General features: G+C 71.9%; 100 protein-coding genes and 4 pseudogenes. 51 read left to right on the top strand and 53 right to left on the bottom strand.

Annotated features, from left to right (window positions below; all coding sequences use genetic code 11):
* Nucleotides 1–159 precede the first annotated feature (159 nt).
* The 4 genes from ACFVYF_RS09655 (at nt 160) to ACFVYF_RS09640 (ending at nt 5,733) form a co-directional block, all read left to right on the top strand.
* Complete coding sequence (locus tag ACFVYF_RS09655; protein ID WP_389453370.1) at nt 160–1,179, top strand: sigma-70 family RNA polymerase sigma factor; 1,020 nt, start codon at nt 160–162, stop codon at nt 1,177–1,179.
* Nucleotides 1,180–1,452: 273 nt separating this feature from the next.
* Nucleotides 1,453–3,834: a SpoIIE family protein phosphatase gene (locus tag ACFVYF_RS09650; RefSeq protein WP_389453367.1), complete on the top strand. Its 2,382-nt coding sequence runs from the start codon at nt 1,453–1,455 to the stop codon at nt 3,832–3,834.
* Nucleotides 3,835–3,970: 136 nt separating this feature from the next.
* Nucleotides 3,971–5,227 (top strand): arsenic transporter, encoded by a 1,257-nt coding sequence (locus ACFVYF_RS09645; RefSeq protein ID WP_389453641.1) that lies wholly within the window; start codon nt 3,971–3,973, stop codon nt 5,225–5,227.
* A gap of 5 nt (nt 5,228–5,232) precedes the next feature.
* On the top strand, nt 5,233–5,733 hold the full coding sequence (locus ACFVYF_RS09640) for a universal stress protein (protein WP_389453364.1): 501 nt from the start codon (nt 5,233–5,235) through the stop codon (nt 5,731–5,733).
* A gap of 44 nt (nt 5,734–5,777) precedes the next feature.
* On the opposite strand, the gene ACFVYF_RS09635 is transcribed toward ACFVYF_RS09640, so the two are convergent.
* Nucleotides 5,778–8,030, bottom strand: coding sequence for a ricin-type beta-trefoil lectin domain protein (locus tag ACFVYF_RS09635; RefSeq protein ID WP_389453361.1), 2,253 nt, complete (start codon nt 8,028–8,030; stop codon nt 5,778–5,780).
* 598 nt (nt 8,031–8,628) lie between these two features.
* Between ACFVYF_RS09635 and ACFVYF_RS09630 the strand changes: the two genes are divergently transcribed.
* The 7 genes from ACFVYF_RS09630 to ACFVYF_RS09600 all read left to right on the top strand — a co-directional run bounded on the left by ACFVYF_RS09630 (nt 8,629) and on the right by ACFVYF_RS09600 (nt 16,195).
* The gene (locus tag ACFVYF_RS09630; RefSeq protein ID WP_389453358.1) at nt 8,629–9,594 is read left to right on the top strand and encodes an endo alpha-1,4 polygalactosaminidase; all 966 of its coding nucleotides are present in this window, start codon (nt 8,629–8,631) and stop codon (nt 9,592–9,594) included.
* Nucleotides 9,595–9,604: 10 nt separating this feature from the next.
* Nucleotides 9,605–10,900: an ABC transporter substrate-binding protein gene (locus ACFVYF_RS09625; protein ID WP_389453356.1), complete on the top strand. Its 1,296-nt coding sequence runs from the start codon at nt 9,605–9,607 to the stop codon at nt 10,898–10,900.
* A 50-nt stretch (nt 10,901–10,950) separates the two neighbouring features.
* The gene (locus ACFVYF_RS09620) at nt 10,951–11,913 is read left to right on the top strand and encodes a carbohydrate ABC transporter permease (RefSeq protein ID WP_389453638.1); all 963 of its coding nucleotides are present in this window, start codon (nt 10,951–10,953) and stop codon (nt 11,911–11,913) included.
* Complete coding sequence (locus ACFVYF_RS09615) at nt 11,910–12,740, top strand: carbohydrate ABC transporter permease (protein ID WP_389453353.1); 831 nt, start codon at nt 11,910–11,912, stop codon at nt 12,738–12,740. The genes ACFVYF_RS09620 and ACFVYF_RS09615 overlap by 4 nt, the downstream gene beginning before the upstream one ends.
* A 5-nt stretch (nt 12,741–12,745) precedes the next feature.
* On the top strand, nt 12,746–13,759 hold the full coding sequence (locus ACFVYF_RS09610) for a carbohydrate kinase family protein (RefSeq protein ID WP_389453350.1): 1,014 nt from the start codon (nt 12,746–12,748) through the stop codon (nt 13,757–13,759).
* Complete coding sequence (locus tag ACFVYF_RS09605; protein WP_389453347.1) at nt 13,756–15,075, top strand: alpha-glucosidase/alpha-galactosidase; 1,320 nt, start codon at nt 13,756–13,758, stop codon at nt 15,073–15,075. The genes ACFVYF_RS09610 and ACFVYF_RS09605 overlap by 4 nt, the downstream gene beginning before the upstream one ends.
* Before the next feature lie 235 nt (nt 15,076–15,310).
* Complete coding sequence (locus tag ACFVYF_RS09600; RefSeq protein ID WP_389453344.1) at nt 15,311–16,195, top strand: hypothetical protein; 885 nt, start codon at nt 15,311–15,313, stop codon at nt 16,193–16,195.
* On the opposite strand, the gene ACFVYF_RS09595 is transcribed toward ACFVYF_RS09600, so the two are convergent.
* The 3 genes from ACFVYF_RS09595 to ACFVYF_RS09585 all read right to left on the bottom strand — a co-directional run bounded on the left by ACFVYF_RS09595 (nt 16,179) and on the right by ACFVYF_RS09585 (nt 18,258).
* Nucleotides 16,179–16,712: a flavoprotein gene (locus tag ACFVYF_RS09595; RefSeq protein ID WP_389453341.1), complete on the bottom strand. Its 534-nt coding sequence runs from the start codon at nt 16,710–16,712 to the stop codon at nt 16,179–16,181. The two genes, ACFVYF_RS09600 and ACFVYF_RS09595, sit on opposite strands and share 17 nt — an antisense overlap.
* Before the next feature lie 145 nt (nt 16,713–16,857).
* Nucleotides 16,858–17,052, bottom strand: coding sequence for a ferredoxin (locus ACFVYF_RS09590; protein ID WP_389453636.1), 195 nt, complete (start codon nt 17,050–17,052; stop codon nt 16,858–16,860).
* 18 nt (nt 17,053–17,070) lie between these two features.
* Nucleotides 17,071–18,258: a cytochrome P450 gene (locus ACFVYF_RS09585; RefSeq protein ID WP_389453338.1), complete on the bottom strand. Its 1,188-nt coding sequence runs from the start codon at nt 18,256–18,258 to the stop codon at nt 17,071–17,073.
* Nucleotides 18,259–18,765: 507 nt separating this feature from the next.
* On the opposite strand from ACFVYF_RS09585, the gene ACFVYF_RS09580 reads away from it, so the two are divergent.
* Complete coding sequence (locus ACFVYF_RS09580; protein WP_389453336.1) at nt 18,766–19,398, top strand: LysE family transporter; 633 nt, start codon at nt 18,766–18,768, stop codon at nt 19,396–19,398.
* 154 nt (nt 19,399–19,552) lie between these two features.
* A complete protein-coding gene (locus ACFVYF_RS09575) occupies nt 19,553–19,996 on the top strand; it encodes a nitroreductase family deazaflavin-dependent oxidoreductase (RefSeq protein ID WP_389453333.1) in 444 nt (147 codons plus the stop codon).
* Between the two features lie 123 nt (nt 19,997–20,119).
* On the opposite strand, the gene ACFVYF_RS09570 is transcribed toward ACFVYF_RS09575, so the two are convergent.
* Nucleotides 20,120–21,214: a cation diffusion facilitator family transporter gene (locus ACFVYF_RS09570; RefSeq protein ID WP_389453330.1), complete on the bottom strand. Its 1,095-nt coding sequence runs from the start codon at nt 21,212–21,214 to the stop codon at nt 20,120–20,122.
* A gap of 17 nt (nt 21,215–21,231) precedes the next feature.
* Here ACFVYF_RS09570 and ACFVYF_RS09565 point away from each other — a divergent pair, with 17 nt between their 5' ends.
* Together ACFVYF_RS09565 and ACFVYF_RS09560 are read left to right on the top strand one after the other, a co-directional pair.
* Nucleotides 21,232–22,248 carry a glutathione S-transferase family protein gene (locus ACFVYF_RS09565; RefSeq protein ID WP_389453327.1) on the top strand — a complete coding sequence of 339 codons (1,017 nt, stop codon included), beginning with the start codon at nt 21,232–21,234 and terminating at the stop codon, nt 22,246–22,248.
* Between the two features lie 114 nt (nt 22,249–22,362).
* A complete protein-coding gene (locus tag ACFVYF_RS09560; RefSeq protein WP_389453324.1) occupies nt 22,363–22,671 on the top strand; it encodes a DUF4235 domain-containing protein in 309 nt (102 codons plus the stop codon).
* Between the two features lie 93 nt (nt 22,672–22,764).
* Here ACFVYF_RS09560 and ACFVYF_RS09555 read toward each other — a convergent pair whose 3' ends face one another.
* The 3 genes from ACFVYF_RS09555 to ACFVYF_RS09545 all read right to left on the bottom strand — a co-directional run bounded on the left by ACFVYF_RS09555 (nt 22,765) and on the right by ACFVYF_RS09545 (nt 24,482).
* Nucleotides 22,765–23,157: a VOC family protein gene (locus ACFVYF_RS09555; protein ID WP_389453321.1), complete on the bottom strand. Its 393-nt coding sequence runs from the start codon at nt 23,155–23,157 to the stop codon at nt 22,765–22,767.
* Between the two features lie 79 nt (nt 23,158–23,236).
* Complete coding sequence (locus ACFVYF_RS09550; protein WP_389453318.1) at nt 23,237–23,698, bottom strand: pyridoxamine 5'-phosphate oxidase family protein; 462 nt, start codon at nt 23,696–23,698, stop codon at nt 23,237–23,239.
* A gap of 25 nt (nt 23,699–23,723) precedes the next feature.
* Entirely contained in the window at nt 23,724–24,482 is a 759-nt protein-coding gene (locus ACFVYF_RS09545; protein WP_389453315.1) for a TetR/AcrR family transcriptional regulator, read from the bottom strand.
* A 293-nt stretch (nt 24,483–24,775) separates the two neighbouring features.
* Between ACFVYF_RS09545 and ACFVYF_RS09540 the strand changes: the two genes are divergently transcribed.
* The gene (locus tag ACFVYF_RS09540; RefSeq protein WP_389453312.1) at nt 24,776–26,278 is read left to right on the top strand and encodes an APC family permease; all 1,503 of its coding nucleotides are present in this window, start codon (nt 24,776–24,778) and stop codon (nt 26,276–26,278) included.
* A gap of 13 nt (nt 26,279–26,291) precedes the next feature.
* Nucleotides 26,292–27,950: an amidohydrolase gene (locus tag ACFVYF_RS09535; RefSeq protein WP_389453309.1), complete on the top strand. Its 1,659-nt coding sequence runs from the start codon at nt 26,292–26,294 to the stop codon at nt 27,948–27,950.
* A 62-nt stretch (nt 27,951–28,012) separates the two neighbouring features.
* Here ACFVYF_RS09535 and ccrA read toward each other — a convergent pair whose 3' ends face one another.
* From ccrA to ACFVYF_RS09515, 4 genes are all read right to left on the bottom strand, one after another.
* Entirely contained in the window at nt 28,013–29,302 is a 1,290-nt protein-coding gene (gene ccrA / locus ACFVYF_RS09530; protein WP_389453306.1) for a crotonyl-CoA carboxylase/reductase, read from the bottom strand.
* 67 nt (nt 29,303–29,369) lie between these two features.
* Entirely contained in the window at nt 29,370–30,332 is a 963-nt protein-coding gene (locus ACFVYF_RS09525; protein ID WP_389453304.1) for an alpha/beta hydrolase, read from the bottom strand.
* A 4-nt stretch (nt 30,333–30,336) separates the two neighbouring features.
* A complete protein-coding gene (locus ACFVYF_RS09520; protein ID WP_389453301.1) occupies nt 30,337–34,881 on the bottom strand; it encodes a beta-ketoacyl synthase N-terminal-like domain-containing protein in 4,545 nt (1,514 codons plus the stop codon).
* On the bottom strand, nt 34,878–36,713 hold the full coding sequence (locus ACFVYF_RS09515) for a fatty acyl-AMP ligase (protein WP_389453298.1): 1,836 nt from the start codon (nt 36,711–36,713) through the stop codon (nt 34,878–34,880). The genes ACFVYF_RS09520 and ACFVYF_RS09515 overlap by 4 nt, the downstream gene beginning before the upstream one ends.
* Nucleotides 36,714–36,943: 230 nt before the next feature.
* On the opposite strand from ACFVYF_RS09515, the gene ACFVYF_RS09510 reads away from it, so the two are divergent.
* From ACFVYF_RS09510 to ACFVYF_RS09485, 6 genes are all read left to right on the top strand, one after another.
* Nucleotides 36,944–38,377 (top strand): MFS transporter, encoded by a 1,434-nt coding sequence (locus ACFVYF_RS09510; protein ID WP_389453295.1) that lies wholly within the window; start codon nt 36,944–36,946, stop codon nt 38,375–38,377.
* Nucleotides 38,378–38,480: 103 nt separating this feature from the next.
* The gene (locus ACFVYF_RS09505; protein WP_389453292.1) at nt 38,481–39,776 is read left to right on the top strand and encodes a PucR family transcriptional regulator; all 1,296 of its coding nucleotides are present in this window, start codon (nt 38,481–38,483) and stop codon (nt 39,774–39,776) included.
* Nucleotides 39,777–40,204: 428 nt separating this feature from the next.
* Nucleotides 40,205–41,191: a hypothetical protein gene (locus ACFVYF_RS09500; protein WP_389453290.1), complete on the top strand. Its 987-nt coding sequence runs from the start codon at nt 40,205–40,207 to the stop codon at nt 41,189–41,191.
* A gap of 13 nt (nt 41,192–41,204) precedes the next feature.
* On the top strand, nt 41,205–41,618 hold the full coding sequence (locus tag ACFVYF_RS09495) for a hypothetical protein (RefSeq protein WP_389453287.1): 414 nt from the start codon (nt 41,205–41,207) through the stop codon (nt 41,616–41,618).
* A gap of 93 nt (nt 41,619–41,711) precedes the next feature.
* Nucleotides 41,712–42,074: a DUF1304 domain-containing protein gene (locus ACFVYF_RS09490; protein ID WP_389453284.1), complete on the top strand. Its 363-nt coding sequence runs from the start codon at nt 41,712–41,714 to the stop codon at nt 42,072–42,074.
* Between the two features lie 152 nt (nt 42,075–42,226).
* Entirely contained in the window at nt 42,227–42,829 is a 603-nt protein-coding gene (locus ACFVYF_RS09485; RefSeq protein WP_389453281.1) for a TetR/AcrR family transcriptional regulator, read from the top strand.
* Between the two features lie 43 nt (nt 42,830–42,872).
* Here ACFVYF_RS09485 and ACFVYF_RS09480 read toward each other — a convergent pair whose 3' ends face one another.
* A complete protein-coding gene (locus tag ACFVYF_RS09480) occupies nt 42,873–43,829 on the bottom strand; it encodes a GlxA family transcriptional regulator (RefSeq protein ID WP_389453278.1) in 957 nt (318 codons plus the stop codon).
* A gap of 148 nt (nt 43,830–43,977) precedes the next feature.
* Here ACFVYF_RS09480 and ACFVYF_RS09475 point away from each other — a divergent pair, with 148 nt between their 5' ends.
* Nucleotides 43,978–44,910: an NADP-dependent oxidoreductase gene (locus ACFVYF_RS09475; RefSeq protein WP_389453633.1), complete on the top strand. Its 933-nt coding sequence runs from the start codon at nt 43,978–43,980 to the stop codon at nt 44,908–44,910.
* Nucleotides 44,911–45,311: 401 nt separating this feature from the next.
* A complete protein-coding gene (locus ACFVYF_RS09470; RefSeq protein WP_389453275.1) occupies nt 45,312–45,692 on the top strand; it encodes an anti-sigma factor antagonist in 381 nt (126 codons plus the stop codon).
* Between the two features lie 63 nt (nt 45,693–45,755).
* On the opposite strand, the pseudogene ACFVYF_RS09465 reads toward ACFVYF_RS09470, so the two are convergent.
* Nucleotides 45,756–45,956, bottom strand: a pseudogene (locus ACFVYF_RS09465) (elongation factor Tu); the annotation flags it as partial.
* A gap of 12 nt (nt 45,957–45,968) precedes the next feature.
* Nucleotides 45,969–46,922: a ribose-phosphate diphosphokinase gene (locus ACFVYF_RS09460; protein ID WP_389453273.1), complete on the bottom strand. Its 954-nt coding sequence runs from the start codon at nt 46,920–46,922 to the stop codon at nt 45,969–45,971.
* A gap of 243 nt (nt 46,923–47,165) precedes the next feature.
* Here ACFVYF_RS09460 and otr(A) point away from each other — a divergent pair, with 243 nt between their 5' ends.
* Nucleotides 47,166–49,037 (top strand): tetracycline resistance ribosomal protection protein Otr(A), encoded by a 1,872-nt coding sequence (gene otr(A), locus ACFVYF_RS09455; protein WP_389453270.1) that lies wholly within the window; start codon nt 47,166–47,168, stop codon nt 49,035–49,037.
* 69 nt (nt 49,038–49,106) lie between these two features.
* Here otr(A) and ACFVYF_RS09450 read toward each other — a convergent pair whose 3' ends face one another.
* A complete protein-coding gene (locus ACFVYF_RS09450) occupies nt 49,107–50,300 on the bottom strand; it encodes a cytochrome P450 (protein WP_389453267.1) in 1,194 nt (397 codons plus the stop codon).
* A gap of 141 nt (nt 50,301–50,441) precedes the next feature.
* Here ACFVYF_RS09450 and ACFVYF_RS09445 point away from each other — a divergent pair, with 141 nt between their 5' ends.
* Nucleotides 50,442–51,092, top strand: coding sequence for a DUF4230 domain-containing protein (locus tag ACFVYF_RS09445; protein WP_389453264.1), 651 nt, complete (start codon nt 50,442–50,444; stop codon nt 51,090–51,092).
* Between the two features lie 146 nt (nt 51,093–51,238).
* Here ACFVYF_RS09445 and ACFVYF_RS09440 read toward each other — a convergent pair whose 3' ends face one another.
* From ACFVYF_RS09440 to ACFVYF_RS09415, 6 genes are read right to left on the bottom strand one after another with little or no spacing between them, the layout of a single operon-like run.
* Nucleotides 51,239–52,999, bottom strand: coding sequence for a complex I subunit 5 family protein (locus ACFVYF_RS09440; protein ID WP_389453261.1), 1,761 nt, complete (start codon nt 52,997–52,999; stop codon nt 51,239–51,241).
* Nucleotides 52,999–53,346, bottom strand: a complete 348-nt coding sequence (locus ACFVYF_RS09435) for a sodium:proton antiporter (RefSeq protein ID WP_389453258.1) — start codon at nt 53,344–53,346, stop codon at nt 52,999–53,001. Before ACFVYF_RS09435 ends, ACFVYF_RS09440 begins: the two co-directional genes overlap by 1 nt.
* A 10-nt stretch (nt 53,347–53,356) precedes the next feature.
* Nucleotides 53,357–54,097, bottom strand: a complete 741-nt coding sequence (mbhE, locus tag ACFVYF_RS09430) for a hydrogen gas-evolving membrane-bound hydrogenase subunit E (RefSeq protein WP_389453255.1) — start codon at nt 54,095–54,097, stop codon at nt 53,357–53,359.
* Nucleotides 54,094–54,423, bottom strand: a complete 330-nt coding sequence (locus ACFVYF_RS09425; protein WP_389453252.1) for a Na(+)/H(+) antiporter subunit B — start codon at nt 54,421–54,423, stop codon at nt 54,094–54,096. The genes mbhE and ACFVYF_RS09425 overlap by 4 nt, the downstream gene beginning before the upstream one ends.
* A complete protein-coding gene (locus ACFVYF_RS09420) occupies nt 54,416–54,868 on the bottom strand; it encodes an MrpF/PhaF family protein (protein WP_389453631.1) in 453 nt (150 codons plus the stop codon). The genes ACFVYF_RS09425 and ACFVYF_RS09420 overlap by 8 nt, the downstream gene beginning before the upstream one ends.
* Nucleotides 54,865–55,047, bottom strand: coding sequence for a hypothetical protein (locus ACFVYF_RS09415; protein ID WP_389453249.1), 183 nt, complete (start codon nt 55,045–55,047; stop codon nt 54,865–54,867). The genes ACFVYF_RS09420 and ACFVYF_RS09415 overlap by 4 nt, the downstream gene beginning before the upstream one ends.
* Nucleotides 55,048–55,360: 313 nt before the next feature.
* Between ACFVYF_RS09415 and ACFVYF_RS09410 the strand changes: the two genes are divergently transcribed.
* Together ACFVYF_RS09410 and ACFVYF_RS09405 are read left to right on the top strand one after the other, a co-directional pair.
* Nucleotides 55,361–55,900: a VanZ family protein gene (locus ACFVYF_RS09410; protein ID WP_389453246.1), complete on the top strand. Its 540-nt coding sequence runs from the start codon at nt 55,361–55,363 to the stop codon at nt 55,898–55,900.
* Between the two features lie 139 nt (nt 55,901–56,039).
* Complete coding sequence (locus ACFVYF_RS09405; protein ID WP_389453244.1) at nt 56,040–57,278, top strand: lectin; 1,239 nt, start codon at nt 56,040–56,042, stop codon at nt 57,276–57,278.
* A 175-nt stretch (nt 57,279–57,453) separates the two neighbouring features.
* Here ACFVYF_RS09405 and ACFVYF_RS09400 read toward each other — a convergent pair whose 3' ends face one another.
* A complete protein-coding gene (locus ACFVYF_RS09400) occupies nt 57,454–57,690 on the bottom strand; it encodes a hypothetical protein (RefSeq protein WP_389453241.1) in 237 nt (78 codons plus the stop codon).
* 219 nt (nt 57,691–57,909) lie between these two features.
* Between ACFVYF_RS09400 and ACFVYF_RS09395 the strand changes: the two genes are divergently transcribed.
* The gene (locus ACFVYF_RS09395) at nt 57,910–58,947 is read left to right on the top strand and encodes a PHP domain-containing protein (RefSeq protein ID WP_389453238.1); all 1,038 of its coding nucleotides are present in this window, start codon (nt 57,910–57,912) and stop codon (nt 58,945–58,947) included.
* Nucleotides 58,948–58,987: 40 nt separating this feature from the next.
* The gene (locus tag ACFVYF_RS09390; RefSeq protein ID WP_389453235.1) at nt 58,988–59,656 is read left to right on the top strand and encodes an HAD family hydrolase; all 669 of its coding nucleotides are present in this window, start codon (nt 58,988–58,990) and stop codon (nt 59,654–59,656) included.
* A gap of 46 nt (nt 59,657–59,702) precedes the next feature.
* Here ACFVYF_RS09390 and ACFVYF_RS09385 read toward each other — a convergent pair whose 3' ends face one another.
* A complete protein-coding gene (locus ACFVYF_RS09385; protein ID WP_389453628.1) occupies nt 59,703–60,710 on the bottom strand; it encodes a hypothetical protein in 1,008 nt (335 codons plus the stop codon).
* A 762-nt stretch (nt 60,711–61,472) separates the two neighbouring features.
* On the opposite strand from ACFVYF_RS09385, the gene ACFVYF_RS09380 reads away from it, so the two are divergent.
* Nucleotides 61,473–62,432, top strand: coding sequence for an SDR family NAD(P)-dependent oxidoreductase (locus tag ACFVYF_RS09380; protein ID WP_389453232.1), 960 nt, complete (start codon nt 61,473–61,475; stop codon nt 62,430–62,432).
* Nucleotides 62,433–63,015: 583 nt separating this feature from the next.
* On the opposite strand, the gene ACFVYF_RS09375 is transcribed toward ACFVYF_RS09380, so the two are convergent.
* The 12 genes and pseudogenes from ACFVYF_RS09375 to ACFVYF_RS09320 all read right to left on the bottom strand — a co-directional run bounded on the left by ACFVYF_RS09375 (nt 63,016) and on the right by ACFVYF_RS09320 (nt 75,329).
* Nucleotides 63,016–63,417, bottom strand: coding sequence for a MerR family transcriptional regulator (locus tag ACFVYF_RS09375; RefSeq protein WP_389453229.1), 402 nt, complete (start codon nt 63,415–63,417; stop codon nt 63,016–63,018).
* A complete protein-coding gene (locus tag ACFVYF_RS09370) occupies nt 63,414–64,886 on the bottom strand; it encodes a DHA2 family efflux MFS transporter permease subunit (protein WP_389453226.1) in 1,473 nt (490 codons plus the stop codon). Before ACFVYF_RS09370 ends, ACFVYF_RS09375 begins: the two co-directional genes overlap by 4 nt.
* Complete coding sequence (locus tag ACFVYF_RS09365) at nt 64,883–65,467, bottom strand: NADPH-dependent FMN reductase (protein WP_389453223.1); 585 nt, start codon at nt 65,465–65,467, stop codon at nt 64,883–64,885. Before ACFVYF_RS09365 ends, ACFVYF_RS09370 begins: the two co-directional genes overlap by 4 nt.
* 191 nt (nt 65,468–65,658) lie before the next feature.
* A pseudogene (locus tag ACFVYF_RS09360) lies at nt 65,659–65,806 on the bottom strand (DUF4158 domain-containing protein); the annotation flags it as partial.
* 55 nt (nt 65,807–65,861) lie between these two features.
* Nucleotides 65,862–66,644, bottom strand: a pseudogene (locus ACFVYF_RS09355) (alpha/beta fold hydrolase); the annotation flags it as partial.
* A gap of 106 nt (nt 66,645–66,750) precedes the next feature.
* Complete coding sequence (locus tag ACFVYF_RS09350; RefSeq protein ID WP_389453220.1) at nt 66,751–68,253, bottom strand: helix-turn-helix domain-containing protein; 1,503 nt, start codon at nt 68,251–68,253, stop codon at nt 66,751–66,753.
* On the bottom strand, nt 68,250–68,528 hold the full coding sequence (locus ACFVYF_RS09345; RefSeq protein WP_389453218.1) for a helix-turn-helix domain-containing protein: 279 nt from the start codon (nt 68,526–68,528) through the stop codon (nt 68,250–68,252). The genes ACFVYF_RS09350 and ACFVYF_RS09345 overlap by 4 nt, the downstream gene beginning before the upstream one ends.
* A 68-nt stretch (nt 68,529–68,596) precedes the next feature.
* Nucleotides 68,597–69,568: an NrfD/PsrC family molybdoenzyme membrane anchor subunit gene (nrfD, locus tag ACFVYF_RS09340; protein ID WP_389453215.1), complete on the bottom strand. Its 972-nt coding sequence runs from the start codon at nt 69,566–69,568 to the stop codon at nt 68,597–68,599.
* Complete coding sequence (locus ACFVYF_RS09335; protein WP_389453212.1) at nt 69,565–70,419, bottom strand: 4Fe-4S dicluster domain-containing protein; 855 nt, start codon at nt 70,417–70,419, stop codon at nt 69,565–69,567. Before ACFVYF_RS09335 ends, nrfD begins: the two co-directional genes overlap by 4 nt.
* Nucleotides 70,416–73,661 (bottom strand): formate dehydrogenase, encoded by a 3,246-nt coding sequence (gene fdh, locus ACFVYF_RS09330; protein ID WP_389453209.1) that lies wholly within the window; start codon nt 73,659–73,661, stop codon nt 70,416–70,418. Before fdh ends, ACFVYF_RS09335 begins: the two co-directional genes overlap by 4 nt.
* 20 nt (nt 73,662–73,681) lie before the next feature.
* Nucleotides 73,682–73,930 carry a hypothetical protein gene (locus ACFVYF_RS09325; protein WP_389453206.1) on the bottom strand — a complete coding sequence of 83 codons (249 nt, stop codon included), beginning with the start codon at nt 73,928–73,930 and terminating at the stop codon, nt 73,682–73,684.
* A 109-nt stretch (nt 73,931–74,039) separates the two neighbouring features.
* Complete coding sequence (locus ACFVYF_RS09320) at nt 74,040–75,329, bottom strand: ROK family protein (protein ID WP_389453203.1); 1,290 nt, start codon at nt 75,327–75,329, stop codon at nt 74,040–74,042.
* A 170-nt stretch (nt 75,330–75,499) separates the two neighbouring features.
* On the opposite strand from ACFVYF_RS09320, the gene ACFVYF_RS09315 reads away from it, so the two are divergent.
* Genes ACFVYF_RS09315 through ACFVYF_RS09300 form a run of 4 tightly spaced genes read left to right on the top strand, consistent with a single transcriptional unit; the run spans nt 75,500 to nt 80,082 of the window.
* Complete coding sequence (locus tag ACFVYF_RS09315) at nt 75,500–76,816, top strand: ABC transporter substrate-binding protein (RefSeq protein WP_389453200.1); 1,317 nt, start codon at nt 75,500–75,502, stop codon at nt 76,814–76,816.
* 14 nt (nt 76,817–76,830) lie between these two features.
* The gene (locus ACFVYF_RS09310; RefSeq protein WP_389453197.1) at nt 76,831–77,829 is read left to right on the top strand and encodes a carbohydrate ABC transporter permease; all 999 of its coding nucleotides are present in this window, start codon (nt 76,831–76,833) and stop codon (nt 77,827–77,829) included.
* 25 nt (nt 77,830–77,854) lie between these two features.
* Nucleotides 77,855–78,694, top strand: a complete 840-nt coding sequence (locus tag ACFVYF_RS09305; RefSeq protein ID WP_389453625.1) for a carbohydrate ABC transporter permease — start codon at nt 77,855–77,857, stop codon at nt 78,692–78,694.
* A gap of 29 nt (nt 78,695–78,723) precedes the next feature.
* Nucleotides 78,724–80,082: a GH1 family beta-glucosidase gene (locus ACFVYF_RS09300; protein ID WP_389453194.1), complete on the top strand. Its 1,359-nt coding sequence runs from the start codon at nt 78,724–78,726 to the stop codon at nt 80,080–80,082.
* Here ACFVYF_RS09300 and ACFVYF_RS09295 read toward each other — a convergent pair.
* Together ACFVYF_RS09295 and ACFVYF_RS09290 are read right to left on the bottom strand one after the other, a co-directional pair.
* Nucleotides 80,079–80,243 carry a hypothetical protein gene (locus ACFVYF_RS09295; protein ID WP_389453191.1) on the bottom strand — a complete coding sequence of 55 codons (165 nt, stop codon included), beginning with the start codon at nt 80,241–80,243 and terminating at the stop codon, nt 80,079–80,081. The two genes, ACFVYF_RS09300 and ACFVYF_RS09295, sit on opposite strands and share 4 nt — an antisense overlap.
* Nucleotides 80,244–80,246: 3 nt before the next feature.
* Complete coding sequence (locus ACFVYF_RS09290) at nt 80,247–83,417, bottom strand: cytochrome P450 (protein ID WP_389453188.1); 3,171 nt, start codon at nt 83,415–83,417, stop codon at nt 80,247–80,249.
* A 208-nt stretch (nt 83,418–83,625) separates the two neighbouring features.
* Between ACFVYF_RS09290 and ACFVYF_RS09285 the strand changes: the two genes are divergently transcribed.
* Nucleotides 83,626–84,267: a PAS domain S-box protein gene (locus ACFVYF_RS09285; protein ID WP_389453185.1), complete on the top strand. Its 642-nt coding sequence runs from the start codon at nt 83,626–83,628 to the stop codon at nt 84,265–84,267.
* Here ACFVYF_RS09285 and ACFVYF_RS09280 read toward each other — a convergent pair.
* Nucleotides 84,207–85,118 carry a DUF3626 domain-containing protein gene (locus ACFVYF_RS09280; RefSeq protein WP_389453182.1) on the bottom strand — a complete coding sequence of 304 codons (912 nt, stop codon included), beginning with the start codon at nt 85,116–85,118 and terminating at the stop codon, nt 84,207–84,209. The two genes, ACFVYF_RS09285 and ACFVYF_RS09280, sit on opposite strands and share 61 nt — an antisense overlap.
* 84 nt (nt 85,119–85,202) lie before the next feature.
* On the opposite strand from ACFVYF_RS09280, the gene ACFVYF_RS09275 reads away from it, so the two are divergent.
* Entirely contained in the window at nt 85,203–85,697 is a 495-nt protein-coding gene (locus ACFVYF_RS09275; protein WP_389453178.1) for an FBP domain-containing protein, read from the top strand.
* A 70-nt stretch (nt 85,698–85,767) separates the two neighbouring features.
* On the opposite strand, the gene ACFVYF_RS09270 is transcribed toward ACFVYF_RS09275, so the two are convergent.
* Nucleotides 85,768–86,364 (bottom strand): TIGR03086 family metal-binding protein, encoded by a 597-nt coding sequence (locus ACFVYF_RS09270; RefSeq protein ID WP_389453175.1) that lies wholly within the window; start codon nt 86,362–86,364, stop codon nt 85,768–85,770.
* Nucleotides 86,365–86,480: 116 nt separating this feature from the next.
* On the opposite strand from ACFVYF_RS09270, the gene ACFVYF_RS09265 reads away from it, so the two are divergent.
* The 3 genes from ACFVYF_RS09265 to ACFVYF_RS09255 all read left to right on the top strand — a co-directional run bounded on the left by ACFVYF_RS09265 (nt 86,481) and on the right by ACFVYF_RS09255 (nt 90,196).
* Complete coding sequence (locus ACFVYF_RS09265; RefSeq protein WP_389453172.1) at nt 86,481–87,713, top strand: aromatic acid exporter family protein; 1,233 nt, start codon at nt 86,481–86,483, stop codon at nt 87,711–87,713.
* Nucleotides 87,714–87,820: 107 nt separating this feature from the next.
* On the top strand, nt 87,821–88,843 hold the full coding sequence (locus tag ACFVYF_RS09260) for a hypothetical protein (RefSeq protein ID WP_389453169.1): 1,023 nt from the start codon (nt 87,821–87,823) through the stop codon (nt 88,841–88,843).
* A 123-nt stretch (nt 88,844–88,966) separates the two neighbouring features.
* Nucleotides 88,967–90,196 carry a lactonase family protein gene (locus tag ACFVYF_RS09255; RefSeq protein ID WP_389453166.1) on the top strand — a complete coding sequence of 410 codons (1,230 nt, stop codon included), beginning with the start codon at nt 88,967–88,969 and terminating at the stop codon, nt 90,194–90,196.
* Here ACFVYF_RS09255 and ACFVYF_RS09250 read toward each other — a convergent pair.
* Entirely contained in the window at nt 90,164–90,889 is a 726-nt protein-coding gene (locus ACFVYF_RS09250) for a DUF2470 domain-containing protein (RefSeq protein ID WP_389453163.1), read from the bottom strand. The genes ACFVYF_RS09255 and ACFVYF_RS09250 overlap by 33 nt on opposite strands.
* 116 nt (nt 90,890–91,005) lie before the next feature.
* Nucleotides 91,006–91,614, bottom strand: coding sequence for a TetR/AcrR family transcriptional regulator (locus tag ACFVYF_RS09245; protein ID WP_389453160.1), 609 nt, complete (start codon nt 91,612–91,614; stop codon nt 91,006–91,008).
* A 120-nt stretch (nt 91,615–91,734) separates the two neighbouring features.
* On the opposite strand from ACFVYF_RS09245, the gene ACFVYF_RS09240 reads away from it, so the two are divergent.
* Nucleotides 91,735–93,225, top strand: coding sequence for a cytochrome P450 (locus ACFVYF_RS09240; RefSeq protein WP_389453158.1), 1,491 nt, complete (start codon nt 91,735–91,737; stop codon nt 93,223–93,225).
* On the opposite strand, the gene ACFVYF_RS09235 is transcribed toward ACFVYF_RS09240, so the two are convergent.
* Nucleotides 93,187–94,032, bottom strand: coding sequence for a pentapeptide repeat-containing protein (locus ACFVYF_RS09235; protein ID WP_389453155.1), 846 nt, complete (start codon nt 94,030–94,032; stop codon nt 93,187–93,189). The two genes, ACFVYF_RS09240 and ACFVYF_RS09235, sit on opposite strands and share 39 nt — an antisense overlap.
* 235 nt (nt 94,033–94,267) lie before the next feature.
* Here ACFVYF_RS09235 and ACFVYF_RS09230 point away from each other — a divergent pair, with 235 nt between their 5' ends.
* The 3 genes from ACFVYF_RS09230 to ACFVYF_RS09220 all read left to right on the top strand — a co-directional run bounded on the left by ACFVYF_RS09230 (nt 94,268) and on the right by ACFVYF_RS09220 (nt 96,947).
* Nucleotides 94,268–94,858: a TetR/AcrR family transcriptional regulator gene (locus ACFVYF_RS09230; RefSeq protein WP_389453152.1), complete on the top strand. Its 591-nt coding sequence runs from the start codon at nt 94,268–94,270 to the stop codon at nt 94,856–94,858.
* A 2-nt stretch (nt 94,859–94,860) separates the two neighbouring features.
* The gene (locus ACFVYF_RS09225) at nt 94,861–95,994 is read left to right on the top strand and encodes a serine hydrolase domain-containing protein (protein ID WP_389453149.1); all 1,134 of its coding nucleotides are present in this window, start codon (nt 94,861–94,863) and stop codon (nt 95,992–95,994) included.
* A 77-nt stretch (nt 95,995–96,071) separates the two neighbouring features.
* On the top strand, nt 96,072–96,947 hold the full coding sequence (locus ACFVYF_RS09220) for an SDR family oxidoreductase (protein ID WP_389453146.1): 876 nt from the start codon (nt 96,072–96,074) through the stop codon (nt 96,945–96,947).
* A gap of 92 nt (nt 96,948–97,039) precedes the next feature.
* Here ACFVYF_RS09220 and ACFVYF_RS09215 read toward each other — a convergent pair whose 3' ends face one another.
* The 4 genes and pseudogenes from ACFVYF_RS09215 to ACFVYF_RS09200 form a co-directional block, all read right to left on the bottom strand.
* A complete protein-coding gene (locus ACFVYF_RS09215) occupies nt 97,040–97,873 on the bottom strand; it encodes an enoyl-CoA hydratase/isomerase family protein (RefSeq protein WP_389453143.1) in 834 nt (277 codons plus the stop codon).
* A gap of 117 nt (nt 97,874–97,990) precedes the next feature.
* Nucleotides 97,991–98,206 carry a hypothetical protein gene (locus ACFVYF_RS09210; RefSeq protein WP_389453140.1) on the bottom strand — a complete coding sequence of 72 codons (216 nt, stop codon included), beginning with the start codon at nt 98,204–98,206 and terminating at the stop codon, nt 97,991–97,993.
* Between the two features lie 110 nt (nt 98,207–98,316).
* Nucleotides 98,317–99,618, bottom strand: coding sequence for an alpha/beta fold hydrolase (locus ACFVYF_RS09205; protein WP_389453137.1), 1,302 nt, complete (start codon nt 99,616–99,618; stop codon nt 98,317–98,319).
* A gap of 102 nt (nt 99,619–99,720) precedes the next feature.
* Nucleotides 99,721–99,900, bottom strand: a pseudogene (locus tag ACFVYF_RS09200) (hypothetical protein); the annotation flags it as partial.
* A 142-nt stretch (nt 99,901–100,042) separates the two neighbouring features.
* Between ACFVYF_RS09200 and ACFVYF_RS09195 the strand changes: the two are divergent.
* From ACFVYF_RS09195 to ACFVYF_RS09180, 4 genes are read left to right on the top strand one after another with little or no spacing between them, the layout of a single operon-like run.
* Nucleotides 100,043–100,798: a (Fe-S)-binding protein gene (locus tag ACFVYF_RS09195; protein WP_389453135.1), complete on the top strand. Its 756-nt coding sequence runs from the start codon at nt 100,043–100,045 to the stop codon at nt 100,796–100,798.
* Complete coding sequence (locus tag ACFVYF_RS09190) at nt 100,795–102,282, top strand: LutB/LldF family L-lactate oxidation iron-sulfur protein (RefSeq protein ID WP_389453132.1); 1,488 nt, start codon at nt 100,795–100,797, stop codon at nt 102,280–102,282. The genes ACFVYF_RS09195 and ACFVYF_RS09190 overlap by 4 nt, the downstream gene beginning before the upstream one ends.
* The gene (locus tag ACFVYF_RS09185; RefSeq protein ID WP_389453129.1) at nt 102,279–102,926 is read left to right on the top strand and encodes a lactate utilization protein C; all 648 of its coding nucleotides are present in this window, start codon (nt 102,279–102,281) and stop codon (nt 102,924–102,926) included. The genes ACFVYF_RS09190 and ACFVYF_RS09185 overlap by 4 nt, the downstream gene beginning before the upstream one ends.
* A 22-nt stretch (nt 102,927–102,948) precedes the next feature.
* Nucleotides 102,949–104,112: a betaine/proline/choline family ABC transporter ATP-binding protein gene (locus ACFVYF_RS09180; RefSeq protein ID WP_389453127.1), complete on the top strand. Its 1,164-nt coding sequence runs from the start codon at nt 102,949–102,951 to the stop codon at nt 104,110–104,112.
* A gap of 91 nt (nt 104,113–104,203) precedes the next feature.
* Here ACFVYF_RS09180 and ACFVYF_RS09175 read toward each other — a convergent pair whose 3' ends face one another.
* From ACFVYF_RS09175 to ACFVYF_RS09165, 3 genes are read right to left on the bottom strand one after another with little or no spacing between them, the layout of a single operon-like run.
* A complete protein-coding gene (locus ACFVYF_RS09175) occupies nt 104,204–105,139 on the bottom strand; it encodes an ABC transporter substrate-binding protein (protein ID WP_389453124.1) in 936 nt (311 codons plus the stop codon).
* Nucleotides 105,136–105,807, bottom strand: a complete 672-nt coding sequence (locus ACFVYF_RS09170; RefSeq protein ID WP_389453121.1) for an ABC transporter permease — start codon at nt 105,805–105,807, stop codon at nt 105,136–105,138. The genes ACFVYF_RS09175 and ACFVYF_RS09170 overlap by 4 nt, the downstream gene beginning before the upstream one ends.
* Nucleotides 105,804–106,484, bottom strand: coding sequence for an ABC transporter permease (locus tag ACFVYF_RS09165; RefSeq protein ID WP_389453118.1), 681 nt, complete (start codon nt 106,482–106,484; stop codon nt 105,804–105,806). Before ACFVYF_RS09165 ends, ACFVYF_RS09170 begins: the two co-directional genes overlap by 4 nt.
* Before the next feature lie 178 nt (nt 106,485–106,662).
* Between ACFVYF_RS09165 and ACFVYF_RS09160 the strand changes: the two genes are divergently transcribed.
* Entirely contained in the window at nt 106,663–107,454 is a 792-nt protein-coding gene (locus ACFVYF_RS09160; RefSeq protein WP_389453115.1) for an ABC transporter ATP-binding protein, read from the top strand.
* A 3-nt stretch (nt 107,455–107,457) separates the two neighbouring features.
* The gene (locus tag ACFVYF_RS09155) at nt 107,458–108,768 is read left to right on the top strand and encodes an FtsX-like permease family protein (RefSeq protein WP_389453112.1); all 1,311 of its coding nucleotides are present in this window, start codon (nt 107,458–107,460) and stop codon (nt 108,766–108,768) included.
* 74 nt (nt 108,769–108,842) lie between these two features.
* Here the strand turns inward: ACFVYF_RS09155 and ACFVYF_RS09150 are convergent, their stop codons facing one another.
* Genes ACFVYF_RS09150 through ACFVYF_RS09140 form a run of 3 tightly spaced genes read right to left on the bottom strand, consistent with a single transcriptional unit; the run spans nt 108,843 to nt 111,404 of the window.
* Nucleotides 108,843–110,306, bottom strand: a complete 1,464-nt coding sequence (locus ACFVYF_RS09150; protein ID WP_389453110.1) for an aminotransferase class I/II-fold pyridoxal phosphate-dependent enzyme — start codon at nt 110,304–110,306, stop codon at nt 108,843–108,845.
* 33 nt (nt 110,307–110,339) lie between these two features.
* The gene (locus tag ACFVYF_RS09145; RefSeq protein WP_389453107.1) at nt 110,340–110,540 is read right to left on the bottom strand and encodes a hypothetical protein; all 201 of its coding nucleotides are present in this window, start codon (nt 110,538–110,540) and stop codon (nt 110,340–110,342) included.
* A 54-nt stretch (nt 110,541–110,594) separates the two neighbouring features.
* Nucleotides 110,595–111,404, bottom strand: coding sequence for a UdgX family uracil-DNA binding protein (locus tag ACFVYF_RS09140; protein WP_389453104.1), 810 nt, complete (start codon nt 111,402–111,404; stop codon nt 110,595–110,597).
* Nucleotides 111,405–111,587 lie beyond the last annotated feature (183 nt).

Genomic DNA, 111,587 nt, shown 5'->3' with positions numbered 1-111,587 from the left:
CTGTCTCCTTGTGTCGGACTCGCGTTCAAGAGGGCGGACGACGCGACCGGTGTGACACCCCGGTCACCGCATGAGACGTACGTCACTTTCCCCCGCCGGATGTCACGTTCCGGCCCCTCCCGGCCCTCGCATGAGTGAGCGCACCAAGGGAGGCAAGGCATGTCCGAGAGCCCCGCGACCGGGACCGAGGGCGCGACGCAGGTGTTCGTCGACCACCGGGAGCTGCTGTTCGCGATCGTCTACAACCTGCTGGGCAGCGTCGCCGACACCGATGACGTGTTGCAGGACACCTGGTTGTCGTGGACGGGCCGGGCGAACCGGTCGCCGGTGGAGGGGATCGGCAACCCGCGCGCCTATCTCGTACGCATCGCCGTCAACCACGCGCTGGCCCGGCGCGCCGCCGTCACCCGCCGCCGCGAGACGTATGTGGGCCCGTGGCTGCCGGAACCCCTGCTCGATGAGCCCGTCTCCGACGACTCGGCGGACCGCGCGCTGCGCGCCGAATCGGTGTCGCTGGCGATGCTCGTCGTCCTGGAGTCGCTGACTCCGCTGGAGCGGGCGGTGTTCGTGCTGAACGAGGTGTTCGGCTATGCCCACACCGAGATCGCGGACGTCATCGACCGCAGCCCGTCGGCGGTACGCCAGCTCGCGCACCGGGCGCGGGCCCACGTCCACGCCCGCCGTCCGCTGTACCGGGCGCATCCGCGTGTCCGGCAGGAGGCGACCGAGCGTTTCGTGGCGGCGGCGCTCGGCGGTGATATCGCCGCCCTGATGGAGATCCTCGCGCCGGACGTCACGGTGTGGACGGACGCGGGCGCCACCGCGGGACTGCGGCCGGTGCACGGCCGGGACAAGGCCGCCCGGATGCTCGCCGGTTACGCCACACGCCGCGGAGCACACCTCGACATCCGCTACCGCAGGGTCAACGGGGACGACTCCGCGGTGGTGTTCGAGGGCGCGTCACCGTACGCGGTCATGGTCATGGACCTCACCCCGGAGGGCGACCAGGTGTCCGACGTCTACATCGTCACCAACCCCGAAAAGCTCGCGCACGTACGCCGTGACGAGGAGGGCGGGGCCGAGGGCGGGCCGGGACCTCGGGACCTCGGGACTTCGAGCGCGCGCCACGCTGTCGGCGACGCCCGGGTGCCGGCCGCTCCCGACGAGGCGGGGCCGTGAGACAGGGCTGCCGGGCAGGGCCCGTAAATGATCACAACTGATCGCGGACCGGCAGGTTCTGACGGGAAGAGGCCGACGGCCGCGGGGGATCCCGCCACTCCCCTCCGCCCCACGCCTCACATCGGCCTGTTCCAAGGGCCGCCGGTGAACTCGCCGGGCGGCCCGCCGCCCGTCCGGTGAGCCGTCCTACGGGTGCGGAACCCCGCCACGGACTAGGCTGGAACACGAGTGACGCGCCTGTTCACTGTGAGTGTGCGCAAGGGAGTGGCGACGATGGGCCCGGTGGTTTCCGACGAGGACGCCACGGCACGGGCTGTCATCGATGAGCACGGCATCCTGCGCCACTGGAACGAGGGCGCTCGCCTGCTGCTGGGCCACCGGCCGGCTGACGTGGAGGGCCGGCCCGCCGCCGGTCTGCTGGCCCCCGGAGCCGTGCTCACCCCGCCCGCACCGGGCCAGGACCGCTGGAGCGACACCCTCGAACTGCGGCACCGCGACGGGCGCACCCTGTCCCTGCCACTGCTCGCCCACCGCGGCCGCCCGGACCACGACGGCCGCCGAGAGTGGCTCGTGCTCAGCCCACCCGCGGGCGGGGCCCGCCGCCCCGAGGACGACGTCCTCACCTCGGCGGTCCTGACCCAGTCCCCCTGCGCGATGGTCGTCTTCGACGAGCGGCTGCGGCTGAGCGCGGTGAACGAGCTGATGACCGAGGTGATCGGGCTCCCCGAGGAGCGCATCCGCGGTCTGCGGATGTCCGAGATCGGCGGCCAACGCGAGAGCGTGGAGCTGGAGCAGCAGGTGTACGCCGTGTTCACCTCGGGCGTCCGGCGCGATGTGGAGACGTATCTGCGCACCGGAGGCGAGCAGCACGCGCACGCATGGCTGGCGCGCATCGCCCCGCTGACCGACGCCGCGGGCCGGGTGCGCGGGGTGTGTCTCACCGCCCACGACTTCACCGAGCACTACCGGGCACGGGAACGGCTGCAGCTGGTCAACGAGGCGAGCGTGCGTATCGGCACAACCCTCGACGTGACGCGGACGGCCCAGGAGCTGGCGGACGTCTGTGTCCCCGCCTTCGCCGACTTCGTCAGCGTCGACCTGCTGGAACCGGCGGACAGTTCGGGCGATCCCGCCCCGGGGCCGATCACCGCCCCTGTCACGCTCCGCCGCGTCGCCCACCAGTCGGTCAACCCCGGCGCCCCGGAAGCGGTGGTCAAACCCGGGCACGCGGACGTCTATCCCGCCTCCTCACCCCAGGCGGACTCCCTGCTGGCGGGCCGGACCATCGTGGTCCCGGACGAGACCGCCACCCTCGAGGAATGGCTGTCGTGGGACAGGCTGCGCGGCGAACGGGTTGCGGAGTACGGCATCCACGCCTCGATGTCGGTGCCGATCCAGGCCCGGGGAGCGACCCTGGGCGTCGCCGTCCTGAGCCGGTCCCGGCGGCCCGACCCCTTCACGCCCGACGACGTCCTGCTGGCCGAGGAGGTGACGGCGCGGGCCGGCGTGTGCATCGACAACGCCCGCCGGTTCTCCCGCGAGCGCGAGACCGCGCTGGCCCTGCAGCGCAGCCTGCTGCCCCGGTCGCTGCCCCGGACCGCCGCCGTGCAGGCGGCCTCGCGCTATCTGCCCGCGGCCCGCGCCGGGGTGGGTGGCGACTGGTTCGACGTCATCCCGCTCTCCGGGATGCGGGTCGCCATGGTCGTCGGTGATGTCGTCGGCCACGGGATCCAGGCCTCCGCGACCATGGGGCGGCTGCGCACGGCGGTGCGGACCCTCGCCGACATCGACCTGGCGCCGGAGGAACTGCTGACGCACCTCGACGACCTCGTCGTACGGCTGTCGGCGGAGGCCGGGAGCGACGGAACCACCGGCGAGGTCGGCGCCACCTGTCTGTACGCCGTGTACGACCCGGTGTCCCACCGCTGCACGGTCGCCCGGGCCGGTCACCCCCCGCCGGTACTGCTCCCGCCGGGCGGCCCGCCCCGGCACATCGCCGTGCCCGCGGGACCGCCGCTGGGTCTTGGCGGGATGCCCTTCGAGTCCGCCGAACTCGACCTGCCCGAGGGCAGTGTGCTCACCCTCTACACGGACGGCCTGGTGGAGAGCCGCGAGCGGGACCTGGACGCCAGCCACCGGTTGCTCTGCCAGGTGCTGGCGCGCTTCTCGGGCTCGCTCGACGAGACCTGCCACGAGATCCTCCAGACCCTCCTGCCGCCGGGCGGCGTCTCCGACGACGTGGCCCTGCTCCTCGCCCGCACCCACGAACTGCCCTCGTCCCAGGTGGTCATCTGGGACGTCCCCGCCGACCCGTCCCGCGTCGCTCCCCTGCGCAAGCGCGCCGTCGAGCAGCTGGACGCCTGGGGCCTGAGCGAGGCCGGGTTCACGACCGAGCTGGTGGTCAGCGAACTCGTCACCAATGCCATCCGGTACGGCGAGCACCCGATCCGGCTGCGGCTCATCCACGACGAGGCCACCCTCATCTGCGAGGTCTCGGACAGCAGCCACACCGCCCCGCATCTGCGGCGCGCCAAGACCTTCGACGAGGGCGGCCGCGGTCTGCTGCTGGTCGCCCAGCTCACCCAGCGCTGGGGGAGCCGGCACACGGCCGAGGGCAAGACCATCTGGGCGGAGATCTCGCTCCTCGGCGAGTGAGCGACGGATGGGACGCGGCGCCCGGGCCGTGAGTGCCGCCGGCTTCGCGCTGCCGTACGGCGGGGTCCGCAGCGGTCGGTGAGGTGCGGGCTGCTTTCATGAGGGGTCCCGCGAACCGCGTCCGGAGGACCGAACCCTGAACACCCCGCTCGCCGAGGCTCTCTCCGTCATCCTGCTCGTGGCGGTGCTGGTCTGTGCGGTGATCCGCCCTTTCAACTGGCCCGAGGCCGTCGTTGCGGTGCCGGCCGCGGGCATCGCGATCGCGACCGGTGCGATCTCCTGGGACCACGTCGGTGCGGAGAGCGCGCATCTGGGGCCGGTCGTCGGATTCCTGGCCGCCGTGCTGGTGCTCGCCCGGTACTGCGACGACGAGGGGCTCTTCCAGGCGTGCGGGGCGTGGATGGCCCGCTGGGCGGCGGGCCGGCCCGGACGGCTGCTGACCGCCGTGTTCGCCCTCGCCTCGGCGATCACGGCGGTGCTCAGCCTGGACGCCACCATCGTGCTGCTCACCCCCGTCGTGTTCGCCACCGCCTCCCGGATGGGCGTCCGCCCCAAGCCCCACGTGTACGCGTGCACGCATCTCTCGAACACGGCCTCGCTGCTGCTGCCGGTCTCGAACCTCACCAACCTCCTCGCGTTCGCCGCCAGCGGTCTGAGCTTCACGCGCTTCGCGGCCCTGATGGCGCTGCCCTGGCTGGTCGCCATCGGCGCCGAGTACGTGGTCTTCCGGAGGTTCTTCGCCCGCGATCTGAACGCCGCGGCCCCCGCGCCGGCCACCGGTGCGCCCCCGGAAGTCCCCTTGTTCGCCCTGATCACCGTCGGCTGCACGCTGGCCGGGTTCGTCCTCGCCTCCGCGCTCGGCATCGACCCGGCGTGGTCCGCGCTGGCCGGGGCGACCGTGCTGGCCGCCCGTGCGCTCGTCCGCCGGCGCACCACGCCGCTCGCGGTGCTGCGAGCCACCGCGCCGGCCTTCCTCGCCTTCGTGCTGGCGCTGGGCATCGTCGTGCGGGCCGTCGTCGACAACGGGCTGTCGGACGCCCTCGGCCGGCTGCTCCCGGACGGGACCGGGCCGCTCGCGCTCCTCGGCATCGCCGCCCTCGCGGCCGTACTGGCGAACCTGATCAACAATCTGCCCGCGGTCCTCGTCCTGCTGCCGCTGACCGCGGCAGCCGGTCCCGGCGCGGTGCTGGCCGTCCTGCTCGGCGTCAACATCGGGCCCAATCTCACCTATGCGGGATCCCTGGCAACGCTGCTGTGGCGGCGTATCGTGCACGAGCACGACCACGGCGTCGATCTCAAGGAGTTCACCCGGCTCGGCCTGATCGCCGTGCCGGCCGCGCTGATCCCGGCCGTGGCGGCACTGTGGCTGGCACTGCGCGTCATCGGAGGCTGAGGGGCATGCGGGTGATCGCCTGGCTGGTGGAGGGCACCTGGCCCGCGTGTGTGGATGCCGTTCGCGGCCACGCGCCCCGGGCGAGCGAGGTGGTCCTGCTGCACGTCAGCGAACCCGGCGTGCCCGGCCTGGCACACGGCGCCTTCGCCGGGCTGCTGGGCCGCGGGCACCCGGAACGCGACCCCGGCACCCGCCTCGAAGGCCTCGGTACGGAGTCGGCCGCGCAGCTCCTCGACGCGGCGGCCGAGCGGCTGGGCGATCCCTGTACACGGCTGGAGCGCACCGGTCGCGCCGAGCGCGAGGTGGTCGCCGCGGCCGACGGTGCGGATCTGCTCGTGCTGGCGCGCGACGGCGACCGTGCCCGTCTCGGCCCGCACAGTCTCGGCCCCGCGGGGCGTTTCGTCGTCGACCACGCGCCCTGTCCGGTGCTCCTGGTCTGGCCCGAACCGGCGCCGGACGTCACGACGCTGCCGCCTCCGCCTCCGCTGCCGCCACCACCTGCCTAGTACGGATCGGTGCCGGCGATTTCGGCCGCGCAACACGGCTCGGCTCAGTGCCGGCCGCCCCCGCCGTGCGTGCCCGGGCGGCCGCCGTATCCGTCGCCCGAGCAGTCGACGTAGTCGCACGCGTCCCAGCTCGGATAGCTGGGTGCCGGGGCCGACGCGGTGGCCGTCGGCTGCGGCTCCCCCGTCGGCTCGGGGCTGGTGGCGGTGGGCGACGGTGTCCGGGTGGGCTGCGAGGTCCGGGGTGCCGGTGTCCTCGACTCGCTGATGACCTGCCAGTTGACCGACTCCATCTCCAACGCGTCCGTCGATGCGTCGGTCAGCCAGCGCTGCACGTCCGAGTCGTCCGCACGCGGCTTGAGGACCAGCGCCGCATCTCGGTCCGACGAGACGGGGGTGAGCGCGAGCTCCTGGTTCCACCGCGGCACGAACGTGCCCTGAAGCGTGAAGTCGTAGCGCACGTTCTTGGCTCCGGGCTGCGACTCCCCCGTGCACGCGGCGAGCAGCACCGAATACCCGAGGTGGGAGTCGAGGCACAGGTCGGGAGCGGCCGCGCTGCGCAGCCGTCCGTCGGTCTCGTACGCCCATTGCTGGTCCGCCGACGCCGAGCACGGCACCAGGACGGCCTCGGCGCCGGTGACCGGCTTCTTCCCGTCCAGGCCGATGCACAGTCCGGAATCGGCATTGCGCAGCCGCCCGCGCAGGGTGCCGTTCGGGTCGCCCTCGGCGGCGCCGACCCAGGTGGGCGACGTATCGGGCTCGGCGCGTTTGCCCGTCCCGCCCTCGCCGGCCGCACCCGTGGTCCCGTCCCCGTCGCCGGACGACCAGGGAGCGGCCCACAGCGCCAGTGGCACGAAGACGGAGGCGCTCACGGTCAGCACGGCCAGGGCGAGATGGTGACGCCGGTCCCGCAAGCGGCGCTGCGCCCGGCGCGCCGCCGAGCGGGAGCCGGCGCGCGGCCCAGTCGTGCGCGGTGCGGGCCGGGGCGCGTCGGTGTTCTCCGGAACCTCGCCGCGCGGGGCGGCGGAAGCGGTCTCCGTACCGTCCTGGGTCCGAGCGGCGCCCGGGGCGCCGGTGCGCCTGCGGGCATTGCGGAGAGCGCGTGAGCCGCGGTGGCCTTCGGCGGCGAGCGCCGCGGGGGCTTCCGTGGCGCGGCTTTCGGCCGCGGTGGGGGCGAACGCTTCGGCCCCGGTGGGCGGGACCGCACCGGCCGTGGGCGCGCCCGCTCCGGCCGCGGCGCGGGCGAAGGACTCGGTCGCGGCGAAAGGCCCGGTTCCGGCGGAGGCGAAGGAAGCGGTCGCGGCGAAGGGCCCGGCCGCGGCACGAGCGAAAGGTCCAGATGCGGCGGGAGCGAAGGGCCCGGTCCCGGCGGGGGCGAAAGGCTCGCCGCCCCTCATGGCGGCCGCCACCGCGCCACCCGTCCGCTCGCTTTCCGCGTCCCGCACCGCCGCCACGTCCGGCGCGGCGCGTCCCGGTCTGGAGTCCAGGTATTCCCACGCGCTCCAGCCGAGTACCGCCTCGGCCAGCAGCGCGGCGGTCCGCCCGTCCCGGTGGTTCAGCTGCTCGGCGGCATGCCGGCAGTGGCGGCACCCCGCCAGGTGCTCGTGCAGATCGGGATCGAAAACGTTGTCATCACGACGGAGGGAGACGTCGAGCAACCGGCTGTAGCGGCGGCACTCCTGATCGGGCGCCAGTTCGCGGTGGACGTCCAGACAACCCGAGCGCAGGAACTCCCGCGCGCGCTCCAGCTTCACGGCGGCGTCATCGGGGTTCAGCCCCAACAGCGCCGCGGGCTCGTCGAGTTGTTCTGCCTCGACATCCACATGCCACAGCAGACAGCGGGCGGGGGCCCCGAGCCGCTGGAACGAACGGGAGACCAGCCGGCGGGTCTCCGAAGGCAGCAGCCGGGCCGCCACCCCGTCGTCGCCCTCCCCGGAGGCGGCACGCAGCACGGGGTGGAGCATCTCCCGTCGCTGGTCCGCGGCCCACTCCCCGGCGATGCGCCGTACGGCGACCAGCACTTCGGGCCGCCATGCCGCCGTCGGACCGCTCCCGGTCAGGGCTTCCTCGAAGAGCCGGGTGAACGCGGCCGTGGTGAGCATTCCCGCAGGGTGGGCCCCGTCCGTGCACAGCAGCGCGTAGGAGAAGGCGGCTTCCCAGTGCCGGGCGAGCAGTTCTCCGACGGGGTGGTTCGTGGGCCCTTTTCCGGAGTACTTCCTCAGCTCGGCGGCCAGCTGCTGGTCGGTCAGTTCGAGCGAATGGCCGAGTGCGGAGGAATTCGGCGGGGGTGGTGCACTCACGTTCTCTTTCCTCCCAAAGCCCGCGCGAAAATAAGTCCGTACCAGGGGTTCCGCGACGGGAGGTCCACAGAAAGTCATACGCGTGCAGGGGGAAACGAAATTGTCCGCACGCCGACAAGCAAGCCACACCTTTGCACAGGTCACCGAACCGGAACAAGGGATCCCGGAACTTTTCGCGCCCCGCTGCGGCCCTTTCAGTTGACAAACGGTCAGCAAGGCGGAATCGAAAGCCTCATGGATTCTCGTCGCCCCTGCCCCAGACCAGCACAGGAGCTACCTGACAGCGCTTTCTCCGCCAGGTCACGGGAGGTGAATCGCAGGATTACGTCCGCGATCTCTGCCCGGTTCTCCAGGAGAATCCGAGGCCGGCGTCAGACGCGTCTCCGGGGCGGTGACCGCGTCGCACAGCCGGCTCGGTGGCGGTCGGCGAGCCCTTGACGCGGGCGAGTTGGCACGCTTTGATCCTGGCGTGCCGTGGCGCGACCCGGCACGCAGAGGTGCGCCCAGCCGGTAGCGGACTCGGTCCAAGCCCGGCCACAGTCGCCAGGATCGCGGACGCGTCCGAGGCGGGGTCGTACTCGCGATTGATGGAGCTGACATGCCCGTCAAGCGTGTTGCCCGCGTGGGCGTACTCCGGACCGTCGCCGCCCTGGTCGCCCTGGTGACCCTCGCCGGATGCGGATCCGGAGGCACGAGCGAGGCCGGGAAGGGCCGGAAGACCCCGGAGACCGGGCAGGCCGGACCCACTGGACCTACTGGACCAACTGGACCGACCGACGGGACCCCGGAGAGCACGAAGACCCCGGAGCGCAGCGCGGGCGGGAAGTCTCCCTCCGCGCAACCGACGCGCACCGGCGTCCGGCTTCCGCCGCTCCACGCCGGCTTCGACTACCAGATCGGCGGCGCCTACACCCCGCCGGCCGGCGTCCGCATCGTCAGCCGCGACCGCACGGCGTCACCGGCAACCGGCCTCTACAACCTCTGTTACGTCAACGCCTTCCAGGTCCAGCCCGGCGAGCGGAAGAGCTGGCCGGCCGATCTGCTGCTGCGGGACGCGAGCGGCAAGGTCGTCGTGGACCGCGACTGGGGAGAGGCGCTGCTGGACATCGGTACGGCGGCGAAGCGCAAGCGGGTCGCCGCGCGCGTCAACCGGTGGATCGACGGCTGTGCCGCCAAGGGCTTCGACGCGGTCGAGCCGGACAACTACGACAGCTACACCCGCTCCCGGCATCTGCTGACCGCCGGCGACGCCACCGCGTTCATCACCCTCCTCTCCACGCACGCGCACGCCCGGCACCTGGCGATCGCGCAGAAGAACACGGTGGAACTGGCCGGGCTCAGGACGCGGACCGGGCTCGACTTCGCGGTCGCGGAGGAGTGCGCCGAGTACGGCGAGTGCGGGGCGTACGCGAAGGCGTTCCACGACCGGGTGCTCGTCATCGAGTACACCGACAGCGGTCTGCGCAAGGCGCGTTCGGGCTTCGGCGACCGGCTGAGCATCGTGCGCCGGGACGTGCTGGTGTCCACGCCCGGCAGTGCGGACTACGTCCGCAGGACCCGCTGACGGGGGCGTGATGACGTACTCGATTCCGCGACGCGGCCTGCTCGCCGGCGCGGCCGCCGTGCCGCTGCTCGCCGCCTGCGCGGGCGGCGGGTCGGACGGCGTCGGCGCCGACGGCAAGGTGACCGTCGAGCTGTGGCACGGCCAGAACGACACGGGCAAGAAGGCCGTGGAGGCGCTGGTCGCCGAGTTCAACCGGACGCATTCCCGCATCCGCGTCGACAGTACGGGCGGTGGGGTGGTGGCCGACGCGATGCTCCAGAAGGTGACGGCGGCGCTCGCCTCGGGCTCGTATCCCGACATCGCCTATGTCTTCGGCTCGGACCTGGCCAGCATCGCGCGCAGCCCGCGCGTCGTGGATCTGACGTCCGCGCTGCACCAGGGTTCCCCGCCGTGGAGCGCCTTCTGGGCTCCGGTGCGGGAGGCGCTCACCGTCAACGGCAGAGTGCGGGCCGCCCCTGCGGTGCTCGACTCGCTGGCCGTCGTCTACAACCGGAAGCTGTTCCGGGAGGCCGGACTGCCCTATCCGCGGGCCGGCTGGTCCTGGGACGAATTCGTCGAAACGGCCGGGAAGTTGACCGACGCGGGACGAGGGGTCTTCGGCACCGGCTGGCCCGGCACGGGTGACGAGGACACGGTCTGGCGGCTGTGGCCGATGATCTGGGACCTGGGCGGGGACGTCGTCTCGGCCGACGGCAAGGGCATCGGCTTCGCCCGCCAGGGGGTCCGGGCCCTGGAGACCCTGGCCCGGCTGAGCCACGACCGGAGTGTGTACGTCGATCCGAAGCCGGGCGGCGAGCAGATGTACCAGGTCTTCCTCGGCGGCCGGATGGGCATGGTGGCGACCGGACCCTGGCAGCTCCCGGACATCGTCGGCGCGAAGCTCGACTATGACGTCGTACCGCTGCCGACGTACAGCGGCCGGCCGGTGACGATCTCCGGGCCCGACACCTGGACCGTGTTCGACAACGGGCGGGCCCGTTCCCGCGCGGCCGTCGAGTTCGTCCGGTGGATGGCCCAGCCGGCCCGTGACGCGCGCTGGGACATCTCGGCCGGCAGCCTTCCGCTCACCCAGGCCACCGCCCGGCGCCCGGAGTGGCTCCGGCACGCGCAGCGGACCACGGGTCTCGACGTGTTCACGCAGGCGCTGGACTCCGCCCGGGTACGGCCGGTCCACGCGGCCTATCCGCAGATCTCCCAGGCGGTCGGCGAGGCGATCGTCTCCGTGCTGCTCGGCCAGGACTCCCCCGCCCGCGCGCTGCGCCGCTGCGCCGACCAGGCCGACGCGGCACTGCTGATTCCCCGGTGACCTCGGCGTCCGCCGTGTTCCCCCGTTCCTTCCAGCTGAGGGAGGCCGTCCTGTCCACTCTGCCCCGTGCCATCACGCTCGCGCCGGGCGCCGCCGTGACCCCGGCCGCCGCCCGGCGTGCCGCCCGTCGCCGTGCCCGCCGCGAGACGGCCACGGCCTGGGGGTTCATCAGCCCCGCGGTCGTCGTGATCCTCGGCCTGAGCATCGTGCCGGTCGTCTGGTCGCTGCTCCTGTCGTTCCGGGCCGACGACCTGGTCACCCCCGGCCGCTGGGTGGGCCTGGACAACTACCGGGCGCTGGCCGAGGACCCCAACTTCCGTACTGCGGTGGGCAACACCCTGCTGTACGCGGCCCTGTACGTGCCGCTCAGTCTGCTCGGCGGCCTCGCGCTCGCCCTGGCGCTCAACCGCCGCATCCGCTTCATCGGCCTCTACCGGACCCTGGTCTTCATTCCGTTCGTGGTGTCGGCGACGGCTCAGGGCGTGCTGTTCTCCTTCATCCTCGACCCGGAGTTCGGGGTCGCCAACTCCCTGCTGCACCAGCTCGGCATCTCACCCCAGGGCTTTCTGGCCGACCCGGACCAGGCGATCTATCTGCTGGTGCTCATCTCCCTGTGGAGCGGCATCGGGTTCTGCGTCGTCGTCTATCTGGCCGCGCTCCAGGACGTGCCGCCCGAACTCGTCGAGTCCGCGCGGATCGACGGAGCCGGCCGCGGGCGGGTGCTGCGCCACATCGTGCTGCCCACCCTCACGCCGGTCACGGTGTTCCTGCTGCTGTGGCAGCTGATCACAGCCCTGCAGATCTTCGACCTGATCTATGTGACGACCAAGGGCGGGCCGCTCGGCTCGACCACGGTCATCGTCTACTTCGTCTGGCAGCAGGCGTTCCAGATGTTCACGGCCGGTTACGGGGCCGCGGCGGCGTACGTCCTCGCGGCGGCCCTGCTCGTGGCGGGCGGCGCCCTGCGGCTGGCCCGGCGCCGCCAGGCACGTACGGAAGGAGCCGTTCGATGAGCACTCCGGTCACCTCACGGAAGGGCGGCGCCTGGCATCTGCTGCTGGCGCCCCTGTCCCTGTGCTTCGCGCTGCCGCTGGTGTGGCTCGTGCTCAGTTCGGTGATGACGAACGCGGAGATCAACCGTTTCCCGCCCGCCCTGTGGCCCAAGGGCATCGACCTGGGCGGCTACCGGTATGTGCTCGGCAACGCGTTGTTCCCGCGCTGGTTCGCCAATTCCCTCGTCGTCGCCTCGGTCGCCGTGGTGTCGAATCTGCTGCTCGGGGCGCTGGGCGGCTACGCGTTCGCGCGGATGCGGTTCGCCGGATCGCGGCTGCTGCTCGGGCTGATGCTGGCGACGATGGTGATCCCGTTCCAGCTGACGATGATCCCGACCTTCCTGGTGATGAAGGAACTGGGCCTGATCGACACGCTCGGGGCACTGATCGTGCCGTCACTGGTCACGCCGTTCGCGGTCTTCCTGTTCCGGCAGTTCTTCCTGTCCCTGCCCAGGGAGATGGAGGAGGCCGCCTGGATCGACGGGTGTTCACGGCTGCGGGTGCTCTTCTCGATCGTGCTCCCGCTGGCCCGGCCCGCGCTGGCCACGGTCGCGGTGCTGACGTTCCTCGCCACCTGGAACGACCTGTCGTGGCCGCTCATCGCGATCAACCACGACACCCAGTACACGCTGCAGCTGGGGCTGACCACCTTCCAGGGCCAGCACCACACCCAGTGGTCGGCGGTGATGGCCGGCAACGTCATCACGGTCCTGCCGGTGCTGGTGGCGTTCCTGCTGGCGCAGAAGACCTTTGTCCAGTCGCTCACTTCGAGCGGTCTGAAGGGATAGCGGTCATGTCCTCCTTCTTCTCCGGCCCCTCCGGCTCCTCCGATTCCTCCTCCGATTCCTTCGACTCCTCCTTCGATCTTCTGGTGATCGGTGATGTGAATCCGGACGTGGTGGTCGGGCCGGTGCCGCGTCCCCTCGCGTTCGGGCAGCGGGAGCAACTCGTCGAGCACGCCGGACTGGTGCTCGGCGGCTCCGCGGCGATCATGGCGTGCGGGGCGGCGCGGCTGGGACTGCGCGTCGCGTTCGCGGGCCGGGTCGGGGCCGATCCCGCCGGCGCGTTCGTACGCGAGGCGCTGGCGGCCCGGGGCGTCGACGTCGGCTTCCTGTTCACGGACCCCCAACTGGCCACTCCGCTCACGGTGGTGCTCACCGGCGAGGACGGCGACCGGGCGATCCTGACGGCGCCGGGCTGTCTCGCCGCGACACACGCGCAGGATGTTCCGCGGGAGCTGCTCGCCGCCACCCGGCATGTGCACGCGGCCTCCTTCTTCCTGATGCCGCGTCTGGCGGCCGCACTGAGCGAGGTGTTCGCCCGGGCCCGTGCGGCGGGCGCGACGACGTCCCTCGACACGAACGACGATCCCGCGGGCCGTTGGGACCGTGACCTCCTGGACCCGGTCCTGAAGGTCACCGACTTCCTGCTGCCGAACGCGGCCGAGGCCCGCGCCCTGGCCGGCGAACCCCACCTCGCGTGCGCCGCGACCTCATTGGCCGGACGAGGACCGCTGGTCGTGGTCAAGGACGGCGGGAACGGCGCCCTCGCCTGCGACGGGGAGCGCACGCTGCACACGCCGGCCGTACCCGTCGAGCCGGTCGACACCGTGGGCGCGGGCGACAGCTTCGACGCGGGGTTCGTCGCCGCGACCCTGCGGGGCTTGGACCTGCGCTCCTCGCTGGCCTTCGCGGCGGCCTGCGGCTCGCTGTCCACCCGCGGACACGGCGGTACGGCGGCACAGCCGACCTGGGACGAGGCCGGCGCCGCCGCCCTGCCCACCCCGGACACAGGGAGTCACGCATGAACGACGTCAGGACCCCGAAGATCACCTTCATCGGAGCCGGGAGTGTGGTGTTCACCCAGGGGCTGCTGGCCGACCTGTTCACCTTCCCCGAACTCGCCCACGCCCGGATCGCGTTGCACGACATCGACCCGGAGCGGCTCGCCACGGCGGAGGGGGCGGCCCGTCACATCGCCACCGAACGCGGGGCCAAACCGGTCGTCACCGCGCACCTCGACCGGCGGGCGGCCCTGGCGGACGCCGACTTCGTCATCAACATCATCCAAGTCGGCATGGACCGGGCCACCCGCACCGACTTCGACGTCCCGGCCCGCTACGGCCTGCGCCAGACCATCGGCGACACCCTCGGCATCGGCGGCATCTTCCGCGCCCTGCGCACCTTCCCCGTGCTGCGCGCCCTCGCCGCCGACATGGCCGAACTCTGCCCGGACGCCCTGTTGTTGAACTACACCAACCCGATGGCGATGAACGTCCTGTACCTGAGCCGCATCGCCCCGGCGCTGCGGGTGACCGGCCTGTGCCACTCGGTGTACTGGACGATGCACGACCTCTCCGAGCTGGTCGGAGTCCCGTTCGAGGAGGTGTCGTACCTGGCCGCCGGGGTCAACCACCAGGCCTGGGTGCTGCGCTTCGAGCGCGCCGGGCAGAGCCTGTATCCCCTGCTGGACGACGCGATCGCCGGTGATCCCGGGCTGCTGCGCCGGGTCCGCGTGGACATGTACCGCCGACTGGGCCACTACCCCACCGAGACCAGCGAGCACTCCTCGGAGTACGTGCCCTGGTACCTCCACCACGACAGCGAGATCGACCGCCTGCGCCTGCCGGTGGGGGCCTATCTGGAGATCACCGAGGAGAACGCGGCGAGTTACGAACGCACCCGCGAGGCCCTGGCCACCGGAGCGCCGCTCCCCGTCGAAGGAACACTGGAGTACGCCCCGCAGATCATCCACAGCACCCTCACCGACACCCCGCGCACGGTCTACGGCAACGTCCCCAACCGCGGCCTCATCGACAATCTCCCCGCCGACTCGGTGGTCGAAGTGCCGTGCCTGACCGACGCGTTGGGCGTCCAGCCGACGCGGGTCGGGGCGCTTCCCCCGCAGTGCGCGGCCCTCAACAGCGCCTACGTCGCGGTCAACGACCTGGTGGTGCGCGCCGCCACCGACGACGAGCCCCGGCACATCCGGCACGCCGCCATGGCCGACCCCGCCACGGCCGCCGCCCTGCCGGTCGAACGCATCTGGGACCTGTGCGACGACCTCGTACGGGCGCACGGGGACCTGTTGCAGCCCGCGCTGCGGGCGCAGCTGGGCCACTGAGAGACCCCGGCTCCGTGTGAGCCGGCCGGCACCGGGAGGCCGGGCCACCCTCGCGGCTTCCCGGCGACCCGCTGAGCACCCCCGTTCGGCGGCACGTTCTCGTCGGACAAGCTGCTTCTCTTCCTGCCCGCAGGTGACCGTACGGCGTGGGAGCGGGGCGGCGGTGCGGCCGCTCGCGCATGCTCGACGCACGCGACCGGCATTCCCGCCGGTCACAGCCGTACCGGAGGATGCCGTGCCGACACGCCCGACGACCCGCAGGACGTACCGGACGCTGACCGCGGTGGTCGTGCTGGCCGCCGCCCTCGGCCTGGGTGCGGTGGACGAGTCCACCGCGGGGGCGGCGCACCGGTCCCCGGCACCGCCCGCACCGGCGCCGGCGACGCTGTGCGCGCCCGCCGGCACCCTGGAGGGCGAGGGCGGCCGGCGCGCCACCGTCAGTCTGTGCGCGAGCAGCGGCGGTCCCCAGATGTCCGTGTCGGCGCCGGCGACCTGCCGTCGTGCCGGGTCATCCGTCACGTACGCGTGTCTGACCTCGGGCACCTGGACGGCGGTCCGCGCGGGCCAGACCGTCGCCTCGGGGACCCTGCCCGGCGGACGCGACTACCCGGGCCCGGGCACGTACGAGATCAGCGGCGAGGTGCACGTACGCTCCACGCCCGAGGGTGTCGATCTGCGCGGGCGCGTCCACGCCACGCTGACCCTGTCCGCGCCGAAGCCCGCGCCGACGCACCGCATCGAGGCCGACCGGAGCGCGGTGCGCCCGCACGCGGTGACCACTGTGACGTACACCGTCTCGCGGGACGCCGACCAGGGCGACGGCAGCGCGCGCCTCGGGGTCATCGGGCAGGAGGAGTCGGGCGTGGAGCTGACGACGGAGGATCCCCGCTGCGTCAATCCCCTCGTCGGCCGCTATCCGTCCACGGAGCGGAGCATGCACGCGCTGGACTGCGCGCTCACCGACCTTCAGCCGGGGCGGCCGGCGACCGTCGTCGTCGAGGTCGCGGTCAAGGAGGCGTGCACGACCGTGGTGTCCAAGCTGGGCTACTGGATGCCGCAGGGCCAGGCCGTGTACACCGGCGGGATGCTCGTGGGACCCACCCTCATGTGCGAGGCGTGAGCAGGTCCAGCACCCGTTCCCAGCCGAACGGCGCGCGCCGGCCGTCCTCCTGTGTCTCACCGGCGTACGGGTCACCGAACCGCACGCCCATCTCGCGCAGCCGCTCCACGCTCGCCCGGTAGGCGGGGTGGGCGGCCAGCGCGTCGCCCACACAGGGCAGTACGGCGATCGGGACGCCGAGGCCGTACGCCTCGCACAGGGTGCCCAGCGCCAGCGTGTCGGCGATGCCCGTGGCCCATTTGTTGACGGTGTTGAAGGTCGCCGGCGCGACGGCCACCGCGTCGGGGGCCGGGAAGGGGCGGGGGTCGGCGGGTGACCGCCAGGCGGAGCGGATCGGCCGGCCGGTCCGCGTCTCGACGGCCTCCGTGTCGAAGAAGCCGAGGGCCTGCGGGGTGGCGATCACGCCGACCTCCCAGTTCCGCCGCTGGGCCGCGGTGATCAGCTCGTCGACATCCTGTGCGATGCCGGCCGCGCAGACGACGACGTAGAGGAAGGGCTTCTCGGCGTGTTCGGTCACGCGAGAACCCTAGGCATCGAGCGGAGCGCGGAGCCGGGCGGGTCGGCGAGGCGGCCCGGCTGCTGATCGGCGCCTCCGGCAGGAAGGCCGGCCGAGGCAGCGCCCGCCTCGGCCGGCCTGGCTTCTGGGTCGGGCCGGCCGGACCTCAGTCGTCCGACACCGTGATGGCGCTCACCGGGCAGGCCCGTGCCGCCTCCCGGACCATCGGGTCGCCGCCGCCGTCCTCGCGGCCGGGCAGCAGCTCGCTGTACCCGTCGTCGTCCTGGGTGAAGACGCGCGGTGCGGCCAGGGCACACTGGCCGGCGCCGATGCAGACGTCCTTGTCGATAGCGATGTCGATGCTCATGCCCGAAGCCTCTTACCAGGTCACGGGGAGTTCCAGCATCCCCTGGATCGTGTCTCCCGGCTTGAAGGGGATCTCGTCGGCCGGAGCGGCGAGCCGCAGGCCGGGGAACCGGCCGAAGAGCGAGTGCAGGGCGATCTCCAGTTCGGCCCTGGCCAGGTTCTGGCCGAGGCACTGGTGGATGCCGAACCCGAACGCGACGTGATGACGGGCCGAGCGGTGCCAGTCCAGGGCGTCCGGCTCCTGGAAGGTGGCCCCGTCGCGGTTGATGACGGAGGTGGAGAACACCACGCCCTCGTCGGCCCGGATCGTCTCGCCGGCCACCTCGATGTCCTCGGTGGCCACCCGCAGAAGTCCGTCGGCGATGGACAGGAAGCGCAGCAGCTCCTCCACCGCGGCGGGCAACAGCGCCGGATCGGCCCGCAGTTCGGCCAGCCGCTCGGGGTGCCGCAGTAGCGTGAAGGTACCCAGCGAGATCATGTTCGCCGTGGTCTCGTGCCCGGCGACCAGCAGGATCGTGGCCAGTGAGAGCAGTTCGTCCCGGTCGAGCGCGCCCTCGCGCAGCTGCTCCTGGATGAGCTCGTCCAGCAGCCCGTCTCCCGGGTCCTTCTGTTTGCGGTCGATCAACGCACCGAAGTAGGCGTCGAGTTCGTCACGCGCCGCCTCGGTGTCGGCCACGGCCGGGCCCCGCAGCAGCCGCCGGGACTGCTCCTCGAAGAAGTCGTGGTCGGCGTAGGGGACCCCGAGCAGGGAGCAGATCACCATCGACGGCACGGGCAGCGCGAAGGCGTTCACCAGCTCGGCCGGCGGGCCCTGTTCCTCCATGGCGTCGAGGAGCCGGTCGACGGTCTCCTGGATGCGCGGGCGCAGTGTCGCGGTCCGCTTGAGGGTGAAGCTCGGGACGAGCATCCGGCGTTGGGTGCGGTGTTCGGGGTCATCGACGCCGAGCAGGGCGACACGGCGGTCCCGTTGCGCGGCGAACCGTTCCGTGGGCGTGGGGAAGGCGGGAAGGGTGCGGTCGGACGACAGGCGTGGATCGGCGAGAAGATCCCGCGCCGCCGCGTGCCCGGTGACCACCCATACGTCGCGTCCGTCGTAGAGGGTGATCCGCGACAGAGGGCGCGCTTCGCGCAGGGGGGCGTAGGCGGTGGGCGGGTGATAGGGGCACGTGCGGTCCTGGGGGAAGGCAACGGGTTCTGTCATGAATGACCTCGCAAGCAGTGGTTCTCCCTTGCCGATCTTCATTAGATGCCCGGGGCACCTAAAGAACCATGCGAAGTTCGGCCAGATGCCCCGGAGCCTTGATCTGGCCGAACTGCGTAGCCTCGACCAGCCGCGCACCACGCACGGGACGCGGCACAACGGCAGTTCTTCCCGTCAGCAAAGGTGACGGGATACTTCCGCTCCTTGTCGGCGGCGACCGCCCTGGTGACCGCGGATGGCTTGTTCTTTCGGTTTCCGTGGCCGTGAATACACGTCAGCGCATCCGGCGGGGACTCGGGAGGCGGATCGGGGCCGTCGTTCCCAGGTCGGTCACCGCTCTCGCACGTCCCGGTGCCGGGTAATCCAGTTGCACGGTCAGCTGCGCCGACCCCAGGATCTGCCCATGTCCACGACTGAAGCCCTCCTGCCGCCGACCTCTGCCGCCGCTCGTCCGGTGCGGGGCCGCCAGCAGCCCGGCCGACCGTGGAGGCCCGCTCCCGCGCGCCCGTGACCGCCGTGCTCGTCGCGGGGCTCCTCGCGGGCTATGGCATCGCCATCCCCGTCGGAGCGGTCGCGGCCTACCTCGTCTCCCTCACCGCTCGTACGTCCCTGCGGACCGGCGTATGCGCCGCGCTGGGTGTCGCGACCGCCGACGGGCTGTACGCCCTGGTGGCCGCGGCCGGCGGTTCGGCGCTCGCGTCCGCGCTGCAACCGGTCCTCGTGCCGCTGCGCTGGGCCTCGGGCCTGGTGCTGGCCGCGCTGGCGGTCCGGGGCGCGGTCACGGCCGTGCGCCAGTACCGCGAACGACGGCCGGCCACCCGCTCCGGTCAGGATCCGGTGCGTCCGGCGCGGGCCTATCTCGGGCTCCTCGGGGTCACCCTGCTGAACCCGACCACCGTGATCTACTTCGCCGCGCTGGTGCTCGGCAGCCGTACGGCCGAAGCGGTGAGCGCCCTGGAGCAGGGGGTGTTCGTGCTCGCCGCGTTCGCCGCGTCCGCGAGCTGGCAGCTGCTGCTGGCCGGCGGCGGCGCACTCCTCGGCCGCGCCCTGACCGGACGCCGGGGGCGACTGGTCACGGCCGTGGCCTCCAGCGCCGTCATCATGGCCCTGGCCGTACGGATGTTGGCGGCGCCGGCGTGATCCGGGCGACGGCCGTACGGATGCTGGTGCCGCCGGCGTGATCCGGGCGCCCGTCACCCGTCCGTCGCCCAGCGAGGTGCGGATGATTTGCGCGGCTACCGGTGTTGAATCTTGATGGAACAGACCGGTACGACGCGACGATGGGACGGCAGCCATGCCTCTTGAGGGCGAGTACGAACCCAGCCCCACGCAGTGGGTACGGGAACAGGTGGAGCTGTACGAGCGCTCCGGTGGCACGGAAGGGACGACGCTGCAGGACACGGGCCTGCCCGTCATCATCCTCACCACCAGGGGAGCGAAGAGCGGCAAGATCCGCAAGACTCCGCTGATGCGGGTGGAGCACGACGGACGCTACGCGGCGGTCGCCTCGCTGGGCGGTGCCCCCAAGCACCCCGTCTGGTACTACAACGTCCAGTCCGATCCGCAGGTATCGCTCCAGGACGGCCCGACGCACCACGATCTGACGGCCCGTGAGGTCACCGGCGACGAGAAGGCCCTGTGGTGGGAGCGGGCGGTCGAGGCGTATCCGTCGTACGCCGACTACCAGAAGAACACGGACCGGGAGATCCCCGTCTTCGTGCTGGAGCCGACCGACTGAGCCGTCACCAGGCCGGGACACGCGCCGAAGAGCCGCCCGCGTGAGGCACGCCGGCAGGACTCCACCGGCCGGAAGAGCCGGGAGTCGTCGCGCATGATCCCGCGGACGCCGGGCACCCGACCGTCAGGCCCCGCCGCGCTCCCCCGTCGCGGCGGGGCTCTCCGCTGCCCGGCCCTTGCCCGCGGCGGCCCGGGCCGTGGACGCGTCCGTCACATCGAGGAAGATCTGGTCCGCCTCGGGGACGAGACGGGCGACCGAACGCTTGATGCGTACGGCGACGTCCTCCACGAGCTCGCTGTCGAGCCCGGGGACGAGGTCGATACGGGCGGCCACCAGGGTCGAGTCGAGCCCCATCTTCATGGTGAGCAGGGCCTCCACACTGTCGATCTCGGGCTGCGCGTCGAGTACGGCGCGGATCCGCCCGCTCAGCTCCTCGTCGGCGGCCTCCCCGATGAGCTGGGCGCGGGCGTCACGGCCCAGCCAGTAGGCGACGCAGACGAGCAGCGCGCCGATGGCGAGCGAGGCGGAGGCCTCCCACACGACCTGGCCGGTGACCATGTGCAGCACCATGCCGACGATCGCGAGCGTCACACCGAGCACCGCCGTGCCGTCCTCCGCGACGACCGTGCGCAGCGCCGGGTCGCGCAGGCCCCCGCCGGCGCCGCCGCCCTGTTTGCGCACCTGAAGCAGCGCCCGGAGCAGGGAGGCGCCCTCCGCGAGCAGGGCCACACCGAGGACCACGAGTCCCGTCACATAGCCGCCGAACGACTCCTCGGCGCCGTTCCTGAGGGCCTCGAAACCCTGGAAGAAGGAGAAGCAGCCGCCCATGACGAAGATCCCGACGGCCGCGAGCAGCGACCAGAAGAACCGTTCCTTGCCGTAGCCGAACGGATGGCGCCGGTCGGCGGGCCGGCGGCTGCGGCGCAGCGCGGCGAGGAGGAAGACCTCGTTCAGGCTGTCGGCCACGGAGTGCGCGGCCTCCGAGAGCAGCGCGGGCGAACCGGAGATCAGGCCACCCACGGCCTTGGCCACGGCGATCAGGAGGTTTGCTCCCAGTGCCACCAGCACGGTGACACGCGTCCTGCTGTCCGACTGACTCGGCTGCTGTTGCGTCGATTCATTGGCCACACGCCCCGAATGCCCAAGCCCGTCACCCTCACACAGTGGCGGCGGCGGAAATCGGGGAACTCCTCTACCAGGGCCCACGTGCCCGGACATATCGAAGGAGAGGCTCCATGAGCGAGGACGAGGGAAACGCCGCTTTGGGGAAGAAGGAGTTCAAGCGGTCCAAGAGCCATTTCGCGGACCGGGTCACGGCCGACGGCCGGGACGGCTGGCCCGTGGAGGCCGGCCGCTACCGGCTGGTGGTCAGCCGCGCCTGCCCCTGGGCGAGCCGGGCGCTCGTCTCGCGCAGGCTCCTCGGCCTCGAGAACGCCCTGTCGCTCGCGGTCACCGACCCGATCCAGGACGACCGCAGCTGGCGGTTCACCCTGGATCCGGACGGCCGCGACCCCGTCCTCGGCATCCGCTTCCTCAAAGAGGCGTACGACGCCCGGGAGAGCGACTACCCGGGTGGCGTCAGCGTGCCCGCGCTCGTGGACGTCCCCAGCGGCAAGCTGGTCACCAACGACTACCAGCAGCTCACCCTGGACTTCGCCACCGAGTGGACGGAGCTGCACCGCAAGGGCGCGCCCGACCTGTATCCCGCCCCGCTGCGCGACGAGATCGACGAGGTCATGGCGGGCGTCTACGAGGACGTCAACAACGGCGTGTACCGGGCGGGATTCGCCCACAGCCAGGAGCAGTACGAGGAGGCCTGCGCGGGAGTCTTCCGCCGGCTGGAGCTGGTCGCGGACCGGCTCGCGGACCGGCGCTATCTGGTCGGCGACACGATCACCGAGGCGGACATCCGGCTGTTCACCACCCTGGTCCGCTTCGACGCCGTCTATCACGGCCACTTCAAGTGCAACCTCTGGAAGCTGGCCGAGAACCGGGTGCTGTGGGCGTACACCCGTGACCTCTACCAGACGCCCGGCTTCGGGGACACCGTCGACTTCGACCACATCAAGCGGCACTACTACCAGGTCCACACGGGCATCAACCCGACCGGCATCGTGCCGCTCGGACCCGATCGCTCCGGCTGGCTGACCCCGCATCACCGCGAGGAGCTGGGCGGCCGGCCGTTCGGCGACGGCACAGCGCCGGGTCCGGTGCCCGAGGGTGAGGAGGTCCCGGCGCAGGGACGGCCCTGAGCCCGGCCGGGGCCTTCCGCGGGGCGCCGGCCCGCGTAGACCCCGCCGATCAGGACACACGGCACAGTGCCGGCGACACCGCGTAGGCCGGCGGAGAGGCAGAAGGAGATCCACATGTCGAAGAAGCAGAAGAAGAAAACGCTCCCGCTCGCCTACAAGCCCGTCGGGTTCGTGCTCGGCTGGGCGGGCGGAGCCCTGGCGGGGCTGGCGTTCCAGACGACGTGGAAGGCGATCCGCCATGAGGACAACGCCCCCGACGCGCTGGACAAGGACCGCGGCTGGGGCGAGGTGCTGTTCGCGGCGGCCGTCCAGGGCGCGATCTTCGCCGTCGTGCGCAGCGCGGTGGACCGTACGGGCGCGAAGGCCATCGAACGCTCTACGGGGGTCTGGCCGGCCGGCGACAAGAGCGGCGGGCGGGACTGAGGTCCGGCGGGCGCCGGGCACCACGGCGCCGGCGCCGCCCGGTGTGCCGGGCCCGGCGTGACCCGGCGGCGGTCCAGGGACCGCCGCCGGGTGTCAGCCCTGCTTCGGCGCCGTGGCGGCTATCAGGCGCAGGGTGAAGGAGTGCCCGGCCGGATCGGCGTAACCGCGCTCCTCGAACGGGCCGGAGGCGTCCTTGGTCTCCAGCGGGCGCCCGCCGAGCCCCACGACCCGGCGCTCCGCCTCGTCGAGGTCGTTCACATGGAAGTCCAGGTGCGCCTGCAGGGAGTTCTCGGGGCGCGGCCAGCTCGGCGGCGTCGCCATCACATCCCGTCGGAACGCCATCCGCAGACCGTCGGCCGACTTGATCTCCACCCTGTTCGCGGTGGCGTCCGTCTCCTCCGCCTCGAGCAGCTCCTTGTAGAAGGTGGCGAGCTTCTCGGGTTCGGCGCAGTCCAGTACGACGACACCTGTCACTACCAGTGCCATGCTTCCTCCGTACGGTCCGGGGCGCGGGCGGCGGCGCCGCCTGCTGCCATCCGTCTCCCGTGTACCCCCTCCCGCCGAATCAGTCGGGTACCAGCCACGCACCGTCGCGCATGAGGTCCCGTCCCGACAGCTCGTCGGCCTCGCGCCAGGCCTGCACCCGCTGCGGTGTGATGCGGAAGTAGAGGTAGGCGGTGGTGAGTTGGCGTGGGTCGAATCCGGTCTTCGCGGCGAAGGCGTCGGCGACGCCCGGGGGCAGCTCGGCGGCCTCCAGCGCACGCACCGTGCCCTCGACGACGACCACGTCACGGGTCGGTCCGATGCCCAGGCGCACCTTGCCGCTCGCGCGCAGATTCCGCCCGGTGGGACTCGCACCGGGAGTCGCCACCAACAGGGTCTGCCCGTCCCAGAAGTAGGACAGCGGGACCATGTACGGGGTGTCGCCCTCGCCATCGGCCGTCGCCACCCAGGCGTCGATGTCGTGGGCGAGCCGGTCGAGGGTGTCCTGCTTGCGCTGTTTCGGGGTGCGGGCCGGTGGGTTCATCGTCGAGCAGCCTCCTGACGGGACGTCATACACGCCTGGCGGCGGGCGTGTCCCAGTGTGCGGGGTCGGTGGTGTGCCGCGCAGTCAACTCCGTGAGACGGGCCGCGGCCGCGGCGAGCAGCAGGTCGAGCGCCGTCGGATAGGCGCTGTGCCGCATGTCCGCCACCAGGTGGCGGGCCGTCGCGGCGATGTGCGGGTGGGTGTCGGCGGGCAGCCGTGCGTACGTCGCCCGCCACACGCCGGCTTCCGCCTCCTGCGCTGAACGCGGCAGGGCGACACTCGCCGAGTCGAGGGCCGCGAAGGCCAGGGTCTGGTCGACGAAGGCGTGGTAGATACGTACCGCCTCCGGGTCGGGGAAGCCGGCTCCGCGCAGCACGCCGAGGATCCGCTCGACGGCCTCGATCTCGTGGACCCGGCCGGTCACACGGTAGGAGCTGAGCACGGCCGCCTGTGGATGCGCGAGGGCTCCGGAATGCATGCGCAGACCGAGGTCCCGCAGGTCGGCGCACCAGTCGCCGGTGGGGTGCCAGGTGCGCAGCGTCCGGCCGATCAGCTCGTCGGCGATGGCGAGCAGCAGGTCGTCCGTGTCGTGGAAGTACCGGTAGAGGGCGCTGGGGTCGGCGCCCAGGGCGAGGCCGAGGCGGCGGACGGTGAGGGCGTCGGCGCCGTGCTCCTTGAGCAGGCGCAGCGCGGTCTCGACGATCAGCTCCTCGGAGAGCACGACACCCGTCTTGGTCGGGCGCCGGCGCCGGCGGGCCGCGGACGGGACGACGCGGTCGGTCACTGTCTCTCGCTCTCTCCTCGGGCGGGCGCGGTCGCCGGCCGGCTCTCGGTCTCTCCACTCGGGCGGGCACGGTCCCTCACCGGCGCTACTCGGGCGGGCACCCGCCCCGGGGCTCTCCCGGCCGGCGCGAGCACTGACGGGTTCTCGCGTGGCCGCGGTCGACCGGCCCACGGTTCCGCGGCGGGCGCCTGCGAGGCACCTTATGTCAACAGCGTTGACCTGTTAAGCCCCAGGACAGTTTCATGTCCCGTCACCGGGCCGTTCCCTGGCCCCCGGGTGCGATCGGAGCCGGCATGACACAGAACCCGTACGGCACGGACCCTCCCGTGCAGCCGTCGCTGCGCAGGTCGCTCGGCGTCCTGGACGGTGTCGCCATCGCCGCCTCCAGCACGGCCGCCACCACCAGCATCGGCATCGGTCTCGGGGTGACGGCGGGAGTCGTCGGACTGCATCTGCCGGCCATCATGCTGCTGGCGTTCCTGCCGGTCCTCGGGATCGCCTGCGCCTTCACCCGGCTGAACCGGGTCGAGCCGAACGCGGGCAACGGCTATGTGTGGGTGGGCCGTTCGCTCAATCCCTGGCTCGGCTTCCTGGTCGGGTGGGTGAACATCGTGGCGACGGTGGCGTTCCTCGCGTACACCACGGCCGTGACCGGCTCCGCGCTGATCCAGCTGGCCGGGGAGGCGGGGCTGCACGAAGTCGCGGGACGCGCGCTCGATCCCGGCTCCACGGCGCAGACGACCGCCATCGGGATCGTCGTCCTCGTCGCGGTGACCCTGACCGCCGTGACCGGGGTCCGCACCGCGGCCCGGCTGCAGAGCGGGCTGCTGGTCTTCGAGTACGTGGTCCTGCTGGGGTTCTGCGGCTACGGCATCGTCACCGGTCCGCACTCCTTCAGCCTGAGCTGGTTCGACCCGTTCGCGATCCCGTCGGCGTCGGCGCTCGCGCAGGGACTGCTGCTGTGCGTGTTCTGCTACTGGGGCTTCGAGTCGGCCTTCACCGTCAACGAGGAGGTGCGTGACCCGCGGGACGCGTCCCGGGCCGGGGTCATCACGCTGGTGACCATGCTGGGTCTCTTCCTCTTGGGTTCGGTGGCCTTCCAACGGGTGCTTTCCGAGGATGAGTTGGCCGGTCACGGCGCCCAGGGGCTGGCGTTCTTCGGCGACCGGCTCGCGTCTCAGCCGCTGGCCGCGCTGCCCCTGGTGGCCCTGACGTTCTCGGCCATGGCCTCGCTCCAGGCCGGGGTCATCCCCACGGCACGCGGCATGTTCGCGATGAGCCGGGACCGTACGCTCGGCCCCGTGTGGTCCAAGGTCAGCGCCCGGTACGGGACTCCGGCGAGCGGGACGCTGCTGATCGGCGCGCTGGCCACGGCGGTCGCCGTGCTCGCGCTGGTGATCCCGCGGCTCGCCGACATGATCATGGCGACGGTGAACGCGGTGGGCATCGTCGTCGCCCTGTCCTACGCGCTCACCGCCCTCGCGGCCGCCGCGCGCTTCCGGGGCCTGCTGCGCGAGGACTGGCGGCAGGGCATCCGGGCCGTGGTGCTGCCCTCGCTGAGCGCCGCGGCCCTGCTCGGGCTCGGCGGCTACCTCGCCTGGTCCTTCTACACGTCGGCCGACCACTTCGAAGTCAGCGCGGACAACGGCTGGTTCCTGCTGCTCACCCCCGCCTTGATGATCGCCTCCGGATTCCTCGCCGCAGCGTGGGCCAAGTGGGTCCGCAAGTCCCCCTACTTCCATGCGGGCCACGGCACCGACGCAGACGCACCCCAGCTGCTGGTCACACACAACTAAGGACTGGAACACCGTGCACGCAGATCTCCTCTTCACCGGCGGCCCCGTCTTCCTTCCCGAGGGCGCCCCGGGCACCGGCAGCCGCGCGGGCCGCCCCGCGACAGCCGTCGCCGTCACCGGCGACCGGATCACGGCCGTCGGACACTCCGAGGTCCATGAACTGATCGGCCCGCGGACGGAGGTCGTCGACCTCGCGGGGCGCCTGCTCCTGCCCGGCTTCCAGGACGCGCACGTCCACCCCGTCCCTGCGGGACTGGAGCTCAGTCAGTGCGACCTCACGAGCGCGAAGACCGCCGAGGAGACCCTCGCCGTCGTGCGCGCCTACGCCGAGGCCCACCCCGAACGGGAGTGGATCACCGGAGGCGGCTGGTCCATGGAGGCCTTCACGGGCGGTACGCCGACCAAGGAGCTGCTGGACGCGGTGGTTCCGGACCGGCCGGTCTATCTGCCCAACCGGGACCACCACGGCGCCTGGGTCAACAGCCGCGCCCTGGAACTCGCCGGCGTCACCCGGGACACACCCGACCCGGCCGACGGACGGTTCGAGCGGGACTCCTCGGGTGAGCCGAACGGAATGCTCCAGGAAGGAGCCATGCAGTTCGTCGGCCGGCTCACTCCCCCGGCCACGGCCGGTGACAGGCTCGCCGCACTGCTGCACGCCCAGCGGGAACTGCACGCACTCGGCATCACCGCCTGGCAGGACGCGCTCGTCGGCGCGTTCCTGGGGATGGACGACCCGTCGGCGGCCTACCTGGCGGCGGCCCGCGACGGTTCGCTGACCGCCCGGGTGGTGGGCGCGCTGTGGTGGGACCGCGAGCGCGGGGCCGAGCAGATTCCCGAACTCGTCGAGCGGCGGGCCGCCTTGAGCCACGGCCGGTTCAACGCCACCACCGTCAAGCTGATGCTGGACGGGGTCGCGGAGAACGGCACCGCCGCACTGCTCGACCCCTATCTGGACCGGTGCGGCTGCGCCACCGCCAACCGGGGGAAGAGCTTCATCGACCCCTCCCGACTGCCCGCGTACGTCACGGAGTTGGACGCGCTCGGCTTCCAGTGCCACTTCCACGCGCTGGGCGACCGTGCCGTACGCGACGCCCTGGACGCCGTGGAGGCGGCGCGGAAGGCCAACGGTCCGAGCGACACGAGGCCCCACCTCGCGCATCTCCAGGTGGTGCACCCGGACGACGTACCCCGCTTCGCGCACCTCGGAGCCACCGCCAACATCCAGCCGCTGTGGGCCGCGCACGAACCCCAGATGGACGAGCTGACCATCCCCTTCCTCGGGCCCGAACGGGCCGCCTGGCAGTACCCGTTCGGGGCACTGCTGCGCTCGGGCGCGCGGCTCGCGGCGGGCAGCGACTGGCCGGTCAGCAGCCCCGACCCGCTCCAGGGCATCCATGTCGCCGTCAACCGCGTCGAACCGGGCGCGGCGGGGCCGGTGTTCCTGCCCGGCGAGCGGCTCACCCTGGCCGCCGCGCTCACGGCGTACACCGCGGGCTCGGCGTACGCGAACCATCTCGACGAGACCGGGACCGTGCGGGCCGGCGCGCTCGCCGATCTCGTGGTGCTGGACCGCGATCCGTTCGCCGGGCCCGTGGAGGCGATCGCCGAGACGAAGGTGGCGCTGACGTACGTCGGCGGGGAGCGGGTCTTCGCCGCCCCGGACTCCTAGGGCGTGTCCCCGGCGGATCTTGCGGTTCCGTCCGCAGGCGGCGTGGGGACAGGCCCTGGGGATCACCCCCGTCGGACCGGGCCCGGCGCGGTGACGCCGAGGCCCGTGCGCGGTGCCAGGGCCAGGACGCCGATCTTGCCCATGTGTGCGTTGTTCTGGACCAGCCGGGCGGCCTCCGCCGTCTCGGTCAGGGGGTAAGTGGCCGTCAGGGCCGAGGAGATGTGGCCGAGACCCAGGAGGCGGTTCACCGCGGACTGCTCCTGGAGGTTGGCGCCGTGACTGCCGATGACCCGCTTGAGCCGCATCCAGAGGTAGCGGTTGTCGAACTCGTGCTGGTAGCCCGTGCTGGAACCGCAGGTGACCACCGCTCCACCGCGCCGTACGACGAAGACGGAGATGCCGAAGGTGGCGCGGCCGACGTGCTCGAAGACGATGTGGGGGTCCTCGCCCGTGGCGGCCCGGATCAGCCGGCCGAGCCGCTTGCCGACCGTGGCGGGATCGGCCGGTTCGCTGCCGACCAGGCCGATCTCCTCACGGTTGATCACCACCTGGCAGCCGAGGCCGCGCGCGTACTCCGCCTTGGCCTCGCTGCTGACGACACCGACGGCGATACCCCCGCCGTTGCGGACCAGTTGCACCGCGTACGCACCGAGACCGCCGGCCGCTCCCCAGATCAGCACGACGTCGCCCTGGGTCATCCGGGCGCCCCGGTCGCTGACCAGCATGCGGTACGCCGTCCCCGCGCACAGCGGGTTGACGGCCGCCTCCTCCCAGGTCAAGTGACCCGGCTTGGGCAGGAGTTGACTGGCCCGTACGACGCCGTAATGGGCCAGGCCGCCGTAGTTGGTCTCGAAGCCCCAGGCCAGCTGGCCGGCGCCCAGCATGCCGTCCGCGTGCGTCGCGGGGTCCTCCTCGTCGACGTAGACGGGGCTGACGACGACATGGTCACCGGCCCGCCAGCGGCGCACTCCGGCTCCGGTGCGGACGACCACGCCCGCCGCGTCCGAACCGAGGACGTGGAAGGGCTGGTCGTGCCGGGCCGACCAGCGGTCCTGGCGGCCGAAGTGCTTCAGGAAGGTGAAGGTCGGAATGGGCTCGAACATCGCCGACCAGACGGTGTTGTAGTTGATGCCACTGGCCATGACGGCCACGAGGACCTCGTCCGGGGCGAGTTCGGGCATCGGCACGGATCCGACGTGGATGGACTTGCGTACGTCCTTGTCGGCGACGCCGGTGAAACTGCCGACGTCCTCCGCCCTGAGGTGCGCGGCCGTGAAGTGCGCCGGTAACGGAAGGCGTTCCAGTTCGGCACCGGCGGCTCCCGCCACCACTGCCTCGGCCAGGACATCCATGTCGTGCCTCCTTCGAGGGTCATGTGGTTCGTCGTGCGAGGAGTCAGGTCGTTCCTCGTGCGCGTGGTCAGCCGAGTCCGAGGCCCGTGGCGAGCGTCGGCCACGAGGCCTTGAACTCCTGCTGCCAGGACGACCAGGCGTGCGTGCCGCCGTCGTAGAAGTGCACCTGGGCCGGGATCCCCAGCGTTTCGAGCTGGGTGGTGAAACGGTGGGCCTGGCTCCAGAGCGTGCCTTCGAGCACGGCGCCTTCGAGGTTTCCGTAGTCGGTGCTGGGCAGGCCGCTGCCCTGCGAGAGATAGAGCCCGGTGCCCGCGAGCGCGGATGCCCGGGCGTAGGGGTTGTGGAGGTTCCAGTTGTCCCCACTGAAGCCCCAGAGGAGGAACGGCAGCAGGTTCTCCCGCGCGACGATCGCGGAGAGGACGGTCGACATGCCCGGCGCCGAGATGTCCAGGATCCCGCTGTAGGAGGCGGCCGCGCTGAAGACGCCCGGGCGGCGGGCCGCGAAGGCCACGGCGCCGTAGCCGCCGGTCGAGACCCCGGCGACGGCCCGCCGGCCACCGGCCCGGAACCTCTGCCGCAGCAGCTCCATGACCTCGTCGACCTGGAACTTCTCGTAGTCGGGGGAACCGGGCAGACCGTAGTTCCACCAGTTCGTGGGGATGCCGGTCGGGCCCGACGAGGGCATCACCGCGATCACGTCCTGACCCGCGAGGAAACTGCTGACGTCCGTCTCCCGGGTCCAGGACGTGTAGTCGTCGTGGGCGCCCTGGAGGAGGTAGAGGACGGGCCAGGTGCGGTCGGGCCGAGCCGCGTAGCCGGTCGGCAGCAGGACCCGCACGGGCGCGGACGCACGCAGCGCGGGTGAGACGACGGTGAGGTCGACGGTACGGTCGTCGAGCCAGTTCTCGGCGGTGATCCGGGCGCTGTCGCTCGCCGCCGGGGTGACTCCGGCCGCCGTGGCGGCCAGCGCGGCGGTGGAGGCCATGGCCGCGCGGAGAACGGTTCTGCGCGTGGGGCGGTGTACGGGCACGGGCCTACTCCTCGTCTCGGGCATGCGGGTCGGTACGCGTCCGCTGACCCAGGTCACGCGTCAGCAGCCGCGCCAGCGTGTCGACGACCGGCGGGTCGAGCAGCGACAGATGGTGACCGGGCAGCGGAGTCACGGTGAGGTCGGCGCAGTGTTCGTCCCAGCCGAGCGCCGCGTCGTCGCGCTCGTAGCGGGGGTCGCGGACGGTGTGCGGCGCGGGCTCGCTCGCCCGGTAGAGCAGGGTCCGCCCCTCGTACCGCGCCGGCCGGTGGCGTTCCCCGCTGCGCAGGTCGAGATACGAGCTGCGCTGGTGCTCCAGGACGGAGGGCGGCAGGTCCACCGCCTCGCCGAGCACCTTCAGCACGAGGCCGATCGCCTCGGTGTCGTCCAGACCGTCGAGTTCGTCGTACGACAGGTCGAGCGTCACCGCGTAGGTGCGTGCCACGTACGCCGCGAAGTCCGCGAAACGGCGCCGGGTCTCCTCGGCCCGGGTGACGCCGGGCGGGGCGGGCAGCGGCAGCACCGAGTCGATCAAGACGAGGGCGGGCAGGGTGCCGTGCGGGGCCAGCAGCCGGGCGGCCTCCTGCGCCAGCACTCCCCCGTACGACCAACCACCCAGCAGCCAGGGCCCGTCGGGGCAGGTCTCCCGCACCCGTCGCGCGAACTCGGCCGCGCGTCCCGGCACGTCGTCGGGGTCGGCCTGCCGGTCGAATCCGTACAACGGGCGCTGCCCGTCGAGGCGTTCGGCCAGCCGGGCGTAGACGGCGGAGGAGCCGCCGGCGGCATGGGCGAGGAAGAGGGGGGCGCCGGGGCCGGTGCTCGGGAAGTGGCGCAGGAACCTCACGGAGTGGGCTTCGGTGGATCCCGAGGACGCGGGATCAGGCTCCGGGAACGGGGCTTTGAGCGCGGGTGACGGGGCGCCGGGCCGGGCGGGGACGCGAGCGCTCGCACGAGCGCCGGGGAAGCTCTCCGCGCGGAGCTGGTCCGCGTCCGCCGCGAGCGGTTCGGCACCCCCGCGAGCGCCGGAGTTGCCCTCCGCCCCGGGCGGTACCGCGTCCGCCCCGAGCAGGTCCGCCACCGAGCGCAGCGTCCCCCGTCGCAGCAGGGCGCCCGCCTCGAGTTCCACTCCGAACTCCCGCGCCACAGAACCCCGTATCCGCACGGCGGTCAGCGAGTCGAGGCCGAGGTCCGTCAACGGCAGGTCCGGGTCGATGCGTTCGGGGCTGTAGCCCATCACCGCGGCCACGCACCCGCGCAGCCGCTCCAGCGGGCCGGCGTCCGCAGGGGTGAGGCGTGCGGAGGTCCGGACGGCCTTCGGCTCCGTCTCCTCGCCGAACCAGAAGCGCCGGTGGCGCCAGCGCGGCGACGGCACGTCCGCGATGCGGCCGTCCAGCCGCTCACGGAGCCCGTCGGCCGGTACGCCGTTGACCAGCAGTGTGGCGAGCGAGGTACGGAAGGTCAGCGCGTCGTCGGTGTTCTTGCGCAGGGTGGGAACGATCAGGGAGCCCGCCGGCAAGGTGTCGGTCAGCGGGTGCAACTGCGTGGCGTGCGGGGCGACTTCGAGGAAGACGCGGTGGCCGTCCTCGGCGGCCGCGCGCACGGCCTGGACGAACCGCACGGGCCGACGCAGATTGGCCACCCAGTACGCGGTGTCGTACGGGGCGGGGTCACGCGGGTCGTCGAGCACGCTGGAATAGCGCGGGCAGGCGGGGACGGCCGACCGCACCTCACCCAGGTCCCGCGCGAACTCCCGGAGGAGCGGTTCGACTTCGGGTGAGTGGCCCGCCCCGGACACCCCCAGTGGCCGCGCGAACCCGCCGTCCGCCGTCACTCTGGCCACGAACTCCGCCACCTCCTCGGCGGCGCCCGTCACCACGCTCTGCACCGGCGAGGCATGGACGGCGACCTGGACGGAGGGCAGATCCCCGGCACTCGCGCGGATCTCCTGTTCCGACCGGTCGACCACTGCCATGGCACCGCCCGTCAGTCCCGCGAGGAGCCGGGAACGCACGGCGACGATCCTCGCGCCGGTCACCGGGTCGACGCCCCCGGAGACGACGGCCGCGGCGATCTCCCCCAGGGAGTGCCCGATCACGGCACCGGGCGCCAGTCCGTACGACCGCCACAGCTGGGCCAGCGCGAGCTGGACGCCGTACAGGGCGGGCATCACGGCGGCGGGCGAGGACAGATCGGCGTCCGGTTCTAGACTCGCGGTCAAGGAGATGCCCGCGTGCTGGAGCAGCAGCGGCTCCAGCCGCTCGACCGCGTCGGCGAACGCCGGTTCCGCGGTGAGCAGTTGCCGCGCCATGCCGGGCCATTGGGAGCCGTAGCCCGAGAAGATCCAGACGGGCCCGGGGCCGCCCGGCGTCCCGGCGCCCGTGACCACGTGCGGCGACGGCTCGCCCGCGGCCAGCCGGCGCAGCGCGTCCACGGTCTCGGCCCGGTCGCGGGTCACCACGGCCGCGCGGTGGTGTCCGCGCCCGGTACGGCCCGCGAGGGTGCGGGCCAGATCCGTGTCACGCACGCGCGGGGCGTCGGCGAGCCGGCCGGCGAGCTCACCGGCGTACGAGCGGACACGATCCCCGGTGGGCCCGTCGAGCAGCAGCAGTGCGGGCCGCGCCCCGGGCGTCGGGGACCGGCGGTTCGCACGGTGTTCGGCGAGGACGACATGCGCGTTGGTGCCGCCGAACCCGAAGGCCGAGACGCCGGCGGTGGCCGTTCCGGAGTAGCGCGGCCACGGCTCGGGCTCGGTGACGACGCGCAGGCCGAGGACGTCGAGATCGGCGTGCGGGCCGGGGCCGGTGTAGTGGAGCTGCGGTGGGATCTCTCCGTGGTGCAGGGCGAGGACGGTCTTGATGAGCCCGGCGATCCCGGCGGCCGCCTCCAGATGCCCGAGATTGGTCTTCACCGAGCCGATGAGCAGCGGCTGTTCGAGGGTGCGCCCGGTGCCGAGCACGGCGCCGAGGGCCCCCGCCTCGATGGGGTCGCCGAGCGCGGTTCCGGTGCCGTGCGCCTCCACGTAGTCGACGGTGGCCGGGTCGGGGTGCACCTCGGTGAGGAGGTTCCGCTGCGCCGCCGCGCTGGGCGCGGTCAGGCCGTTGGAGCGGCCGTCGGAGTTCACTCCCGTCGCTCGGATCTCCGCGAGGACCCGGTCGCCGTCGCGTTCCGCGTCCGCGAGCCGCTTCAGTACGACGACACCACATCCCTCGCCGCGGACGATCCCGTCGGCGGTCGCGTCGAACGCCTTGCACCGGCCGTCCGGCGCGAGGGCGCCCGCGCGCTGGAGGGAGAGGGTGACGGCGGGCGCCAGCAGCAGGTTCGCGCCGGCCGCGAGCGCGGTGTCGCACTCCCCTGTCAGCAGGCTCCGTACGGCGTGATGCACCGCGACCAGGGACGACGAGCACGCGGTGTCGACGGCCAGGCTCGGGCCGCGCAGGTCGAGGGCGTACGAGAGGCGGCCCGCGGCGATGCTCAGGGCGGCACCCGTTGCCGTCCAGGCGTCGGGGGCGGCGGCCGACAGGTGGGCGTACTCGTTGCCGCTGATGCCGACGAAGACTCCGGTGCGGGTGCCGGTGACGGACAGCGCCGCGTGGTCCAGGGCCTCACGGGTGACTTCGAGAAGCATGCGCTGCTGCGGATCCATGGCGGCCGCCTCGTGCGCGCCGATGCCGAAGAACTCGGCGTCGAAGCCGGCGATGTCGTCGAGGAACGCTCCGTGCCGGCTGACCTCCGGGTCCACCGGAAACGGGTCCCACCTCCCGGCGGGAACGGTGCCGACGGCATCCCGGCCCTCGGTGAGCAGACGCCAGTACGCCTCGGGTGAGTCGGCGCCACCGGGGAAGCGGCAGCCGAGGCCCACGACGGCGACGGCGGGGGTTGCGGCCGCCGGAACGGGGGCCGGGTGGCCGGATCTTGGGGCGGCGGCCGTGCCGAACACGGGCCGTCCGTCCGTGCCCGGGAAACCGAGCCCGGACTGCACGCCCGTGCCGGGGAAACCGAGCCCGGACTGCACGCCCGTGCCCGGGGAGCCCGAGAGGCCGGTCCAGGACTGCCCACCCGGGTCGGCGGTGCCGAGCACGAACTCCCCGCGCGGGCCGAGGGAGTCGAGCCCGGACTCGCCGCGCGAACCGAGGGAGTCGAGCCCGGACCCCCCGCGCGGGCCGAAGGAGTCGAGCCCGGACCCCCCGCGCGGGCCGAAGGAGTCGAGCCCGGACTGCCCGCCCGCTCCGGGGGCGCCGGGCACGAACTGACCCTGCGTGCCGGGCAGGACGGGAGGGTGCGGCTTCCCGGGGCCCGGCGCGGATGCCCCAGGTCGCTCGGTCGTCAGCTCCCGCGCGAGGGCGTCGATCGTCCCCGCGTCCCAGAGCAGCGTGTCGGGGAGGCGTCGGCCGGCGAGATCGCTGAGCAGCGCGGTCAGCGCCACCGCGTCCCGTGAGGTGAGGCCCAGCTCGGCGAGCGGCCGGTCGTCGGCGACCGTCTCCGGTGCGAGGCCGTACCAGGCACCGAGCCGCTCGACGACGAGACCACGGATCTGCGGTCGCGTGGGCCTCATCGGGGGCCGAACCCGCCGTCGAGGAAACGCGCCCGGCTCGCGGCCCGGGCCACCTTCCCGCTGCTGGTGCGGGGCACGGCACCGGGCGGGACGAGCCGCAGGCCGGCGAGTCGCAGGCCGTGGCGTTCGGACACGGCGGCCCGGGCGGCACGTTCGGCGTCGCAGGTCTGCCGCTCCGTCGGGTGCGCGTCCCTGCGGTGCTCGGCGACCACGACCAGTTCCTCGCCCGTCCCGTCCGCGCGGATCACGGCGAACGCGGCGAGCCGGTCGCGGCGGACCAGGGGCGCCACGCTCTGCACGGTCTCCTCGACGTCCTGGGGGTAGTGGTTGCGGCCGTCGACGATGATCACGTCCTTGAGGCGGCCGGTGACCAGGAGCCGGTCTTCGTGCAGGGCCCCCAGGTCCCCGGTGCGCAGCCACCCGTCCGGATCGCCGAAGGCCTGGTCGACGCGCTTCCAGTAGCCGCGCGCGACATTGGGCCCGCGTAACTGGATCTCGCCCACCCGCCCCTGCGGCAGCACCTCGCCGTCCGCGCCGACGATTCGCAGCTCCTGCCCGACGGGTGCGCCGCAGGAGACCAGTTCGGCGGTGTCGTGGAGTGCCTCCCGGCCTCCGTCCGACGCATCGTCCCGGGCGGGATCCGGCGTGCGCCCGGCGTCCGGAGCCTGATCGCGCGGGTGCGGTTCCAGCACGACCTCGATGCGCCCCTGGGCCAGCGCGCCCGCGGCGCAGACCACGGTCACGGGCGGAGTCGCCGAGGAGTCCGCGGCCGCGAACACGGTGGCCTCGGCGAGGCCGTACGCGGGACAGTGCGCGGCCGGATCCAGATCCGCGGGCGCGAAGGCCGCCCGGAACCGCTCGATCGTGCCCGGCCGCACCGGCTCACTGCCGTTGATCAGCACCCGTACGCGGTCCAGGCGCAGTTCGTCGACGAGGTCGGGTGCGGTGCGGGCCACGCAGTAGTCGTACGCGAAGTTCGGTGCGGCGCTGATCGTGCCGTCGTACGAGCCGAGCAGGCGCAGCCAGCGCGCGGGGTCCTCCAGGAAGGAGACCGGGTCCATCAGGACGGAGGGGAAGCCGCCCACGACGGGGGCCGCGACGCTGAGGACCAGGCCCATGTCGTGGAAGAGGGGCAGCCAGCCGACGGTCGTGGCGGTCCGCGGGTCGGCGACGAAGGCGTCGAGGGCCTGGCGGGCGTTGGCGACGACATTGGCGTGGCTGATCATCACGCCGGCCGGGCTGCGTGTGGAGCCGGAGGTGTACTGGAGATACGCGATGTCGTCGGGGTCGGGACCGGGCGTCTCGGTGCCCGGTTCGAGGCGCTGGACGGTGAGTTGGTCGACGGCGACGATCCGCGGTGCCGGCAGGTTCCGGTCCGCGACGAACGCGCTCACGGCGGCCACGGTGGCCGAGTCGGTGAGCAGGCAGGCGGGTTCGCAGTCGGCGAGGACCGCCGCCAAGCGGCCTTCGTGGCCGGGGAGTTGCGGTGCGAAGAGCGGTACGGCGATCACCCGGGCGTACAGGCAGCCCAGGAACGCCACCACGTAGTCGAGTCCTTGCGGCATGACCAGCGCGGCCCGGTCGCCGGGAGCGGCCACCGTCGCCAGCCGGTCGGCCACCGCGCGGGCGCGCGCGTCCAGGGCGCGCCAGCCGAGCGTGCGGTGGCGCCCCGCCGAAGTCAGGTCGGGGAAGTCGACGTGGGTGACGGCCCGTTGCTGCGGCCGGTGGCGCGCCCAGTACCGAAGGTGGTCCGGCAGGCAGGTGAGGGAGACATCCCTCTGCTGCGGTCGCGGGGAGTCCGAAGTGGGGGGCGTGGGCCGGGTGGGGGGCATGGCGGCTCCAACTGATCGGCACGCTCGAACGGTTGTCTCCGTGGGGTGATGCACCAGGTTCCGCTGAAGGGCCGCGCTTGAGTTAGACGACGCACTGACAGTTCGTCAGTGCACTTCTGTCAGTCCTCTGACAAAGGCGGCGCGGCGATTCGGCGTCCCGGGGCAGAGTCACCGCGGCACCGCACCGCGGACAATCCGGGCCAGGGCACACGTCGGCGGAGGGAGCGGCGGTGGGACGTGCACGGCCGGCCGCACTGCTGGCGCTGGTCACCCTGACCGGGTTCATCACGACCCTCGACAACACCGTGATCAATGTCGCCCTGCCGACCGTGCAGCGTGAACTCGGGCTGACCGTGGCCGACTTGGAGTGGGTCGCCAGCAGCTATGTGCTCAGTTTCGGCGCACTGCTGCTGCCCGGCGGGCGGCTGACCGACCTCTTCGGACGCCGGAACGTCCTGGCGGCCGGCATCGTCGTCTTCACGGTCGCCTCGGCCGCGGCGGCGCTCGCGGACAGCGGCGGCACCCTCATCGCGGCCCGTACCGTGCAGGGCGTCGGGGCCGCCCTGGTCATCCCCGCCTCCCTGGCCGTGGTCGCCGCCGACCTGCCCGCCCGCCGCCGCGCGACCGCCGTCGGCCTGTGGACGGCCGCCCTGGCCGTGGCCCTGGCACTCGGGCCGGTGGTCGGCGGCTTCGTCACCCAACAGTGGTCCTGGAGCTGGGTGTTCGCGCTGAACGTGCCGTTCGGATTGTGCGCCCTGCTGCTGATCCCCGCGGTCCCCGCCCGGGCCGCCCCCGTCCGTGGCGGTGTCGACGTGCCGGGCGTCCTGCTCTCCGTCCTCGCGCTCTATCTCCTCACCTACGCCCTGGTCCGCGGTGGCGACCACGGCTTCGGGAACCGTCCCGTGCCGCTGTGCCTGGGCCTGTCGGCATTCGCCGCCTGCGCGTTCACCGTCCGGGAGGCACGCGCCGCCCGGCCCCTGGTCGTGCCCCGGCTGCTCCGCGACCGGTTCCTCACCGGCGGCGTACTCGCCCAGATGCTGTGGGGCATCGGCGTCAACGGCGTCTTCTTCTTCACGGCCCTCTACCTCCAGCGCGTCCTCGGCTTCTCGCCGACCAGGGCGGGCCTGGCCTTCCTGCCCCTGGCCGGGGCGCTGCTGGTGTGCACTCCGCTCGCCGAACGGGCGGCCCGGACACTGGGCGCGCACGTCTCGATCTCCGTGGGACTCGGCCTCGTGGCGGTCGGCCTGCTGTACGTCTCCGGAACGGGCCTGCGTGCGGACTACTGGGACCTGCAGCCCGGCCTGCTGCTGATCGGGGCGGGCTCGGCGCTCACCACTCCCCTGACGGTGCGCTCACTGGCCGAAGTGCCCGCCACGCACACGGGAATGGCGACCGGACTGGTCAGCGCGGCGCGCGAGGTGTCGGGCGTGTTCGGCGTGGTACTGGTCGGCGTGGTGCTCACCCGTCGGGAGCGCACCACGCTGCGCGCCGGAATCGACCCGCGCAGTGCCTTCCTCCACGGCTACGACCTCGGACTGCGGCTCGCGGCCTGCTGCGTGCTGGCCGGTGCGCTCGTCACTCTGGTCGCACTGCGTCCCCGTGGCCGGCACCGGCGGACGGTGGCGCGCGAGCACCTCCGTGAGACGAGCGTTGTCACGAAGTGATAATCCGAGCCTCCATATATGTACGCCGGTGATGAGCCACCGGAGATCACCGGCGGGTATCGTCTCCGGTCCCCTGTTCCCCACGCAGGAGGGAGCCGCCGCGTTGAACGGATTCCGGACGCTGGAGAGCGAGGCCGCGTCCCACGGCGCGCGGATCACGGCCGCGGGTGACATCACACCGGGCCGCGTCCCCCACGACGAGCCCAACGGCCCCTTCAGAGCGTTCCCTTCGGATCTGCACGACCACTTCAGACCGTTCTTCTCGGACCTCATCGAAGAGGTCGTACGGGCCATCAGGACCCAGATCCCGGAGTACGCGCGTCCGATGGACGACACGTACATGCTGGTCGTACGCCGGGGTGTGGAGCGCGCGCTGGAGGGGTTCCTCGACCGGATGGCCGAGCCGGACACCGACTGGGCGCCGGTGCAGGCGACGTATCAGCGCATCGGACGCGGGGAGGCGGACGAGGGGCGCAGCCTCGACTCCTTCCAGTCGGCACTGCGGCTCGGCGCGCGGGTGGCGTGGCGCCGCGTCAACGCCCTGGTCGACGCCGACCTGCTGCCCCGCCATGTGCTGGCCGCGTTCGGCGAGGCGATGTTCCTGTACCTCGACGAGATGGCGGCCGCCACGACCGCGGGCTACACGGAGGCGCGGCTGCACAGGGCGGGCGAGCTGCAGCAGCGGCGCGCCCGGCTGATCGATCTGCTCACCGCCGACCCGCCGGTGTCGGCGGGGGCGATCAGCGATCTCGCGCACACCGTGCGGTGGCCGGTGCCGCGGGCGCTGGCGGTGGTGGCGATCGACCAGGGCCCGCAGCCGACGGTGGCGTGGTCGATCGTGCCGCCCGGATTCCTCGCCCGGTTCGACGTACAGCCGTCCGTGCTCGTCGTCCCCGACCCGGAAGGGCCGGGCCGGGCCCGGGCGGTGGCTGGGGCGCTGCGGGGGCTGCGGGCGGCCATGGGGCCGACGGTCACGCCTCAGGAGGGCGCGCGGTCGCTGCGCTGGGCGACGCAGGCGCTGGATCTGGTCCGGCGCGGTGTCCTGCCGGACTCGGAGCTGGTGCGGTGTCAGGAGCACCTGGCCACCCTGCTGCTCTTCCGTGACGAGGCGCTGGTGGACGCGATGGCCGAACGTCATCTGCACCCGCTGGAGGAGATGCGCCCGCCGCAGCGGGACCGGCTCGCCGAGACGCTGCTGTGCTGGCTGCAGTGCGGGCACAACGCCAGCGAGGTCGCCGCCCAACTCGCCGTGCATCCGCAGACGGTGCGCTATCGGATGCGCCAGCTGGACGCGCTGTTCGGCGACCGCCTCCTCGACCCGACCGTCCAGTTCGAAATGCAACTGGCGCTGCGGGCACGGGCTTTGCGCGGGAGCGCCGCGTCGAGGCAACCCGAGTAGCCGAGGCCACCGGGCGCCCGAGGCCGCTGCGCGCTGTCCCCATTCCCCTTTCCGCTGTCCGCTGGCCGCCGTCCGCTGCCGCTGGCCGCTGGCCGCTGGCCGCAAGTCGCAAGTCGCAAGTCGCAAGTCGTTGCGGCAGTGTGGCGGGACGAGTGTGCCCGGTCCCCCAGCCGGTCCCCCTCCCGGCCATCGGCTCCGGTGGTGGTCGTAAGACGTCTTCGTCAGGCGTGCGCACAGGCACGCACCGCAGACACACGTAGCGCTTCGTTCCGTCCGACCCCTTTGGCCATGCCGGTCGATTCGAGCACCGTCGAATTGATTGAGCATCGCGGACGTCCGGGCAATTCTCTTTCCGGGACCTGACCGCCCGCTGCCCTCATCCAGGGGTGGTTTCGCCGATCCGGGCAAACACCAAGGGGGACACCGTCATGGCACCGCTGCGAAGTTCTGGCGGAAAGCGTCGTCTTGCCGCTGCGGTCGCCGCCGCGGCGTGTGTGGCCCTGGCGGTACCGGCAGTCGTGCACGCCGTCTCCGAATCCCCTGGCGAATCCTCCGCTTCCCCGGCGCAGCCCGCCGCGGGTTCCGCGAAGCAACAGTCGCGTGAACCGAGCCGGCAGGAGCAGGACATGCTGTACACGGCGGGACAGATCCTGCTGCGTGACTGCATGCAAAAGCAGGGCTTCGAATACCGGCCCGTGAAGGAGAATCCGGTACCGGAAGCACGGGAGTTCCCGTACGTCATCACTGATGTGTCGTGGGCCCGGAAGCACGGCTACGGCACCGACATTCAGAGGGCGTTGGCCAAGGTGCGGGAAACCGACCCCAACCAGCGCTACTTCCGCAGCCTGCCGGCCAAGCGGAGAACGGCCGCGCTGACCGCGGCCAATGGCACCCGCCCTCTGAAGGTGACCGCCAAGGCCCCGGACGGCATGCTGTTCCAACGCAGCCCCGAGGGCTGTCAGTCGGAGGCCGACCGGAAACTCTACGGAGACCTCCAGAAGTGGTTCCAGGCCAAGGTCACGTTTGACACGCTGACCGAAATCCGCCGTTCCCGCGTCGTGGCGGACCCCCGCTTCGGCAAAGCGCTGAAGCCCTGGGCCGCCTGTATGCGCGCCGCCGGCCACTCCTACTCCAGCCCCGTCCAACTGCGGGAATCCCTGGCGCCGTCGAATCAGCAGCTGTCACGGAAGAAGGAAATCCGGCTCGCCGTGGCCGAAGCGGACTGCGCGGTCAGCTCAGGCCTGGTGGGCAAGGCAGCCGCATTGGACCGGGAGTACGACGGGAAACTCCGCAAGCAATACCACTCGGACGTCGAAACCCGACGCCGACTTCAGCTCACCGCACTGCCCCGCGCCCGCTCGATCACCCGAACCGCCGGCACGGATCAGTCAGCCAAGTCAACGCGAGACCCGTAAAGAGAGGAACACCATGGGCAAGCTACGCACCCTTCTGGTCGGCGCCGCACTCGCCGCACTGACCGTGGGAGTCACGCCCCTCACCGCCCAGGCGTCGTCGGGACCCGCTCTCCTGCCCCCTGGGTCCCTCTACGTCTACTACAACACCGGCTACTCGGGATGGTGCGACGACTGGTCGGGGGAAGCCCCCGACTGGGGCAGCTGCCGCAACCAGGTGAGCTCGCTCTTCAACAACGGCTATCCCGGCAACCTGGACGACATCTGGGTGTACTGGGGCCTGAACTACACGGGTGCCCGCAGAGGCGTCTACCAGGGCGTGGGGCTCAGCGATCTCCGCCAGTGGAAATTCGACGCGAACACGGGCCCCGGCTCAGGGGAATGGCTCAACGACAACATCTCGTCCCACCGATGGACCAACCTGCCGTAGGCGCCGGTCCCCGACGAGAGGGACTTCCTGGACAGCTGTCCATGTATAGTGGCCAGCTGTCCAGGAAGTAAGAGCACGGAGGAGCCCGCCGCGATGCACATGGCCGCGAACGTTCTGGTCGGACTGGTGGCCGCGCTGCACGCGTACATCCTGGTTCTGGAGATGTTCCTGTGGGAGCGCGCGCCGGGCCGGGGGCTGCACGGGTTCGATGCCGAGATGGCGCAGGCCACGGCGCCGCTGGCCGCGAATCAGGGGCTGTACAACGGATTCCTGGCGGCGGGCCTGGTGTGGGGACTGATCGCCGCGGACCCGACCGGATTCCGCGTGCAGGTGTTCTTCCTGGTGTGCGTCGTGGTCGCTGGGGTGTACGGAACGGTCACCGCCAACCGCCGCATCCTGTTCGCCCAGGCCCTGCCGGGCGCGGTCGCCCTGGCCGCCGTCCTCGTCGCCGGATGAGCCCGCGGGACGGCGGGGCGCCTGAGGACAGTGGAGCCGGCGGGGCGGCGGAGGAGCGTGGGGCCGGCAACGCGCCCGAGGACCGCGGAGCCGGCAGCGCGCCGGAAAGCCCCCTGGCGCCCCGGGCGTCGAAAGACCCACGGAAGTCCCGGATGCCGGTGGACCGCGGGGCCGCCCGGGCGAAGGACCCACGCGGCACCCGGACACCGGAAGATCCCCGGGCCACTCGCACCCGCGCCAGACTGCGGAAGGCGCTGCTGGACGAGTGTGCCCGGCGCCCGCTGGACGAGATCGGTGTCGCCGCCCTCGTGCGGGCGGCCGGGGTCGGCCGGGCCACGTTCTACGTGCACTACGCCGACCTGGAGGCGCTGGCCGTCGACGCCTGCGCCGATGTCGTACGGGAGGCCGTGGACGCGCTGCACGCCTGGCGCGGCCGGCCGGACCCGGTCTCGGCGCCGCCCGCCCTGCTCGCGTTCTTCGCCGGGCTCCCCCCGCATGCCGCCCTGTATCGCGCCCTGTTGGCACCGGGCGGCGGCGGACCGCTCGGGCGCGTACTGCATCAGGACCTGCGTGCCCGCAGCCTGGCCGAGCGGCAGCTCGTCGGCGCCCCGGACGCCCCGCTGGTCGCGTCCGCCGTGGCCGCCACCTTCGCGGGCGTCCTCGCGGACTGGCTGCACGGACTGTTGGAGGGCGCCCCCGAGGAAGTCGCCCACCAGGTCTGGCAGTTGCTCGTCGCCCTGCACGGAAGCCGATGACCCAGCACCAGCACCGCCGAACGCACTGCGCCCGGTGGAACGGCTAGCGCACCGCCTGGAACGTACGCCGGTACGCCTGTGGTGAGACGCCGATCGCGGCGTGCAGATGCTGGCGCAGCGAGGCGCCCGTCGCGAACCCCACCTCGCCGGCGATCTGGTCGACCGGCAGGTCGCTGACCTCCAGCAGATGGCGGGCCCGGGCCACCCGCTGCTGGATGAGCCAGCGGCCGGGGCTCATGCCCACCTCGTCGTTGAAGCGGCGGGCGAAGGTGCGCAGGCTCATCCGGGCATGGCCGGCGAGATCGGCCAGCGCCAGGGGCTCCCCCAGGCGCTCCAGGGCCCAGCGCCGGGTCGCGGCGGTGCCGGCCGCCGAGGGTCCCGGCACCGGCAGCTCGATGTACTGCGCCTGTCCGCCGTCGCGCCACGGCGGCACCACGCAGCGCCGCGCCACCTTGTTGGCCAGCTCGCTGCCGTGGTCCTTGCGGATGAGGTGCAGACAGACGTCGACGCCGGACGCGGCCCCGGCCGAGGTGAGGATCGAGCCGTCGTCGACGAAGAGCACGTCCGGATCGAGGGCCACGTGCGGGAACATGCGCCGGAACTGCTCGGCGAGCTGCCAGTGCGTCGTGGCCCGGTGCCCGTCGAGCAGACCGGCCGCCGCCAGGATGAAGGCTCCCGTGCAGATCGAGACGGTGCGGGCGCCCGGCCGGATGAGCGCGAGCGCGGCCGTGAGCTCGGCGGAGAGCTCCGAGGTGACGCCGGCCTCGGCGATGGGCGGGATCACCACGATGTCGGCCGTGCGCAGCACCTCCGGGCCGTGCTCGACGGTCACCGAGAAGTCGGCGTTGGTGCGCACCGTCCTTCCGTCGGCACTGCAGGTCAGCACCTCGTACCGGCCGTCCGCGGCGCCGAAGATCCGGCTGGGGATACCCAGCTCGAAGGGATAGATCCCGTCGAGGGCCAGGACGACGACTCGCTCCACATCTCGCACACGCTCCATGGCACGATCCTATCGAACATTGGCGTTCATGCCATTTCCTGGCCAGGCCGTCCTCGGCAGGCTGGTCTCCATGACCACTGCGAACACGAACGACACGACCGCGAGCCCCGCTCCCGCCGCCTCCGCCACCCCCTCTGCCGCGCCCCGGATGCGCGCGATCCGTCAGGACGTCCTCGGCGGGCCCGAGGTGCTCCAGGAGGTCGAGATCGACCGCCCCGCACCCGGGCCGAGCGAGGTGCTGGTCCGCGTGCGGGCGGCGGGGCTGAACCCGACCGACTGGAAGCACCGCGCGAACGGCGGGTTCCTCAAGAACCCGCCGTTCGTCCTCGGCTGGGACGTCTCCGGTGTCGTCGAGGCGGTCGGCCTCGGAGTCACCCTGTTCCAGCCCGGCGACGAGGTCTTCGGGATGCTGCCCTACCCCTACGGCGTCGGCTCGCACGCCGAGTACGTCAAGGGCCCGGCCCGCGCCTTCGCCCGTAAGCCGGCGTCCGTCGACCACGAGCAGGCCGGCGCGATCCCGCTCGCGGCCCTCACGGCGTGGCAGGCGCTTGTCGACACCGCCGATGTGCAGCCCGGACAGCGCGTGCTGATCCATGCGGCGGCCGGCGGGGTGGGACACCTCGCGGTGCAGATCGCCAAGGCCCGCGGCGCGTATGTGATCGGAACGGCCAGCGCGGGCAAGCACGACTTCCTGCGCGAGCTCGGCGTCGACGAGCCGGTCGACTACCGGGAGACCGACTTCGCCGAGGCCGTCAGCGATGTCGACGTCGTGCTCGACACGATCGGCGACGACTACCGCTTCCGCTCCCTGCGCGTCCTGCGCCCGGGCGGCCTCCTCGTCTCGATCCTGCCCAGCGGCGCGCGGGACTTCATCGAGGAGGCCGAGCGGCTCGGTGTCCGGGCGATCGAACTGCTCGTCGAGGCCGACCACGCCGGGATGAACGCGATCGCGGACCTGGTCGAGGCCGGCAAGCTGCGCGCCACCATCGCCGGCTCCTTCCCGCTGGCGGAGGCCGCCAAGGCCCACGAGCTCGGCGACACCGGCCGGACGGCCGGAAAGCTGGTGCTGACGCTGCCGTAGCCGGCCCGGCGCGGCCTGCAGAGCTAGGGAGACACCGAGGTCCGGTCTCGCCTCCCCGGGGGTGGGACCGGACCCTCGCATGTCCGCCGTGACCAGTACGTCGGCGGAGAAGGGCCGGTTCCCCCAGCCGGCCGGACCGCGGCTCCAGGGGTTCCGGGCTCGCCGACGCCACCGCAGGAAACAACGCGATGGAGGGCTGACTCAGCAAATCCAAGACATATGTCAATCGAACATGCTGAGATTCATCCCAACGAGGGTAACTTGCAGGGCAGGAAACGGTTTTGCAACCACGGGTACCCCGGTGTCGTGACTACGCTCGCAGATATCGTCACCCCGGCCCCCGGTGACTCCGGGCCCTGCGATCAGCAGTGAGCCAGCAGCCGGTTGGAGGCGATGTCGTCGTGCAGCACGAACGCGCACCGATCCCCCCTCACCTCCGTATACGCCGGTATCGCGGTCATACCGTCCTGGAGCTGCGCGGCGAGATCGACATCAGCGCGGCGATCGAGATCATCCCGGACCTGGACGCCGCGACCGGTCGCCCGGCGCCGCGGATCGTCATCGATCTGCGGCGCGTCGAGTTCTTCGACTGCTCCGGGCTGCGCCTGCTGTACCGCGCCAGGCATCGCGTCGCCTCGCGGGGCGGCCGGCTGCTGCTCGTCTGCACCCACCCGCTGACCCTGCGCATCCTGCGGGTGACCGGACTCGCAGAGCTCCTCCCGCCGGTGGCATCGCTGGACGAGGCGATCGGGCAGACCGAGCCGGCGTCGGACGCCTCGTAGCCGCGCGGCCGGTGCCCCCACCCCACGGGGGGCGAGGCACCGGCCGCCGCGTCGCCTCCGGGGCTACTTCTGAATCTTGGTGACCTGCCCGGCGCCGACCGTCCTGCCGCCCTCCCGGATGGCGAACTTCAGCCCCTCCTCCATGGCGATGGGCTGGATCAGCTGCACATACATCGTCGTGTTGTCGCCCGGCATGACCATCTCGGTGCCCTTGGGCAGGGTCACCACACCGGTCACATCGGCCGTACGGAAGTAGAACTGCGGGCTACGTCCTGTCTATTCGCTCTCGGGCGCATCGAACAGGGCACTGACCGACTCACCGTTGTGAATGCGCCGGACGGCCTCGGCGAGTGCCGGGGCGATGGAGAGGATCCGCAGTTTCTCGGTGCGCTCCTCGACCGGGATCGGCACGGTGTTCGTGCACACGATCTCCAGTACGTCGGGCTGTTCGCTCAGCCGCTTGAGCGCTCCCGCCGCGAACAGGCCGTGCGTACAGGCCACTCGGATGGACCGCGGCCCCAACTCCCGCAGCCGCTCCAGGAGTTCGAGCACCGTGGAGCCCTTGGCGATCTCGTCGTCCAGCACGATGACGTCCCGGTCGGTCACATCACCGATCACGGAGCTGATGCTCACCCGGTCGTCCGCGAACCGCTGCTTGGCACCGGCGGCCACGTGCGCCCCGATCATCCGCGCGAACGCGGCCGCCTCCTTGGCGTTGCCCAGATCCGGCGACACCACCGTCGTACGGGACAGGTCGTAGCCGTGGAAGTGCGCGGCCAGCTCCCGCAGGGCGTGCAGATGGTCGACCGGCACCGAGAAGAAGCCGTGCACCTGGGGCGAGTGCAAGGTCATCGCCAGGACCCGGCTCGCCCCCGCCGCCACCATCAGGTCGGCCACCAGCCGGCCGCCGATCGAGATCCGCGGGGCGTCCTTCTTGTCCGAGCGGGCGTACGAGTAGTGGGGCATCACGACCGTGATCCGGCCGGCGGACGCGCCCCGGGCCGCGTCGCACATCAGCAGCAGCTCGACGAGATTCTCCTGCACCGGCTTGACCAGCGGCTGGATGAGGAAGACGTCCCGCTCCCGGCAATTCGCCTGGAGCTGTACCTCCAGGCAGTCATTGGCGAACCGGCTGACCCGGGCGGGGCTGAGGGGCACACCCAGATGCGCACAGACCTCGGCCGCCAGCTCGGGATGGGCACTACCGCTGAAGACGGCGATGTCGCGCACGATCTGGCTCCTCGCATGATCAGATCCGGCCTGCGCGGCTCATGCTACTGGCCGTGCCCGCGGCCCTCGCCCACCGCCTCCCTGGTCAGCCGTGGTCCGGCGGAAAAACCGGTTGCGGCCCGGGGCCCTGGTCACCGCATCATGGCCGGGACACGCCCCCGACCTCCAGGAGCACCGGAATGCGCCGATTCCTCGGAACCCTTCGCCCCCACCGGACGACCGTTCTCGAGGACTCGACCACCTATGCATACCCTGAACATCGGAATTCTGGCCCACGTCGACGCCGGTAAGACCAGCCTCACCGAGCGGCTGCTGTTCGACGGCGGCGCCATCGACCGGCTCGGCAGCGTCGACGCCGGGGACACCCGGACGGACAACGGCGCGATCGAGCGGCAGCGCGGCATCACGGTCCGCTCGGCCGTCGCCGCCTTCGCCGTGGGTGACGTACAGGTCAATCTGATCGACACCCCCGGGCACTCCGACTTCATCGCCGAGGTCGAGCGCGCCCTGGAGGTCCTGGACGGCGCGGTCCTGCTGCTCTCCGCCGTGGAGGGCGTCCAGGCCCAGACGCGCGTACTGATGAAGACGCTGCGGCGGCTGCGGCTGCCCACGCTCATGTTCGTCAACAAGATCGACCGGGCGGGCGCACGCGGCGAGGAACTGCTCGCCGAGATCCGGCGGCGCCTCACGCCGTACGTCGTCCCGCTCACCCGCGCCGAGAACTCCGGCACCCCGTACGCCCGCGTCACACCACGGCCGCTGGACGACCTCGCGGCCGGCACGCTCGCCGAGGTGGACCCCGGCGTCCTGGCCGCGCTCGTGGACGGACCCGCGCCGACCCCGGACGAGCTGACGGCCGCGCTCAGCGCCCGCACCGCCGAGGGCTCCGTCCATCCGGTCTACTTCGGGTCGGCCCTCGGCGGGCAGGGCGTCGCCGAACTCGTCGAGGGAGTGACCCGGCTGATCCCGCGCCCGGCGCGCCCCGCCCCCGGCGAACCGCGCGGCACGGTGTTCGCCGTCCGCCCCGGCCCGGGCGGCACCCGGACGGCCTACCTGCGCCTGTACGCCGGCGAGGTGGCGTGGCGGCAGCGGCTCACGTTCGTCCGGCGCGAGGCGGACGGCCGGACCACTCAGGTGTCCGGGCGGGCACTGACCCTGGACGTCGTCGGGCAGCCGGGGGCGGTCTCCCTCACCGCCGGCAACATCGCCGCGATCCGGGGTGTGGGAGGGGTGCGCGTCGGCGACCGTCTGGGCGACGGAGCCGGCCATGCCCCGCAGTTCGCCCCGCCGACGCTGGAGACGCTCGTCCGGGCGAGGACGCCCGCGCAGGCCGCGTCGCTGCGCTCGGCGCTCCTCGCGCTGGCCGACCAGGACCCGCTGCTGCACGCCACCCCCGCGAGCGCCGGCAGCACCGCGCTGCTCCTCTACGGCGAGGTCCAGAAGGAGGTCCTCGCCGCGACGCTCGCCCAGGACTACGGCATCGAGGCCGCCTTCGAGCCCAGTCGCGTCCGCCACCTGGAACGGCCGGCCGGCACCGGTGAGGCGTCGGAGGAGATCCAGCGGCACGGCCACACCGGGTTCTGGGCGACGGTGGGGCTGCGCGTCGAGCCGGGGCCGCGCGGCTCCGGTCCGGCCTTCACGTACGAGACCGAACTCGGCGCCCTGCCGCGCGCGTTCCACCAGGCGATCGAGGACACCGTCCACGCGACGCTGCTCAACGGGCTGCACGGCTGGCCGGTGACGGACTACCGGGTGACGCTGACCCGCTCCGGTTTCGCCGCGCCGCTCAGCACGGCCGCCGACTTCCGGGGCCTCACGCCGATCGTCCTGCGGCGCGCCCTGGAACGGGCGGGGACGCACGTGTACGAGCCGTACCACGCGTTCGAGGCGGAGCTGCCTCTCGACGCGCTGGCTCCGGTGACCGCCCAACTCGCCTCGTGCGGAGCGGAGTTCGGGGAGACGGTGGGGGGCCGCACGTCCTGGCTGGTCGCCGGCGAGCTCCCGGCCCGCCGCGTTCGGGACGTCGAGCTGCGACTCCCCGGGCTGACCCACGGGGAGGGGGTGTGGTGGTCCCGGCCGTCGGGCGACCGGTTGCTGCGGCGGCCTGGGCGGTAGGGGGTGTGGTGTGCGGCTTGTCTACGGGTGTTGGCCGACCCCCGTAGGCCAGGCCAACCGTCGTATACCTCACCACCCCACCGGCAGCCCCACCGGACTCCGAGTGATCTGGCCCTCGCGCCAGCGAATCGTGTCGAGGGTGAACTCGGCGCGGAGGTGCGGGAAGCGGGCGGCCAGGCGGTGGAGGGCGAGTTCGAGTTCCAGGCGGGCCAGCCAGGCGCCCAGGCAGTGGTGCGGCCCGGCGCCGAAGGCGATGCCGGGCGCCGGCAGCCGGGCGAAGAGGTCAGGCGGCCCGGGCGGGAAGACGTCGGGGTCGCGGCCGGCGGAGTTGGTGGCGACGGCGACGACACTGCCCGCCGGTATCGCCACCCCGCCGACGTCGGTGTCCGCGACGGCTCGCCGGATCAGCCCCGGCAGCAGCAGGCCCTCGCTGAGCGGGATGGTGCGCAGGAGCTGTTCGGCCGCGATCCCCGCCGCGGCCTCGTCCTTGGCGAGGCCGGCCCAGGCGTCGCGGCCCTCGGTCAGCAGGTAGACGACGGAGTTGCCGAGCGCCGTCATGGTGGTCTCGTGGCCGGCCACGACCAGACCGCAGACCAGCGACACGAGTTGCCGGTCGTCGATCTCCTCGGTCGCGTCCCCCGCGGCCACCAGTTCACTCACCAGATCGTCCGCGGGCGACTCGCGACGTTCGGCGATGAGTTGCGCGGCGAACTCGCCGAACTCCCGCATGGCCCGGCCGACTTCCTCGGCCGTGTGGGCGCCGCCGGACAGACCGTGGTCGGCCCAGTGACGGATCCGCTCGCCGTCCACATGGTCGAGCCCCATGAGGCGGCAGATCACCGAGACGGGCAGCGGCCGGGTGAACCCCTCGACGATGTCGGCGGGTTGGGACTGTTCGGCGAACCGGTCGAGCAGGGTGTCCACCACGCCGGCGACCCACGGCCGCCAGCGGGCGACGGCGCGCGGGGTGAACGCACGCTGGACGGTGCGGCGCAGTCGCTGGTGCGCGGGCCCGTCCTGGTTCAGCAGGCCGTCGGGGTCGTCCAGGAGGTTGGGGACGGCGAGCAGACGCGGTGCGTCCTCGGCGTACAGCGAACTGCGGTCGAAGCGGGGGTCCATCAGCACCTGACGCACGTCCGCGTACCGGCTGATCAGCCAGACCGGGGTGCCGGTGGCCAGGGTGCCGGGCCGGGGCGGTCCCGGTTCGGGCAGGGTCACCCGGTGCATCGGGCAGAGGGGCCGGGACGTGCTGCGTTCGGTCATCCGGTACTCCTGACGCGCCGGGGCGGACGGATTCCACGCTAGACGAACGGTCAGGGCACGTCACGGGCGGCAATCGGCCAACGGCACGGTCTGTCAAGGGATTTGAGGGGCACCCGGACTTCAGGAAGGAGGACCGTCGACATGACAATGTCCATCAAGCGTATGCCCGGGTGGGCCAAGGTGGTCAGCGCCTTCGTACTGGTGCTCGTGGTGCTGTTCGCCGGGTTGCGGCTGAGTCTGCTCCCCGGACTGCGCGACGTGTTCGGCACGGAGACGCACGACCGGTCGGGCCCCGCGCTCCTCAAGTCGATCCAGGACATGAGCCGTTACGACGCCGCCTCTGGCAACTTCCAGGTGGTCGTGGACCTGGAGAAGGACGCGAAGTACCTGCCGGACGCGCTGCACGGCACCCGCACGCTGTACGTGGGGTCGGGCACCGTCGACGCGTATGTCGACCTGGGCAGGCTCGCCAAGAACGACGTGTCGGTCAACGGCGACCGGACCGCTGCCACGCTCCGGCTGCCGCATGCGGCGCTGGGCAAACCCGCCCTCGACCCCGACCGCTCGTACGCGGTCTCCAAGCAGCGCGGCCTGCTCGACCGGCTCGGGGACATCTTCTCGGACAACCCCAACGACGAACGGGCCGTGCAGCGTCTGGCGGCCCGGCACATCGGCGACGCGGCGAAGGAGAGCAAACTGACCGCGCGCGCCGAGGAGAACACGACCGGCATGCTCAAGGGCCTGCTGAACTCGCTGGGCTTCAAGGAGGTGACGGTCACCTACGGCGCCTGAGGGCCGCGAAGGGAGGACCGATGGCTGTGCGGGCCTCGACGCCCGCGCAGCCTGAGCTCGACGCCGGTCAGCTGCTCCGGCGGTCAGGCGGTCAGCTGCTCAGAGGGCCCGAGGGTCAGAAGGTCAGAGGGTCAGAAGGTCAGAAGTCAGAGGGTCAGGATCCCCGGCAGGGCCAGCGCTCCCAGTAGCGTCGCGCCCACCAGCAGCCAGGCCACGTAGTCCCCGATGTGCCCGGACTGCAGCCGGCGCAGCGGCTCCGTCCAGGGCCGGTGCCCGAGCAGCCTGGGACGGTTGACGGCGAGTGCCGCGAGGCCGACGGCGAGTGCGGTGGACGTCAGACCGAGGAGCACACCGGGCAGGGTCCAGTGGGGTGAGGTGATCGCCCCGCCGGACCCCGCCTCGTTCACGGAGTGACTCACCACGGCGGCGAACCCGGGCGCCACCCCGACGGCGAGCGAGCCCGCGAGCAGCAGCGCCGGGACGGCGGTCATCGTGTCCGGGATCCGCTTCAGCCGGTGCCGGGTCTCGGGTTCCTCGCCGGTGCCGGTGGTCTCGTACGACGACCCGTCGGGCGGCTTCGGTCCGAGGCCGAAGAACACCCGGGCCGCCACCCGCAGCACCGCCCCGGCCGTCACCGCCGACACGGCGACGAACACGGCGGTGAGCGGACCGCCCACGGCCTCCTCGGTGATCGCCTTGCCCAGCCCGGTGCCGAAGGGCGGCAGTCCCGCGAGGCCGAGCGCGCCGGTCACGAACAGGACGGCCACGCCGCGCAGCCGCCGGGCGCGGCCGTGCAGTTCGTGTTCGTCGACGTTGCCGTACCGGTCGAGCAGGATGCCCGCGCAGGCGAACAGGGCGGCCTTCACTCCCGCGTGGCCGAGGATGTACAGGGCGATCCCGTCGTCGGCCTCCGGGGTGAGGGAGCCGATGCCGATGACGAACAGGCCCACGTGGGCGACGGTCGAGTACGCCAGCAGGCGTTTCACGTGCCGCTGGTACCAGCACATGACCGCGCCGACCAGGGCGGTCAACACGCCGACCACGAGCAGCGTGCGCTCCAGGTCCGGGGCCGGGATTCCGCCGGGCCCGGAGAAGACTGCCCCGTACACGCGCCAGACGCCGTACGCGCCGAGTTCGACCATCACCCCGGACAGCAGCATGCACACGGGTGTCGGTGCGACGGCGTGCGCGTCGGGGAGCCAGAAGTGGAACGGTACGGCCGCCGCCTTGACGAGCAGCCCGGTCAGTACGAGCACGAAGGCCGCGAGGGTCAGGGCGTCGGGCCCGCCGTGCGCGTCAAGCTTGCGCCCGATCTGCGTCATGGTGAGTTCGCCGGTGCGGGCGTAGAGCAGGGCGATGCCCATCAGGATGGCGTACGCGCCCAGGGAGTTGATGACCCCGAAGGTCAGCGCGCCCTGCACGGCCTTCGCCTCCTCGACCCGGAAGCCGGTCAGCGCGTACGCGACGACACTCATCAGCTCGAAGAAGACGAACGCGTTGAACAGGTCTCCCGCGATCGCGAAGCCGCACATGCCGCCCTGGAAGATCAGCAGCAGCGCGGGGAAGGACCCCGCGTGACCGCGCGCCGGCGCGTCGAAGTACCGCCATGAGTACGCGAGCGCCGCGATGGTCAGCAGCGAGGCCAGCGAGGCCATGCCGAGCCCCGGCCCGTCCCCGATGAGGACGATCCCGACGCCCTCGCCGCCCTCGGGCACCCATCCGCCGACCCACTCGACCATGGGCGGCGAGGAGTTGAGAAGCAGGACGAGAGCGAGTCCGGCCGTGCCCGCCGAGACGGCGCAGGCGATCGTCTCGGCGGCGAAGCGGGGCAGCCGGCGCCCGCAGACGGCCAGCAGGGCGGCCCCCAGCAGCGGAACGGCGACCAGTAGCGGCAGCAGGTGGTTCATCAGCCACGCAGCTCGGAGAGTTCGTCGGGGTCCACGGTGCCGTGGCGCTTGGAGACCTGCATGACGAGGGCGAGGAGCAGCGCGGTGACGGTGGCGCCGACGACCACGTCGGTGAGGGCCAGGGCCTGTACGACCGGGTCCACCACCGGGCGGGAGCCAGGTTTCAGATCGGAGAAGACGGGCGCGGTGGCGCCGTCGCGGTAGCCGACCGCGAGCAGCAGGACGTACGTGGCGGACTGGCAGACCGCGAGGCAGCCCACGGCGTGGATCAGGTTCCTGCTGGTGGCGAGGCCGTAGCAGCCGGTGAGGAAGATCCAGGCGGCGACGAGATACGGCAGTACGGACATCACGGTCGGCTCACTTCCTGTTCTCCCCCTCGATCTCGACGGCCTGGTCGAGGAAGCCGGCCAGCAGGACGACGACCGCGCACGTGACCTCCATCCCGATGGCCGCGTTCAGCAGGGGGACGATGCCGCCCGAGGCCAGCGTGTTGAACGTGCCGTACGGCAGCAGGGTGTTGGCGAGGAAGGCGGTACCGCCGAGCAGGCCCGCGAGGCCCAGGACGAGGTACGCGCAGGAGGCGAGGGCGTCGCCCACCTCGTAGATCCCCACCGGCCTGATGCGCTCCAGGGCGCGGTAGTCGGCCCCGAGGTAGAGCAGGTGCAGGGCGGTGGCGGCGACCACTCCGCCCTGGAAGCCGCCGCCGGGGCTGAGTTGGCCGTGGGCGATAACGTACAGGCCGGTCAGGACGGCGACCGGCAGGACGACCAGGGCGTAGCGGCGGACGGGCCGGGCGACGTCCTCGGGTGCGGGCCGGGCGCGCCGTTCGTCACGGGTCTGGCGCAGCAGGACGACGGTGCCGAGGACGGAGGCGAACAGGATGGTCATCTCGCCGAGGGTGTCGAAGGCGCGCTGGTCGAAGTTGACGGACGAGATGACGTTCGCGGTGCGCCGGGCCAGCGACTCGTGCACGGCCCGTTCGCCGTAGGGGTGGCGGGCGCCGCCGAAGCCCGGCAGCCGCAGACTCGCGACGACCAGCAGTGCCGCGAGGCCGGCGCCGCCCACCGCGACGAGCCACAGCCGCATACGGCGGCTCACGCCTTCCGCTCCTTGCCGGGCGGGCCTTCCGTCGGCCGGCGACCGTACCGTGACGCTTCCTTCGACGGCCGGCCGTCGTCGCCGGCACGCTTGCGGCGTTTGACCTTGCGCGCCGACAGGAGCAGCAACAGGGGTGTCAGGGCGGAGCCGACCGCCAGCTGGGACAGGGCGACGTCCGGCGCCTGGAGCACGGTGAACAGCACGGCGAGCGTCGTCCCGAGGACGGACAGCACCAGTGCCTGGCGTTCCGGGTCGCGCACGGCGACGGCCGCGGTCGCGGAGGCGGCGACGAGCAGCAGGGCGACGACGACGAGTGGGTCATCCATGGCGGCCTCTCCCGAATCCGCCGGACAGCGCCCGGGAGGCGACGAGGTTGCCGCCGATGAGCAGGGCTCCGGTCACCAGGAGCTTGGCCATGGCCCGGCCGGGCCCCGTGGCCACGCACGCGGCGAGCACGACCACGGCACCGAATCCGGCCACCGCGTAGGTGAGCACCGCGGCCCGCGGCGGGTCCTCGGTCAGGTCATCGGCGAGCAGCCGGGCGAAGACGAGGGTGCCGACCGGGCCCAGCAGGGCGAGGACCAGGGCGACATCGACGTACGACGGCCGGTGGTACCCCTGGGCGAGCAGCAGCAGGACGGGACAGGCCAGCGAGGTGGAGAGGTTCTGTGCCACGACGCGGCGCGCCAGTGGTCCGGTGGCGACACCCCACACGGCGGCGCCTGCTCCCGCGGCGAGTGCGGCCGTGGCCGTGACGGTCCAGCCGTTCACCGTCCGCTCACCGCCCTTCGCGCGCCCCATGCCGCGACCGCCCCGAGGAGGGCGACGGACGCCCCGACCACCAGCTCCAGGGTGTCGACGGTGCTGATGAACACCAGCCACAGCGCGCCGAGTACGGCCCACCACACCAGGACCTCGAGCCCCGCACGAAGTGTCGTACGCCGGTCCATCCGTCACCTCCCTGGGCCGCGTCCGCCCCTTTTGCCGGGAAAAGAAGCCGTTGGGGCATCCAAGCACCGTCACGCCTCGCCATGGCGGCGGCGCGCACCGACGTGGTCCTCAGTGCCCTGGTAGGGCGAGGGAAAACCGGGCACAAGCCGAAGGGACACCGCGGCCCGTGCCGGACACGGCCCCGGTGCACCATTGCCGCACCACATCCCCGGTCGCTCCGCGGCCGGGTATCGAGCCCGCATCGCGGGTAACCGCCTTGTTCCACAAGGCAGTTGAAACCGGGAGGATGGAATGGTCCGTACGGCGCTCCGCATGCGTACCACCCGCACGACGAAGTCCGGTCGGCGGTCATCGGCGGCGGCGCGGAAACCGGCGCAGCCCCGGGAGCGGCGGGGGCTGCCCTGGCCGGCCCGGATCCTGGTCATGCTGCTGGCCTTCGCGGCCATGGTGGCGTTCGCGGCCGCGCTGGCCCGGCTGACCCTGGAGCCGTCGCCGGCGTCGGAGGCCCTGACGCACAACAATCTGCATCCGGGACGTTCGCTGCACGCCTATCTCTCCCAGCCGGCGCTGCAGGACGCCGTCAAGCAGATCGGCGGAAACCTGTTGCTCGGTGTGCCCTTCGGGGTGCTGCTGCCCATGCTGGCTCCGCAGACCCGGGGGGTTCTGCGTGTGGTCCTGCTGACCGCCGGGGTGATGCTGCTGGTGGAACTGGTCCAGGGAGCCTTCATCACGGGGCGTGCCTTCGACGTCGACGACGTCATCCTCAACACGGCCGGAGCGCTGGTAGGTTACCTGATTCTGGGGCGTCGACTGGGCCGGGCGGTACATCCTCGGCGCCGTCGCAACAGCTGACACGAAGTCGGCAAACAGTGGTCCGGACCAGAGTCTTGACACCCCCTTACCTCACTTCTTAAATCAAGAAGCGAAGCATGCACCCCCCACCACAGTCGGCGCACCCTTCTCTCAGGTGCGTCGTACGGAAATGAGAGTCATGGGCTCCCCACGCCTCCTCCGAAGATGTCTTTTCGCCGCCCTGTCGGCCGCGCTCATAGGGTCCGCCGCCATCGGCCCCCAGGCGCGACCCGCAGCGGCGGCGGCAGCGGCGGTGACGTTCTCCGACAACTTCGACGGAGCCGCCGGCTCGGCCGTGGACGGTTCGAAGTGGCAGATCGAGACCGGCGACAACGTCAGCAATCACGAGCGGCAGTACTACACGTCCGGCAACAAGAACGCCGCTCTGGACGGCCAGGGTCACCTGGTGATCACGGCACGAAAGGAGAACCCCTCCAACTACCAGTGCTGGTACGGCACGTGCCAGTACACGTCGGCCCGGCTGAACACCTCGGGCAAGTTCACCTCGACGTACGGGCACGTCGAGGCCCGGATGAAGATCCCGCGCGGGCAGGGCATGTGGCCCGCGTTCTGGATGCTCGGCAGCGACATCGGTTCGGTCGGCTGGCCGAACTCGGGTGAGATCGACGTCATGGAGAACGTCGGCTACGAGCCGTCGACCATCCACGGCACGATCCACGGTCCCGGGTACTCCGGCTCCGCCGGTATCGGCGCCGGGTACACCCTGCCGAACGGCCAGGCCTTCGCGGACGCCTTCCACACCTTCGCGGTGGACTGGGCGCCCAACTCGATCAAGTGGTCGGTGGACGGCACGGTCTACCAGACGCGTACGCCCGCCGATGTCGGCGGCAACGCATGGGTGTTCAACAAGCCGTTCTTCCTGATCCTGAACCTCGCGGTCGGCGGCTACTGGCCCGGTGACCCCGACGGCTCAACCAGCTTCCCGCAGCAGCTCGTCGTGGACTCGGTGACGGTGTCGACGAGCGACAGCTCGGGCAGCGGCAGCCAGATCTCCGGGCTCGGCGGCAAGTGCGTGGACGTGGCCGGCGCGAGCTCGGCCAACGGCACCCCGGTACAGATCTACGACTGCAACGGCAGCACCGCTCAGAAGTGGACGGTCTCCTCGGACGGCACGATCCGCGCGCTGGGCAAGTGCCTCGACGTCACCGGCAACGGGACGGCGGACGGTTCGACTGTCCAGTTGTGGGACTGCACGGGCGGCCCGAACCAGAAGTGGGCGGTGAGCTCGGCCAACGACATCGTGAACATCCAGGCCAACAAGTGCCTTGATGTCACGGGCGGCTCGTCGGCCAACAGCACACGGCTCCAGATATGGACCTGCACAGGCGCAGCCAACCAGAAGTGGTCGGTGGCCTGACAGACCGCCCGGGCGGGCAGCGGAGGGTCCGGCAGGGGGTTCCCCGGCCGGGCCCTTCGGGTTTCCACGGCCCACGCCCGCCCTGCTGATCATGCCTGGCGTACGTCGTGACCGTCCGCCCGCGACCCCCACCGCGGGCGGGCGGCGCCGGTCGGGCGATGGCTGCGGCAGCGCCTCAGCGCAGCGTCCATGTGAGCTTGTCGCCGCCCACCCAGCGGATGACGTCCGGGTCGTCGAGGTCGTGGACGGTGATGCCGCAGGCGGCCGCGGCCATCAGGACATCGGTCATGGCCTTCGCCTCGCCGACCACCTCGCCGTCGATCTCGACGATGCGAAAGGGCGGCGAGCCCGGCTGCACCCCCAGCACCAGGATGCGCGGGGTGGAGATGTAGGGGCTCGCGATTTCGGTCATGTCCCGAGCGTAAAACGGTTCTCCCGGGTCAGTGGATGAGGGGAACAGCGGCAGCCGTCGGCAACGGCTCCCTTGTGGGCCCGTACGGTCCGGACCCGTGTTCGCCCAGGTGGGTGAGCCGGGGACACGCTCCGCGCGACCGGCTGACCCGCCCCATGGCGTCGCATCCGCCGTGCGGGCCGGCGGCTGCTGGGCAAGGCTGGGGAGCAGGAGGTGGCGATGGACCCCGTCGAGGCCCTGGACCGGATCGCGTTCCTGCTGGAGCGGGCCCAGTCCCCCACGTACCGCGTCCGTGCCTTCCGCACCGCGGCGGACGTGCTGGCCCGGCTGCCCGAGGGCGGGATCGAGGAGCGTGCGGCGGCCGGGACCCTGGAGTCCCTGAAGGGCGTCGGTCCGAAGACCGCGCAGGTGGTGCGCGAGGCGCTGGCCGGTCAGGTGCCCGGTTATCTGCAGAAGCTGGAGGGGGAGGCCGAGGCCCCGCTGGCCGAGGGCGGCGAGGAGCTGCGCGCGCTGCTGCGCGGCGACTGTCATCTGCACTCGGACTGGTCGGACGGGGGGAGCCCGATCGAGGAGATGGGCCGGGCCGCGGCGCGTCTGGGGCACGAGTGGGCGGTCCTCACGGACCACTCGCCCCGGCTCACGGTGGCGCGCGGACTCTCCCCGGACCGGCTGCGCGAGCAGCTGGAGGTGATCGCCGGACTCAACCGGAAGTGGGCCCCGTTCCGGCTGCTCACCGGCATCGAGTGCGACATCCTCGACGACGGCTCGCTCGACCAGGAGCCGGAACTGCTGGACCAGCTCGACGTCGTCGTGGTCTCCGTGCACTCCAAGCTGCGGATGGAGGCGAGGTCGATGACGCGCCGCATGGTCGCCGCCGTACGCAATCCGCTCGCGGACGTCCTGGGGCACTGCACGGGACGGCTGGTCACCGGGCGCGGCCGGCCGGAGTCGGAGTTCGACGCGGACGAGGTGTTCGCCGCGTGCGCGGAGTCCGGTACGGCGGTGGAGATCAACAGCCGTCCCGAGCGGCTCGATCCTCCGCGCCGGCTGCTTCGCCGCGCGGTCGACGCGGGTGTGCTGTTCTCCGTCGACACCGACGCCCACGCACCGGGGCAGCTCGACTGGCAGATCCACGGCTGCGCGCGGGCCGAGGAGTGCGGGGTGCCCGCGGAGCGGGTGATCACCACCTGGAGCGCGGACGAACTCCTGGCCTGGACCCGGAACCGGGAGACGCCGTCGCGCGTGGCGCGGCCCTGACGTGGTACCCGACAGGCAGTTCGAGAGGAAGAGGCGGTTCATGGAACGGGCGGCACTGTTCGACGTCGACGGCACACTCGTCGACACCAATCATCTTCACGTGACGACCTGGTGGGAGGCCTTCCGGCAGGCCGGTCACGAGGTGCCCATGCATGCCGTCCACCGGGCGATCGGCCTCGGGTCGGAGGACCTCGTCGCCCATCTGCTCGGCGAGGGGCGCGACTCCGACGAGGTCGACGCGCTGAGCCAGGCGCACAAGACGCTGTACGCGACGTACTTCGAGCGGCTGCCCGCTCTCCAGGACGCGGGCCGGCTGCTGCGCCGGCTGGCCGGCGACGGCTGGGCCGTCGTCCTCGCCACCTCGGCCGGCGGTGCCGAACTCGGCGCTCTGCGCCGTGCGATCGACGCCGACGACGCCATCAAGGCGACGGCGAGCGCGGACGACGTGGAGCACGGCAAGCCGGCGCCGGAGCCGGTCGAACACGCGCTGGAGCTGGCCGGCGTCCCGGCCGAGCGGGCCGTCTTCGTCGGCGACACCGTGTGGGACATGCGGGCGGGCACCAAGGCGGGGGTGCGCAGCGTGGGCGTCCTGTCCGGCGGCATTCCGCGCGCGGACCTGGAGGAGGCGGGGGCCGTCGCGGTGTACCGGGACGTGGCCCAGCTGTTCGCCGAGCTGGCGGACAGCCCGTTGGCACCCGGCTCCCCGTGAACCCCCGGTCGTCCGCCTGTTCGTCCGCCCACCGGGGCCGGCGTCCTCAGGACTGCGGGGCGGCCTTGCGGAGGTTGGTGATGCAGGTGCTGAGCGCCGCCTGGAGCTCCTCAAGGCGTTGGAGCATGTCGTCCTCGTAGATGTCGTCCATGTCGTCGGCATCCTCGAAGGTCAGTTCCTCGAACACCTTCGTCGCCTTCTGCAGGCTGCTGTAGAACTTGGTGCGCCGCTCCTGGACGCGCAGCTCCGGGTCGGCCTCGACGGTCTCGGCCACGAGACCCTTCACCGTGTCGTACGCATCGGTGACCCACTGGCCGGCCTCTTCGTCGTCGTCCAGCTCGTCGAGCAGGGAGAGGTGGCGCTCGGCCTCCGCGCGGAGCGCCGCGGGGGCGTCGATCGTCTGTCCGGCCGGCGTCCTGACCTGGCCGTTCTCGACGATCTGCCGCACATATCCGATCCGCCCCGCCGCCTGCGTCTCGGTGGCGACGGCCTTCTTCAGGTCGTCGGTGCGGACGATGTCGCGGGCGAGCTCGGTCTGCAGGGCGGGATCCTCCCTCAGCCGGTCCAGGAGCGCGGCCCGCGCCGTCTGGGCGGTGGAGGGGTCGGCGAGGATGGCGGCCCGCAGCGCGGTGGGGTTCTCGGCGACCTCCAGGGCCTTGGTCGGGCGGATGCCCTCGGCCTCGGCCGCCGCGGCGATGGCGGTGCCGCGCTCCGAGGCGGCGCTGGAGCGCGAGGTGTAGTACGACAGCCACGCATCGGAATCCGGCAGCTCGATGTCCTGGCCCGGGGCGAGCACCTCGAAGTGCGGGACCACACCGTCGTCGGCCGCCTTGTCCCACGCCTTGTAGTAGCGCATGACCCGCTCGGCCGAGCAGCCGGCCAGCTCGGCGAAATACTTCGCGGAGATCTTCGGCGTCTCCCCCGCCGGCTGCCCGCCGGGCCGCACGCTGCGGGCGACCTTCAGCGCGAACGCCCAGCCGCCGGTCCGCGCGTACGTACCGAACTCGCGCGCGTCCCGGCTCACCAGCTCGTCCACGGCATCCGCGGTCTCCACGGTGCCGGTGTCCGCGGCATCCGCAGCCCCGACGGCCTCCACGGCCTCTACGGACTCCACGGACTCCACGGACTCCACGGCAGCGTCATCGCCGGACCGGGTCTCCGGGACCCAGAAGTTCTCCTCGCCGGTGGTCTCGGGGACGGACGTTCCGTCTACGGGCGGGACGGCCGATTCGGACGCGGCGATCGCTGCGGACACAGGGAACTCCCCAGATCAGTGCGGATGCGGATGCGGATGCGGATGCGGATGGCGGATGGCGGATGCAGAGCGAGCAGCCTATAAGAACGCCTGCACCGTGCTGGGCCGTGACGCAGTTCACCCACGCTGCCCCCGACCCGGGGAACACCCGCCGGTAGTCACCCGTTGAACAAGCCGTGGGTGCGGATGGGACAGTGTCCCCGGGCCTCACCTATAGCCCACAGGGACGATCGTTCGGCTGAAGCCCTGTGGAGCCTTTCGCCGAGAGGCGACCGCCATGCGTGCCCACACAGAGACCGCCCCGACCGTGATTCCCCCGTCCGGTCGGGGCTCCTCTTTTTTGGTCGGGGCTCCTCTTTTTTCCGCCCGCGGTCCCGGGACGAATCCGCGCGGTCCATCACCGGGCCGGACCTGGCGTCCATCACCGGGCCGGACCTGCCGTCCATCACCGCGCCGGACCCGCCGTTCGGCTCCAGCCCCGGACCGGGCGCGTGCGAGCGCACCTCGGAGCGGCCGCGTCCGCTTGACTTGGAGTGCGCTCCAATTCGTAGCGTGCGACGCATGACCACTGCACAGCACAAGATCGGCTCGGGTTTCGGTGCCGAGAGCACCGCCGACGACGTCCTGCACGGCATCGACCTCACCGGAAAGCTCGCGCTCGTCACGGGCGGCTACTCGGGTCTGGGCCTGGAGACGACGCGCGCTCTCACGAAGGCGGGCGCCCACGTCGTCGTCCCCGCGCGGCGCGTCGCCGTCGCCGGGGAGGCGCTGGCGGGCATCGACGGGGTCGAGGTGGACGAGCTCGACCTCGGCGACCTCGACAGCGTGCGGGCCTTCGCCGAACGGTTCCTCGCCTCGGACCGCACCCTCGACATCGTCATCAACAACGCCGGGATCATGGCCTGCCCGGAGACCCGCGTCGGCCCCGGCTGGGAGGCGCAGTTCGCGACCAACCACCTCGGCCACTACGCGCTCGTCAACCGGCTGTGGCCGGCGATCGAGCCCGGCGGGGCCCGCGTGGTGGCCGTGTCCTCCGGCGGCCACCACAACTCGGCGATCCGCTGGGACGACGTGCACTGGCGGCACGGCTACGACAAGTGGGAGGCGTACGGCCAGGCCAAGACGGCGAACGTCCTGTTCGCCGTGCACCTCGACCGCCTCGCCCGGGGCTCCGGCGTACGGGCGTTCTCGCTGCATCCCGGCGGCATTCTCACCCCGCTCCAGCGTCATCTGGAACGGCAGGAGATGGTCGAGCGCGGCTGGGTCGACGAGAACGGCACCGTGCTCCACCCGGAGGCCTTCAAGTCGCCCGAACAGGGCGCGGCGACACAGGTGTGGGCCGCGACCTCGCCGCAACTCGCCGGCCTGGGCGGGGTGTACTGCGAGGACTGCGACATCGCCGAGCCCGCGCCGGCGGACGGCCCCCGCGTGGGCGTACGGGACTACGCGACCGACCCCGAGCAGGCGGCGCGGCTGTGGGACCTGTCGGCGGAGCTGACCGGGGTGAACGCGTTCGCGTGATCCGCCCGCGCCGGATTACCGGCGCCGCGCCCTCCCCACCGCCCGGCTGTGCGACATCCCGCGAGTTCCCCTGAGCCCCGCTGATTCTCTGGGTCCGTGGCCAGGGGGGTCCTTCCTCCCCTTCGTGTGCTGTGACGTAACTTCGGGATTCTTGAAGCTTTCTCATCTCGTCCAACTGTTTCGCAGTCGGGTCGAAGGTGAGGAGGCTTGGGTTGGCGGCGCTGGCAGTTGTACGGGACCTGCGTGAGCACTGGGCGCCCCCGTCGGCTGAGAGCCCGCAGACGCGGACGTGTACTTCGGGAAGGTTTTGCGGCACTCGCCCAGCGGCGCCCCGCTGGGCCGGTCGCAGGCGTTGAGCACGTATTTCATGTTCCTGGAGCTGCGGCACAAGGTCGAGATCCATCGGATGACCGGCCGGGTGATCAAGTGTCCGATCGACGAGATGAACCGGCCGCCCGGGGCCAAGGACGCCCAGCTGCGGATCCCGCCGAGTGAGCCGGAGATCGGGGCGTTGTTCACCAACTGGGGCGGCGAGCTGGCCAACTGCCGGAAGTTCGCCCCGACCGCCCGAAACTACACCGCCTCAAAGTTGATGTCCCAGGTCGGCTTGCAGGAATTCGAGCGTGGCCAGTTCGTTTACGGTCGCTTGAAGCTGGCTGATACGGGCTCGGCCGATCCGGACGAGTTCATCCCCCGCAGCGACCCACCGGTCAAGATCGCGTGAGAGGGGCGGGATACCGGCGAGGATGTCGGCGCTCTCCTTGAGGGTGATGCCCACGCGTTGCGCAGCGAGTGCGAGTTTGATCCGGCAGATCGCGTCGACGGTGAAGCGGCGGGCGTTGCCGCTGCTCCGGTAACCGCTGATCACGCCGTAGCGCTCGTAGAAGCGGACCGCGTTGGGCGTCACACCCGCGGCCCTGGCCAGCTGCCCGACCGTCAGTGAGGCGTGGACCGCTTCGCAGCCGGAGTGCTCGGTGCTGGTCATGGTGTACTTCCCGCGCTGGCGGATGAATCCTGCCGGTCCAGTATCGCTGGAGTGCGTCGTGGGGAGCGCAACCGCACGAACAAGGCAAGCGACATCACGACGAGAGCCGCCGCTTGGGTCAACCGCTGGGAATCCACGATGGTGGCCGCATCGGCAGCTCTGGCCGTTACTCCTGCGCCGGCCAGGGCCGAGAGCGACCCGCCGCCGGTCATCGTGGCGGTCAGCACGGTGAACAGCGCGCTGACCGCTACTGTGCCCATTCCGTTCGCGATCGTGTTCACCAAGGACAGGAGCGCGGAAGCCGAGGCCAGGTCGGGGCCGCTGAGTTCGCGGCTGGCACTGGACATCGTGGGCATCATGATCGCGCCTGTGCCCGCTCCTTGGAGCAATCCGAGCAGTCCGAGCACCAGATAGGAAGTGTCCAGCCGGAGAATGATCACCTGGACAAGGCCAGAGCCGATCGCGAGGCCGAGCCCGGTGCCGACGACCAGCCGGGGACCCAGCCGCTCCAGGCATCGGGCAGCGACCTGCAGACTGATTCCCATACCTACCGCACCGGGAACCATCAACGCCGCCGTGACCGATGCGCTGTCCGCGCGCAGGATCTGCACATAGGCAGGCGTCATCAACACCGTGCCGAAGTACGGAGCCGCATACAGGGCAAGGACTGCGGCGCCCCGCCCGAACGTCGGATCCCGCAGGAGCCCGATCCGCAGCAGCGGTTCAGGATGGGTCAGCGCCCGAACCGAGAACACCGCGACCAGCACCACACCGATGGCAGCCGTGGCAGTCCGCACCCAAGCCGGGTCACTTTGGGCGCTGATGCCGTAGGCCACCGCGACAATGCCCGGGACCAGCAGCACCGCTCCGAACAGGTCAAGCCTGCTTCGCCGCCCCTGTGCGGTATCGGCCGGCAGCCAGGCCAGCGTGCCGGCAGTGCCCAGCAGTGCCAGCGGCACGGTGATGAGGAACAACGGCCGCCACGACCCGGTGCCCAGGAGCAACGCGCCGAGTACCGGGCCCAGGATCGGTCCGATCAGCATCGGCAGGCCGGTGACCGCCATCACCCGGCCGCGCCGCGCGGGCGCGACCGTGCCGAACCCGATCGCCATCCCGAGGGGCGTCATCAGGCCACCGCTGAGGCCCTGTGCTGCTCGCGCGGCGATCAGCCAGGCCAGGCTGCCGGAAGCTCCGGCGGCGGCGGAGGCGACCGCGAAAGCGACCAGCGCCCCCAGGTACACGCGACGGGCGCCCCAATGTGCGGCAAGGCCGGCGGCGAGCGGCATCGTCGCGACCATCGCGAGCGTGTACGCGGTGATGATCCATTGGGCGGAGGTCAACGACGCACCGAACGCCGCCATCAGTTGAGGCAGCGCCACCGCGACGATCGTGGCGTCCAGCACCGCCATCAATCCGCCGAACGCCAGCACGATCGCGGCGCGCAGTTCCGGTCTCGTGAGCTTGTTCATGCCCGAACGACCGGATCTGCGAGTCGAAGGGAGCGCAACGCCCGCGCCCACGTACGCAGCTCGTTGATCGTCGCGTGCAACGCCTGCACGGTACCCTGTGGAGGGACAAAACGACCGTCGGCGTCAAGGTGCTCCCATGCCATCGGCAGCAGAACCGACTCTCGGACAGTGGTGGCGCGCAGTTCCGGGAAGACTGTCCGCAGCTGCTCGATGGCCCTGATGCCGCCGGAACCGCCGTATCCGACGAACGCTACCGGCTTGTACGCCCACTCAGTGAAGTGCCAATCGATCGCGTTCTTCACAGGCGCTGGGAAGCTGTGGTTGTACTCCGGTGTGAGAAACACGAATCCGTCGGCATCCGCGAGCCGATCAGCGATCGGGGATGCCGCCGCCCCGCCCGGCTGCATCTCGTGCATCGGCAGCGAGACTGAGGCAAGGTCGATCATATCGAGGTCGAGCCAGTCGATCGCGGTGAGCTCGCGCTCCAGCCACACGGCGAGAGGATCAGCCAGTCTGGGCCTGCGCACGCTCCCGATCACCACAGCGATCCGGAGCCGGCCATTGACGTTGTCTTCTGTCATGGCATCGACGCTAGATATTCGCCTATAGGCGAACTCAAGCGCCGTGCGGGCTCACGGTGGCGGGGCTCCTGCACGGTCAGCCGCCGGTTCATCAGTCGGCGGTAGGCGTCTTCGACAGGGTCGACCAGGGCGAGCAGGTGCATGGTCTTGTCGCCGCGTCCGTACTCGGCGAACGCGGCGCCGTGCGGGCCCTCCGACACCTGCCGGGCCAGCACCGAGACGCCGGGCAGCAGCACACGGTTCTTCCGTAGCCATGTCACCGCGGGTTGAACAGCGCAACCTGACCCTCGGGGGCGTCCAGGCCCGCCCGTACAGGAAGCCGCGGAACTCCCGGCCCCACCGCCCTGCTCTCCCGCGCGAACTCCCTGAGATCATCGGTGAGTTGCCGGGCGTGGGTGGCGAACAGTCCGTGGCCCCCGTTCTCGTAGACCTTGAGCGTGCTGTCGGGCAGCAGTTCCGCCGCCCGGCGGCCGGTCAGCTCCAGGGGCGCCGATGTGTCGTGCGTGCCGTGCACGACGAGCACCGGCAGGTCCAGCGCGGCCAGTTCGGGGGCCACGTTCAGTCCGAGGACGACGTCGCCGAGTGCGGCCCCGGCGCGCGCCGTCGCGCCGTGGCAGCGGTCGATCATGGCCCGCACATACGCCGGTGAGAGATCGTTGCCCGGCAGGCCGAGCCCGAAGAACGCCCGCGCGCCGTCCTCGAAGAACGCCGGCCGGTCCCGGCGGAAGATCTCGTTCCCCGTCCGGATGAGCTCGGGGTCCACGCCTCCGGGATGATCCGCCGACCGCACCGCCCCGGGCACCATCCCGGCGATCAGGACGGCCCGCGTCACCCTGCCCAGACCGTGGCGGCTCAGGCAGCGCACGATCTCGGCGGTCCCCATCGAGTGGCCCACCAGGACGACGTCGCGCAGGTCGAGGTGCTCGAGCAGTCCGTTGAGGTCGTCGGCGAGGCTGTCCAGGTCGAAGCCGCCCCACACGTCGTCGGACCGCCCGTGCCCGCGCCGGTCGAAGCCGACGCACCGATGGCCCTCTCCGGCCAGCGGCGGCATCTGGTACTCCCACATCTCCGTTCCGAGATAGGAGCTGTTCACGAAGACGATCACCGGCCCGTCGGCCGGTCCGTAGTCGACGTAGTGCAGCCGGGCACCATCGACGGGGCTCTCGAAGTACGGCATGGGAAACCTCCCGGAATCCGCTGGGCGAGGGGTACGCCCTTCATGGTTCCGGGAGGCTCAGGTCGCGTCGATTACCCGGCAGGTCATGATCGTTGCCGAGGCCCGGTCAGGGTGCGGTGTCCCCGCCGACGGCGTACGTGTTCTTGACCTTCACCTCGGAGACGCCGCGGCCCTCCGGGAAGACCTGCCGCCAGTCACCGATGACGTGCAGCTCGTCGGTGCCCATCGCCCGGACGACCGTGAGTCCCTCGTCGTACGCCTTGTACGCCTTCATCCAGAGGTTGGCGAAGGCCTGGGAGCGGATGAGGTGCATCCAGTCGGGTCGGTACAGCTCCCGGTTGTAGTTGGACTCCCCCATCGTGGAGACGAACTTGGAGTACATCGCCTTCACGTACTCCAGAGTCACCTCGTCCTCCTCCGCGATCGCCCCGTCCCGGGCGTCCTTGAGCGCGATGCGGAACTTCTCGAGCAGCCCCTCCGTCGCGCCGGAGGTGAACGACTCGTGGATTTCGGGCGGTTCGCACAGGCCGTACTTCGGCGAGGACAGCCGCAGGAGCAGGCGCAGGGTGGGCTCGGTGACCCACAGGGGGCCCGGCTCGTCGCGGTGGCCCAGCGGGTTCGGCAGAACCGCCTCGTGTTCCCAGACGGGCGGAGTGATGAGGTGGACGCCGGAGCGGCGCCGGTCGTGGCCGAAGCCGGTGGAGTGCTCCAGCTGACCGATCGGCAGGTGGGTCTTGAGCGCCGAGAGATAGGCGCCGTTGATGTCGAGCGCGGTCACCTCGTGCGGCCCCGCGGGCAGCTCGGGACGGATCCACTTGGGGCGGGCCTCCCAGATCTGGTCGGCGCCGCGCGCGCTCTGCTTGCGCAGGACGTCCGGGATCCACGGGTGCGCCACGATGTCGTAGCGGCCGCCCTTGCGGGTCTCGTCCAGCAGCGCCATCGCGTCCGGGATGGCTCGCTTCACCAGGGCCGCGGTCGCCGCCTCCACATCGCCCTCGTGCCGGGCGAGCGCCGCCGCGACGGCTTCGCCGATCAGGTCGGGAACCTCGGAGGCCGCCTGCACACGGCGGCCCACGGGCACCACCTTCACCGACGGCGCCGGTCCCGGCGCTGTGGCCGCCCGGGTGGCCTTCGGCCGCGCGGGCTCCTCGGCACCGCCGCACTCCGCGGGGTCCAAGTGCTGCGGGAACCCGGCGACTTGATGGTGGGCGGGACGGCCGCACAGCACACAGGGCCGAGGCGTCGCGAGGGCTTCCACGTCGTCGGCCCCGGAATCCGGCGGGACGACGTCGGCCGGCTCGGCCCCGGCGTGCTCCGGCTCCTCGTCCTCCGGTCCCGACGCCGCCAGGGCCAGGGCCGCGATCCGCTCCTCCCGTTTGGCCCGCGCCCCCTCCAGGAAGTACGCGTACTTCTCGCGTACGACACCGCTGGGGTCACGTCCGGACTCCCACCCGCCGACGGTCGACGGGCTGACGCCGAGGACCTGGGCCACCTGCGTCCGCGACAGGTTCAGTCCCTCGCGCAGCTCGCGGCGCTCCTCGGCCGACGGCAGTTCGGCCTCCTCCCGGGCACTGGCGAGCAGGGCGTCGATCGCTTCGAAGTCCGTCATCGCGCCACCGCCCGCGCGCCACCGCGGCGCCGCCCGGCCGGCAGGCACTCGCAGGCCCGGGTCGGCCCCGCCAGCAGGTCCAGGACGTCGATGCCGTAGTGCGCGGCCAGCGCGTCGCAGTCGGCGAGGCTCCAGGCCGCGCCGCCGGACTGACGGCGGCTCACCTGCGCCTGGCTCACACCGAGGGCCGCGGCGACGTCGGCCTGCGATTCGCCCGTCGCGTGCATCAAGGAGGCCACCGCCGACCGCACCCGTTCTCCCAAGGACATTCCCACCCGGGGAGCCTATCGGGTCTCATGCGCTTTCAGCATGAGACTTGCCGTGCACGCATGCGCGCCGCCGATCAGGTCTTCTGCCCGAGCCGCTCCCGCTGGGGAACCACCGTGTACTTCGGGTCCTGGGCCGAGGCGACCCCCGCGGCGAAGACGCCGAAGCGGGTGCAGGCCGAGCCGGCGAGGAGGGCGAGCCCGCAGACGGCGGACGCACCGCGCGAACGGCCGCCGAGGAGGGCGCCGCCAAGCGCGCCGCCGACAGTGAGGACGCGCGCGGCACGCAGCAGGGTGCCGGCCCGCCCTTCCCGGTAGGTTTCCGCGACCATGCCGAGGCGGTGTTCCGCGGCCCGGGTGACCGCCGTCTCCGCCAGCCCGGCCAGCGCGGCGGCGCAGCGGGCCGGTCCCGCCTCCCGCGAGGGGCCGACGACCAGTGCCATCCCGGCGGCGGCCGCGGTCGCGGACGCCGCGAAGAGGTACGGGAGTTCACGGTGGGCGCCGTGCCACGCGGGGACGGCGGTGTCCGCCGCGAGGACCCCGGTGTACGCGGCGACGGCAGGGCCGAGGAGTGCGGCGGCGCCCGTCGCGGCGGCGCCGGCCCTCGGCAGCCGCCCGGTCACCGCGCTCGCCGCGGCCGCGCCCGCCGCCGGCCCGTACACCGACAGCAGCCAGGAGCCGACGCTCATCGGCGAGGTGGGCTTGAAGACCCGGAGCATGTTCGCGAACCGGCTGGGCCGCCCGAGGTCGTGGACGAGAGCGACGGCGGAGAGGGAGACGGCCGTGAGGGAGGAGACCTTCATCGCGGTCGCCGTGGTGGTACGGCCGGTCAGCTGGGCGCCCGCCGCGAACACCGAGCCCGCTCCGGCGAGGCCGCCGAGGAAGAAGTACCCGGCGATGTCCCGCGGTTCCCAGGACGGGGCCTTGATGACGGGCCGCCCGTAGTACGACTCGAACTCGGCCCGCGGGACCATCAGTTGCTCGCCGCGGCGCCCCCGCCCGCGCCGCCGCGCCGGCTCCTGCGGACTCCCGCTCCTCGAGCTGGTCATCGGCGTCCCCTTCCGGCCACGGCGAAGGACAGCGCCACGCCGCCGAGCAGCGACAGGGCCGCCGCGCCCGCGTGCTTCCACATGGCGGGCAGGTCGCGGGTGGTGACGACGGGGTCCGGCGGCAGCCCGTACACCTCGGGCCGGTCCAGCAGCAGGAAGAAAGCGCCGTCGCCGCCCACGCCGTCCTCGGGGTCGTGCCCGTAGAGGTGGGCACCCGCGACACCGGCCTCGTGGAGCTGGTCGACCCGGAGCGCGGCCCGCTCGCGCAGTTCGTCCAGCGGGCCGAACTGGATGGACTCGGTGGGACAGGCCTTGGCACAGGCCGGTTCCTGGCCGGCGCCGAGCCGGTCGTAGCACATGGTGCACTTGAACGCCCGCCCGTCGGACGGACGTTGCTCGATCACGCCGTACGGGCAGGCGGGGACGCAGTAGCCGCAGCCGTTGCAGATGTCCGCCTGGACGACGACGGTGCCGAACTCCGTGCGGAAGAGCGAGCCCGTCGGGCACACGTCCAGACAGGCGGCGTGGGTGCAGTGCTTGCACACGTCGGAGGACATCAGCCAGCGCATGCCGTCCCCCTCGGGAGCGGGCGCCTGCTCGCCCTGCGCCAGCGGCAGTTCCGTACGACCGTCCGGCTGCGGCTGCGGCTGCGGCTGCGGCTGCGGCTGTTCGATGAATGCCACGTGCCGCCAGGTGGAGGCGCCGAGTGCCCCGGTGTTGTCGTACGACATGCCGGTGAGGGTGAGCCCGTCCTCCGGGATCGCGTTCCACTCCTTGCAGGCCACCTCGCACGCCTTGCAGCCGATGCACACCGAGGTGTCGGTGAAGAACCCGACCCGTTCCTCGCTCATGTCCGGCTCTCCGTTCCGGTGGTGGCGGTGATGCCCGCGCGGCGGCGGTACTCGGCGACCAGGCGCGGCAGGTCGGCTCCGCGGGGCCGGCGGCCCGGCCGGATGTCGGCCGTCAGCGCCTTGTCCTCCTGGATGTGGGCGTTGGGGTCGAGGGCGATGGCCACCAGTTCGTTGGCCGCGTCACCGGTGGAGACCCCGTTGGGGCCCCAGTGGAAGGGCAGTCCGATCTGGTGGACGGTGCGGCCCTGGACCCGCAGGGGCCGGATCCGTTCGGTCACCATGACGCGCGCCTCGATGGCGTTGCGTGCCGTGATGATGGTCGCCCATCCGCCGTGCTCCAGACCGCGTTCCGCGGCGAGGTCCGGGGAGAGCTCACAGAAGAACTCCGGTTGCAGCTCGGACAGATAGGGCGACCAGCGGCTCATGCCGCCCGCCGTGAAGTGCTCGGTCAGCCGGTGCGTCGTCACGACGTACGGATAGACGTCCGCGCCCGGTTCGCCCGCGCCGGGGTGGTAGCGATTGCCTTCGCGCGGCAACAACTGGCGTACCGGAGAGCGGGGTGTGGCCGGGTAGAGGGCGTTGGTGAACGGCGAGTCCTGCGGCTCGTAGTGCGCGGGCAGCGGGCCGTCCTCCAGCCCCGCGGGTGTGTACAGCCAGCCCTTGCCGTCGGCCTGCATGATGAACGCGTCGTCACCGCGCAGCGCGTCGGGCCCCGTGGCGTCCTCGTCCGGTACGAAGCCGGGGGCACGGTCGGGTACGAAGTCGGGGACGTCGTGTCCGGTCCACTTCCCGGCGTCCTCGTCCCACCAGACGTACGCCTTGCGTGCGCTCCAGGGGGTGCCGTCGGGGGCCGCCGAGGCACGGTTGTAGAGGATCCGGCGGTTGGCGGGCCAGGCCCAGGCCCATTCCGCGGCCACCCAGTCCTGCTCGGACCCGGGCTTCCTGCGGGCCGCCTGGTTGACGCCGTCGGCGTACACCCCGCAGTAGATCCAGCAGCCGCACCGGGTCGACCCGTCGTCCTTCAGCTGGGTGTACGCGCTGAGCGGACCGCCGTCGGGGCCATGGCCGTTGATCTCCGCGAGGACGGCGTCGGCGACCGGCTCCTTCAGCGGCCCGGTCACCGGGTAGTCCCAGGTGAGGTCCTGGACGGCGCGGTCCATGGGGTCGGTGGAGGCGGCCAGCCGCTCCTTGATGCGGCGGCCGAGGTGGTACATGAACCACAGGTCGCTGCGCGCGTCGCCCTCGGGCTCCACCGCCGCGTAGTGCCACTGCACCCAGCGGTTGGTGTTGGTGAAGGAGCCGGACTTCTCGGTGTGCGCGGCGGCCGGGAAGAAGAACACCTCGGTGCCGATGTCCTCGGTGCGCAGCTCGCCGCTCTCGATCTCGGGTCCGTCCTGCCACCAGGTCGCGGACTCGATGAGCGAGAAGTCCCGGACGACCAGCCACTCCAGCTCGGCCATGCCCAGCCGCTGCAGCCGGGTGTTGGCGGACCCCACCGCGGGGTTCTCGCCCATCAGGAAGTAGCCCTTGCACTCGCCGTCGAGCTGCGCCATGACCGTCTCGTACGTGGAGTGGGAGCCCGTCAGCCGCGGCAGGTGATCGAAGCAGAAGTCGTTGTCGGCCGTCGCCGCGTCGCCGTAGTACGCCTTGAGGAGGCTGACGAAGTAGGCCCGCATGTCGGCCCAGAAGCCCTTCTCCGTGCGGCTCGTGGCGACGAAGTCGTCGAGGTCCAGGTGCGCGTGGGCGTGCGGCATGGGGAGATAGCCGGGGAGCAGGTTGTAGAGGGTCGGGATGTCGCTGGAGCCCTGGATGGAGGCGTGGCCGCGGAGGGCCTGGATGCCTCCTCCGGGGCGGCCGATGTTGCCGAGCAGCAGCTGGAGGATGCTCGCGGCGCGGATGTACTGGGAACCGACCGAGTGCTGGGTCCAGCCGACGGCGTACACGAAGGCGCTGGTGCGTTCCCGGCCCGAGTTGGACGTCAGGTCGTCGCACACGCGCAGGAAGGTCTCGCGGGGCACACCGCAGATGTCCTCGACCATCTCCGGGGTGTAGCGGGCGAAGTGCCGCTTGAGGACCTGGTAGACGCAGCGCGGGTGCTGGAGTGTCTCGTCGCGGGGCGGTACGGGGTCGGTGCGGGCGCCGCCTGAACCGTGCGTCTCCGAGCCGCCGGACTGGCGCGTGCGCTCCTCGTACTGCTCGTCGACCGCGCCGGTGGGCTGCTGGACCTCCACGCCCTCGTACTGCCAGCTCCTCGGGTCGTAGTGCCGCTTGTCCTCGTCCAGTCCGGAGAAGACGCCGTCCAGGTCCTCGGTGTCCCGGAAGTCCTCGCTGACCAGCGTGGCCGCGTTGGTGTAGTGCAGGACGTACTCGCGGAAGTCCTTCTCCTCGGTGAGGACGTGGTTGATGATCCCGCCGAGGAAGGCGATGTCGCTGCCGGCCCGGATCGGGACGTGCAGGTCGGCGAGGGCGCTGGTGCGGGTGTAGCGCGGGTCGACGTGGATGATGCGGGCGCCGCGGGCCTTGGCCTCCATCACCCACTGGAAGCCGACGGGGTGGGCCTCCGCGTAGTTGGAGCCCTGGATGACGATGCAGTCGGAGTGCTGGAGGTCCTGCATGAAGGTGGTGGCGCCGCCGCGGCCGAACGAGGTGCCGAGGCCGGCGACGGTGGAGCTGTGGCAGACCCGGGCCTGGTTCTCCACCTGCACCACGCCGAGGCCGGTCAGCAGCTTCTTGATGAGGTAGTTCTCCTCGTTGTCGAGGGTCGCGCCGCCCAGGCTGGCGATGCCCATCGTGCGGGCGGTGCGCAGCCCCTCCCGCTCCCACTCCCAGGTCTCGCGCCGGGTCCGGATCACCCGCTCGGCGACCATGTCCATGGCCGTCTCCAGGTCGAGCGGCTCCCAGGCGGTGCCGTGCGGGCGCCGGTAGAGCACCTGGTGGCGGCGGGCCGGGCCGGTGGTGAGCTGGAGGGTCGCGGAGCCCTTGGGACAGAGACGGCCGCGGCTGACCGGGGAGGCGGGATCACCCTCGATCTGGACGACCTTCTCGTCCTTGACGTACACCTGCTGGGCGCAGCCGACCGCACAGTAGGGGCAGACCGACGACACGACACGGTCGGCGGTCTCGGTCCGCGGCCGGAGCCGCTCCGTGTGCCCGGACTTCACTGCCTCGCCGCGGCCCAGGCGGTCCTCGCCGGTCAGCTGACGGTAGACGGGCCAGCGGCGGAACCGGTCGGTCACACCCATCGGGGCTCCCTGTCTGCGCGTCAGGCCGGGGACTCTTCGGGCCCGGGATGTTCCGGGTGGACGGTGTCCGAGCGGGCGGAACCCTGCCGGGCCGTGCCCGCCTCGTCCGTGTCGGGCACGTCCGTGGCGGAGTCGTCCTCGTCGTCGTCGCGGCCGGATGCCGGGGCGGCGTCCAAGGCGTCCTCCCCCTCATGGGCCTGCTGGTCGGGCAGGTCCCGCGGGATCGGATCGCCGTTCTCGCCGGGACCCTCCAGCCGGTGATCGGTCACAGCGCGCTCCATTCTTCAGCAGGTCGGCGAGGCCCGCACGCGCTCGCCGGCCCGCCGTCGGCGAAGCGCGGGTACCGCGGGAGTCACCGGCGAAACCATCCGCTGCCGGTCAGTGCGGAGCGCGCTCCTCCAGTGCCGTGCGCCAGGCGGGTGCGCGTCCCTGCCGTACGGCTTCGGCGCGCCGGCCGCCCCGGGTGAAGAAGTCGGCGAGCGGCAGGATCGCCGCCCCGACCGTGACCGCGTCCGGGCCGAGCCTGCCGAGCTCGATGGTGACGCGCTCGGCCGGGTAGCGCAGGGCGTACGAGGCGGCGAACCGGCGGACGGCGGGCAGGAAGCGGGCACCGAGCTGGAGGCCCGCCCAGCCGCCGATGAGGATCCGCTCGGGCTGGAAGAGATTGATCAGGTCGGAGAGGCCGGCGCCCAGGTACTCGGCGGTCTCCTCCAGGACGGCGAGTGCCACGGGGTCGGGTTCGGTGCCCTCGGGCGGGTAGGCCGCGGCGAGCATCGCGGTGAGCGCGGTCTCCTCGTCGGTGTCCTCCGGGGGCTGTCCGCCCGCCTCGCGCCAGCGGTCGAGGAGGGCCTCGGCGCCCGCGTAGGCCTCCAGACAGCCCAGGGCGCCGCAGCGGCAACGGCGTCCCCTGACCCGTACGGTCAGGTGCCCCCATTCCACGGACCGTCCGTACTCCACGTCCTCCGTGACCAGGCAGGCGCCGACGCCGGAGCCGAACAGGACGACGACCGCGTTGCGGGCACCGCGGCCGGCGCCGAACCACATCTCGGCCTGGCCGAGGGTCTTGGCGCCGTTGTCCGCGAAGAACGGCACGGAGTCGGGGAGCCGGCAGGTGGAGCGGAGCAGGGATTCGAGCGGGACGGCGTCCCAGCCGATCGTCTGGCCGTGCACCACGGCGCCGCGCTCGGGGGTGCGGGCGACGATCCCGGGGACCCCGATGCCGACACCGAGGAGCTGCTCCGGGACGATCTCCGCCTCGGCCAGCACCTCGGCGATACCGTCGCGGACATGACCCACGATGACGTCGACGTCGTAGCCCTGCTGCTCCAACGGCCGTTCGGTGCGGGCGAGTTCGGCGAGGGTGAGGTCGAAGAGCTCGACGCGTACGCGGGTCTCGCCGACGTCCACGCCGATCATGTAGCCGCTGGCGGGCGCGACCCGCAGCAGGGTGCGCGGGCGGCCGCCGTCGGAGTCGACGCTGCCGGCCTCCTCGACCAGGCCGTCGGCGACCAGCTCCGCGACCACGTTGCTGATGGATCCGGAACTCAGCCCGGTGGCCGGGCCCAGTTCGTAGCGGCTCATCGGTCCGTCGAAATACAACCGTTGCAGCACGGCGGTACGATTGCCCCGTCGCAGGTCACGCACTGTACGACCGTTCCGCCCCGCCATGTGGCACCCTTCTGATTCGCCCGACTTGCAAGATACCCCTGTGCAATCCCTTGACGCGACTTTCTTCCGAGTCTTAACTCACATCCTAAATTAAGTCATGAGGGTCGTTCGGGAAGTGAACGCACACCTGGCCCCTCATGGCTCTTTCTCCGGAAAGGGACGTCTGAGACATGCGCAGAATCCGAGCCGCGGCCGCCGGTGCGGTCACTGTCTCCATGCTGACCGCCGTAACCGCCTGTGGCGGCGGCTCGTCGTCGGGGGGCGGGTCCAACGACTCACCGAAGACGCTGACCTACTGGGCCTCCAACCAGGGGGCCAGCGTCGAGATCGACAAGAAGGTCCTGCAGCCCGAGCTCGACAAGTTCGAGAAGGACACCGGCATCAAGGTGAAGGTGGAGGTCGTGCCCTGGTCGGATCTCCTCAACCGGATCCTCACCGCGACCACCTCGGGGCAGGGCCCCGACGTCCTGAACATCGGAAACACCTGGAGTGCCTCCCTGCAGGCCACCGGTGCGCTGCTGCCGTGGGACGCGAAGAACTTCGACAAGATCGGCGGCAAGGACCGCTTCGTCGACTCGGCGCTCGGCTCGACGGGCGCGGAGGGCAAGGACCCGGCGGCGGTGCCGCTGTACTCGATGGCGTACGCGCTCTACTACAACAAGCAGATGTTCAAGGATGCCGGCATCTCGAAGCCGCCGACGACCTGGAACGAGTTCGTCGCCGACGGCAAGAAGCTCTCCAAGGGCGGCAAGTGGGGCGCGGCCTTCGAAGGCTCGAACCCGGCGGAGAACATCCACCACAGCTACATCTTCGCCAAGCAGCACGGGGCCGACTTCTTCACCGCCGACGGGAAGCCGGACTTCACCAACGACGGCGCCGTCGCCGGGGTCAAGCAGTTCGTCGACCTGATGGCCAAGGACAAGGTGGTCGCGCCGGGCAACGCCGAGTACGCGCAGAACCAGTCCGTGAGCGACTTCGCCAAGGGCAAGACGGGGATGCTGCTGTGGCAGTCCGCGTCCTCCAACCTCGAGTCGCAGGGCATGAAGGCGGACGCCTTCGGCATCGCTCCGGTGCCCGTGCAGTCGGGCACCCCGGGGACCGGCACGAACGTCAACTCGATGGTCGCGGGCATCAACCTGGCCGTCTTCAAGGACACCGACAACCTCGACGGCGCCACCAAGTTCGTGAAGTTCATGACCAGCGACGCGGAGCAGAAGGTCCTCAACAAGGCGTACAGCTCCATCCCGCCGGTCAAGGCCGCCCAGTCGGACGCCGCCTTCAACACCCCGGCGACCGCCGTCCTGAAGGACACCCTGGCCAAGAGCGGCGTCGCGCTTCCGCAGGTCGCCGACGAGTCCCAGTTCGAGACCGCGGTCGGCACGGCGATCAAGAACCTGTTCGCCGACGCCGCCGCCGGAAAGCCGGTGACCACCGCGTCGGTGAAGGCCGCGCTCGAAAAGGCCCAGACGCAGATGCCGACGAAGTGAGCGCGAGCACAAACATGACCACCACGACCGCCTCCCAAGAGGCCGGCGATCGCACGGTGCGCAAGAGCTCCCCCGGTGCGGCGCGCGGCCCGCGCCGCCCCGGGCGGATCAAGCGCATCGGACTGCCCTACCTGCTGCTTCTGCCCGCCCTGCTGCTCGAACTGCTGGTCCACCTGGTCCCGATGGTGATCGGCATCGTGGTGAGCTTCAAGGAGCTCACACAGCTCTACATCCGCGACTGGGGCACCGCGCCCTGGTCCGGACTGGACAACTACTCGGTGGCGGTGGACTTCGACGCGCCCGTCGGCAAGGCGCTGCTCGACTCGTTCTTCGTGACCGTCGGTTTCACCCTGCTGTCGGTCGGCCTGTGCTGGCTGATCGGCACGGCCGCCGCGATCTGCATGCAGGACGCCTTCCGGGGCCGGGGCCTGTTGCGCGCCCTGTTCCTGGTGCCGTACGCGCTGCCCGTGTACGCGGCCGTCATCACCTGGGTCTTCATGTTCCAGCACGACAACGGCCTGGTGAACCACGTCCTGCACGACCAGCTGGGCATCACCGACAAGCCGTCCTTCTGGCTCCTCGGTGACAACGCCTTCTACGCGCTGCTCACCGTGTCCGTGTGGAAGGGCTGGCCGTTCGCCTTCCTCATCGTCATGGCAGGCCTGCAGAACATCCCCAAGGAGCTGTACGAGGCCGCCGCACTCGACGGCGCCGGCGTCTGGCAGCAGATCCGCCGCATCACCCTGCCGTCGCTGCGTCCCGTCAACCAGGTGCTGATCCTGGTGCTGTTCCTGTGGACGTTCAACGACTTCAACACGCCGTACGTCCTGTTCGGCAAGACCGCACCGCCGTCCGCGGACCTCATCTCGGTGCACATCTACCAGGCATCCTTCATCACCTGGAACTTCGGCAGCGGCTCCGCCATGTCCGTCCTGCTGCTGCTCTTCCTGCTCGTCGTGACGGGCGTCTACCTCCTGCTGACCTCCCGAGGAAGGAAGACGGCCGATGTCTAGCAGCTCCACGACGCCACGCTCCCCGATGGCGCCACCGCGGTCCTTCCTCTGGACCCGGCGGATCTTCCTCACCGTGCTCACCGGGTTCGTCCTGCTGCCCGTCTACGTCATGGTCTCCAGCTCGCTGAAGCCCTTGGGGGACGTCCAGTCGAAGTTCCAGTGGGTGCCGAGCAGCCTGACCATCCGCCCGTACATCGACATCTGGACGACGATCCCGCTCGCCAAGTACTTCATGAACTCGCTGATCGTGGCGGGCGCGGCGACGGCCTGCTCGGTGGTGATCGCGGTCTTCGCCGCGTACGCGGTCAGCCGCTACGACTTCCGCGGCAAGCGCGTGTTCACGGTCACCGTGCTGTCCACCCAGATGTTCCCCGGCATCCTCTTCCTGCTGCCGCTGTTCCTCCTCTACGTCAACATCGGCAACGCCACCGGCATCGCCCTGTTCGGATCCCGCGGCGGCCTGATCCTGACGTATCTCACCTTCTCGCTCCCGTTCTCGATCTGGATGCTGATCGGGTACTTCGACTCCGTGCCACGCGACTTGGACGAGGCGGCGCTGGTGGACGGCTGCGGGCCGCTCGGCGCGCTGTTCCGGGTCGTCGTGCCGGCCGCGATCCCCGGCATCATCGCGGTCGCGGTCTACGCCTTCATGACCGCCTGGGGAGAGGTGCTGTTCGCGTCGGTGATGACCACCGACGAGACCCGCACACTCGCCGTCGGGCTCCAGGGCTACTCCACGCTCTACAACGTCTACTGGAACCAGATCATGGCCGCGTCGCTCGTCGTCAGCGTCCCCGTGGTCGCCGGCTTCCTCCTCCTCCAGCGCTATCTGGTCACAGGGCTCACCGCGGGAGCCGTGAAGTGACCAACTCTCCTGTCCCCGAAAGGACTTCCGTGACCATCGACCTTGCCGCTCTCCCCGACGACTTCCTGTGGGGCACGGCCACGTCGGCCTATCAGATCGAGGGTGCCGTCAGCGAGGACGGCCGCTCCCCCTCCATCTGGGACACCTTCTCGCACACCCCCGGCAAAATCGACAACGGCGACGACGGGGACACCGCCTGCGACCACTACCACCGCTGGCGCGAGGACATCGCGCTCATGCGGCAACTCGGCACCAACGCCTACCGGTTGTCCGTGGCCTGGCCGCGCGTCGTGCCGGGCGGCGACGGCGCGGTCAACGCCAAGGGCCTGGACTTCTACGACGGTCTGGTCGACGCCCTGCTGGAGGCGGGCATCACGCCGTCCGTCACCCTCTACCACTGGGACCTGCCGCAGGTGCTCCAGGACCGGGGCGGCTGGCCGGTGCGCGAGACCGCGGAGCATTTCGCCGCGTACGCGGCGGTCGTCGCGGAGCGGCTGGGTGACCGCGTCAAGCACTGGACCCCGCTCAACGAGCCGCTGTGCTCGGCGTGGATCGGCCACCTGGAGGGCCGGATGGCCCCGGGCTGGACGGACCTCACGGCCGCGGTGCAGGCCTCGTACCACCTGCTGCTCGGTCACGGTCTGGCCACTCAGGCGATCCGCGCGGCGGTCCCCGGTGCCGAGGTCGGCATCGTCAACAACCTGTCCAGCGTCGAGCCCGCCACCGACCGCCCCGAGGACGTCGCCGCGGCCCGCCGCCTCGACGGACACGCCAACCGCTGGTGGCTCGACCCGGTGCACGGCCGCGGCTTCCCGGCCGACATGCTCGAGGTGTACGGCGTCGAACTCCCGGAGCAGCCGGGCGACCTGGACACCATCGCCGAGCCCCTGGACTGGCTGGGCCTGAACTACTACTTCCCGTCCACCGTCGCCGACGACCCGACCGGGCCGGCTCCGCATGTGCGCTCGGTCCGCCGTCTCGGCGTGCCCCGCACCGGGATGGACTGGGAGGTCGGTGCCGAGGGCATCGAGCGCCTGCTGCTGCGCCTCACGGAGGACTACGGCGCCCGCAAGATCTACGTCACGGAGAACGGCTCCGCCTATCCCGACGTGGTGCGCCCCGACGGGACCGTGCACGACCCCGAGCGGACCGACTACCTCGAACAGCACCTGGCGGCCTGCGTGTCGGCGGTCCGCAAGGGTGTTCCGCTGGCCGGCTACTTCGCCTGGTCACTGCTGGACAACTTCGAGTGGGCGTACGGGTACGACAAGCGCTTCGGGCTCGTGCACGTCGACTACAAGACGCAGAAGCGCACGATCAAGGGCACCGGGCACCGGTACGCGGACATCGTCCGGGCGCACGGGGAACTCCGGCGCAACGCGGCCTAGCCGGCACGGTCACCGCCCTCGCCGAGCCGGTTCAGCTCGTCGAGGGCGGTGATGAGCGCCGGGGGCACCGACTCGCGCCCCCGGGCGGCCTGTTGGTCGCCGGGGGCGCGGGGCGCCCCCTCGTCACCGGTGGGGCCCGCCCTGCCCCCCACCGGTCGCATGCGTCAGCCGGCCGTGTACACGTCCTCGACGTAACGCCCGGACTCGAACAGGTCGTTCAGCCACCGCGCCGAGTCCCCGCCGGGGTTGCGGGCCGCGTGCAGGGCACGGAAGGCGTCGCGGACGCCGGGCGCCATCCGGGAGCCGTCGCCGCAGACGTAGACGCGGGCTCCGGAGGCCAGCAGGTCCCAGACCTCGTCCGCCTCGGCCGCGATCCGGTGCTGCACGAACGCCACACCGTCGACCGGGGCCGCACTGAAGGCCGGCCGCAGACGCACCGCCCCCGCGGCCTCGGCGGCGCGGAGCTCGTCGGCGTGCAGGAAGTCCGCGTCGGGGGTGTCACAGCCGAAGTAGCAGACGGCGGGGGCCAGTTGGACGCCCTGGGCCCGGAGCGCCACGCGGTCGGCGACGGCTCCGCGGAAGGGCGCGAGGCCCGTGCCCGCCGCGACCATGATGACCGGCGCGCCGGTGTCGTTCGGGATACGGAAGGCCTCCCGGCAGGGCTGGACGCGGGCGAGGACCGTGTCGCCGGGCTTGACCGCGTTCAGATGGCCTGAGCCGACTCCGCGGTACGTCCCGCTGCCGGAGCGGGCCGGGGCCTCCAGGAGGGAGACCATCAGGTCGGCGTGGTCCGGGTCCGCCGCGGGCGAGGAGGACACCGAGTACGTGCGCGGGCGCAGCGGGGTGAGGACGGCGAGCAGGGTCGGCCAGTCCAGTGCGCCGCGCAGTGCGGGGTAGGTCTCGAAGACCTCGACCAGGGTGCGCGGGTCGTCGTCGGGGAGCGAGGCGAGGGCGGCGCGCTCCGGCGGGCAGGGGTTGGCCGCGGCGAGGACGGACAGCTGACCGGCGCTCGAGCGGCCTTGCAACTCGACGTAGTAGGTGAGCAGTTGACGTACCGTCACGGGCCGGTCGACCGCGACGCCGTCGCGGCGCGGGCGGGTGGCGCGGATGTCCAGGACCGTGTCGAGGTCGAGGCCGAGGGCGTCGGCGGTGCGCCGGACGAGGGCCGGGTCGTTGACGGGGAGGACCGTGAGGTGGTCGCCGGTGCGGTAGGCGGTGCCGTCCGGCAGCGCCAGGCGGACGAACCGCTTGGTGCGCGGGTGGCCTGGCGCGGTGAGGTCGTACGCCTCGGTGACGGTCATCGGGACCAGCCCGTGCCGCTCGGCGAGGGCGTCCAGGGGGCCACCGGTCAGGGTGCGGATCTCGTAGGCGGCCTCGGGCTCCTCGGTGTGCGTGGCGTCCGGGTCGCCGTACCGCTCCAGCAGGGTGGTGCGCAGGGCGGCGGTGAAGGCGCGGACCGTGCCGGTGAGGTCGCCGGAGGCGTCGGCCGCGGCGCGCTCCAGGAGCCGGGTGCCGCCGAGCTCCGCCAGGCGCTCGTCGATGCGGGTCGGGAAATGCTGGTAGGTGGCGGCCCAGTTGCGGTCACCGACGCCGAGCACGGCGTAGGTGACGTCTTCGGCGGCGGCCCAGCCGTCGAGTCCGGCGGCGAAGGCGGTGGCGTCGTCCGTGGGGCGGCCGTTGTAGGAGGCCGCGGTGATGACGACGGGGCGGTCGGCGGGCAGTCCGTCGGCGTAGGCGTCCAGGGGTGCCACCTCCGTTTCGCAGCCGAGGGCGGCGGCCTCGTCGGCGAGTCCGGCGGCGAAGTCACGGCAGGTGCCGTAGTTGCTGCCGTGCAGGAACAGGGCGCGGGTGCCGGGGCGGACCCGGGCCGGGAGCGTGTCCGCGACAGCGCAGGACTCGGGCCGGGCAGCCACCGCGCCCGGGAGCGCCGGGTGCACGCGGTCGGCGGTGGTGCGCGGGGTGAGAGTGAGCGTGAACCCCTCGGGCTTGAGGGTGAGCGTCTCCTTGATCGCGAGACGGTAGTCGGCGTGATCGTGCAGCCGGTAGCGGTGGACGATCATGGCCAGCAGCATGGTCGCCTCGTGCAGCGCGAACTGCCGCCCGATGCAGGCGCGTTCACCCGTCCCGAAGGGCTTGAAGGCGTGCGGTGAGCGGGCCGCCTCCGCCTCGGGCGTGAAGCGGGAGGGGTCGAACAGCTCGGGGTTGTCGCCCCAGACCGGCTCCCGGTGCAGCATCGGGGCAAGGATGATGACCTGCTGCCCGGCGGCGACCGGGATGCGACCGCCGAGCAGCGTGTCCTCGCGGGCCTGGCGGCCGAACGCGGCGGCGGTCGGCCACAGCCGCAGCGCCTCGTTCAGCACCTGCCGGGTGTAGGTGAGCCGGCCGATGTCGTCGAAGTCGGGCTCGGGGTCGTCCGTGTCGCCCCACAGGGCGTCCACCTCGCGCTGCACGAGCTGGAGCACGGCCGGGTGCTTGGCCAGGTAGTACAGCGCGAAGGACATGGCGCCGGACGTCGTCTCGTGGCCCGCGATCAGGAAGGTGATCACCTGGTTGCGGATGTTGGCGGTGTCCAGCGTGGTGCCCTCGACGGGGTGCTCGGCGGTGAGCATGAGCCCGAGGAGGTCGTCCGGGGAGTCCTGGCCGCCGTCCGCGACCCGGGCGGCGATGACGTCGTCCACGACCTGCGCGAGATAGGCCGCGTCGTCGCGGAAGGCCGCGTCCTCCGCCGTGTGGTCGCTGCCCGGCGAACGGCCCAGCCGGGTCATGCTCCACTCCAGGCAGCGCACCATCGACTCGACGAAGGGGTGCGGTCCGGTGCCCTCGAAGGAGCCGAAGTCGTAGCCGAATCCGGCGAGTCCGATGGTGTCGAGCGTCATCCGGGTCATGTCGTCGGGGACGTCGACCGGGCGTCCGTCGTGCGCGTCGCGGTCCCAGGACTCGATCAGCCTGCGGGCGACGCGCAGCATCACCGGGTGGTACGTGCGCATCGAGCCGAGCGCGAACGCGGGCATCAGGATGTCGTGCGCCTTGGCCCAGTTGGGCTCGTCGTTGTACGCCGTGAACAGCCCGTCGGCGGCGAACTCACGGACGTTCTCCAGAGCGGGTCCCACGGACTTCGCGAACCGGTTCTCGTCGGCCAGGTCGGTGATCAGGCCGAGATCGCTCACGAACAGGGTGTCCCGCCCGTGCAGCCGTCGTACGAGCGCGGATCCGTGCCGGCGCATCAGCTCCATCACCTGCTGGATGGGCGCCCGGCCGGGACCGGTGTCGGAGATGTCGACGAGCGGCACGTCGGGGACGGCTGCGGGCTGCGGGTGCGGCGCGGTGGGGGGCATGGCGCGACAACTGCCTTTCGCGGGACGGTAAGACCTGCCTTCAAGCCTGATCGCCGGGACCCGGAGTCGCCCGCCACCGGACTACATGATTGTGTAGTGGAGAAGACCGGTCCGGGCTTGCCCCGGCGGCGGCGAGGTGCCAGGAGGCGGCCGGAGCCGCCGCGGCCGGACAAGGCCCGCAGGCTGCAGGCCCGGACAGGAGGACGCGATGGACTTGGTCCGCGGAGACGCGGTGGTGTGGCGCAACCGCGCCATGCTGCTCTTCGACCGCATCCCGATGCCGATCGCGGTCTGTGACGTGTACGGGGCGGTCGTGCTGGCCAATCCCGCCATGGCCGGCGAGTGGGGCACCACGCCGAGCGGGCTGCGCGGGCGCAATGTGCTGGACCTGTTCCGGCCCCAGGAGGCGACACAGGTGGAGCGGATCGCACAGGCGCTGCGCCTGCGGCACCGCTCGCGCTACCCGGTCTCGGTGCGCTGGGACGCGGCCGACGGGGTGCGCCGGCACGGCGAACTGACCGCCGACCCGGTCAGCGACTCCGCGGAGGCTTCCACGGCCCTGCTGGTCCTGGTCCGGGTGCTCGGCGAAGTGCCGGCCGTCGCCGAGGAGCGGCCCGAGCCGCCCGCCAGTGCGGCCGAGGCCGGCATCCTGGCGCTGCTCGCGGGCGGCGCGACCACGGCCCGCGCCGCGCGGGAGACGGGCCTGACGGTGGACGGCGTCAACTACCACCTGCGGCGGCTGTCACTGCGCTGGGGCGCGGCCAACCGTACGGAACTGGTCGCCCGCGCCTACGCGCTGGGGGTCCTGGCACCCGGGGTGTGGCCGCCCACGGCGGTGCCCGCGCCCTGAGGGGCACCGAAGCGGGCCAGGCAGTGCCAGACCTTCTTCAGGTCCTGCAACTCGTGGCGTCCCGTGCGCACAGCGTCGCCGATGATCCGCGGGTCGAGCCGCCCGTCCTCGGCGATCCGGGCACCCAGCTCGACGAACTCCGGCCCCCGGAAGTCCGGATGGCGCCGCAGCTCCTCGACCGACAGCCGGTATCCGGGGTGCCACTCGACCGGGCAGGGCAGCTGCCGGGCCGCCGCCTCCACGGCCGTACCGCGATAACCCGGGTCCAGGACGAGCGCCTCCACGTCCCGCGTCAGGACGACGCCCCCGTGGACCTGCGCCTCGATGTAGTCGTCGAGGGCGTCGCGATCGTCCGCCTCGGCCATCTCGATGAGGGACATCCCGGCGGCGACCCCGAACGCGGTGGGCTCGGCCGCGCTGTCCGGATAGCAGAACGTGGCGCGCCCCAGCGTCTCCCCGGCCAGCCGGAAGTGCGACGAGCCGAATCGGGGTGCGGCGCCGACCACCTGGCGGCGGAAGTTGAGGGCTCCGTACACCGGGCGTTCGTGCGCGGGCGCCGCGTCGTACGCGCCGCCGAAGATCCGGCTCTCCCAGCGCCAGCGGTCGCCGCCGGGGTGTGCGGTGAGCCCGCCGTTGCTCGTGCCGGTGACGAACTGCGAGTGGTAGGAGCCGTCCCGGACCAGCGTCTCCAGAATGGACAGCCCGCCCGCGGCGCGGTCGGGATGGAAGTTCAGGGTCACCCGCAGCGCCGCCCCCAGGGCCGGGCCCGCCGAGCGCGCGGCCACATGGCGCAGGGCCCGCTCCCGCGCCGCGCCGACCGTCCCGGGGGTACGGGTGGTGCCGAAATTCATTGGAATCTCCCCCAGCGGGCTATGTAATTTAGGCGATTACCTAGAACCCCTAGGTTGTATCGCGTCGCGCCCAGGAGCTCCCCCATGAGATCACTTACCGAGCTGGACATCCGCAACTCATTCGTCAACTGCTCCAAGGGTGAGGCGAAACGCCTCGCGATCCCCCGCGATCTGACCGAACGCCCCTGGGAACACCTGGACTTCCTCGGCTGGCGAGATCCGGGCGCGCCCGACCGCAGTTATCTCGTGACCGAGTACGGCGGACGGCTCATCGGCGTCACCCTGCGCTTCCCGTCCGCCCAGCGCGGGTTCCTGCAACGCAGCATGTGCTCGCTGTGTCTGACGACGCATCCGGGCAACGGCGTCTCGCTGATGACGGCCCGCAAGGCGGGCGCGGCCGGACGCGAGGGCAACTCGGTGGGCATCTACATGTGCACCGACCTCGCCTGCTCCCTCTACGTACGCGGCAAGAAGGCGCCGGACTCCGGAAGCCGCTTCGAGGAGAGCCTCACGGTGGAGGAACAGATCGCCCGGACGGCGGGCAATCTGTCCGCCTTCCTGAGCAAGCTCGACATCTGAGACGCGGGGCAGGACTACCGTCGGCGCCACCCCGGTGCCTGGAGGAGCACCAGCCGTCGGAGCCGCCGCCTCAGGATCCGGCAGGCGTCCAGTGCGGATCCCGTCCGAGGAACGCCAGCAGCGCCTCGGCCCGCCCGTCGCCGTCCGCAGTCTCCCGCGCCGGTGCGAAGACGCCGTACGCGTCGCGGAGATGGTCCACGAGCCGCTCCGCCGCGGGCCGGATCCCCTCGGCGACGTCCTCCGCCAGGGGTGCGTCCTGGCCGGTCGCGACGGCGATGTCCCAGGCGTGGACGGCCGCGTCCATGGCGGCCGCCGCGGAGGCGAGCGGGAAGGGCAGCGGCCCGAGCGGGGTCGGCACCTCGCCCGCGTCGGCGGCCAGCCCCTCATAGACCTCGGCCACTGCCCGCAGTACCTTGTCCAGCTCCGCCCCCGCGTCCCCGTCGAGCGCGTCGGCGGGGTGGAAGGGGTCGGAGTCCGGCAAGCCGTGGCCGGTGACGACAGCGCCGTACGCCTGCTGATCGAGACGTGCGTGATTGACTACCTGCCGTACCGTCCACTCACTGCACGGCGTCGGTGCCGCCCAGCCGCCCTCGGGCACGGCCGCGACCACCTCGCGCAGGCAGGCATGCGCCCGCGACAGCAATTCGACGCCCTCAATGCCGCTCATTTTCCGGTCCCTCCCGTTGTCCCCTGGTTCTCAAGAACAACTTAGGCCCACTTGCGGACAGTTACGGTCCTCAAGGAAGACGTTCGGTACACCTGTGAAAGGGGAACAGCGCAAGGATGCAAGAGGTACGTGGTGAGTGGGCGACATCCGCCGTCCGGTACGTAAAGCAGCGCCGCCAGGAACCCGTGGTCGTCCAGGCGCTGAGATCGACGGCGGCCGCGACCATCGCCTACGTCGTCGCCGTACGGCTCAGTCCCGAACCCGCGCCGCTCACCGCCCCCCTCACCGCCCTGCTGGTTGTGCAGGTCACCCTGTACGCCACGCTCACCACCAGCATGCGCCGGGTGAACGCGGTCGTGGCGGGCGTCCTCGTCGCCATCGGTTTCAGTGTCCTGGTCGGACTCACCTGGTGGAGTCTGGCGCTGCTCATCATGGCCTCGCTGGCCGTCGGGCATCTCGTGCGGGTCAACGAGTTCGTGCCCGAGGTGGCGATCAGCGCCATGCTGGTCCTCGGCGTGACGCGCGTGGGCGACACGGCGTGGGCCCGCATCCTGGAGACGCTGATCGGCGCGGTGGTGGGACTCGCGTGCAACCTGCTGTTCGCTCCCCCGGTGTGGCTGGGCAAGGCCGGTGAGTCCATCGAGGATCTGGCCCGCCGGATGCGGCAGCTGATGCTGCGTCTGGGCGAGGAGGCGGCCGGCCGCACGCCGTACGCGCAGGCGGCCGAGCGGCTCCACGAGGCGCGCCGTCTGGACCAGGACATCGCCCAGGTGGACGCGGCGCTGCGGCAGGCCGAGGACAGTCTGAAGCTCAACCCGCGGGTCCGCGAGGGCCTGCTGCACCGCGTGGTGCTGCGTACGGGCCTGGACACGCTGGAGATCTGCACGGTGGTCCTGCGGGTGCTCGCGCGCAGCTTCACCGATCTCGCCAAGGAGCACGACCCCGAGCGGCTGTTCGAGCCACAGGCCGGGGCCGTCCTGGAGCAGCTGATCTCCGAGGTGGCCGACGCGATCGTCAGTTTCGCGGTCCTGGTGACGACGGACGTGAGCCGCAGCGCCGAGTCCGCCGAGGCCCGGCTCGGCGCGGAACTCACCACGGCGGCCGCGACGCGCGACAAGCTGGCCCAGTTGTTCCTGGAGGGCATCCAGCGGGACGCGCGGCTGTGGCATCTGCAGGGTGCCGTACTGACCGAGGTCAACCGCATCCTCGACGAACTCGACATGGAGCACCGCTCCCGCCGCCTGCTGGAGGAACTGGACCGCTGCACACGCGAGCAGCGTGAGCGCTGGCCGCGTCTCACCCGCCTGCGGCAGCTCGCCCGTCTGCCGCGCCGCCCGCGCCGGAAGTAGCGGCGCCCAGGCACCTCGGGGCGGAACCACCCCTCCCCTTCGCGACGTTCTATCCGAAGAGGCGCCGCCGCGACCGGTGGCGTCCCACCGACGAGGGGAGTGTCCGGATGCCTGACGGCACCGTGCGGATCGACGGGAACTCACTGCTGTTGCCCGGAGGTGTGCAGGTCCAGTTCATGCGGACGCTGCGGCTGCCCGAGACGGGTACGCACGCGCTGCCGCCCGGACTGGGCACCTTCCCGCTGCGCCGCGTCGAGGACTACGCGGACTCGGTGCCCGCCGAGTGGCGGGCGCGCGGCGGGGTGCTGCTGCCGGTGTATCTGCGCGAGGCCATGTGGCTGAGCTTCAGCGGTTCGACGGAGCCGGCCGCCCTGCAGGTGGGCGTCGGCAAGGTGTGCGCGATCTCGGGCAAGCCCTGGAGCGCTCAACTGCACCGGGATCCGCAGAACTACGTGGTGCTGCCGCGCCAGCCGTGGCTCGACGGCATCAACTCCGGCAAGGGGACGGTCCGTCAGTTCGTCGCGGTGCCGCTCGGTCTCGGTGCCACGGTCGAGGGCCAGGTCACGGGCGAGGAGGTGTGGGGCGGCCTGCAGCTGCAGTCCTTCCCCCTGACTCCGGAGAAGCTGGCCGCGTGGCGCGAGGAGCAGCGCGCGCGAACGGAGATTCGCTACACCGGCGGGGGCTGGGGCGCCGCGCCGCCGGCGCCGGGTGCCGTGCCGGCCGGCGGAGCGGCGAGTGCGCCGCGTGCGGCGGCGATGGGGCTGGGCGCCGGCGGCTCGATGCGCCAGGAGGTCTACCAGGACAGCCGGCCGCACGGAAGCTGGGCCGCGACACCGGCCGGACGCGTGTTCGTGCATCTCGTGACGCCCCCGGAGTGGCGTCGCATCACGGGCGAGGAGCCGCCGCCGTCTCCGGTGGACCGTGCCGCGTACACCCGCGCGGGGCTCCCCTGGTTCGACTATTACGACGAGGGTGCCTCGGATGTCGCGCCCACGGACGCCCTGGGCGGGGTGAAGCCGGTCGGCGAGTGGCTCGGTGACGATCACGAGCCGTGGCAGCAGCCCTCGCCCTACCAGATCAAACCGCTCGGGGACGCGCCGGGCAAGCCGGTCGAGGACGGCAACTGGTAGCCGGGGACGCGGCCGGCAGGACGTTGCATCCTGCGCAACGGCCATTGTCCTTCTTGCACGGCACGGGTGTCGCACGCCAAGGTGGCTGTCACAGCTGAGGCAACCGACACCAGAGGTGCAGGCATGAGCAGTGGTGGAGAACCGCAGCGCGGTGGCTGGAGCAGGCGTCGTTTCGTGGGGGCGCTCGGCGCGGCCGCCGCGGTGACGACCGTGCCCGCCCCGGCGCCGCCGAGCGGCGCGGACCCGGCCGCCACCGGGTCCGGGCCCTCGACGCCCCCGAGGCGGACCGCCCCCGCCGCCCCTGCGTCACCGGTCCGGCCGGCCGGCCCCCGCCCGCTGTTCCTCGGCACCTACACCTCGGTGGCGGGCGGCGGCTCGGGCATCGGCCTGGCGACGTACGACGCGTCGACGGGACGTATCCAAGGGGCCGGAGCGATCACCGGCGCCGGCGATCCGTCCTATCTCGCCGTCCATCCGGACGGCCGCACGCTGTACGCCGTCAATGAGCGGCAGGACGGCGGGGTGACCGCCGTACGCGTCGCGACGAACAAGGTGCTGGGCACCAGGAGCACCGGCGGAGCGGGCCCCTGCCATCTGTCCGTGCACCCGGGCGGACGCTGGCTGCTCAGCGCCAACTACGTCTCGGGGAACGTGGCCGTGCACCCCATCGAGGCCTCGGGCGCGCTCGGCGAGCGCAGCGACCTGGTCACCCACTCCAGCCCGGCACCGGGTCCCGGCCAGCAGGGCCCGCACGCCCACCAGTTCATCACCAGCCCCGACGGCGGCCATGTGCTCGCCGTCGATCTCGGCACGGACACGGTGTACACGTACCGTCTGGACACGTCGAAGGGCACGCTCACCGAGGTCTCCCAGGCGCACACGCGGCCGGGTGCGGGCCCGCGCCATCTCACCTTCCATCCCCGCGGCCGCTTCGCCTATCTGGCCAACGAGGTCGACAACACCGTCGTGGTCTGCGCCTACGACCAGGCCACCGGGCGGCTGACGCCGGGCGATCCGCAGTCCACCGGCACGGGCGCGGGCACGAGTTACCCCGCGCAGATCCTGGTGACGTCGGACGGCTCGTACGCGTATCTCGCCAACCGCGGCCACAACAGCCTGACCCGCTACGCCGTCGAGGCGGACGGTGCCCGGCTGAGGCTCCTGGACACGGTGCCGGTCGGCGGCGACTTCCCGCGCCAGATCGCGTTCTCACCGGACGAGCGGCTGCTGTTCGCGGCGAACCAGAAGTCGGGCACGGTCAGCGTCTTCCACGTCGACCGGGCCGGCGGCGGACTGCGGTCGGCGGGTGAGCCGTTCGCCTCACCTGTCGCCGTCTGTGCGCTGCCGCTGTAGTGCACGGGGGCAGGAGGCCGAGCTCGCCTGGGCGAGCAGGACGTGCATGCGTTCGGTGAGCTCCGCGACGCCGTCGGCGGGTGCGTGGAAGGGCAGTCGTACGTCACCGTTGCCGCGCGCACGCTCGATGCGCAGGGTGAGGCCGTGCCGGTCGACGGCGAGCGGCAGCACCCGGACCGCGCCGTGCAGGCTGTCCGGTTCGACGAGCCGGGTGAGGCGCTCGACCGCGTCCGGGTGGGCGTCCGCGAGATGGGTGAGCAGCTTGGCCTCGGCCGTCGCGAGCGGGTCCGGTTCGGCGGCGGCGAACTCGTCGAGGTCCACCACGACCGCGCCGGAGGCCTCCCGCAGGACGATGCGCGAGGCCTGGAACGCGAGGTGTCCCTCCTCGACGGCGAACCAGCCCGCGAGCCAGAGCCGGGCGCGGATCCGGTTGCGGACCGGCACCGGCGCCACATCGGCGAACTCCAGCACGGCGGACGGCTCTCCGCGGGGCGCGCAGATCGCGGCCGCGAGCAGGGTGCTGTCCTCCGGTACTTGCAGGAGCACCCGGCCGTCCGCGCCGACGGTGTGTGCGCCGAGGAAATCCTCCCGGCCGCCCTCCGCGGTCACGGTGCAGGACCAGGCCGCGGCGAGCACGGAGCGGGCGCGTTCGGCCGCGGCGGGCGCGGCCGTCCAGGTGTGACGGTCACCCATCGGAACCTCCTTAGGTAAGGCTTGCCTAACCTATCGAAGATCGGGGTGTACGCCAACCACGCCTCGTCATTCCCTGCACACCTGTTTCCCGGCGCGGACCCCGGCCGGGAGCCGGATCAGGGGGTGATCGCCCCGAGCAGCGCCCGCGCACACAGGTCGCGCACCTGTTCGCGGGAGAGCCGCGGATCCCTGAGCCACTCCAGACAGACGGCCGTGGTGAAGGCCAGCCATCCCCGCACGGCAATCCGGAGTTCGGGGCGGTCGTCGGGCGCCCAGCCGAGTTCGGGATCCGCGGCGAGTGCCTGCAGAATCTGCCGCTCCTGCGCCGCCAGTGCCCGCTGATAGACCTTCCGCACGGCCTGGTCGCCCGCCGCGTCGGCACGGTGGAAGGCCCGGAAGCCGTGCGCGTGCTCCTGTACGTACCCGAGGAAGATGTCGAGCCCCGCGCCCAGCTGTTCGCGGACCGGGATGCCCGGCACGGCCGCCGTCATCCGCAGCATGCGCCCGCTCTCGCGCTCGACGACGGCGGCGAAGAAGTCCCGTTTCGTCGGGAAGTAGTGGTAGAGCAGCCCGCGTGAGACGCCGGCGATCCCGGCGACCCGCTCGATCAGGACGTCGTCGTAGGGGCTCTCCGAGAACAGCCGCGTCCCGACCGCCAGAAGCTCCTCCCGGCGCTCCTCGGTACTGAGCCGACGGCGCGTGCGCTCCCCTTGGTTCCCGGCCATGGCCGCACTGTACTTGACGTCCGTTCAACAACGGGACCACACTGATCTCCGCTATTGAACTCACGTACAACAGGACTACGGCCGGGTGCAACCCGCCGCCGGAGCAAGGGAGATGGCGTGATGGCGGAGACGACCGGGGCCGCACTGCCCAAGGGGTTCCGCAGCGCGGAGCTGGGCTGGCCGGAGCTTCATCGCATTCCGCATCCCCCGCGCCGGGTGCCGGTGATCGGCGATGTCTGGGGTGCCGACATCCGTACGCCCATTCAGGACTCGCTGCGCATCGGGCGCCAGCTCGGGCCGGTCTTCCGGCGCAAGGCCTTCGGCAAGGAGATCGTCTTCGTCTGGGGTGCCGGCCTCGCGGCCGAGCTCGCCGACGAGACACGGTTCGCCAAGCACGTGGGCCTCGGGGTCGCCAACCTCCGCCCGGTGGCCGGGGACGGACTGTTCACCGCGTACAACCACGAGCCCAACTGGCAGCTCGCGCACGACGTCCTGGCTCCGGGCTTCAGCCGTGAGGCCATGGAGGGCTACCACCCGATGATGCTCGCGGTGACCGAGCGGCTGACGGACCGCTGGGACCTGGAGGAGTCGGCCGGCCGCGCCGTGGACGTGCCGGGCGACATGACGAAGCTGACGCTGGAGACGATCTCCCGGACCGGTTTCGGGCACGACTTCGGTTCCTTCGAACGCTCCCGGCCGCACCCCTTCGTGACCGCGATGATCGGCGCCCTCACCCATGCCCAGCGCCGCAATGCCGTCCCCACCCCGCTGGCCCCCCTCCTGCTGCGCGGCGCCACCCGTCGCAACGAGGCGGACATGGCGTACCTGAACCGCACGGTCGACTCGGTCGTGGCGGCACGCGGCGGCTCGGACGGCGAGGGGGACCTGCTCGACCGCATGCTGGCGACCGCCCACCCGCAGACCGGGGAACGGCTGACCCCGGAGAACATCCGCCGTCAGGTCATCACCTTCCTGATCGCCGGCCACGAGACCACCTCCGGCGCGCTCTCGTTCGCCCTGCACTACCTCTCCCGGCATCCGGACGTCGCCGCGCGGGCCCGGGCGGAGGTGGACCGCGTCTGGGGCGCGACACCGCGGCCCGGGTACGACCAGGTCGCCAAGCTCCGTTATGTGCGCCGGGTCCTCGACGAGTCGCTGCGGCTGTGGCCGACGGCGCCGGCCTTCGCGCGGGAGGCCCGGCGGGAGACCGTGCTGGGCGGCGTCCATCCGATGCGGCAGGGCGCGTGGGCGCTGGTCCTGACGGCGATGCTGCACCGGGACCCGGACGTGTGGGGTGCCGACGCGGAACGGTTCGACCCCGACCGCTTCGACGCGCAGGCCGTACGCGGCCGGCCCGCGCACACCTTCAAGCCGTTCGGCACCGGGGCGCGGGCCTGCATCGGCCGCCAGTTCGCGCTGCACGAGGCGACGCTGGTGCTCGGGCTGCTGCTGCGCCGCTACGAGCTGCGGGCGGATCCGGAGTACCGGCTGCGGGTGACCGAGCGGCTCACCCTGATGCCGGCGGGGCTGCGGCTGCACCTGGAGCGCCGAGCCCCCGCCACGGAGGCGGCCTCAGCCCTCGACTGCCCAGTGGCCGGGACGGGTGACTGACCCCGGCAGCTTTGTGCCGGCGCTGCCCCTGGCCGCGTTGAGCTGCGGCTGGGTCAGGAAGAAGGCGCCGGTGAGATCGGCGTCCGTGAGGTCGGCGTCGCGCAGGTCGGCGCCGATCAGGTCCGCGCGGCGCAGGTCGGCACCGGTCAGATCGGCGGCGATGAGGTAGGCGCCGCGCAGGCTGGCGCCGCTGAGGTCGGCTCCCTTGAGGCGGGCGCCCATCAGGTCGGCACCCCGGCGGTCCTTGCGCTTTCCGCGGCCGGCTCCCGCCCGCACGAGCTCGCTGGTCCGCAGCAGCAGCTCGTTGACCACCTGCCGGTGCGCGCCGACGTCCAGCTGACCCAGTTCCTCCGGGGTCAGGAGCGTGAGCCGTTCGGTCTTCTCCAGCACCCGGCGGACGTCGGCGTGGACCGGGCGGGCCGCGGACAGGGTCAGCGCCTCGTGCAGGTACCAGAGCAGCTCATGCAGCTGACGCACGACAGGGAACACGTCGAACATCCGCCGGGCGTCCTCCCGCGAACCCGAGCGCCAGTCCGTGCCGCCGAAGGTGACCTGGGAGACCTGCTGCCCGGCGCCGAAGCAGTCGTAGACCGTGCAGCCGTTGAAGCCCTTCTCCCGCAACCGGGTGTGGATGCCGCACCGGGAGTCGGTCTCCAGGTTCGGACAGGGCGTGCCCGCGGCCTTGTCCATCGCGAAGTCCGCGGAGCGGGAGAACGGCAGCGCGACGCAGCAGAGCCCGAAGCACTCACCGCAGTCGGCGCGCAGCTCCGAGCGCCGGTCCTGGACTGTTCCGCCGTCTTCTCCCATGGTCCCAGCCTACTGACCTGGGACGGACGGCCCGTCCGGGCCTGGGGCGAGAGCCTCCGGCCGCACGGTGCGGCCGGGCGAGAAGCGGCGGCCGCACGGTGCCGCCTGGGCTGAGAGCCTCCGGCCGCACGGTGCCGCCTGGGACGAGAACCGGCGGCCGCACAGTGCCGCCTGGCGAGAGAACCCGCCGGCCGCACAGTGGACCATCATCGAACCGATCGGTACCATCTCCCGTATGCCCGTACCCAGGGGAACTTCCCTCGATCCGGACCGCACCCGCGCCGCGCTCCTCGATTCCGCGACCGGGATCCTCTACGAGCGGGGCCTCGACGGCGTCGGCGTGGCCGAGCTGTGCCGCGCGGTCGGCGCCTCCAAGGAGACGCTGTACCGGCATTTCGGCTCCAAGGACGGACTTGTCGAAGCGGTGCTCGCCGCCCGCAGCGACCGGGTGGTGGACTGGCTGACCAAGACCGTCGAGGCGGCGGGCCCCGATCCGGCCGCCCAACTCGGCGCCCTGTTCGACGCGTTGGGCGGCTGGTACGCCGAACCCGGCTTCCGGGGCTGCGCGATCGTCAACGCCGCCACCCAGCGGCACGCCCCACCCGCCCGTACGGCGGCCGACCGCCACCTCGGCCGCTACCTGGCGCTGCTCATCGACATCGCGGAACGCGCGGGCGTGTCCGGACCCGGCCTGCTCGCACGGCAGTTGCTGATCCTCCTCGAAGGCGCCACCGTCGTCGCCGACCACCACGACCCGGACGGCCGCGCCGCCGAGGACGCCAAACAGGCGGCGCTCGCACTCCTCGACCGAGCCGCCCGGAGGTGACCATGGACGTCCACGGTTTCACGGCACCCTGTTTCGAGACGGTCGCGGAGGTCTTCGCCCGCAATTTCAAGGAGTACGAGGAGACGGGCGCCGCCTTCGCCGCGTACCGGGACGGGGAGCCCGTCGTCGATCTGTGGGGCGGCGCCGCCGACCCGGGCACCGGCCGGCCCTGGCGCGCCGACACCCTGCAACTCGTCTTCTCCGGCGCCAAGGGCCTGACCGCGGCCTGTGTGCTGCTGCTCGTCGAACGCGGGCTGTTGGACCTGGACGCACCAGCCGCGTGCTACTGGCCGGAGTTCGCCGCGGCCGGCAAAGGCGGGATCACCGTCGCCGAGATCATGTCCCACCAGGCGCGCCTGCCCGGCGTCCAACTGCCGTTCACCGAGGAGGAGTTCTTCGATCCCCGGCACATGGCCGGGCTGCTCGCCGAACAGGCGCCGGCCGAGGATCCCAGGGCCGGGTTCATGTATCACGCCCTGACCCACGGGTGGCTCGTGGGCGAGCTGATCCGACGCGTCGACGGACGGGGCGTCGGGGCCTTCTTCGCCGACGAGTTCGCGGGCCCGCTCGGTCTGGACGTCTGGCTCGGACTGCCGGACGAGCAGCACCACCGGGTCGCCACCACGCTCGCGGGCCCCGGCGTCCTGACATCGCCGGCGGACGACGATCCGCTGCGCGCACTCACCCGCAATCCGCTGATCACCGCCGAGGCGCCCGCCCTGTGGAACAGCGCCGCCTTCCGCCGCGCCGAAGTACCCGCCGTCGGCGCCCATGTGACGGCCCGTTCGATGGCCCGCTTCTACGCCTGTCTGGCGCGAGGCGGCGAGCTGGACGGGGTCCGCGTCCTCGCGGAGGCCACCGTCCGACGGGGACGGCGCGAACTCCGGCGCGGCGTCGAGCCGTTGTGGGGCAGCCCGATGGCATACGGAGCGGGCTTCGAGCTGGGGACCGGGACGGTGCTCCACGGTCCGGCGCCGGACGCCTTCGGGCACGCCGGCGCCTGGGGGTCACGGCACGGCGCCTGGCCCGGCGCCCGGGTCGGGTTCTCGTACGCAATGAACCGCACGCGCGCCGCATGGCCGGACCGGCGGCCGCTGGATCTGCTGACGGCGCTGCACGACGCACTCCCCCACTGACCTGATTCCCCACTGTCTATGGAGGCGATTCCCCCCTGTCTCTGGAGGTTTCGCGGCGCACCCGGTATCGAGTCGCCATGGACGATTCCTCGCTCACCGGCCTCCCCGTTCCTCCGCCGCCGGGAACGAGCGCGCTGCCGCCCGGCACCTACGACGGATCGCTGGTGCTGGTGACCGGCGGCGGCACCGGACTCGGCAAGGCGATCGCGGCGGAGTTCGCCCGGCTGGGCGCCGACCTGGTGATCGCCGGCCGCGACGAGAAGCATCTCGCGTCCGCCCAGGAGGAGTTGACGTCGCTGGGCACGCGGGTGACGACGGCCGTGTGCGACATACGGGATCCGGACCGCGTCGCCGGGGTGTTCGACGGAGGCGGGCTGCCCGATGTGCTGGTGAACAACGCGGCCGCCAACTTCCCCGTGCCGGCCGAGGAGATGTCCCCGAACGCCTGGCGGGCGGTCGTGGACATCACCCTCACCGGCACCTTCCTGATGACGCGCGAGTTCGGCCGGCGCCATCTGGCGGCGGGCACGCCCGGCTCGATCATCAACGTCGGTGCCTCGTACGCCTGGACGGGCGGTCCCGGGTACGCGCACAGCGCGGCGGCCAAGGCGGGGGTGAGCAACCTGGTGGCGACCCTGGCCGTCGAATGGGGGCCGTACGGCATCCAGGTCAACGGGCTCGTGCCCGGGCTGATGCCGCACGAGGACATGACCGCCGACATCCGCGGCACCCTCGACCGCGCCGACGATCCCGACGCCCGGCAGCCCGCGCTCCGCGTCGGCGCGCCGCGCGAGCTCGGCTGGGCGGCGACCTTCCTGGCCTCGCCCTACGCCCGGTTCATCAGCGGCCACACGCTGGTGGTGGACGGGGCGAACTGGCAGCGCCGGGGTCTCGTGAGCCCACCGGTGGTACCCGTCCGGGACCAGCTGGGGCTGGGGCCCTTCACCGGGTGACCACGCCCCTGCCGGCGGGCGCCGTGCGGGTCACCTGCCCTCGAAAGCTCCTCACCCGGTGACCACGCCTCTGCCGGCCACCGCCACACAGGTCACCTGCCCTCGAAGCGTGGCGCCCGGCGCTCGCCCTTCGCGGCGTACCCCTCACGAGAGTCCTCGGAGGTCAGGGTGAGCGCCGCCGACATGGCCGTACGGTCGAGGGCGGCGGCGAGCCCGGCGTCCGCGTAGCCGTCGATGTCACGCTTGACGCCCTGGACGGCGAGGGGGGCGTTGGCCGCGATCCCGGCGGCGACAGTGCGCGCGGCCGCGTCCAACTCCGCTTCCTTGCAGACGAGTTGGACGAGGTGGAGCCGCTCGGCCGTGGCGGCGTCGATCCGGCGGCCGGTCAGGGCCAGGAACTTGGCCCACCCCGCCCCCGCCTCCCGCGCGATCCGCAGATCACCACCCGCGTCGACCGCGACCCCGATCTCCGCTTCCGGGAGGGCGAACAGCGCGTCGTCCGCGGCGACCCTGACGTCCGCCATCAGCGCCAGCTCGAAACCGAAGCCGAGACAGTACCCCTGCACGGCCGCCACGACCGGCTGCGGCAGGCGCGCGAAGGCGTCGAAGCGCTGATGCGCCCAGCGGATGCCCTCGTAGTAGTTGCGGGTGCGCTCGGCTCCGGAACGGCCGGTGACGGCACCTCCGGGAGCCGTGACATCGATGCCCGCGCAGAAGGCGCGCCCCTCGGCCCGCAGCAGGACCACGCGGATGGAGTCGTCGAAGCGGATCCGGTCGGCGTACAGGCCGAGTTGGCGGGTGGACTCCCAGCTCCACGCGTTGAGCTTCTCGGGCCGGCAGAGGGTGAGCAGCCCGACGCCGTCCTCGATGTCGAGGCGCAGCCGCTCCTCGCCCTGGGGAATGTCCGTGCGCGTGATGTCGATCATCCGCGGCCCTCCGCAGCTCTCCTGACGAACCGTCAGAAGACTAGGAGGTCCCGGCAGCCGCTTGAAGGGTTACGACCGAGGATTTACCGCGCGTCGGGTCCGAGGGCTCCCGTTCTCCTACGCCGCTTCGTAGTGGTGCGCGTCGGCGCCTCGCCATTTCACCCACGCGGGATCGTCCAGGAGATCTTCCGCATCGGGCAGACCGGCGCGGCCGAGGAACTCGATCAGGTCCGCGTCGGAGAACGCCAGGCCGAGGATCTCACCGCGTGCGGTCACGCGGCGACCGCCGGTGCCTGACGGCGGATGTACGACTATGGGGGCCCGTCCGGACATGCCTCCAGCATCGTCCCGCGCACCCCTACGCGCATCCGGAACCGCGAAATCCGGGCCCCCGATCATCCGGGAGGCCGCCGGTCGCCGCCGCCACTCTCGCCGGTGTGCGGTCAGACCTCGTCCCGGGAGAGCGCCAGCAGCCGGTCCAGGACCCGTGGCCCGCCCGCACGCACCCCGTCGTGCTCGAACTCGTCGGTCACCCAGGTCCGCAGTCCCCGCACCGCGCGGGCCGTGCGCAGGGCGTGCTCGGTGTCGACGTACATGTCCTCGTGGTAGACCGCCGCGGCGACCGGCACCTCGTTCTCGGCGAGGCGGGCCGGGTCGTAAAGCGGCCGCCAGTCCGTGCGTGCGGCCAGCTCCTCGGCGGTCTCGCGCAGGGGCCGCAGAGCGGGGTCGTTCTCGAACATCCAGGGGTGCACGGACTCGCCGGTGAACAGCAGCGGCCCGTCCTCCGTGAGCGTCTTGGCCGCGTCGAACTGCGGGAACTCGGCGCGCACCCGCTCCGCGGACCAGGCGGTGGGGCGCTCGTCCTGCCCGTAGATCGCCTCGTGGACCAGGGCGTACAGCGGGTGGCCCGCGTACGAGAGGAGGCCCTGGACCTCCTCCTGGAACGCGTCGGAGAGCTCCTGGCCCCGGGGTGTGCGTACGAAGGCGTGCTCCAGGAGGTAGTGGAGCCGGTGGCTGCCCTCGCCGCCGCCGAGGAGGATGCCGAGCGACTGGAAGGCCTCGACGGTGAGCCGGTAGCCGCCGGGCAGGACCGGCTCGTGGTGGATCAGGTACTCGGCGATCCCCCGCGCCCGCTCGACGTCCTGCGGGTAGCGCGCGTAGTGCGCCGCGACCTTGCGCTCGATGCGCGGGTACGCCGCCCGGTAGACGTCGTCCGCGTGGGCGTCGAGGGAGGGCAGGCCGCCGGTGATGAGCGCGGCCTGCAGTCCTTCCGGCGCGGTGGACAGGTAGTGCACCGCGCAGAAGCCGCCGAAGCTCTGGCCGAGCACCGTCCAGGGACCACCGCCGGTGAGCCCGGGGCGGATCGCCTCGCAGTCGCGGACGATCGAGTCGGTGCGGAAGTGCGTGAGGTAGTCGGCCTGTTCGCGGGGGCCGCCGCGCAGCGGGAGCGTCTGGCGGTTCGCGGGCGTGGAGTGGCCGGTGCCGCGCTGGTCGAGGAGCAGTACCCGGAACTCCTGCAGCGCGCGGCCGAGCCAGGCCTGTTTGCCCACGAAGCGGTTGGCACCGAAGCCGGGGCCGCCCTGGAGGTAGACGAGCCACGGCAGCTGCTGTGACGCCTTGTCGCTGGCGACGGCCTCGCGGGCGAAGAGCTCGACGGTCTCCCCCGCCGGGTTGTCGTGGTCGAGCGGCACGGTGAAGTGCCGGTCGGTGAGGACGACGCCGGGCTGGCGATAGCTGGTGGTCAACAGGACTCCCGAGACGAACGGATTCCAGGCTGCGACCCAGTTGAGCACATGTTCGTCCGCCAACCGAGCCCTGGATCAAGAAAATCGGTACTGAATGGCCACTCAGCGCGGCAGTTGACGGGAACTGAACGGCCGCTCAGCGCGCGGCGAGGCTGGAGCGGCGCACCTGCACCTCGGTGCGGCCCAGATCCTCCGAACTCGTGGACCGAGCACGGACAGCACGAGCAGCACGCCGGTGACGACGATCTGCGACTGGGCCGAGACGTCCCGCAGCGCAGCGACTGGTGCGCTACGCACCCACCGGCGACCCCGCTCGATGGCGCGCGGCGGAGAGCCGACTCACCGGAGGGTGAGTGGGGGCTCCCCTGCGCCGCGCCCGCCGCGTACGCTGCACTCATCCGATGATCGAACCCGAGGAGCCGCGATGCGTGTCGCCCTGTTCCTGACCTGTGTCAACGACACGCTCTATCCGGAAACCGGCCGCGCCGTGGTGAAACTGCTGACCAGGCTGGGCGTGGACGTCGATTTCCCGATGGCACAGACCTGCTGCGGACAGGCCCACTACAACACCGGGTATCGCCATGAGGCCGAGCCACTGGCCCGGCATTTCTCCGATGTATTCGGTGACTATGAGGCGATCGTGACGCCGTCCGGCTCGTGCGGAGCGATGGTGCGGGAGCTGTATCCGCGGATGGGCGAGCGCGCGCGGGCGGAGGGCCGCGGGGACGGTCTCGCGACCACCCTGGCACCGGTCGTACCGAAGACGTACGAGCTCACCGAGTTCCTCGTCGACGTCCTCGGAGTGACCGACGTCGGCGCCCACTACCCGCACACGGTGACGTATCACCCCACCTGTCACGGTCTGCGCAGTCTGGGCCTGGGCGACCGGCCGCGCCGCCTTCTCCAGGCGGTCAAGGGACTCGAACTGCGGGAACTGCCGGGCGCGGACGAGTGCTGCGGCTTCGGCGGCACCTTCGCCGTCAAGAACTCCGATGTCTCGGCGGCGATGGGCGCCGACAAGGTGGCGCACGCCGAGTCGACGGGGGCGGAGGTGCTGTGCGCCGCCGACAACTCCTGTCTGATGCACATCGGCGGCACCATGACCCGGCTGCGGACCGATATGCGACCGGTGCACATCGCGGAGATCCTGGCGAGCACGGAAGCGGAGCCCCTGGTATGAGCGGAACCTTCGTCGGCATGCCGGCCTTCCCCGAGGCCGCGCGCGAAGCCGTCCACAACCCGACGCTGCGCGCCAACCTGCGTCACGCGACCCACACGATCCGCGCCAAGCGGGCCCACGCGGTCGCCGAACTCGACGACTGGGCCGCCCTGCGCGAGGCGGGCAAGCAGATCAAGGACCACACGCTGCGCCATCTCGACCGCTATCTGGTGCAGTTGGAGGAGTCGGTCACGGCGGCCGGCGGCACCGTCCACTGGGCCGCGGACGCCGAGGAGGCCAACCGGATCGTCACCCGGCTCGTCAAGGAGACCGGCGAGTCGGAGGTCGTCAAGGTCAAGTCGATGGCGACGCAGGAGATCGCGCTCAACGAGGCCCTGGAGGCCGAGGGCATCCGCGCCTACGAGACCGATCTCGCCGAACTCATCGTGCAGTTGGGCAAGGACCGCCCCTCGCACATCCTCGTGCCCGCCATCCACCGCAACCGCGGCGAGATCCGCGACATCTTCACCCGCGAGATGAGCGAGTGGGGCCGCCCGGCCCCCGAGGGCCTCACCGACACGCCCGCCGAGCTGGCGGAGGCCGCACGTCTGCATCTGCGGGAGAAGTTCCTGCGCGCCAAGGTCGGCATCTCCGGCGCCAACTTCATGGTCGCCGAGACCGGCACCCTGGTCGTCGTCGAGTCCGAGGGCAACGGCCGGATGTGCCTCACCCTGCCGGAGACGCTGATCTCGGTCGTCGGCATCGAGAAGATCGTGCCGACCTGGCAGGACCTGGAGGTGTTCCTCCAGACCCTGCCCCGCTCCTCGACGGCCGAGCGCATGAACCCGTACACCTCCATGTGGACGGGCACGAGCGGCTCCGACACGGTCGACGGCCCCCAGACCTTCCACCTGGTCCTCCTCGACAACGGCCGTACGGACACGCTCGCCGACGAGGTCGGCCGCCAGGCCCTGCGCTGCATCCGCTGCTCGGCGTGCCTCAACGTCTGCCCGGTGTACGAGCGGGCGGGCGGGCACGCGTACGGCTCGGTGTACCCCGGTCCGATCGGCGCGATCCTCAGCCCTCAGCTGCGCGGCACCGGCAGCGACATCGACGCCTCGCTCCCGTACGCGTCCTCGCTGTGCGGGGCCTGCTACGAGGTCTGCCCGGTGGCGATCGACATCCCCGAGGTGCTGGTGCACCTGCGGGAACGCATCGCCCAGGGAGGCCCGGTGACCCGGGAGGGCGCCAAGGTCGTCCTCAAGCCCGCGAAGGGACACGCCGCCGAGCGGGCGGCCATGCGGGCGGCGCAGTGGGCCTTCGGCCGGCCCGGCGTGCTGCGCACCGGCCAGCGCCTCGCCTCCTGGACCCGCCGCTTCCATCCGCGCAGGCTGCCGGGTCCCGGCAAGGCGTGGAGCGCGAGCCGTGATCTTCCGGTGGTGCCGCCGGAGCCGTTCCGCGACTGGTGGCAACGTACGAACGGTGGAAGGGAGACGGCGAAGTGAGCAGCAGGGATCTGATCCTGGGCCGGGTGCGGCGCGCGATCGCGGACGTGCACCAGGACGACACGCCGTACGAGCAGGCCATTGACCGGAGCTATCTGCGCGAGCACGGCGGGCGGAGTGTCGAGGAGACGGTGGATCTGCTCGCCGAGAACCTCGCCGACTACCGGGCGCGGGTGCACCGCACCGACACCGGCGGTCTGCCCGTACTGATCGCCCGGCTCCTCACCGGGCACGGCTCGACGTCGGTGCTCGTGCCGGCGGGCCTGGACCAGGACTGGCTGGCCGCGACCGAGGTGACCCGGGTCCCGGACCGCACCGAGAGCACCCCGCACGAGCTGGACCGGGTCGACAGCGTGGTGACGGGCTGCGCGCTCGCCATCGCCGAGACCGGCACCCTCGTGCTGGACGGCGGCCCCGAGCAGGGCCGGCGCCGCATCACGCTGGTGCCCGACCATCACATCTGCGTCGTACGCGTCCCCGGCCAGGTCGTCTCCTCGGTCCCCCAAGCCATGGGACGCCTCGACCCGACCCGCCCGCTGACCTGGATCTCCGGCCCGTCCGCGACCAGTGACATCGAACTCGACCGGGTCGAGGGGGTGCACGGTCCGCGCACCCTTGAGGTGGTGCTGGTGAGCGGGGAGTGACGGGCGCGGTTAGCGTGAGGACATGATCCGGTTCGAGCAGGTCACCAAGCGCTACCCGGACGGCACGACCGCGGTGGACGGCCTGTCCTTCGAGGTCGCCGAGGGTGAACTCGTCACGCTCGTCGGCCCGTCCGGCTGCGGCAAGACGACGACCATGATGATGGTGAACCGGCTCATCGAGCCGACCTCCGGCCGCATCTTCGTGAACGGCGAGGACATCTCCACGGTCGATCCGGTGCGCCTGCGGCGGCGGATCGGATACGTCATCCAGCAGGTCGGGCTGTTCCCGCACCGGACCGTCCTCGACAACACGGCGACCGTGCCCTCGCTCGTCGGCTGGAAGAAGGCGAAGGCCCGGGCGCGGGCCGCCGAACTCCTCGACCTGGTGGGCCTGGACCCGAAGACCTTCGGGTCGCGCTATCCGGATCAGCTGTCGGGCGGTCAGCGCCAGCGCGTCGGCGTGGCACGGGCGCTGGCCGCGGACCCGCCGGTCCTGCTGATGGACGAGCCCTTCGGGGCCGTGGACCCGGTGGTGCGCGAGCAGTTGCAGGACGAGTTCCTGCGGATGCAGGAGGCGGTGCGCAAGACGGTGCTGCTGGTCACGCACGACATCGAGGAGGCCGTGCGGCTCGGCGACCGGATCGCGGTGTACGGGCAGGGGCGGATCGAGCAGTTCGACACGCCCGGGGCGGTGCTGGGCACGCCGGCCACGCCGTACGTCGCCGAGTTCGTGGGCGCCGACCGCGGGCTGAAGCGGCTGTCCGTCACGGAGATCCAGGCCGACGACCTGGAGCAGCCGCCCGTCGCCCGGCTGGACGAGCCGGCCGCGCAGGCGGCGTCCCGACTGCACACCGAGGGTGCCCGCTGGGCCGTGGTCCTCGACACCGAGGGCGATCTGCACGGCTGGGTCGGCGTCGACGAGGTGGCACTGGCCGGGGCGAACGGCACCGTCGGCGACCTCGCCCACCGGATGAACTCCTGGGTGCCCGTCGGCGCCCCGCTGAAGCAGGCCTTCGGCGTGATGCTCCAGCACGACGCGGGCTGGGTCGCCGTCCTCGACGGCGCCCGCTTCCTCGGCGTGCTGACCCCGGCGAAGCTCCACGAGGCGTTGCGCCGCTCGGTGGACGCGGACGCGCTGGGCGTCTCCCGCGGGCAGGTGCCGTTCGACTCGGTGGCGGACGCGTGAGGACGCAGGGCGCGTACGCCGGTCGGTGGCGGACGCGTGAGGACGCAGGGCGCGTACGCCGGTCGGTACGGCAACCACCGTCACGGGCCTGTCACTTGAGCAGGCCCTTCTCCTTCAGATAGGTCCGTGCGACGTCCTCCGGGAGCCGCCGCCAGCTGTCGACCTGTTGGTTCATCGAGGCCAGGTCCGCGGTGGTGAGGACGCTGTTGAGCTTGCCGAGCGCCTTGGTCACGCCCGCGCTGCCCGCGCGGGAGCGGTTGACGACGGGCACGATGTAGTCGGCGTTCTGCAGATGCTTGTCGTCGGCGAGCAGGACCAGGCCGAACTCGTCCAGGGTGGCGTCCGTCGTGGTGGTCAGCACCAGCTGGTCCTGGCCGTTCTGCACGGCGCGCTTGGCCTGGGTGGTGCCGACCCCCTTCGGGTCGACGCCCGTGATGTCGATGCCGTAGGTCTTCTTCAGCCCTGGCTCGCAGTACGGCCGTTGGACGCACTCGTCACCGGCGGCGAGCCGCACCGGCAGGCCGGACCCGCCGAGGTCGCTGAGCGTCTTGAGGTGGTGCTCCCGCGCATAGGCGCCGGTCACCGCGAAGGCGTTCTGGTCGACGGCCCGTCCCGCGTCGAGGACGGTGAGCCCGCGGGGCGTGGCCAGTTTGCGCAGCGCGGCCATGGTGGCGTCGAGGTCCGGTGAGCCGACGGCGGGTGCGTCGGCTCCGTTGGTCTTGACGTTCAGCCAGTCCGCGAAGGTGGCCGCGTACTCCGCCACGACGTCGATCTGGCCTGTTTCCAGGGCGGGTTCGTACAGTTCGCGGTTGGCGACGGTGAGCAGGGACGTCCGGTAGCCGGCCTGGTTCAGCAGCAGCGCGTACATCTGGGCCAGCAGATCGCTCTCGGTGAATCCGGCCGAGCCGATCGTCAGGTGTTTGCTGTCGCCGGGTGGTGCGGTGACCGCGCCGCGGTTCTCCAGGGACGGGCCCGTCGTGCAGCCGGTCAGCAGGAGCAGGGCCGCCAGGGCGCCGAGCCGTCTCATCGCGCGCCTCGCGTCCAGTGCGGTGCCACCCGTTCGGCGACCTCGAAGACGCCCTCGACGAGCAGGGCGAACACGGCGACGAGGACGGCTCCGGCCACGACCTGCGCGGTGCTCGCCAGATTGAAGCCCGCGGTGATGATCCGGCCGAGTCCGCCGCCGCCCGCGAGAGCGGCGATGGTCGCGGTCGCGACGAGCTGGACGGCGGCGATCCGCACCCCGTTCATGACCAACGGCAGGGCCAGCGGCAGCTCCACGCGCCACAGCAGCTGCCGCCCGGTCATCCCCATCCCCCGCGCCGCCTGCACGACACTGCGGTCGACCTCGCGCATGCCGACGTACGCGTTGGTGAGCAGCGGCGGTACGGCGAACAGCACGAGGGCGACGACCGTCGGCCCCTCCCCCCACTTCCCGAGCGGGGTCAGGAGCAGGAGGACGAGGACGGCGAAGGTGGGCACGGCACGGCCGACGTTGGAGATGTTGACGGCCAGCGCGCCGCCCTTGCCGAGATGGCCGAGGACGAGCGCGACCGGCAGGGCGATCAGACAGCTGATGACCAGACAGACGACGGTCAGGACGAGGTGCTGGGCGAGCCGGTGCCAGATGCCGTCGTCGCCGGCCCAGTGCGCGGAGTCGGTGAGCCAGTCCCAGGCGTCGGTGAGTGTCTTCATCCGCGGGCCGCCCTGGTCCACGGCGTGATCAGCCACTGCACGCCGAGCAGCAGCAGATCGGCGGCGACGGCGATGACCACGCACAGCACGGACGCGGTCAGGACCTGGGCCTTGAAGTACGTGTTCATGCCCGCGTAGATGAGGTTGCCGAGCCCGCCGAAGCCGACGATCGCGCCGACCGTCACCAGTGACACCGCGGAGACCATGGCGATGCGCAGGCCGGCCATGGCGGCGGGCAGCGCGAGCGGCAGTTCGACGGTGAGCAGCAGCCGGACGGGGCCGTAGCCCATGCCGCGCGCGGCCTGCCGGGTCTCCTCGGGCACCGCGCGCAGGCCGGCCAGGATGTTGCGGACGAGCAGGGTGAGGGAGTACAGGACGAGCCCCGCGACGACCAGAGCCGCCGACAGCCCGTAGACGGGCAGCAGCAGCGAGAACATCGCGAGCGACGGGATCGTGTAGAGGATCGTGGTCACGGCGAGCACGGGTCCCGCGGCCCAGCCCCAGCGGCGCGCGACGACGGCCAGCGGCACGGCGATGACCAGCCCGATGAGCACCGACAGCGCCGTGAGCTGGAGGTGCTGGACGACCGCGTCGAGGAGGATCTGGCGGCGGCTGCTCAGATAGGCACCGCAGATCCACTCGTTGCGCGCGAGGCAGTCGTCCGGGGGCGCGGTCACCTGTCCATTGCACCGGGCCCGCGGCCGGGACGGCGCGTTCTGGTGACCCGTACGGGCGGCCGGCGGGCCCGGGGTGTCGCTGAGTACACCCCGCGATACGGGTTCTGCGCCCCATGTGGTCCGGCCGCCTTCTCCGTAGCTTCGTCGAGGAGGCACAGGGCGTGCCGGACGGAGAGTGATGACGATGTTTCGCCGGACTGCGCGACGCACGCACGGCACGGGACCCGCCGGGGAGGCTCTGCGGCTGGTCAAGGTCACCAAGACGTACGGGAGCGACGAGAGCGCGGTGACGGCGCTGGACGGGGTGACGCTCAGCCTGGCGCGCGCCACCTTCACCGCGGTCATGGGCCCGTCCGGTTCGGGCAAGTCGACGCTGCTGCAGTGCGCGGCCGGCCTCGACCGGCCCGACAGCGGCATCGTGACCGTCGACGGGGCGGAGATGACGGGTGGCAGCGAGACGGCACTGACGAAGTTCCGTCGCAGCCGGATCGGTTTCGTCTTCCAGCAGTACAACCTGCTCGACACGCTGACCGTGGCGCAGAACACGGTGCTGCCGCTGCGGCTCGCCGGGCGGCGCGTGGACCGGCGGCGGGCGCGGGAGATCCTGACGGCGGTCGGGCTCGGCGACCGGCTCGGCCACCGGCCCGATCAGCTCTCCGGCGGGCAGCGGCAGCGGGTGGCCATCGCCCGCGCGCTGGTCACCGAGCCGAGCGTGATCTTCGCGGACGAGCCGACCGGTGCGCTGGACACGCGCAGTGCGCGGGACGTGCTGCGGCTGCTGCAGGAGGCGGTGCGGGTGCACGGCCGCACGGTGGTCATGGTCACCCACGATCCGGTGGCGGCGTCGTACGCCGACTCGGTCCTGTTTCTCGCCGACGGCCGGCTCGCGGGCGAACTGCACGCCCCGACGGTCGACGCGGTCGCCGAACGCCTGGCGCACCTGGGCGACGACGTGACGGCGGGGGTGTGAGTCATGTTCGCTCTGGCCATGCGGTCCATCCGGCACCGCCCCGGACGCTTCACCGCCACGCTGCTCTCCGCCTTCCTCGGCGCGGCGATCATCATGACCTTCAACTCGATGCACGACACGGCCGGGCAGCCGGGGGTCGACTCCGTGAGCGCCGAGTCGCTGTCCACGGCGGCGAGCGTCGTCGGCGGTTACGGCTCGCTCCTGGTGTTCTTCGCGGTCGCCTCGACGCTCACGGTGAATGTGCGTCAACGCGGCCCGGAGCTGGAGCTGTTGCGCTGCTCGGGCGCGACGCCGGGACAGATCAGGCGGATGGTCGTCGGTGAGTCGGTGGCGGTGGCTCTGCTGGGTGCGCTGGTGGCGATCGGCCCCGCGATGCTGGGCGGGCAGGCGCTGCTGGACGTCTTCCGGGACAGCGGCCAGGTGGACCGGTCGGTGGACTACGCCTTCGGCCCCGTCGCCCTGCTGTCCGGACTGTGGATCACCGTGCTCGCTGCCGGCGGTGCCGCGTTCCTCGCGCTGCGACGGGCGACCCGGGAGCGCCGGCCCCGCGGCGGGGCACGGAAGTTCTCCGCGTCCGCCGCGCTGGCCGTCGGCGGGGCGGCCGTCTGCTCCACCTTCGCCTTCTCCGCCTCCGACGCCGCGCTGATGGCGCCCGCCGCGTACGGCGCCATCCTGCTCTCGGTGGGCTTCGCGCTTCTCTCGCCGCGCCTGCTGACGGGTCTGCTGGACCGGCTTCCGCTGTCCGGCCCGAGCGGCTACCTCGCCGTCCGCGCCCTGCGCCGGCGCACCGCCCAGCTGTCGGGGGTCCTGATGCCTCTGATCATGTTCACCGGTATGGCGACCGCGACGCTCTACATGCAGGCGGTCGAGAGCGACGCGATCGAGGCGTCCGGCCTCCCGAAGTCCATCGACGCGAAGAACCTCGAAACGCTCAATCTCGTGGTCGTCGGCATCATCGTGGTCTTCTCCTGCATCATGCTGATCAATTCGCTGTACGCGGCCACGGCCTTCCGTGCCCGGGAGTTCGGGCAGCAGCGGCTGGCGGGGGCGACCCCGGCCCAGGTGCTCGGCACGGTCGGCGTCGAGGGCGTGATCCTGACCGTGACCGGTGTCTTCTTCGGAACGGTGGCGGGGCTCGCCGGGATCGTGCCCTTCACGCTCGTCCGCAGCGACTCGGCGCTGCCGGACCGCGGTCTCGGCATCTGGCTGGCCATCGTGGCGGTGGCCGCGGCGGCGACACTCGGCACCAGCCTCGCGACGGCCGTACGGACCCTGCGGGCACCGGCGGTGGAGGCCGTGGCACTCGCGGCCTGACCGGACGACCGACCAGAAGAGGGGCGGCCCACCCACGGGCCGCCCCTCTCCGCGCGGTCGCTTTCCCGCCCAGGTCACCTGCGCACACGGATCGTGCGCAGCTCCGGATCGGCGGCGTCCGGAAGGTTCATTCCGGCCTCCAGCCCGGTGCGCAGGTAGTCCAGGACGGGTTTGGTGAGCCGTTCGCCCGGCAACACCGCGGGGATGCCCGGCGGGTAGGGCGTGATCATCTCGACCGAGACCCGGCCGGTGGCCCGCTCGACCGGCACGGGCTCGGACGGACCGAAGTACGCATCCCTGGGCCGTACGACCTGTTCCATCCGCATCTCCGGGCCGGTCGGCACGACGAAGTCGGGCACCCCGGCGGCCAGTTCCCCGGCGTGGTCCGCGAGATCACGCAGGGCGTCGAGCAGCGGGTCCGTGGTGGCGGCCGAGTCGGCGTACGTGAGCTGGGCGCTGATGCGCCGGTGGTCCGCGAGATGCATCGCGACCCGGTGCTCGCGGCGCAGCCAGTCCGCGGCGCGGTAGCCGGTCGTGCCCAGCGCGCTGATGTCGATGACCACGGGCAGCGGATCGAAGTCCGCGCCCCGGCCCGTGCCCACGAGATCGTCGTAGCCGAGAACGTGCAGGCCGGGGATCTTCTCGATCTCGCCGCGGACCGCCGCGGCCAGCCGGAGAGCCTCGTCCAGCAGTTGTTCGCCCTGGAGCGCCATCTGACGGCGCCAGGCGTCGAGCCCCGCGTAGATGAGTACCGACGGGCTGGTGGTCCCGAACAGGTCGGCGCGCGACTGCAGGGTCTCCGGGTCGATCAGCTCCCCCTGCAGATGGAACACGGATCCCTGTTCCAGGCCGCTGCCCATCTTGTGGATACTCGTCACACAGACGTCCGCGCCCGCGTCCATCGCCCAGGAGGGCAGGTCGGGGTGGAAGGGCAGATGGGCGCCCCAGGCCTCGTCCACGATGAGGGGCAGACCGCGGGCGTGGAGGATCTCCGCGATCCGGTCGAGTCCGGTGCAGCTGCCGTACGGGGTCGGGCTGGTGACCAGCGCCCCCTTCGCCTCCGGGTGACGCTCGAGCGCCTCCTCGAAGGCCTCCGGGGCCGGGGCGTGGGCCAGGCGCTGTTCCCCGTCCCACTGCGGGTCGACCCAGACCGGTTCGATGCCGGCGAGGATCAGCCCGGAGACCACCGACTTGTGGACGTCGCGGCCGACGACCAGCTGTTCGTTCGGTCCCGCCACGGCCAGCATCGCCGCCTTGACGGAGAGCGAGCTGCCGCAGGTGGTGAAGAACGTGTGCTCGGCGTGGACGGCGTCCGCCATCAGCTCCTCGGCACGCTTCAGGACGTTCCCCGTCATCCGCCGGTCGTCGAGACCGCCGGAAGCGAGCAGGTCGGAGCGGTACACCGCGTCCCCGAGGATCGCCCTGGCCTCCGGGTCGGCGCCGCGTGCCTGTTTGTGCCCGGGCGGTGTGAAGGACAGCTCGCCCTGGTCGTGGAAGCGCCGCAGCGCTTCGAGCACGGGTACTTGTGTGTGGTCCAAGAGCGACGTGCTCCCTTCCGCGAACGGGCGGCACTAGTCGGAGGGGTGTCCCTCGACGGTCTTCCGGTTGGCCGAGGGGCTCGGGGAAACCGGGTCTCCTGAGCCTCCGGGCGGGCTCTCCGACGCGCCGGTGTCCTCCTCCTCGCCCAGGTCCTTCACCTCTTCCAGAACCTCTTCCGTGGCGGTACCGGTCGGCTTCTTGCGCCTCAGAGGGCGCGGCAGAATATTGCGCATAGGCGGCAAGTACCCCAAGATCCGCGTTCCAGCCGTGCGATCGCGCCGGACGTCTCACCGGCCCTGTTCCAGTGCCTGCGCGGCCACCTTCAGGTCCGCCACCAGGCCCGCGTAGGCGGCCTCGCGGTCGTCGGAGCGCAGTACGGCGGAGGGGTGGAGCGTCGCCACCACGTACCGCTTTCCGTCCACGCCGCGTTCCGCCTTACCGTCTTGCTCGCTCTTCTCGCCCTTCCCGACGCGCTTCTCGCCCGTCCCGGCGCTGTTCTCGCCCTTCTCGCCTTTCCGGTCGGCCTTGTCGTCCTCGTAGGGCAGGGGGATGAGCGCTCCCCGGTCCCTGGTCACGCGGAACGACGTGCCGAGCAGGGCCTTCCCGGCGGTCGCGCCGAGGGCGACGACCACCTCCGGGTGGACGAGGCGCAGCTCGGCGAGGAGCCAGGGGCGGCAGGCGGTCATCTCCCGCAGGTCAGGCGCCTTGTGGATGCGGCGCTTGCCGCCCGCGGCCGGGGTGAACTTGAAGTGCTTCACGGCGTTGGTCACATACGCGGCGTCCCGGTCGATGCCGGCCTCCTCCAGGGCCTTGCCGAGCAGCCGGCCGGCGGGTCCCACGAAGGGTTCGCCCTGCCGGTCCTCCTGGTCGCCGGGCTGCTCACCGACGAGGAGGATGCGCGCGGAGGAGACGCCCTTGCCGAAGACGGTCTGCGTGGCGTTCTCGTACAGGGGGCACCCCTGGCAGTCCGCCGCGGCCCGTCGGTACGCGGGCAGCCCGCCTCGTTCGGGCAGGTAGGGCCCGGCGTCGTACGCCTCCGGCCCGGCGTCGGTCGCGTCCGTGTCCGTGTCCGCGTGGGTGTCCTCGGATCGGCTCATCCGCCCTTCACCTCCGAACGCCGTTGCGCGTGCGCTGCTTGGCCGCTGATCCCGGATGGTGATGGAGTACCCCGGATTGTCCGGCTCAGGCGGTGGCATTCGGGCGGTCAGTCGAGACGATCCGCGCGGTGAACCGCGGTCGGCACCGGCCCCGGCATCCCGCGGTGGGGTGCACCGGACCAC

It is taken from the genome of Streptomyces sp. NPDC058274, from assembly GCF_042881375.1.
GTDB lineage: Bacteria > Actinomycetota > Actinomycetes > Streptomycetales > Streptomycetaceae > Streptomyces.
Note: the sequence above shows the minus strand (reverse complement) of the source record. Positions and strands in the feature narration are given on the sequence as shown.

What these genes read in the sequence shown, in the direction of transcription:
- ACFVYF_RS09390 (WP_389453235.1), top strand. Translation starts at nt 58,988, where the DNA reads ATGGAACGGGCGGCACTGTTCGACGTCGACGGCACACTCGTCGACACC.
- ACFVYF_RS09540 (WP_389453312.1), top strand. Translation starts at nt 24,776, where the DNA reads ATGACACAGAACCCGTACGGCACGGACCCTCCCGTGCAGCCGTCGCTG.
- ACFVYF_RS09280 (WP_389453182.1), bottom strand. Translation starts at nt 85,118, where the DNA reads ATGAATTTCGGCACCACCCGTACCCCCGGGACGGTCGGCGCGGCGCGG.
- ACFVYF_RS09480 (WP_389453278.1), bottom strand. Translation starts at nt 43,829, where the DNA reads ATGGAGCGTGTGCGAGATGTGGAGCGAGTCGTCGTCCTGGCCCTCGAC.
- fdh (WP_389453209.1), bottom strand. Translation starts at nt 73,661, where the DNA reads ATGGGTGTGACCGACCGGTTCCGCCGCTGGCCCGTCTACCGTCAGCTG.
- ACFVYF_RS09405 (WP_389453244.1), top strand. Translation starts at nt 56,040, where the DNA reads ATGGGCTCCCCACGCCTCCTCCGAAGATGTCTTTTCGCCGCCCTGTCG.
- ACFVYF_RS09495 (WP_389453287.1), top strand. Translation starts at nt 41,205, where the DNA reads ATGGGCAAGCTACGCACCCTTCTGGTCGGCGCCGCACTCGCCGCACTG.
- ACFVYF_RS09365 (WP_389453223.1), bottom strand. Translation starts at nt 65,467, where the DNA reads ATGACAGAAGACAACGTCAATGGCCGGCTCCGGATCGCTGTGGTGATC.
- ACFVYF_RS09395 (WP_389453238.1), top strand. Translation starts at nt 57,910, where the DNA reads ATGGACCCCGTCGAGGCCCTGGACCGGATCGCGTTCCTGCTGGAGCGG.
- ACFVYF_RS09285 (WP_389453185.1), top strand. Translation starts at nt 83,626, where the DNA reads ATGGACTTGGTCCGCGGAGACGCGGTGGTGTGGCGCAACCGCGCCATG.
- ACFVYF_RS09195 (WP_389453135.1), top strand. Translation starts at nt 100,043, where the DNA reads ATGCGTGTCGCCCTGTTCCTGACCTGTGTCAACGACACGCTCTATCCG.
- ACFVYF_RS09275 (WP_389453178.1), top strand. Translation starts at nt 85,203, where the DNA reads ATGAGATCACTTACCGAGCTGGACATCCGCAACTCATTCGTCAACTGC.
- ACFVYF_RS09615 (WP_389453353.1), top strand. Translation starts at nt 11,910, where the DNA reads ATGAGCACTCCGGTCACCTCACGGAAGGGCGGCGCCTGGCATCTGCTG.
- ACFVYF_RS09305 (WP_389453625.1), top strand. Translation starts at nt 77,855, where the DNA reads ATGGCGCCACCGCGGTCCTTCCTCTGGACCCGGCGGATCTTCCTCACC.
- ACFVYF_RS09520 (WP_389453301.1), bottom strand. Translation starts at nt 34,881, where the DNA reads ATGAGGCCCACGCGACCGCAGATCCGTGGTCTCGTCGTCGAGCGGCTC.
- ACFVYF_RS09630 (WP_389453358.1), top strand. Translation starts at nt 8,629, where the DNA reads ATGCCCGTCAAGCGTGTTGCCCGCGTGGGCGTACTCCGGACCGTCGCC.
- ACFVYF_RS09425 (WP_389453252.1), bottom strand. Translation starts at nt 54,423, where the DNA reads ATGGATGACCCACTCGTCGTCGTCGCCCTGCTGCTCGTCGCCGCCTCC.
- ACFVYF_RS09240 (WP_389453158.1), top strand. Translation starts at nt 91,735, where the DNA reads ATGGCGGAGACGACCGGGGCCGCACTGCCCAAGGGGTTCCGCAGCGCG.
- ACFVYF_RS09435 (WP_389453258.1), bottom strand. Translation starts at nt 53,346, where the DNA reads ATGTCCGTACTGCCGTATCTCGTCGCCGCCTGGATCTTCCTCACCGGC.
- ACFVYF_RS09350 (WP_389453220.1), bottom strand. Translation starts at nt 68,253, where the DNA reads ATGACGGACTTCGAAGCGATCGACGCCCTGCTCGCCAGTGCCCGGGAG.
- ACFVYF_RS09570 (WP_389453330.1), bottom strand. Translation starts at nt 21,214, where the DNA reads ATGTCCGGGCACGTGGGCCCTGGTAGAGGAGTTCCCCGATTTCCGCCG.
- ACFVYF_RS09335 (WP_389453212.1), bottom strand. Translation starts at nt 70,419, where the DNA reads ATGAGCGAGGAACGGGTCGGGTTCTTCACCGACACCTCGGTGTGCATC.
- ACFVYF_RS09560 (WP_389453324.1), top strand. Translation starts at nt 22,363, where the DNA reads ATGTCGAAGAAGCAGAAGAAGAAAACGCTCCCGCTCGCCTACAAGCCC.
- ACFVYF_RS09400 (WP_389453241.1), bottom strand. Translation starts at nt 57,690, where the DNA reads ATGACCGAAATCGCGAGCCCCTACATCTCCACCCCGCGCATCCTGGTG.
- ACFVYF_RS09250 (WP_389453163.1), bottom strand. Translation starts at nt 90,889, where the DNA reads ATGGGTGACCGTCACACCTGGACGGCCGCGCCCGCCGCGGCCGAACGC.
- ACFVYF_RS09450 (WP_389453267.1), bottom strand. Translation starts at nt 50,300, where the DNA reads ATGACCGAACGCAGCACGTCCCGGCCCCTCTGCCCGATGCACCGGGTG.
- ACFVYF_RS09440 (WP_389453261.1), bottom strand. Translation starts at nt 52,999, where the DNA reads ATGAACCACCTGCTGCCGCTACTGGTCGCCGTTCCGCTGCTGGGGGCC.
- ACFVYF_RS09445 (WP_389453264.1), top strand. Translation starts at nt 50,442, where the DNA reads ATGACAATGTCCATCAAGCGTATGCCCGGGTGGGCCAAGGTGGTCAGC.
- ACFVYF_RS09180 (WP_389453127.1), top strand. Translation starts at nt 102,949, where the DNA reads ATGATCCGGTTCGAGCAGGTCACCAAGCGCTACCCGGACGGCACGACC.
- ACFVYF_RS09290 (WP_389453188.1), bottom strand. Translation starts at nt 83,417, where the DNA reads ATGCCCCCCACCGCGCCGCACCCGCAGCCCGCAGCCGTCCCCGACGTG.
- ACFVYF_RS09145 (WP_389453107.1), bottom strand. Translation starts at nt 110,540, where the DNA reads ATGCGCAATATTCTGCCGCGCCCTCTGAGGCGCAAGAAGCCGACCGGT.
- ACFVYF_RS09175 (WP_389453124.1), bottom strand. Translation starts at nt 105,139, where the DNA reads ATGAGACGGCTCGGCGCCCTGGCGGCCCTGCTCCTGCTGACCGGCTGC.
- ACFVYF_RS09640 (WP_389453364.1), top strand. Translation starts at nt 5,233, where the DNA reads ATGCGGGTGATCGCCTGGCTGGTGGAGGGCACCTGGCCCGCGTGTGTG.
- ACFVYF_RS09245 (WP_389453160.1), bottom strand. Translation starts at nt 91,614, where the DNA reads ATGGCCGGGAACCAAGGGGAGCGCACGCGCCGTCGGCTCAGTACCGAG.
- ACFVYF_RS09410 (WP_389453246.1), top strand. Translation starts at nt 55,361, where the DNA reads ATGCGTACCACCCGCACGACGAAGTCCGGTCGGCGGTCATCGGCGGCG.
- ACFVYF_RS09485 (WP_389453281.1), top strand. Translation starts at nt 42,227, where the DNA reads ATGCCGGTGGACCGCGGGGCCGCCCGGGCGAAGGACCCACGCGGCACC.
- ACFVYF_RS09310 (WP_389453197.1), top strand. Translation starts at nt 76,831, where the DNA reads ATGACCACCACGACCGCCTCCCAAGAGGCCGGCGATCGCACGGTGCGC.
- ACFVYF_RS09210 (WP_389453140.1), bottom strand. Translation starts at nt 98,206, where the DNA reads ATGTCCGGACGGGCCCCCATAGTCGTACATCCGCCGTCAGGCACCGGC.
- ACFVYF_RS09575 (WP_389453333.1), top strand. Translation starts at nt 19,553, where the DNA reads ATGCCTCTTGAGGGCGAGTACGAACCCAGCCCCACGCAGTGGGTACGG.
- ACFVYF_RS09255 (WP_389453166.1), top strand. Translation starts at nt 88,967, where the DNA reads ATGAGCAGTGGTGGAGAACCGCAGCGCGGTGGCTGGAGCAGGCGTCGT.
- ACFVYF_RS09220 (WP_389453146.1), top strand. Translation starts at nt 96,072, where the DNA reads ATGGACGATTCCTCGCTCACCGGCCTCCCCGTTCCTCCGCCGCCGGGA.
- ACFVYF_RS09215 (WP_389453143.1), bottom strand. Translation starts at nt 97,873, where the DNA reads ATGATCGACATCACGCGCACGGACATTCCCCAGGGCGAGGAGCGGCTG.
- ACFVYF_RS09655 (WP_389453370.1), top strand. Translation starts at nt 160, where the DNA reads ATGTCCGAGAGCCCCGCGACCGGGACCGAGGGCGCGACGCAGGTGTTC.
- ACFVYF_RS09270 (WP_389453175.1), bottom strand. Translation starts at nt 86,364, where the DNA reads ATGAGCGGCATTGAGGGCGTCGAATTGCTGTCGCGGGCGCATGCCTGC.
- ACFVYF_RS09170 (WP_389453121.1), bottom strand. Translation starts at nt 105,807, where the DNA reads ATGAAGACACTCACCGACGCCTGGGACTGGCTCACCGACTCCGCGCAC.
- ACFVYF_RS09585 (WP_389453338.1), bottom strand. Translation starts at nt 18,258, where the DNA reads ATGACAGAACCCGTTGCCTTCCCCCAGGACCGCACGTGCCCCTATCAC.
- ACFVYF_RS09260 (WP_389453169.1), top strand. Translation starts at nt 87,821, where the DNA reads ATGCCTGACGGCACCGTGCGGATCGACGGGAACTCACTGCTGTTGCCC.
- ACFVYF_RS09500 (WP_389453290.1), top strand. Translation starts at nt 40,205, where the DNA reads ATGGCACCGCTGCGAAGTTCTGGCGGAAAGCGTCGTCTTGCCGCTGCG.
- ACFVYF_RS09605 (WP_389453347.1), top strand. Translation starts at nt 13,756, where the DNA reads ATGAACGACGTCAGGACCCCGAAGATCACCTTCATCGGAGCCGGGAGT.
- ACFVYF_RS09610 (WP_389453350.1), top strand. Translation starts at nt 12,746, where the DNA reads ATGTCCTCCTTCTTCTCCGGCCCCTCCGGCTCCTCCGATTCCTCCTCC.
- ACFVYF_RS09650 (WP_389453367.1), top strand. Translation starts at nt 1,453, where the DNA reads ATGGGCCCGGTGGTTTCCGACGAGGACGCCACGGCACGGGCTGTCATC.
- ACFVYF_RS09315 (WP_389453200.1), top strand. Translation starts at nt 75,500, where the DNA reads ATGCGCAGAATCCGAGCCGCGGCCGCCGGTGCGGTCACTGTCTCCATG.
- nrfD (WP_389453215.1), bottom strand. Translation starts at nt 69,568, where the DNA reads ATGACCAGCTCGAGGAGCGGGAGTCCGCAGGAGCCGGCGCGGCGGCGC.
- ACFVYF_RS09555 (WP_389453321.1), bottom strand. Translation starts at nt 23,157, where the DNA reads ATGGCACTGGTAGTGACAGGTGTCGTCGTACTGGACTGCGCCGAACCC.
- ACFVYF_RS09625 (WP_389453356.1), top strand. Translation starts at nt 9,605, where the DNA reads ATGACGTACTCGATTCCGCGACGCGGCCTGCTCGCCGGCGCGGCCGCC.
- ACFVYF_RS09190 (WP_389453132.1), top strand. Translation starts at nt 100,795, where the DNA reads ATGAGCGGAACCTTCGTCGGCATGCCGGCCTTCCCCGAGGCCGCGCGC.
- ACFVYF_RS09140 (WP_389453104.1), bottom strand. Translation starts at nt 111,404, where the DNA reads ATGAGCCGATCCGAGGACACCCACGCGGACACGGACACGGACGCGACC.
- ACFVYF_RS09230 (WP_389453152.1), top strand. Translation starts at nt 94,268, where the DNA reads ATGCCCGTACCCAGGGGAACTTCCCTCGATCCGGACCGCACCCGCGCC.
- ACFVYF_RS09295 (WP_389453191.1), bottom strand. Translation starts at nt 80,243, where the DNA reads ATGCGACCGGTGGGGGGCAGGGCGGGCCCCACCGGTGACGAGGGGGCG.
- ACFVYF_RS09225 (WP_389453149.1), top strand. Translation starts at nt 94,861, where the DNA reads ATGGACGTCCACGGTTTCACGGCACCCTGTTTCGAGACGGTCGCGGAG.
- ACFVYF_RS09565 (WP_389453327.1), top strand. Translation starts at nt 21,232, where the DNA reads ATGAGCGAGGACGAGGGAAACGCCGCTTTGGGGAAGAAGGAGTTCAAG.
- ACFVYF_RS09155 (WP_389453112.1), top strand. Translation starts at nt 107,458, where the DNA reads ATGTTCGCTCTGGCCATGCGGTCCATCCGGCACCGCCCCGGACGCTTC.
- ACFVYF_RS09235 (WP_389453155.1), bottom strand. Translation starts at nt 94,032, where the DNA reads ATGGGAGAAGACGGCGGAACAGTCCAGGACCGGCGCTCGGAGCTGCGC.
- ccrA (WP_389453306.1), bottom strand. Translation starts at nt 29,302, where the DNA reads ATGGATGTCCTGGCCGAGGCAGTGGTGGCGGGAGCCGCCGGTGCCGAA.
- ACFVYF_RS09515 (WP_389453298.1), bottom strand. Translation starts at nt 36,713, where the DNA reads ATGCCCCCCACCCGGCCCACGCCCCCCACTTCGGACTCCCCGCGACCG.
- ACFVYF_RS09415 (WP_389453249.1), bottom strand. Translation starts at nt 55,047, where the DNA reads ATGGACCGGCGTACGACACTTCGTGCGGGGCTCGAGGTCCTGGTGTGG.
- ACFVYF_RS09375 (WP_389453229.1), bottom strand. Translation starts at nt 63,417, where the DNA reads ATGACCAGCACCGAGCACTCCGGCTGCGAAGCGGTCCACGCCTCACTG.
- ACFVYF_RS09380 (WP_389453232.1), top strand. Translation starts at nt 61,473, where the DNA reads ATGACCACTGCACAGCACAAGATCGGCTCGGGTTTCGGTGCCGAGAGC.
- ACFVYF_RS09550 (WP_389453318.1), bottom strand. Translation starts at nt 23,698, where the DNA reads ATGAACCCACCGGCCCGCACCCCGAAACAGCGCAAGCAGGACACCCTC.
- ACFVYF_RS09320 (WP_389453203.1), bottom strand. Translation starts at nt 75,329, where the DNA reads ATGGCGGGGCGGAACGGTCGTACAGTGCGTGACCTGCGACGGGGCAAT.
- ACFVYF_RS09160 (WP_389453115.1), top strand. Translation starts at nt 106,663, where the DNA reads ATGACGATGTTTCGCCGGACTGCGCGACGCACGCACGGCACGGGACCC.
- ACFVYF_RS09475 (WP_389453633.1), top strand. Translation starts at nt 43,978, where the DNA reads ATGCGCGCGATCCGTCAGGACGTCCTCGGCGGGCCCGAGGTGCTCCAG.
- ACFVYF_RS09490 (WP_389453284.1), top strand. Translation starts at nt 41,712, where the DNA reads ATGCACATGGCCGCGAACGTTCTGGTCGGACTGGTGGCCGCGCTGCAC.
- ACFVYF_RS09370 (WP_389453226.1), bottom strand. Translation starts at nt 64,886, where the DNA reads ATGAACAAGCTCACGAGACCGGAACTGCGCGCCGCGATCGTGCTGGCG.
- ACFVYF_RS09265 (WP_389453172.1), top strand. Translation starts at nt 86,481, where the DNA reads ATGCAAGAGGTACGTGGTGAGTGGGCGACATCCGCCGTCCGGTACGTA.